The organism is Crenobacter sp. CS_VA4 (assembly GCF_055597485.1).
The window spans coordinates 1-112,341 of the sequence record NZ_JBVMAE010000013.1 but is presented as its reverse complement, the minus strand read 5'-3'; the positions used below and the strand labels follow the sequence as shown (position 1 = coordinate 112,341).

At 65.2% G+C, this 112,341-nt stretch carries 104 protein-coding genes, 1 tRNA gene and 1 pseudogene (1 of these 106 only partly in view); 71 read left to right on the top strand and 35 right to left on the bottom strand.

The window, feature by feature from the left end:
* Positions 1-202, bottom strand: the 5' end (the start) of a protein-coding gene (gene cysD / locus ACZ2IA_RS13940; RefSeq protein ID WP_470293188.1) for a sulfate adenylyltransferase subunit CysD. 710 nt of this gene lie to the left of the window's left edge; 202 of the gene's 912 nt are visible here — the first part of the coding sequence; the start codon lies at positions 200-202; the stop codon falls past the left edge of the window.
* 326 nt (positions 203-528) lie between these two features.
* Positions 529-1,005 (bottom strand): SRPBCC domain-containing protein, encoded by a 477-nt coding sequence (locus ACZ2IA_RS13935; RefSeq protein ID WP_470293187.1) that lies wholly within the window; start codon positions 1,003-1,005, stop codon positions 529-531.
* Positions 1,006-1,205: 200 nt separating this feature from the next.
* On the opposite strand from ACZ2IA_RS13935, the gene ACZ2IA_RS13930 reads away from it, so the two are divergent.
* The 5 genes from ACZ2IA_RS13930 to ACZ2IA_RS13910 all read left to right on the top strand — a co-directional run bounded on the left by ACZ2IA_RS13930 (position 1,206) and on the right by ACZ2IA_RS13910 (position 5,882).
* Positions 1,206-2,315 (top strand): DUF1214 domain-containing protein, encoded by a 1,110-nt coding sequence (locus ACZ2IA_RS13930; RefSeq protein ID WP_470293186.1) that lies wholly within the window; start codon positions 1,206-1,208, stop codon positions 2,313-2,315.
* Complete coding sequence (locus tag ACZ2IA_RS13925; protein ID WP_470293185.1) at positions 2,312-3,484, top strand: sulfotransferase family protein; 1,173 nt, start codon at positions 2,312-2,314, stop codon at positions 3,482-3,484. The genes ACZ2IA_RS13930 and ACZ2IA_RS13925 overlap by 4 nt, the downstream gene beginning before the upstream one ends.
* 143 nt (positions 3,485-3,627) lie before the next feature.
* Entirely contained in the window at positions 3,628-4,416 is a 789-nt protein-coding gene (locus tag ACZ2IA_RS13920) for an SDR family oxidoreductase (RefSeq protein WP_470293184.1), read from the top strand.
* 10 nt (positions 4,417-4,426) lie between these two features.
* Positions 4,427-5,386 carry a hypothetical protein gene (locus ACZ2IA_RS13915; protein WP_470293183.1) on the top strand — a complete coding sequence of 320 codons (960 nt, stop codon included), beginning with the start codon at positions 4,427-4,429 and terminating at the stop codon, positions 5,384-5,386.
* A gap of 43 nt (positions 5,387-5,429) precedes the next feature.
* The gene (locus ACZ2IA_RS13910) at positions 5,430-5,882 is read left to right on the top strand and encodes a nuclear transport factor 2 family protein (RefSeq protein ID WP_470293182.1); all 453 of its coding nucleotides are present in this window, start codon (positions 5,430-5,432) and stop codon (positions 5,880-5,882) included.
* Between the two features lie 94 nt (positions 5,883-5,976).
* On the opposite strand, the gene ACZ2IA_RS13905 is transcribed toward ACZ2IA_RS13910, so the two are convergent.
* The 6 genes from ACZ2IA_RS13905 to ACZ2IA_RS13880 form a co-directional block, all read right to left on the bottom strand.
* Positions 5,977-7,161 (bottom strand): helix-turn-helix transcriptional regulator, encoded by a 1,185-nt coding sequence (locus tag ACZ2IA_RS13905; RefSeq protein ID WP_470293181.1) that lies wholly within the window; start codon positions 7,159-7,161, stop codon positions 5,977-5,979.
* A 542-nt stretch (positions 7,162-7,703) separates the two neighbouring features.
* The gene (locus tag ACZ2IA_RS13900) at positions 7,704-8,273 is read right to left on the bottom strand and encodes an HMA2 domain-containing protein (RefSeq protein ID WP_470293180.1); all 570 of its coding nucleotides are present in this window, start codon (positions 8,271-8,273) and stop codon (positions 7,704-7,706) included.
* Between the two features lie 247 nt (positions 8,274-8,520).
* On the bottom strand, positions 8,521-9,537 hold the full coding sequence (dmpG, locus tag ACZ2IA_RS13895) for a 4-hydroxy-2-oxovalerate aldolase (protein ID WP_470293179.1): 1,017 nt from the start codon (positions 9,535-9,537) through the stop codon (positions 8,521-8,523).
* Entirely contained in the window at positions 9,534-10,451 is a 918-nt protein-coding gene (locus ACZ2IA_RS13890) for an acetaldehyde dehydrogenase (acetylating) (RefSeq protein WP_470293178.1), read from the bottom strand. Before ACZ2IA_RS13890 ends, dmpG begins: the two co-directional genes overlap by 4 nt.
* A 20-nt stretch (positions 10,452-10,471) precedes the next feature.
* Positions 10,472-11,260: a fumarylacetoacetate hydrolase family protein gene (locus ACZ2IA_RS13885; protein WP_470293177.1), complete on the bottom strand. Its 789-nt coding sequence runs from the start codon at positions 11,258-11,260 to the stop codon at positions 10,472-10,474.
* A 1-nt stretch (position 11,261) separates the two neighbouring features.
* On the bottom strand, positions 11,262-12,086 hold the full coding sequence (locus tag ACZ2IA_RS13880; RefSeq protein ID WP_470293176.1) for an alpha/beta fold hydrolase: 825 nt from the start codon (positions 12,084-12,086) through the stop codon (positions 11,262-11,264).
* 160 nt (positions 12,087-12,246) lie between these two features.
* Between ACZ2IA_RS13880 and ACZ2IA_RS13875 the strand changes: the two genes are divergently transcribed.
* The 16 genes from ACZ2IA_RS13875 to ACZ2IA_RS13800 all read left to right on the top strand — a co-directional run bounded on the left by ACZ2IA_RS13875 (position 12,247) and on the right by ACZ2IA_RS13800 (position 26,883).
* The gene (locus ACZ2IA_RS13875) at positions 12,247-13,026 is read left to right on the top strand and encodes an SDR family oxidoreductase (protein WP_470293175.1); all 780 of its coding nucleotides are present in this window, start codon (positions 12,247-12,249) and stop codon (positions 13,024-13,026) included.
* A gap of 238 nt (positions 13,027-13,264) precedes the next feature.
* Positions 13,265-15,001 (top strand): DUF1302 domain-containing protein, encoded by a 1,737-nt coding sequence (locus ACZ2IA_RS13870; protein WP_470293174.1) that lies wholly within the window; start codon positions 13,265-13,267, stop codon positions 14,999-15,001.
* A 25-nt stretch (positions 15,002-15,026) separates the two neighbouring features.
* The gene (locus tag ACZ2IA_RS13865) at positions 15,027-16,406 is read left to right on the top strand and encodes a DUF1329 domain-containing protein (RefSeq protein WP_470293173.1); all 1,380 of its coding nucleotides are present in this window, start codon (positions 15,027-15,029) and stop codon (positions 16,404-16,406) included.
* 83 nt (positions 16,407-16,489) lie between these two features.
* Positions 16,490-17,674 carry an NADH:flavin oxidoreductase gene (locus ACZ2IA_RS13860; protein ID WP_470293172.1) on the top strand — a complete coding sequence of 395 codons (1,185 nt, stop codon included), beginning with the start codon at positions 16,490-16,492 and terminating at the stop codon, positions 17,672-17,674.
* Between the two features lie 59 nt (positions 17,675-17,733).
* Positions 17,734-17,913 (top strand): DUF3460 family protein, encoded by a 180-nt coding sequence (locus tag ACZ2IA_RS13855; protein WP_470293171.1) that lies wholly within the window; start codon positions 17,734-17,736, stop codon positions 17,911-17,913.
* A gap of 78 nt (positions 17,914-17,991) precedes the next feature.
* On the top strand, positions 17,992-18,657 hold the full coding sequence (locus tag ACZ2IA_RS13850) for a class I SAM-dependent methyltransferase (protein ID WP_470293170.1): 666 nt from the start codon (positions 17,992-17,994) through the stop codon (positions 18,655-18,657).
* Positions 18,658-18,822: 165 nt separating this feature from the next.
* Positions 18,823-19,227: a biopolymer transporter ExbD gene (locus ACZ2IA_RS13845; RefSeq protein ID WP_470293169.1), complete on the top strand. Its 405-nt coding sequence runs from the start codon at positions 18,823-18,825 to the stop codon at positions 19,225-19,227.
* Positions 19,224-20,138 (top strand): cell envelope integrity protein TolA, encoded by a 915-nt coding sequence (gene tolA, locus ACZ2IA_RS13840; RefSeq protein WP_470293168.1) that lies wholly within the window; start codon positions 19,224-19,226, stop codon positions 20,136-20,138. Before ACZ2IA_RS13845 ends, tolA begins: the two co-directional genes overlap by 4 nt.
* A gap of 32 nt (positions 20,139-20,170) precedes the next feature.
* Positions 20,171-21,466, top strand: coding sequence for a Tol-Pal system beta propeller repeat protein TolB (gene tolB, locus ACZ2IA_RS13835; RefSeq protein ID WP_470293167.1), 1,296 nt, complete (start codon positions 20,171-20,173; stop codon positions 21,464-21,466).
* A gap of 24 nt (positions 21,467-21,490) precedes the next feature.
* Positions 21,491-22,009 carry a peptidoglycan-associated lipoprotein Pal gene (pal, locus tag ACZ2IA_RS13830; protein ID WP_470293166.1) on the top strand — a complete coding sequence of 173 codons (519 nt, stop codon included), beginning with the start codon at positions 21,491-21,493 and terminating at the stop codon, positions 22,007-22,009.
* 130 nt (positions 22,010-22,139) lie between these two features.
* Positions 22,140-22,895, top strand: a complete 756-nt coding sequence (gene ybgF, locus ACZ2IA_RS13825) for a tol-pal system protein YbgF (RefSeq protein ID WP_470293165.1) — start codon at positions 22,140-22,142, stop codon at positions 22,893-22,895.
* A 206-nt stretch (positions 22,896-23,101) separates the two neighbouring features.
* Positions 23,102-23,590, top strand: coding sequence for a 5-(carboxyamino)imidazole ribonucleotide mutase (gene purE / locus ACZ2IA_RS13820; protein ID WP_470293164.1), 489 nt, complete (start codon positions 23,102-23,104; stop codon positions 23,588-23,590).
* Entirely contained in the window at positions 23,590-24,720 is a 1,131-nt protein-coding gene (locus ACZ2IA_RS13815) for a 5-(carboxyamino)imidazole ribonucleotide synthase (RefSeq protein ID WP_470293163.1), read from the top strand. The genes purE and ACZ2IA_RS13815 overlap by 1 nt, the downstream gene beginning before the upstream one ends.
* 38 nt (positions 24,721-24,758) lie before the next feature.
* A complete protein-coding gene (fos, locus tag ACZ2IA_RS13810) occupies positions 24,759-25,184 on the top strand; it encodes a fosfomycin resistance glutathione transferase (protein ID WP_470293162.1) in 426 nt (141 codons plus the stop codon).
* 206 nt (positions 25,185-25,390) lie between these two features.
* Complete coding sequence (locus ACZ2IA_RS13805) at positions 25,391-26,275, top strand: phosphoribosylaminoimidazolesuccinocarboxamide synthase (RefSeq protein WP_470293161.1); 885 nt, start codon at positions 25,391-25,393, stop codon at positions 26,273-26,275.
* Positions 26,276-26,310: 35 nt separating this feature from the next.
* Positions 26,311-26,883 (top strand): GNAT family N-acetyltransferase, encoded by a 573-nt coding sequence (locus ACZ2IA_RS13800; RefSeq protein ID WP_470293160.1) that lies wholly within the window; start codon positions 26,311-26,313, stop codon positions 26,881-26,883.
* Between the two features lie 61 nt (positions 26,884-26,944).
* Here the strand turns inward: ACZ2IA_RS13800 and ACZ2IA_RS13795 are convergent, their stop codons facing one another.
* Complete coding sequence (locus tag ACZ2IA_RS13795) at positions 26,945-27,598, bottom strand: YiaD family glycine zipper/OmpA-like lipoprotein (protein WP_470293219.1); 654 nt, start codon at positions 27,596-27,598, stop codon at positions 26,945-26,947.
* 308 nt (positions 27,599-27,906) lie between these two features.
* Positions 27,907-29,682 carry an ABC transporter ATP-binding protein gene (locus ACZ2IA_RS13790; RefSeq protein WP_470293159.1) on the bottom strand — a complete coding sequence of 592 codons (1,776 nt, stop codon included), beginning with the start codon at positions 29,680-29,682 and terminating at the stop codon, positions 27,907-27,909.
* Positions 29,683-29,768: 86 nt separating this feature from the next.
* Here ACZ2IA_RS13790 and ACZ2IA_RS13785 point away from each other — a divergent pair, with 86 nt between their 5' ends.
* A complete protein-coding gene (locus ACZ2IA_RS13785; protein ID WP_470293218.1) occupies positions 29,769-30,251 on the top strand; it encodes an acyl-CoA thioesterase in 483 nt (160 codons plus the stop codon).
* On the top strand, positions 30,248-30,934 hold the full coding sequence (locus ACZ2IA_RS13780; protein WP_470293158.1) for a TIGR01621 family pseudouridine synthase: 687 nt from the start codon (positions 30,248-30,250) through the stop codon (positions 30,932-30,934). Before ACZ2IA_RS13785 ends, ACZ2IA_RS13780 begins: the two co-directional genes overlap by 4 nt.
* Before the next feature lie 137 nt (positions 30,935-31,071).
* Here ACZ2IA_RS13780 and ACZ2IA_RS13775 read toward each other — a convergent pair whose 3' ends face one another.
* The gene (locus ACZ2IA_RS13775) at positions 31,072-31,545 is read right to left on the bottom strand and encodes an Lrp/AsnC family transcriptional regulator (protein ID WP_470293157.1); all 474 of its coding nucleotides are present in this window, start codon (positions 31,543-31,545) and stop codon (positions 31,072-31,074) included.
* 242 nt (positions 31,546-31,787) lie between these two features.
* Between ACZ2IA_RS13775 and ACZ2IA_RS13770 the strand changes: the two genes are divergently transcribed.
* From ACZ2IA_RS13770 to ACZ2IA_RS13725, 10 genes are all read left to right on the top strand, one after another.
* Entirely contained in the window at positions 31,788-33,023 is a 1,236-nt protein-coding gene (locus ACZ2IA_RS13770) for a Glu/Leu/Phe/Val dehydrogenase dimerization domain-containing protein (RefSeq protein WP_470293156.1), read from the top strand.
* Between the two features lie 11 nt (positions 33,024-33,034).
* A complete protein-coding gene (gene hppD, locus ACZ2IA_RS13765; RefSeq protein WP_470293155.1) occupies positions 33,035-34,114 on the top strand; it encodes a 4-hydroxyphenylpyruvate dioxygenase in 1,080 nt (359 codons plus the stop codon).
* 1 nt (position 34,115) lies between these two features.
* Positions 34,116-34,655 carry a VOC family protein gene (locus ACZ2IA_RS13760; RefSeq protein ID WP_470293154.1) on the top strand — a complete coding sequence of 180 codons (540 nt, stop codon included), beginning with the start codon at positions 34,116-34,118 and terminating at the stop codon, positions 34,653-34,655.
* On the top strand, positions 34,652-35,968 hold the full coding sequence (gene fahA, locus ACZ2IA_RS13755) for a fumarylacetoacetase (protein ID WP_470293153.1): 1,317 nt from the start codon (positions 34,652-34,654) through the stop codon (positions 35,966-35,968). The genes ACZ2IA_RS13760 and fahA overlap by 4 nt, the downstream gene beginning before the upstream one ends.
* A 14-nt stretch (positions 35,969-35,982) precedes the next feature.
* A complete protein-coding gene (locus tag ACZ2IA_RS13750) occupies positions 35,983-36,684 on the top strand; it encodes a CoA transferase subunit A (protein WP_470293152.1) in 702 nt (233 codons plus the stop codon).
* Between the two features lie 11 nt (positions 36,685-36,695).
* Complete coding sequence (locus ACZ2IA_RS13745; RefSeq protein ID WP_470293151.1) at positions 36,696-37,328, top strand: CoA transferase subunit B; 633 nt, start codon at positions 36,696-36,698, stop codon at positions 37,326-37,328.
* Positions 37,329-37,552: 224 nt separating this feature from the next.
* A complete protein-coding gene (locus ACZ2IA_RS13740) occupies positions 37,553-38,941 on the top strand; it encodes an amino acid permease (RefSeq protein WP_470293150.1) in 1,389 nt (462 codons plus the stop codon).
* Positions 38,942-39,020: 79 nt separating this feature from the next.
* A complete protein-coding gene (locus ACZ2IA_RS13735) occupies positions 39,021-39,326 on the top strand; it encodes a 4a-hydroxytetrahydrobiopterin dehydratase (protein ID WP_470293149.1) in 306 nt (101 codons plus the stop codon).
* A 33-nt stretch (positions 39,327-39,359) separates the two neighbouring features.
* Positions 39,360-40,250 carry a phenylalanine 4-monooxygenase gene (phhA, locus tag ACZ2IA_RS13730; RefSeq protein ID WP_470293148.1) on the top strand — a complete coding sequence of 297 codons (891 nt, stop codon included), beginning with the start codon at positions 39,360-39,362 and terminating at the stop codon, positions 40,248-40,250.
* A gap of 12 nt (positions 40,251-40,262) precedes the next feature.
* Positions 40,263-40,967, top strand: a complete 705-nt coding sequence (locus tag ACZ2IA_RS13725; RefSeq protein WP_470293147.1) for an SDR family oxidoreductase — start codon at positions 40,263-40,265, stop codon at positions 40,965-40,967.
* Positions 40,968-41,341: 374 nt separating this feature from the next.
* On the opposite strand, the gene ACZ2IA_RS13720 is transcribed toward ACZ2IA_RS13725, so the two are convergent.
* Positions 41,342-42,718: a peptide MFS transporter gene (locus tag ACZ2IA_RS13720; protein WP_470293146.1), complete on the bottom strand. Its 1,377-nt coding sequence runs from the start codon at positions 42,716-42,718 to the stop codon at positions 41,342-41,344.
* Between the two features lie 116 nt (positions 42,719-42,834).
* On the opposite strand from ACZ2IA_RS13720, the gene ACZ2IA_RS13715 reads away from it, so the two are divergent.
* Entirely contained in the window at positions 42,835-43,044 is a 210-nt protein-coding gene (locus ACZ2IA_RS13715; RefSeq protein WP_470293145.1) for a hypothetical protein, read from the top strand.
* A gap of 258 nt (positions 43,045-43,302) precedes the next feature.
* Here ACZ2IA_RS13715 and ACZ2IA_RS13710 read toward each other — a convergent pair whose 3' ends face one another.
* The 7 genes from ACZ2IA_RS13710 to ccoN form a co-directional block, all read right to left on the bottom strand.
* Positions 43,303-43,725: a YbaY family lipoprotein gene (locus ACZ2IA_RS13710; RefSeq protein ID WP_470293144.1), complete on the bottom strand. Its 423-nt coding sequence runs from the start codon at positions 43,723-43,725 to the stop codon at positions 43,303-43,305.
* Positions 43,722-44,249 carry a FixH family protein gene (locus ACZ2IA_RS13705; protein WP_470293143.1) on the bottom strand — a complete coding sequence of 176 codons (528 nt, stop codon included), beginning with the start codon at positions 44,247-44,249 and terminating at the stop codon, positions 43,722-43,724. Before ACZ2IA_RS13705 ends, ACZ2IA_RS13710 begins: the two co-directional genes overlap by 4 nt.
* A gap of 1 nt (position 44,250) precedes the next feature.
* Entirely contained in the window at positions 44,251-45,705 is a 1,455-nt protein-coding gene (gene ccoG / locus ACZ2IA_RS13700) for a cytochrome c oxidase accessory protein CcoG (RefSeq protein ID WP_470293142.1), read from the bottom strand.
* A 136-nt stretch (positions 45,706-45,841) separates the two neighbouring features.
* A complete protein-coding gene (ccoP, locus tag ACZ2IA_RS13695; RefSeq protein WP_470293141.1) occupies positions 45,842-46,765 on the bottom strand; it encodes a cytochrome-c oxidase, cbb3-type subunit III in 924 nt (307 codons plus the stop codon).
* On the bottom strand, positions 46,766-46,954 hold the full coding sequence (locus tag ACZ2IA_RS13690; RefSeq protein ID WP_470293140.1) for a cbb3-type cytochrome oxidase subunit 3: 189 nt from the start codon (positions 46,952-46,954) through the stop codon (positions 46,766-46,768).
* A gap of 3 nt (positions 46,955-46,957) precedes the next feature.
* Positions 46,958-47,572 (bottom strand): cytochrome-c oxidase, cbb3-type subunit II, encoded by a 615-nt coding sequence (ccoO, locus tag ACZ2IA_RS13685; RefSeq protein WP_470293139.1) that lies wholly within the window; start codon positions 47,570-47,572, stop codon positions 46,958-46,960.
* 22 nt (positions 47,573-47,594) lie between these two features.
* A complete protein-coding gene (gene ccoN / locus ACZ2IA_RS13680) occupies positions 47,595-49,022 on the bottom strand; it encodes a cytochrome-c oxidase, cbb3-type subunit I (protein WP_470293138.1) in 1,428 nt (475 codons plus the stop codon).
* A 465-nt stretch (positions 49,023-49,487) separates the two neighbouring features.
* Between ccoN and ACZ2IA_RS13675 the strand changes: the two genes are divergently transcribed.
* The 4 genes from ACZ2IA_RS13675 (at position 49,488) to ACZ2IA_RS13660 (ending at position 56,356) form a co-directional block, all read left to right on the top strand.
* A complete protein-coding gene (locus tag ACZ2IA_RS13675) occupies positions 49,488-51,272 on the top strand; it encodes a M61 family metallopeptidase (protein ID WP_470293137.1) in 1,785 nt (594 codons plus the stop codon).
* Positions 51,273-51,374: 102 nt separating this feature from the next.
* Positions 51,375-54,011, top strand: coding sequence for an aminopeptidase N (gene pepN / locus ACZ2IA_RS13670; protein ID WP_470293136.1), 2,637 nt, complete (start codon positions 51,375-51,377; stop codon positions 54,009-54,011).
* Between the two features lie 146 nt (positions 54,012-54,157).
* Positions 54,158-55,018: a DMT family transporter gene (locus tag ACZ2IA_RS13665; protein WP_470293135.1), complete on the top strand. Its 861-nt coding sequence runs from the start codon at positions 54,158-54,160 to the stop codon at positions 55,016-55,018.
* A 417-nt stretch (positions 55,019-55,435) separates the two neighbouring features.
* On the top strand, positions 55,436-56,356 hold the full coding sequence (locus ACZ2IA_RS13660) for an alpha/beta fold hydrolase (RefSeq protein WP_470293134.1): 921 nt from the start codon (positions 55,436-55,438) through the stop codon (positions 56,354-56,356).
* Between the two features lie 117 nt (positions 56,357-56,473).
* On the opposite strand, the gene iclR is transcribed toward ACZ2IA_RS13660, so the two are convergent.
* Positions 56,474-57,328, bottom strand: a complete 855-nt coding sequence (gene iclR / locus ACZ2IA_RS13655; protein ID WP_470293133.1) for a glyoxylate bypass operon transcriptional repressor IclR — start codon at positions 57,326-57,328, stop codon at positions 56,474-56,476.
* Between the two features lie 354 nt (positions 57,329-57,682).
* On the opposite strand from iclR, the gene gcl reads away from it, so the two are divergent.
* From gcl to ggt, 5 genes are all read left to right on the top strand, one after another.
* On the top strand, positions 57,683-59,419 hold the full coding sequence (gene gcl, locus ACZ2IA_RS13650; protein WP_470293132.1) for a glyoxylate carboligase: 1,737 nt from the start codon (positions 57,683-57,685) through the stop codon (positions 59,417-59,419).
* 76 nt (positions 59,420-59,495) lie between these two features.
* Complete coding sequence (gene hyi, locus ACZ2IA_RS13645) at positions 59,496-60,275, top strand: hydroxypyruvate isomerase (RefSeq protein ID WP_470293131.1); 780 nt, start codon at positions 59,496-59,498, stop codon at positions 60,273-60,275.
* Positions 60,276-60,314: 39 nt separating this feature from the next.
* Entirely contained in the window at positions 60,315-61,202 is an 888-nt protein-coding gene (locus ACZ2IA_RS13640; RefSeq protein WP_470293130.1) for a 2-hydroxy-3-oxopropionate reductase, read from the top strand.
* 126 nt (positions 61,203-61,328) lie between these two features.
* On the top strand, positions 61,329-62,639 hold the full coding sequence (locus tag ACZ2IA_RS13635) for a glycerate kinase type-2 family protein (RefSeq protein WP_470293129.1): 1,311 nt from the start codon (positions 61,329-61,331) through the stop codon (positions 62,637-62,639).
* A gap of 454 nt (positions 62,640-63,093) precedes the next feature.
* Positions 63,094-64,854, top strand: a complete 1,761-nt coding sequence (ggt, locus tag ACZ2IA_RS13630; protein WP_470293128.1) for a gamma-glutamyltransferase — start codon at positions 63,094-63,096, stop codon at positions 64,852-64,854.
* Positions 64,855-65,104: 250 nt separating this feature from the next.
* Here ggt and pyk read toward each other — a convergent pair whose 3' ends face one another.
* The 4 genes and pseudogenes from pyk to uraH form a co-directional block, all read right to left on the bottom strand.
* Positions 65,105-66,535 carry a pyruvate kinase gene (pyk, locus tag ACZ2IA_RS13625; protein ID WP_470293127.1) on the bottom strand — a complete coding sequence of 477 codons (1,431 nt, stop codon included), beginning with the start codon at positions 66,533-66,535 and terminating at the stop codon, positions 65,105-65,107.
* A gap of 79 nt (positions 66,536-66,614) precedes the next feature.
* Positions 66,615-67,904, bottom strand: coding sequence for a urate hydroxylase PuuD (locus tag ACZ2IA_RS13620; RefSeq protein ID WP_470293126.1), 1,290 nt, complete (start codon positions 67,902-67,904; stop codon positions 66,615-66,617).
* 28 nt (positions 67,905-67,932) lie between these two features.
* Positions 67,933-68,091: pseudogene (locus ACZ2IA_RS13615) on the bottom strand (hydroxyisourate hydrolase); the annotation flags it as partial.
* Between the two features lie 149 nt (positions 68,092-68,240).
* Positions 68,241-68,594: a hydroxyisourate hydrolase gene (gene uraH / locus ACZ2IA_RS13610; protein WP_470293125.1), complete on the bottom strand. Its 354-nt coding sequence runs from the start codon at positions 68,592-68,594 to the stop codon at positions 68,241-68,243.
* Positions 68,595-68,760: 166 nt separating this feature from the next.
* Here uraH and ACZ2IA_RS13605 point away from each other — a divergent pair, with 166 nt between their 5' ends.
* The 12 genes from ACZ2IA_RS13605 to ACZ2IA_RS13550 all read left to right on the top strand — a co-directional run bounded on the left by ACZ2IA_RS13605 (position 68,761) and on the right by ACZ2IA_RS13550 (position 83,723).
* Positions 68,761-69,516 (top strand): GntR family transcriptional regulator, encoded by a 756-nt coding sequence (locus ACZ2IA_RS13605; RefSeq protein WP_470293124.1) that lies wholly within the window; start codon positions 68,761-68,763, stop codon positions 69,514-69,516.
* A 29-nt stretch (positions 69,517-69,545) separates the two neighbouring features.
* Positions 69,546-70,469 (top strand): allantoinase PuuE, encoded by a 924-nt coding sequence (gene puuE, locus ACZ2IA_RS13600; protein WP_470293123.1) that lies wholly within the window; start codon positions 69,546-69,548, stop codon positions 70,467-70,469.
* A gap of 15 nt (positions 70,470-70,484) precedes the next feature.
* Positions 70,485-71,003, top strand: a complete 519-nt coding sequence (gene uraD / locus ACZ2IA_RS13595; protein ID WP_470293122.1) for a 2-oxo-4-hydroxy-4-carboxy-5-ureidoimidazoline decarboxylase — start codon at positions 70,485-70,487, stop codon at positions 71,001-71,003.
* 86 nt (positions 71,004-71,089) lie between these two features.
* Complete coding sequence (alc, locus tag ACZ2IA_RS13590) at positions 71,090-72,130, top strand: allantoicase (RefSeq protein ID WP_470293121.1); 1,041 nt, start codon at positions 71,090-71,092, stop codon at positions 72,128-72,130.
* A gap of 74 nt (positions 72,131-72,204) precedes the next feature.
* Complete coding sequence (locus ACZ2IA_RS13585) at positions 72,205-72,711, top strand: ureidoglycolate lyase (RefSeq protein WP_470293120.1); 507 nt, start codon at positions 72,205-72,207, stop codon at positions 72,709-72,711.
* Between the two features lie 173 nt (positions 72,712-72,884).
* Entirely contained in the window at positions 72,885-74,252 is a 1,368-nt protein-coding gene (locus ACZ2IA_RS13580) for a nucleobase:cation symporter-2 family protein (protein WP_470293119.1), read from the top strand.
* 438 nt (positions 74,253-74,690) lie between these two features.
* Positions 74,691-76,130 carry a xanthine dehydrogenase small subunit gene (gene xdhA / locus ACZ2IA_RS13575; protein WP_470293118.1) on the top strand — a complete coding sequence of 480 codons (1,440 nt, stop codon included), beginning with the start codon at positions 74,691-74,693 and terminating at the stop codon, positions 76,128-76,130.
* A gap of 35 nt (positions 76,131-76,165) precedes the next feature.
* On the top strand, positions 76,166-78,502 hold the full coding sequence (xdhB, locus tag ACZ2IA_RS13570) for a xanthine dehydrogenase molybdopterin binding subunit (RefSeq protein WP_470293117.1): 2,337 nt from the start codon (positions 76,166-76,168) through the stop codon (positions 78,500-78,502).
* A complete protein-coding gene (gene xdhC / locus ACZ2IA_RS13565) occupies positions 78,499-79,503 on the top strand; it encodes a xanthine dehydrogenase accessory protein XdhC (RefSeq protein ID WP_470293116.1) in 1,005 nt (334 codons plus the stop codon). The genes xdhB and xdhC overlap by 4 nt, the downstream gene beginning before the upstream one ends.
* Positions 79,504-79,661: 158 nt before the next feature.
* Positions 79,662-81,026, top strand: coding sequence for an 8-oxoguanine deaminase (locus tag ACZ2IA_RS13560; RefSeq protein WP_470293115.1), 1,365 nt, complete (start codon positions 79,662-79,664; stop codon positions 81,024-81,026).
* A gap of 171 nt (positions 81,027-81,197) precedes the next feature.
* Positions 81,198-82,298: a chorismate synthase gene (aroC, locus tag ACZ2IA_RS13555; protein WP_470293114.1), complete on the top strand. Its 1,101-nt coding sequence runs from the start codon at positions 81,198-81,200 to the stop codon at positions 82,296-82,298.
* A gap of 45 nt (positions 82,299-82,343) precedes the next feature.
* Positions 82,344-83,723, top strand: a complete 1,380-nt coding sequence (locus ACZ2IA_RS13550; protein WP_470293113.1) for an EAL and HDOD domain-containing protein — start codon at positions 82,344-82,346, stop codon at positions 83,721-83,723.
* Positions 83,724-83,787: 64 nt separating this feature from the next.
* On the opposite strand, the gene ACZ2IA_RS13545 is transcribed toward ACZ2IA_RS13550, so the two are convergent.
* The 3 genes from ACZ2IA_RS13545 to ACZ2IA_RS13535 form a co-directional block, all read right to left on the bottom strand.
* Positions 83,788-84,510 (bottom strand): GntR family transcriptional regulator, encoded by a 723-nt coding sequence (locus ACZ2IA_RS13545; protein ID WP_470293112.1) that lies wholly within the window; start codon positions 84,508-84,510, stop codon positions 83,788-83,790.
* A gap of 100 nt (positions 84,511-84,610) precedes the next feature.
* Entirely contained in the window at positions 84,611-86,038 is a 1,428-nt protein-coding gene (locus ACZ2IA_RS13540; protein WP_470293111.1) for an aldehyde dehydrogenase family protein, read from the bottom strand.
* An 11-nt stretch (positions 86,039-86,049) separates the two neighbouring features.
* On the bottom strand, positions 86,050-86,955 hold the full coding sequence (locus tag ACZ2IA_RS13535; RefSeq protein WP_470293110.1) for a dihydrodipicolinate synthase family protein: 906 nt from the start codon (positions 86,953-86,955) through the stop codon (positions 86,050-86,052).
* 275 nt (positions 86,956-87,230) lie between these two features.
* On the opposite strand from ACZ2IA_RS13535, the gene ACZ2IA_RS13530 reads away from it, so the two are divergent.
* The 3 genes from ACZ2IA_RS13530 to ACZ2IA_RS13520 all read left to right on the top strand — a co-directional run bounded on the left by ACZ2IA_RS13530 (position 87,231) and on the right by ACZ2IA_RS13520 (position 90,723).
* The gene (locus ACZ2IA_RS13530) at positions 87,231-88,232 is read left to right on the top strand and encodes a 4-hydroxyproline epimerase (protein ID WP_470293109.1); all 1,002 of its coding nucleotides are present in this window, start codon (positions 87,231-87,233) and stop codon (positions 88,230-88,232) included.
* Between the two features lies 1 nt (position 88,233).
* Positions 88,234-89,487 carry an NAD(P)/FAD-dependent oxidoreductase gene (locus ACZ2IA_RS13525; RefSeq protein ID WP_470293108.1) on the top strand — a complete coding sequence of 418 codons (1,254 nt, stop codon included), beginning with the start codon at positions 88,234-88,236 and terminating at the stop codon, positions 89,485-89,487.
* 90 nt (positions 89,488-89,577) lie between these two features.
* The gene (locus ACZ2IA_RS13520) at positions 89,578-90,723 is read left to right on the top strand and encodes a branched-chain amino acid ABC transporter substrate-binding protein (RefSeq protein WP_470293107.1); all 1,146 of its coding nucleotides are present in this window, start codon (positions 89,578-89,580) and stop codon (positions 90,721-90,723) included.
* A 91-nt stretch (positions 90,724-90,814) separates the two neighbouring features.
* Here ACZ2IA_RS13520 and ACZ2IA_RS13515 read toward each other — a convergent pair whose 3' ends face one another.
* The 5 genes from ACZ2IA_RS13515 to lgt form a co-directional block, all read right to left on the bottom strand.
* A complete protein-coding gene (locus ACZ2IA_RS13515; protein ID WP_470293106.1) occupies positions 90,815-91,138 on the bottom strand; it encodes an STAS domain-containing protein in 324 nt (107 codons plus the stop codon).
* A gap of 84 nt (positions 91,139-91,222) precedes the next feature.
* Positions 91,223-92,797: a phosphonate ABC transporter, permease protein PhnE gene (phnE, locus tag ACZ2IA_RS13510; RefSeq protein WP_470293105.1), complete on the bottom strand. Its 1,575-nt coding sequence runs from the start codon at positions 92,795-92,797 to the stop codon at positions 91,223-91,225.
* A complete protein-coding gene (locus ACZ2IA_RS13505) occupies positions 92,791-93,582 on the bottom strand; it encodes a phosphonate ABC transporter ATP-binding protein (protein ID WP_470293104.1) in 792 nt (263 codons plus the stop codon). The genes phnE and ACZ2IA_RS13505 overlap by 7 nt, the downstream gene beginning before the upstream one ends.
* Positions 93,579-94,427 carry a putative selenate ABC transporter substrate-binding protein gene (locus ACZ2IA_RS13500; protein ID WP_470293103.1) on the bottom strand — a complete coding sequence of 283 codons (849 nt, stop codon included), beginning with the start codon at positions 94,425-94,427 and terminating at the stop codon, positions 93,579-93,581. The genes ACZ2IA_RS13505 and ACZ2IA_RS13500 overlap by 4 nt, the downstream gene beginning before the upstream one ends.
* Before the next feature lie 198 nt (positions 94,428-94,625).
* Positions 94,626-95,483 (bottom strand): prolipoprotein diacylglyceryl transferase, encoded by an 858-nt coding sequence (lgt, locus tag ACZ2IA_RS13495; RefSeq protein WP_470293102.1) that lies wholly within the window; start codon positions 95,481-95,483, stop codon positions 94,626-94,628.
* A 204-nt stretch (positions 95,484-95,687) separates the two neighbouring features.
* Here lgt and ilvD point away from each other — a divergent pair, with 204 nt between their 5' ends.
* The 8 genes from ilvD (at position 95,688) to ACZ2IA_RS13455 (ending at position 105,353) form a co-directional block, all read left to right on the top strand.
* Positions 95,688-97,541 carry a dihydroxy-acid dehydratase gene (ilvD, locus tag ACZ2IA_RS13490; RefSeq protein ID WP_470293101.1) on the top strand — a complete coding sequence of 618 codons (1,854 nt, stop codon included), beginning with the start codon at positions 95,688-95,690 and terminating at the stop codon, positions 97,539-97,541.
* An 836-nt stretch (positions 97,542-98,377) separates the two neighbouring features.
* A complete protein-coding gene (locus ACZ2IA_RS13485) occupies positions 98,378-99,484 on the top strand; it encodes a hypothetical protein (protein WP_470293100.1) in 1,107 nt (368 codons plus the stop codon).
* A 147-nt stretch (positions 99,485-99,631) separates the two neighbouring features.
* Positions 99,632-100,882, top strand: coding sequence for a serine hydroxymethyltransferase (glyA, locus tag ACZ2IA_RS13480; RefSeq protein WP_470293099.1), 1,251 nt, complete (start codon positions 99,632-99,634; stop codon positions 100,880-100,882).
* Positions 100,883-100,964: 82 nt separating this feature from the next.
* A complete protein-coding gene (locus tag ACZ2IA_RS13475) occupies positions 100,965-101,402 on the top strand; it encodes a hypothetical protein (protein WP_470293098.1) in 438 nt (145 codons plus the stop codon).
* Complete coding sequence (locus ACZ2IA_RS13470) at positions 101,389-101,916, top strand: GNAT family N-acetyltransferase (protein WP_470293097.1); 528 nt, start codon at positions 101,389-101,391, stop codon at positions 101,914-101,916. Before ACZ2IA_RS13475 ends, ACZ2IA_RS13470 begins: the two co-directional genes overlap by 14 nt.
* Positions 101,917-101,953: 37 nt before the next feature.
* Positions 101,954-102,409 (top strand): transcriptional regulator NrdR, encoded by a 456-nt coding sequence (gene nrdR / locus ACZ2IA_RS13465; protein WP_470293096.1) that lies wholly within the window; start codon positions 101,954-101,956, stop codon positions 102,407-102,409.
* 241 nt (positions 102,410-102,650) lie between these two features.
* Positions 102,651-103,745 carry a bifunctional diaminohydroxyphosphoribosylaminopyrimidine deaminase/5-amino-6-(5-phosphoribosylamino)uracil reductase RibD gene (gene ribD / locus ACZ2IA_RS13460; protein ID WP_470293095.1) on the top strand — a complete coding sequence of 365 codons (1,095 nt, stop codon included), beginning with the start codon at positions 102,651-102,653 and terminating at the stop codon, positions 103,743-103,745.
* A gap of 117 nt (positions 103,746-103,862) precedes the next feature.
* The gene (locus ACZ2IA_RS13455; RefSeq protein WP_470293094.1) at positions 103,863-105,353 is read left to right on the top strand and encodes a carboxypeptidase M32; all 1,491 of its coding nucleotides are present in this window, start codon (positions 103,863-103,865) and stop codon (positions 105,351-105,353) included.
* 101 nt (positions 105,354-105,454) lie between these two features.
* Here the strand turns inward: ACZ2IA_RS13455 and yfcF are convergent, their stop codons facing one another.
* Positions 105,455-106,093 carry a glutathione transferase gene (gene yfcF / locus ACZ2IA_RS13450; protein WP_470293093.1) on the bottom strand — a complete coding sequence of 213 codons (639 nt, stop codon included), beginning with the start codon at positions 106,091-106,093 and terminating at the stop codon, positions 105,455-105,457.
* Between the two features lie 98 nt (positions 106,094-106,191).
* Positions 106,192-107,073, bottom strand: a complete 882-nt coding sequence (locus ACZ2IA_RS13445; protein ID WP_470293092.1) for an alpha/beta fold hydrolase — start codon at positions 107,071-107,073, stop codon at positions 106,192-106,194.
* 121 nt (positions 107,074-107,194) lie between these two features.
* Between ACZ2IA_RS13445 and ACZ2IA_RS13440 the strand changes: the two genes are divergently transcribed.
* Entirely contained in the window at positions 107,195-107,662 is a 468-nt protein-coding gene (locus ACZ2IA_RS13440; RefSeq protein ID WP_470293091.1) for an AraC family transcriptional regulator, read from the top strand.
* Positions 107,663-107,762: 100 nt separating this feature from the next.
* Here ACZ2IA_RS13440 and guaB read toward each other — a convergent pair whose 3' ends face one another.
* Positions 107,763-109,226 (bottom strand): IMP dehydrogenase, encoded by a 1,464-nt coding sequence (gene guaB / locus ACZ2IA_RS13435; protein WP_470293090.1) that lies wholly within the window; start codon positions 109,224-109,226, stop codon positions 107,763-107,765.
* A gap of 133 nt (positions 109,227-109,359) precedes the next feature.
* Here guaB and ACZ2IA_RS13430 point away from each other — a divergent pair, with 133 nt between their 5' ends.
* From ACZ2IA_RS13430 to ACZ2IA_RS13415, 4 genes are all read left to right on the top strand, one after another.
* Complete coding sequence (locus ACZ2IA_RS13430; protein ID WP_470293089.1) at positions 109,360-109,791, top strand: DUF4124 domain-containing protein; 432 nt, start codon at positions 109,360-109,362, stop codon at positions 109,789-109,791.
* The gene (uvrC, locus tag ACZ2IA_RS13425; protein ID WP_470293217.1) at positions 109,791-111,596 is read left to right on the top strand and encodes an excinuclease ABC subunit UvrC; all 1,806 of its coding nucleotides are present in this window, start codon (positions 109,791-109,793) and stop codon (positions 111,594-111,596) included. Before ACZ2IA_RS13430 ends, uvrC begins: the two co-directional genes overlap by 1 nt.
* 7 nt (positions 111,597-111,603) lie before the next feature.
* Positions 111,604-112,185, top strand: coding sequence for a CDP-diacylglycerol--glycerol-3-phosphate 3-phosphatidyltransferase (gene pgsA, locus ACZ2IA_RS13420; protein WP_470293088.1), 582 nt, complete (start codon positions 111,604-111,606; stop codon positions 112,183-112,185).
* An 80-nt stretch (positions 112,186-112,265) separates the two neighbouring features.
* Positions 112,266-112,341, top strand: a tRNA-Gly gene (locus tag ACZ2IA_RS13415).

Below are 112,341 nucleotides of genomic sequence, written 5' to 3'. Positions count from 1 at the left end.
AGGTGGTATCGACGTGCAGCAGCGCAAACGGTGGCTTGGCCGGATAAAACGCCTTCATCGCGAGGTGCAGCATCACCGAGCTGTCCTTGCCGATCGAGTACAGCATCACCGGGTTTTCGCTCTCCGCCGCCACCTCGCGCATGATGTGGATGCTCTCCGCTTCCAGCCACTCCAAGTGGGTCAACATCGTCAGTCTCCTCATGTTCGCCGGGCCCCGTGCCGGGCCCGCGTGTCGAAACCGTACCCAATCGGGTGAGCCCGATTCTTCGTCCGACCAGATGAACCCCGGTGCGACGAGGTGGAGCAGGGAGGTCGTGGGCGAGCGGTGAAACCGGCGGCGAGCATAAAAAACGGCGCGTCGGGGAGACGCGCCGGGAGTGGGTGTTGCCGGATTGTCGGCTTAAGAGTTGCTAACAAAGCCCAGCGGAGCGATCCCGGCTAGGCGCGCTGCCGCAGACAGTACGAGTCGTATGGCAAGGCAGCGCAACAACGCCGGGAGGGTTTTAGCTTCGCAGAAACTTCGTTTTGTTAGCCGCTCAGGCTGGCGCGGTACAGCGACTCGGCCCGCGCCTTCAGGCTGTGCGCGACCGCGTCGAAGCCCTGCTTGACCCACGGGCCGTGATTCTTCATCACGGCCTCGGCGGTCGGCCCGAGAAACTGGTCGGTCGTGTAATAGCGGCAGGTCGCCGCGCCGGTCGCCTCGATGACCTGGTCGCGCCGTGCGGCGTCCGGGTTGTCGGCGCTGGAGAACATCTGCCATGAAAGCAGGCACGGGCGATCGAACGCGACCAGATGCTCGATCACATGCAGCAATTTGCCAGGCTCGGCCGGATTGGGCAGGAAAAGGTTCACCGGCTCGCCCATCGCTAGCGTCGACTCGACCTTGACCGTGTACGGGTTCCATTGCGGATAACTGGCGAGATCGATCAACACATCCCAGACCAGCGGCGCCGGCGCGTTGATTTCCACTGTGACCGAGGTAACGAGGCAGTTCGGATCGGACATACGAGTCTCCTGAGCAAGATGCCGCCCGCGCGGGCGGCCGTGGGGGAAGCGCCATCTTGCCTACTACCCGGCAGGGCCATCCTCATCCGGTCGGACGAAGAATTCGATAGCCGGCCGCTTATATCTTGCTCGCAGGAACGGGAAGGCACGCCGACCGGCGGCCTTGCCTCAACAAGCGGCGAGGAGACAGGAGGATGAGGATGGAGACACAGGCTATCGAACAGCAGCTGTTGTCCGGCCAGACATGGGCCGACTTTTGCGATGCACTCAAACGCAGCGGGCAGCAAATCCTGCGGGTGGAAACGCCACCCGATGCGTTCACCCGGGCCGAAGGCTACCGCTACCTGAGCCGGCTGCTGCGGATCGCGCTGGAAATGCATGTGGAATTTTCCGACCCGGACTTCCCCGGCTTCTTCTCGCCGTCGCACGAAACCGCCAAGATCGGGGCGGACAATCCGGACAATCGCTACCTGTACGCGCGCCTGAACGGCCGCAACGAATACCGCGTCACCGGCCGGCGCGGCACGGTGGCCTATCTGAGCTTCGGCACGCAGAAGGGCGGCTACGAGAGCGACGGCACGATGGTGCAGACCGGCTTCATCGATGCCGACCATCTGGAGGTCGACGAGGACGGCCGCTTCGAAATCATCCTGAGCCAACAGCCGCGTGACGGGAACTGGCTCCCGATGGAGCCGAGCAGCAACGCGCTGATCGTTCGGCAGACCTTCCTCGATCGCAGGACGGAGACGCCCGCGCAACTGAAGATCGAGCGCATCGGTTCAAGCGACAAGCCGGCACCGCTCGACCCGGCCGTGCTGCACCGGAACCTCATGCGCGCCGCGAGCTTCGTCGAGAATACCGCGCGCCTGTTTGCCGACTGGGCCGCCGGCTATCAGGCGCACCCTAACCAGCTGCCGCCGGCCGACCAGGCGCTGTGCCAGGCGGCGGGCGGCGACCCCAATATCTTCTATTACCACTCGTACTGGACGCTGGCCGGCGACGAGGCGCTGCTGATCCATGTCGCGTCGGTGCCCGACTGCGACTTCTGGAACTGCCAGGTCAACAACTACTGGATGGAGTCGCTGGACTACCGCTATCACACCATCTGCATCAACAAGCACTCGGCCCGCTACGACGACGACGGTGGCGTCACGCTGATCGTCAGCGCACGCGACCCGGGCCGGCCCAACTGGCTCGAAACCGCCGGGCACCGCAACGGCACCCTGTGCCTGCGCTGGGTCGGCGCGGCGCAGCCGGTCCACCCGACCACGCGCGTGGTCAAGCTCGCAACGCTTGGGGAGCTCGCATGACTACCGTAGCGGAACTGAATGTGGAGAGCCTGCTGGCGCTGGCGAGCGAACGCGCGGGCGGGCTGAGCGATTTTGGCGCCGGCAACTACTGCGAGGCGCTGGACGTGCTCATCAAAGCGCTGCGCGACGAGGCCGGGCTGTCGGCGCAGGGCAGGGCGCTGTTACACGATAAGCTGCTGGCGCAACTGGTCAACCGGCTGGTCATCGAGGACTACTGCCGGCGCTATCCCGAGATTCTGGCGCAGCCGATAGCCGACCCGGTCGTGATCGTCGGCCTGCCGCGCACCGGCACCACCTTGCTGCAGCGCACGCTGGCGGTCGACCCGCGCTTCTACTCGGCGGCCTGGTGGGAGACCCGCTACCCGGCGCCGCTGCCGGGCGAAACGTTGGCCGAACCGGCCCGGCGCATCGGGCAGGCGCGTGCCGAGGTGGAAGCGATGAAGACCTTCATCCCGCAGATCCTGGCGATCCACCCGCTCGATGCGATGCTGGCCGACGAAGAGTTCATGCTGATGGAGCATTCCTTCATGTGCGCGATGGACGCGTACGTGAACGTGCCCAGCTACACCGCGTGGCTCGATAAGCAGGACCAGACGCCGGTGTACGACTATCTGAAGAAGTTGCTGCAGTTCCTGCAGTGGCAGAAGCAGCAGCGCGGCCTGGCCCCGGCCGAGCGCTGGCTGCTCAAGACACCGCAGCACCTGCACACGCTGGAGCTGTTGTTCAAGGTGTTCCCGAAGGCGCAGGTGGTGCTGACACACCGCGACCCCGCCAAGACCATTCCGTCGTTGGCGAGCTTCACCCATACGCTGTGGCAGCGGTATTCCGACGCGCCCGATGCCAAGACGGTCGGCGCGCAGTGGAACACACGGATGGCGCGCGCCATCCACCACACCATGGCGGTGCGCGCCGCAATGCCGGCCGAGCGCTTTCTCGACGTGCAGTTCGAGGACACGCTGGCCGATCCGCTTTCTGTGGTCGAGGCGATCTACCGCTTCGCCGGCATGCCGCTTTCGGCCGACGTTCACGCCGCGATGCAGGCCTGGCTGCGACAGAACGGCCGCGACAAGCGGGCGGCACACGACTACACGCCGGAACAGTTCGGCCTGAGCGAAAGCCAGCTGCAACGAGATTACGCCAGTTACCGCGCCCGCCACGTGCGCGCCTAGAGAGTCACTAACAAACCCCTCCCGGCGTTGTTGCGCTGCCTTGTCGTACTACTTGTACTGTCTGCGGCAGCGCGCTAGCCGGGATCGCTTCGCTGGAGTTTGTTAACGACTCTAAGTCAGTCCCCTATATCAGGAGCCGTACCATGCTGCTAAACGATAAAGTGATCATGATCTCCGGCATCGGGCCGGGCCTGGGCGTGAAGCTGGCCGTCGAGGCGGCGCGCGAGGGCGCGCGAGCGGTGGCGATCGCGGCGCGCACCCTGCAGAAGCTGATCGATGCCGAGGAGCGTATCCGTGCTACTGGAACGGCCTGCGAGGTGCTACGGATGCCGACCGACATCAGCGACCGCGAAGCGTGCAAGCGCCTGGTCGCGGCGACGGTCGAGCGCTTCGGCCGCATCGACGCGTTGGTCAACAGCGCCTACATCCACGGCGACTTCGAGCCGGTCGATTCCTGCGACCTCGACCGCTGGCGGGAGCTGTTCGACGTCAATGTGTTCGGCACGATGACGCTGACGCAGCAGGTGATCCCGCAGATGAAAGCGCAGCAGAGCGGCGCCATCGCCATCGTCAATACGCTGGGCGTGCAAAAGCCGTACGCCGGCGGCGCCGGCTACGCCGCGTCGAAGGGCGCGCTGTCGGTGGCGGCGCGCTATCTGGCCAACGAGCTGGCGCCGCACGGCATTCGCGTCAATAGCGTGGCGTGCGGCTGGATGTGGGGCGAGCCGGTGCAGGGGCACGTGCGCCGCACCGCCGCCGAGCACGGCATCACCGAACAGGACGTGATCGCCCGCTTCGCCGCCGACATCCCGGGCGGCAAGATGCCGACCGACGACGATTGCGCGCGCGCGGCGCTGTTCCTGGTGTCGGACTACGCGCGCGCGGTCAACGGCGCGGTGCTCGACGCCAACGGCGGCGAGTTCATGCGCTGATGGAGACAATATGGCCGAATACTTTGTGTTCAACGGCGACGCGGACGGGCTGTGCGCGTTGCAGCAATTGCGGCTGGCCGAGGCGCCGGAAGGCGCCGTTCTGATTACCGGGGTGAAGCGCGACATCGCGCTGCTGCGACGAATCGACGCCGGTCCCGGCGACCGGATCACCGTGCTCGACGTATCGCACGACCAGAACCGTGCCGATGTCGAGCGCCTGCTGCAGGCCGGCGCCGCGATCCGCTACTTCGATCATCATTTTGCCGGCGACCTGCCCGATCATCCGCGCTTCGAGCCGCATATCGATACCGCGCCCGAGGTATGCACCAGCGCGCTGGTCGACGATTACTTAAGCGGGCGGCATCGGCGCTGGGCCGTCGTCGCCGCGTTCGGCGACGCGCTGCCGCGGCTCGGGCAGGCGCTGGCGCAGGGACTCGCGCCCGACATCGTAGCCCTGCTGGCGCGGCTGGGGACCTATCTGAACTACAACGCCTACGGCGAGAGCATCGACGACCTCTATTTCGACCCGGCAACGTTGGCCGAAGCGCTGCGGCCGTTCGCCGACCCGCTCGACTTCATAGCCGGCAGCGATGCCTACCCGGTGCTGCGCGACGGCTACGCCGCCGACATGGCGATAGCCGATGCGCTGTCGCCTGAACTGGACGTGCCGGGCGCCACGCTGCTCAGGCTGCCGGATGCGGCGTGGGCGCGGCGGGTGACCGGCGTGCTCGCCAACGAATGGATGCGCAAGCGGCCGGACAGCGCGCTGGCGGTGCTGTCGCCCAGCTCCGGCGGCGGCTTCATCGTGAGCATGCGGGTGCCGTCGGGCAAGGCGGTCGGCGCCGACGATTTTTGCCGCGGTTTCGAGACCGGTGGCGGCCGGAAGAGGGCCGGCGGCATCAATCACCTGCCCGAGTCCCAGCTCGACCGGTTCATCGCCGCGTTCGAGAGCGCTTTCGGCAAGGCATGAGCCAGTCAACGAGCCTGTCCGGCTCTAACAAAAGGGTCCAAGCATGCTGAGTTTGCAAGCCATCTCCGACCGTTTAGAAATCGTGCAGCTGATGACCGACTACGCGACGGCGATCGACCAGAAGCAGTTTGACGCGCTCGACCGGGTATTCACGCCAGATGCCTACATCGACTACCGAGCGATGGGCGGCATAGCCGGCCACTTTGGCGAGGTAAAGGCGTGGCTGGCCGATGTTTTTGGGGCGTTCCCGCATTACCAGCACATGATCGGCAACCCGGCCATCAAGATCGATGGGGATGCGGCGACGGGCCGCACCATCTGTTTCAACCCGATGGAGATGGCCTTGCCCGACGGCGGCACGCAGCTGATGTTCCTGGGCTTGTGGTACCTCGATCGATTCGTACGCACGCCGGCGGGCTGGCGCATCAGCGAACGGATCGAGGAAAAGAGCTACGCCCACAACGTGCCGACCGGATTGAAGGTCGACGTAAACTGAGGTTCGGCCAAGCTCGCGATGCCCGCGAGCTTGGCCGAACCAACGCCCCAAACCGGCCCACTCATGCCTTGCTGCAAGACCGGGCGGGCCGGCGTCAGACCATCGAAACCACACTGTTCAACAGCGTCTTCACCAGCAGGGCCTGGCGCGTCGCGCCGGTCTTGGCGAAGACGCCGCGCAGGTGTGTCCTTACCGTGTTTTTCGTCACGCCGAGCGCGGCCGCCGCCTCGTCGAGGGTGAGTCCGTCGATCATCAGCAGCGCGATTTCGGCTTCGGTCGCGGTCAGCCCGAACAGCTTGCGCAGCATGTCGCGCGACGCCTGCGGCGAGCCGATCGGGTCGCGGATGAAGACGGCGACAGCTGGCCGCCGCGGACTGTCCTTGGCGCAGTAATTGAGCGGGATCGGCCGGATCAGCACGCTCAGCGGCGCCTCGCCCGCCGGCCGCGACAGGGCGGCGACTTCGACGCGCGAGGTCGCGGCGCTGAGGTGATTGCTTAGCGCCTGCTGGAGGGTTTTCTGCAGCCGGCGATTCTCGAACGAGCAGTGCGCGCGCAAGCCATCCTGGCTGATATAGATGCCGTCCTTCTTCGCAAACAGGCGGTTCGCCGCCTCGTTGCTCTTCATCACCTTGCCGTTCTCATCGAGGATCACCGTGCCGACCAGCATTCGGTCGATGGTGCCGGCGTACAGCATGCGCTCCGACTCCAGCTCGTCGATTGTCGAATGCAGATCGACCGCGCGTTTCAGGTGGGGCAAGAGAACGGCGACCAGCGCCCTGTCGGCTTCGCCGTAGTCGTCGCAGTGATGGTTACGGCTGACGAAGAACGCGCACTCCACGCCATGATCGGTGCGGAGATTGGCCACCAGGATGTAGCGCAGATCGAGCGGCTCCAGGTACTGCCGATAGAACGGGTGCTCGCGCCAACCTTGCGCGCCAAACATCTCGTCGGCGCTCAGCACGCTATCGGCAGGGCAGCCGATGAACGGGCAGAGCTCGTAATACTGTTCGCTATACGACGGCTCGCCCGGCAGCAGGGTGCCGTAGACCGACGCATTGACGATCAGGCCCGGCCGGTCGCTGGCCGGGCTGCGCAGTACCAGTGTGACGAAGCTGGCGTCTAGCTGCCGGCGCAAGTCTTCGAGGAAGCTCGACCACGGCGTCGTCTCCATCGGCCCTTGATAAATCAGGCCGAGCAGCGTGCTCAGCCGTTCGGGGGCAAGCGCTGCTGCGGCAAAGAGCTTGGACTCAGCCGCGCTGGCATCGATCGGCGTTTCCATCGGCATTCACCTCTCTAGGACATGAGCTCACGAGCTGATGCGTGATCCGACGATAGGGGCACAGCCCGCCGCAGAAATCGTCCGTTCGGCTTAGAGCCGCTAGCAAAACGAGGTCTCGCCGAGGTTCTGCGAAGCTAAGACACCTTCCGGTGTCGTTGCGCTGCCTTGTCATACTCCTTGGACTGTCTGCGGCGGGGGGACAAAGTTGGCCGAAGGGATGGCTCTTCGGCCAACCTTGCCCCAAAAAATTCCCCGCTGCGTCCCAATGGCGCAGCGGGGAATGGCCGTGGCGTGATGCTTGCCGTCAAGCGGGCTTATGGGCCAGGCCGCCTCGGCACCCGCCTTCAGGCGGTACGCGACCGCGTCAAACCCCTGCTTGACCCACTGACCATGGGTTTGCATCAAGGTTTGCGCGGCCGGCCTGGGTAGTGGTGGCAAGTCGTGGGGCCGGTCTCTCCTATGATCGGGGCGAGGCAGGCGCAGTCCGGGTCGGTGGAGAACATCTGTTTACCGTTCGTCCTGCGCTGCGCTTCGAGTGCGACCTACGGTGGGGTGGGGGGCCGCGGACTTAACGGTGGGTGACTTGGATGCAACTTCACAAACATATCGAACGCGAACCACAGAAATAGCCATCCGGGCACGCTTTCTATCATCAAGCCCTTCTTGCCGATGGACCAGATGCCGGCGCCGACAAACGCTAGTGGCAAAGCAAGCTTGAGGTCTATCGGTACGCCCGTCGCGGCATAGACGCGTGCATTGAGATCGTCGATTGCCGCGATAAATCCTACCGACGCGGCGGGACTTTCGCCGGCTTCTCCAGGCTCATCGAGCCCTGCCATGTGCCCGGCCGATTCGATCACGACGTCCAAGTCCTCCAGCAGACCAAGGATTCCGGCAGTGCTGTGGCGCTGCTGATCATAGTTAACGGTAACGCTGCCGTTCACATTGTTTACGCGGACTTCGTGTATCCCTTCCTGGGACAGCAAGCCACCCTGGATCCTCTGCATCACTTCTGGCTTCCGGTCGGGTGGATGTACCTTGATGCGCAGCCGTCCCGGGACGAGACTAGCGACCCGGACGCGATGCTGTTGTCTGCCTTTTCCCTGTTCCACTTCTTCGTGCCCCCTGGCATAACGCCGTACGGTGTACTCAGCTTGACTCTCCCATTCTAGTCGGGGGCAACAGTCATAACGAAAGAGGGGTCAAGGCCGTGACTCGCCCTCATCTGAACGAGTGGTGTCTTTAGGGTCGGGCGAACGACCGCTTCCGGCTGTTCGACGGGTTGCACAGACAAAAAAGCCCGTCGCGCGACGGGCAATCGGTAGAGGCCCGGCGCCGTACACGCCGGGCGAGGGAAGCTCAGGCGGCGCGCTCGCGCGCCATATTGATCGCGGTGTCTTCGATCATGTCCTCCTGGCCGCCGATCATGCCGCGCCGGCCCAGCTCGACCAGGATGTCGCGCGCCGGCACGCCGTACTTCGCCTCGGCGCGCTTGGCGAACAGCAGGAACGACGAGTACACCCCGGCGTAGCCGAGCGTCAGCGCGTCGCGGTCGATGCGGATGATCTGGTCCATCACCGGCAGCACCCGGTCCTCGGCGACGTCCTGGATCTTCCATACGTCGACGCCGGTTTCTATGCCCATCCGGTCGCACACCGCGACGAACACCTCGAGCGGGGTGTTGCCAGCGCCCGCGCCCAGGCCGGCCGCCGCCGCGTCGATGCGGTTGGCGCCGCATTCGACCGCCGCCAGCGAGTTGGCGATGCCCATCGCCAGGTTGTGGTGGCCGTGAAAGCCGAGCTCGGTGTCGGGTTTGAGCCTGTCGCGCAGCAGGCCGATCCGCGCCTTCACGTCCTCGGGCAGCATATAGCCGGCCGAATCGGTGCAGTAGATGCAGTTGGCGCCGAAGCTCTCCATCAGCAGCGCCTGCTCGAGGATTTTCTCGGGGCTCGCCATATGCGCCATCATCAGGAAGCCGACGGTGTCGAGGCCGAGTTTTCTCGCCAACCCGATGTGCTGCTCGGACACGTCCGCCTCGGTGCAGTGGGTGGCGACGCGGATGGTGGACACGCCCAGATCTTTCGCCATGCGCAGGTGGTCGACGGTGCCGATGCCGGGCAGCAGCAGCGCCGACACCTTGGCCTGCTTCATCAGCGGGATCACCGCGGAGAGGTACTCCTCGTCGCTGTGCGCCGGAAAGCCGTAGTTGACCGAGCTGCCGCCCAGGCCGTCGCCGTGGGTGACTTCGATCAGCGGCACGCCCGCCTCGTCGAGGCCGCTGGCGATGTGCTTCATCTGGTCGAGCGAAATCTGGTGGCGCTTCGGGTGCATGCCGTCGCGCAGGGTCATGTCGTGCAGGGTGATCTTCTGAGTCATACCAATTCTCCGGTGGCGGCGAGAGTCAGTCGGCCGGCCAGCACTTCCTCGGCGATGCGTTCGGCGGTGCGCGCGGCGGCGGCGGTCATGATGTCGAGGTTGCCGGCGTAGCGCGGCAGGTAGTCGCCCAGGCCTTCCACTTCCAGGTAGATCGACACCCGATTGCCGTCGATCACCGGGCCGTTCACCAGCCGGTAGCCCGGCACGTACTGCTGCACCTCCTCGATCATCGCCTCGACCGAGGCGGCGATCTTGTCGGCGTCCGGCGCCTCGCGCGTCAGGCAGTGGATGGTGTCGCGCATGATTAGCGGCGGTTCGGCCGGATTCAGAATGATGATCGCCTTGCCTTGATCGGCACCGCCGACCTTGGCGATCGCGCCCGAGGTGGTGCGGGTGAATTCGTCGATGTTCTTGCGCGTGCCGGGGCCGGCGCTACGCGAGGAGACGGTCGCGACGATCTCGGCGTAGTTCACGTGCTGCACGCGCGACACCGCGTACACCATCGGGATCGTCGCCTGGCCGCCGCAGGTGACCATGTTCACGTTCATGTGGCCGGCGTTCAGGTGCTCGGCCAGGTTCACCGGCGGTACGCAATAGGGGCCGATCGCCGCTGGCGTCAGGTCGATCATCATCACGCCGAGCTCGTTGAGCTTCTTGCTGTTCTCGGCGTGCACATAGGCACTGGTGGCGTCGAAAGCGATCTGGATGTCGTCTTCCAGCACGTGCGGCAACAGGCCGTCGACGCCGTCGGCGGTGGTCTTCAGGCCCAGTTCACGGGCGCGCGCCAGGCCTTCCGATTCCGGGTCGATGCCGACCATCCAGACCGGCTCCAGCACCGGGCTGCGCTTCAGTTTGTAGAGCAGGTCGGTGCCGATATTGCCCGGCCCGATCAGCGCACAGCGGATCTTTCGCATGGGGAAATCCTTTGGTTGGGTCAGACGAAACGGACGGCGCAGCCGCCGATGCCGGTGATGTCGAGATCGAAGCGGTCGCCGGCGACCACCGGCACCAGCGGCACCAGCGAGCCAGACAGGATCACCTCACCGGCGAGAAAGGGGATGCCGAAGCGGCCGAGCGTGTTGGCGAGCCACGCTACCGCCTCGGTCGGGTGGCCCTGCACCGCGCTGCCGAGGCCGGTCGCGATCACTTCGCCGTTGCGGCGCATCGTCAGTGTGGCGGCGGCGAGATCGAGCGCGCGCGGCGCGACCGAGCCTTCGCCGAGTACGAACACGCCGCACGAGGCGTTGTCGGCGACGGTGTCCTGGATGCGGATGCGCCAGTCGCGGATGCGCGAGTCGACCACCTCGAAGCAGGGCAGCACGCACTCGGTCGCATCGAGGATGTCTTCGCGGGTGAGCCGGGTGCCCGATACGTCCTGCTTCAGCACGAAGGCGATCTCGCCCTCGATGCGCGGAGCGATTAGGCCGCTGGCGGTCAGATCCACGGTCGCGTCGTTCCACAGTGCCATCGCGTCGGTCAGAAATCCGAAGTCTGGCTGGTGGACGTCGAGCATGTCCTGCACCGGCTTCGAGGTGACGCCGATCTTCTTGCCGATCACCTTCTCGCCTTCGGCCAACCTTCTATCCAGAAATCGCCGCGACACCCGGTACGCGTCGTCGACGCTCATCGCCGGGTGGCGGTCGGTCAGCGGCGGCAAGGCGTAGCGGCCGCGCAGAGCGGCGAACAGCTCGTCGCCCAGGTCATTGAGGGTCTGCGCGTCCATCTCAGCCCTCCGCCAGGAAGTCGAGGCACATGCGGTTGAAGTAGTCGCGGTGCTCGACCATCACCCAGTGGCCGCAGCGGTTGAGCAAGGTGACGCGGGCGCGGGCGATGCCGGCGGCGATCTTCTCTGCGCCCGACACCGGGTTGAAGCGGTCGTTCATCCCCCAGAAGCACAGCACCGGGCAGGCGATCTCGCCGAGGCACTCGGTCAGATTCGGCACCCGCATCGTCGACAGCACGCTGCGCGGCTGCAGCGCGCAGATCGCCGCGCGCTCGTCGAGCAGGCCGTCGTCGATCAGGCTCGGGTCGAACAGCTGCAGCGACATCAGCGCGCGCATCCCCTCGCGGTCGATAGCCCCGGTGGCGAAGCGCTCGACCATCTTCTGGATGCCTTCCATCTTGAAATACGTCTCGCGCTCCTCGACGCCGCCCGGCGCCATCAGGATCAGGTTCTTCACCCGCTCTGGGTGGTCGAGCGCGTACTTCAGCGCGATCGCGCCGCCGAGCGAGTTGCCGACCAGCACGCAGCGTTCAATGTCGAGCGCGTCGAGCAGGCCGGCGAGCGCCTCGACGAAGTAGTCGAGCACGTATTCGGCGTCTTCCGGTTTGTCGGACAGGCCGTAGCCGGGCAGGTCGGGGACGATGATGCGGTAGCCGCCGGCCAGGAAGGCCGGCGCGGTGCGCTTGAAGTTGCTGTAGCCGCTGGCGCCGGGGCCGCTGCCGTGCAGGAACACCACCGGCAGGCCGCTGCCGGCGTCGTCGTAGTGCAGGCGCAGGCCGCTCTCCAGCGTGACGTAGCGGCGCTCCGGGATGGGATGTTTGCTCATCTCGCTCTCTTTCTCGCGTGTTCGGAAACCGCCCGCGCGGTTTTCCCTTGGCGACGATGCTCGGCCGGTGGCCCTGGCGGGTCATCGTCCACACGGACTAAAGCGCCGCGCGGCGCTTGGCCTACGATGGCCGCGTCAATCAAGCGACGGGAGAGAAGCGATGCAGAACGGGAACGAGACGTTGGCCGAACGGGTGGTGCTGGTCACCGGCGGCACCAAGGGGGTGGGGGCGGGCATCGCCCGGGCGTTTCTGGCCGCCGGAGCGACGGTGCTGGTGTGCGCGCGCAATGCTCCTGACGCGCTGCCCGAAGCGGGCGGACGGGTGGCCGAGTATGTTTCGGCCAACCTCAAGCAGCCGGAGGCGCCGGCCGAACTGATCGCGGCGGTGCTGGCGCGGTACGGCCGGCTCGACGTGCTGGTCAACAACGCCGGCGGCGCGCCGCACGCGCTGGCCGCCGACGCCTCGCCGCGCTTTCACGAGTCGGTGATCCAGCTGAATCTGCTCGCGCCCTTGCACCTGGCGCAGCAGGCGAATAGGCAGATGCAACAGCAGGAGACCGGCGGAGTGGTGCTGTTCGTCGGCAGCGTCAGCGCGCTGCGGCCGTCGCCCGGCACCGCGGCGTACGGAGCGGCCAAGGCCGGCGTGTTGAGCCTGGTCGAATCGCTGGCTGTCGAGTGGGCGCCGAAGGTGCGGCTCGCCGCGGTCAGCCCGGGGCCGGTGCTGACCGAGCAGGCCGAACTGCACTTCGGCGACGAAGCCGGCGTTGCGGCGGTCGGCGCGACGATTCCGCTCGGGCGGATGGCGAGCCCGGACGACGTCGGCAACGCCTGTGTCTTTTTGGCGTCACCGGCCGGCAGCTATGTCAGCGGCAGCAATCTGGTGCTGCACGGCGGCGGCGAAAGGCCGGCGTTTCTCGCCGCGGCGAACGCGGCGCACTGAGGGCGTGTAGCCCGGTTCCCTGGAATCGAGCCGCTAAGCAAACCCAGCGTAGCGGTCCTGCTCGTCGCTCTGCCGCAGACAGTACAAGTAAGTACGGCAAGGCAGAGCAACAACGCTGGGAGGGTTTGCTTAGCGGCTCGTAGTCCGATTAGACGATGTTGGCCGAAGGGGCCTGCTCCGACACTCGATGCACCTGGCGACCGAAGACCAGCGAGATCCCTCTGGAGGAGAGTGCAGGATGAGAGAGCAATCGTATCGAGCCGTTTCCCGCGCCACGGCGCGCCGCTGTACCCCGGCCCTGTTCGCCGGCGCCTTGGCGCTGGCGTCGCACGCCGAGGCCGGTCAGTTGACGCTGGGGCAGGATCAGGACACCACCATCACTTACGCGGGGACGCTGAGCTACGGCCTGGGTGTGCGCGCCAAGAACGCTTCCGACACGCTGATCAATCCGAACATCGTCACCTCGACCGGCCAGTTCGCGAACATCAACTCGGACGACGGCGACCGCAACTTCAAGAAGGGCAGCCTGATCAACAACCGCGTGAGCCTGTTGGCCGAAGCGGACGTGCGCCACGACAACTACGGCGTATTCGTGCGCGGCAGCGCGTTCTACGACCAGGTCTACCGCCGCGGCCACAACGACAACGACTCGCCGGCGACGATCAACAAGTTCGGTCCGTCCAACGAGTTTTCCGACGCGGCCAGCTACTACGAGGGCAGGCGTGCGCGGCTACTCGACGCCTACCTGTACGGCAACTTCAAGTTCGGCGAGGGCAAGAGCCTGGATCTGCGCGCCGGCAACCAGGTGGTCGCCTGGGGCGAGAGCCTGTTCTTCCCGGGCATTTCCGGCGCACAGGGCCCGGTGGACGCGACCAAGGCCAATGTGCCGGGGGTGGAGGTGAAGGACATCCTGCTGCCGGTCGGCCAGCTGTCGGCGCAGCTGGCACTGAACGATCGCTGGAGCCTGCTCGGCTACTACCAGTACCAGTACAAGGCCAATGAACTCGACGCGGTCGGCAGCTACTTTTCCTTTTCCGACCTGGTCGGACCCGGTGCGGCGTTCTCGCTGCTGCGCCCGGGCACCTTCTCGCCATTCGGCTTCGCGCTGCCACCCAATTCGCCCAACATCACCGGCAACGGCTTCCCGTTCAACGGCGAGAACAAGGCGCGCAACAGCGGCCAGTGGGGTGTGGGCACGCGTTTCAGGGTCGGTCAGGCCACCGAGCTCGGCCTGTTCTACCTGCGCTACCACGACAAGAACCCGAGCGTGGCGGTGAACTTTACGCCGACCCCGGCGATGTTCCAGAGCCTGGGCTTCCCGGCGCTGATGCCCACGAGCTACGACGTCAACCACCTAGAGGACATCAAGCTCGCCGGCGCGAGCTTCACCACCCGGCTCGGCGACACCAATGTGGCCGGCGAAGTCAGCTACAAGCAGGACGTGCCGATGCTGGTCGGCACCCCGCTCGGCGCGATGACCAGCCGCGGCGACGCGACGCAGGCGCAAGTGTCGTTCATCCAGTCGATCGGCCCGACGCCGCTCGCCGACTCGATCTCGCTCTTGGGCGAGGTGGTCGACGTCTACGTCAACAAGGTCAAGAGCCTGTCGGTGGCGGCGCTCGGCGGGGCCAGCTTCAACCACTTGGTCAACGACGAGACCACCTTGCGTACCCGCAACGCCTGGGGTTACCAGCTCGGTGCCACGCTCAGCTACAACAATGTGTTCGACGGCTGGGACCTCGACGTGCCGCTGACCTTCGGCCAACTGGTCAAGGGCGTGCCGGCGGTGGCCGGCTCGATCGGCGCCTACACCGGCGAGGGCGATATGCGGCTCGGCGTCGGTGCCAACTTCAAGTACCTGAACAACCTGCAGCTGGGCCTCAGCTACAACGCCTTTCTCGGTTCGCCCGACCGTCGCCTGAGGCCTCTCGCCGACCGCGACTACTGGGCTCTCAGCGCGAAGTACAGTTTCTGACGATTTCTGACGAGGAGTAACGCACATGGCTACCCATCGCATTCCGACCCTCGCCCTTGTGGGGGCGTGTCTCGCCGCCGCCTCGGCGAGCGGCTGGGCCCAGGTCTCGCAGGCCGAGGCCGACAAGCTCGGCAAGGAGCTGACCTGCATCGGTGCCGAGAAGGCCGGCAACAAGGACGGCACCATCCCGGCGTATTCGGGCAAGTGGTTCGGCACGCCGCCGGGGCTCGGCTACAAGGGCACCGGCACACCGCTGCCGGACCCGTACGCCAGCGAGAAGCCGCTGTATGTGATCAGCGCACAGAACATGGGCCAGTACGCCGACAAGCTGTCGCCGGGCCTGAAGGCGCTGTTGAAGAAGTACCCGGACACGTTCCGCGTGCCTGTCTATCCTAGCCATCGCGACTTCCGCTACGCCGACTGGGTGTGCAAGACCACCCGCGAGAACGCGCTTAGCTCCGAACTGCAGGACGAAGGCCTCGGCGTGAACGCGACTTCCGGCGCGGTGCCGTTCCCGATCCCGAAGAACGGGCTGGAGCTGCTGTGGAACAGCCTGCTGCCGTCGCGTGCGTGGAAGGAGCAGGCGGTGTACGACCAGGCGGTGGTGTATCCGAAGGGCAATGTCGCCTGGGGCAGGGTGAAGTACGACATTCTGGCGCCGGTGAACGACCCGACCGAGAAACAGCGGCCGCGCACCACCGACGTGCTGTCGTCGTACTACCTGGTCACCACCATCCTGCCGGAGCGCCAGGCCGGCGAGATCTACGTCGGCAAGGAGTCGAACAACTACAAGTCCACGCCGCGCGACACCTGGATGTACAACCCCGGCACCCGCCGCGTGCGTCAGGCGCCGCAGTTCGGCTTCGACACGCCGTTCGGTCCAGGCGGTTTCCGCACCGTCGACGACGACCGCCTGTTCAACGGCTCTCCGGAGCGCTACAACTGGCGCATCGCCGGCAAGCGTGAGCTCTACATCCCGTACAACGCCTACCGCTTCGACGACCCGGCGCGCAAGTACACCGACATCCTGAAGCCGGGCCACGCCGACCCGGACGCGATGCGCTACGAGCTGCACCGGGTCTGGGTGCTGGAGGGGACGTTGAAACCGGGCTTCCGCCACCAGTACGCCAAGCGCGAGATGTACCTCGACGAGGACAGCTTCCACGCGGTGATGTCCGACAGCTACGACGCGCGCGGCCAGCTGTGGCGCGTGGCGCTGCAGAACTACGTGTACGCCTATGACATGAAGGCGTTCCAGGCGCGTGCCGCGATGTTCCACGACCTGGTGTCGGGGGCGTATCTGGCCGACCGGCTGACCAACCAGCAGAAGCCGCCGTCGCTGAACGCGGCCAGCTTCACCGCCGACCACTTCACGCCGGACGCGGCACGGCGCGCCGGGCGCTGAGCAAGTCTGTTCTGAGAGAGGGGGCTTCGGCCCCCTGTTTTTGTTTCTTTCGGCCAACCTTGTTTGTATCGGGGGATCACGTCATGCTGCACTACGCCTTCCAGCCGGCCCGACTCGGCCGGCTCCAGCTCCCCAACCGCTTCATCAAGACCGCCACCTTCGAGGGCCGCACCCCGGGCGGGCGGATCGACGACGACGCCTGTGCGTTTCACGCGCGCTTTGCCGCGGGCGGCGTCGGGCTCACCACCGTCGCCTACTGCGCGGTGTCGGCCGACGCGCGCACCTTTCCCGACCAGCTGCAGGTGAACGAGCCCAATCTGCCGGCACTGACGCGGCTGGCAAGCGCGGTTCATCGCGCCGGCGGCGCGGTGTCGGGCCAGCTCGCGCACTGCGGCGGTTTCACCAAGGTGAAGCCGGTCGACACCCGCCGGCCGAAGGGGCCGTCGTTCGGGCTCAACGACTACGGCGTGCTGCACGGGGTGCCGTTTGCCGGCGCGATGAACGCGGCCGACATCGCCCGCACCGTGCGCCATTACGCCCGCGCCGCGGCGCTGCTCAAGCAGGCCGGCTTCGACGCACTGGAAATCCACATGGGTCACGGTTATCTGTTGAGCCAGTTCATCAGCCCGGTGAGCAACCGCCGCACCGGCGCGTACGGCGGCAGCCTGGCCAAGCGGATGCGGCTGCCGCTCGAGGTGCTCGCCGCGGTGCGCGCGGCGGTCGGCGACGGTTTTCCGCTGCTCGCTAAGATCAATCTTGATGATGGTCTACCCAACGGAGGACATGTCGGCGAGGCGGTCGAGGTGGCGCGCCAGCTGGAGCGGGGCGGCATCGACGCGCTGGTGTTGTCGGGCGGGCTGGTCAGCCGCAGCCCGATGTATCTGTTTCGCGGCGCGAGCCCGCTCGACGCGATGATCGAGCGCGAGCCGGCGGCGAGGGTGCGCGCGGCGATGCGGCTGTCCGGCGGCAAGCTGTTTCCGAGCCTGCCGTTCGCGCCGCTGTACTTTCGGGAGCAGGCCTTGCAGGTGCGCGAGGCGGTCGGCTGCGCGGTGGCGTATCTGGGCGGGGTCACCTCGGGCGCCGACGTCGCGCAGCTGATGCGCGACGGTTTCGACTACGTCTGCGTCGGCCGCGCCTTGCTGCACGACGCGGCCTTCGTGCAGAAGCTGGCGGCGAACCCCGGCCACGTCAGCGCCTGCAGCCACTGCAACCAGTGCGTCGCGACGATGAGCGATGCGGGCGGCACGCGCTGCGCGCTGGTCGCCTGACTGCGCGGAGGGCTGATTTTGCAGTACAATCCGGCAACCACCCGCACAAGGATAGCCAGATGTACCAGTCGGACTTCACCAAGTTTATGAGCGAATACCTCGACAAGAACCCGGCCGTAGAGAGCGAGCGTCGCGAGCTGCGCCTGACCTTGTGGGATTGCAAGCTCGACGCCAAGGAACAGCTGGGCTTCAAGGAAGCGCGCGTAGCGCAGAAGCCGTACGTCTATCAGCCGGAGTGATGTCGAGCGCGGCGCCTACCGCGCCGCTCGGCCAAGTTTGACGCCCGCTTGCGGGCGTTTGTCTTTGTAGGAAACGGTATGACCCGACACACGATTTCGCTCGACGCTTCGCTGGCCGACTACCTGCTCGCGATCGGCGTGACCGAGTCGCCGCTCTTGCGCGAGCTGCGCGAGGAAACCGCCGGCCATCGCCTGGCCAAGATGCAAATCGCCCCGGAGCAGGGCCAGCTGCTTAGCTGGCTGGTCAGGCTGATCGGCGCGCGCCGTTATCTGGAGATCGGCGTGTTCACCGGCTACAGCAGCCTGGCGGTCGCCCAGGCGCTGCCGGCGGACGGCGAGATCGTCGCCTGCGACGTCAGCGGCGAATTCACCCAGGTGGCGCGCCGCTACTGGGAGCGCGCCGGTGTCGCCGAGCGGGTGCGGCTGGTGCTGCAGCCGGCCACCACTACCTTGGCAGAACTGCTCGCCGCCGGCGAGGCAGGGCGCTTCGATCTGGCGTTCATCGACGCCGACAAGCCGTCCTACCCGGCCTATTTTGAAGCCTGCCTGCAGCTGGTGCGCCCGGGCGGCGTCATCGCCATCGATAATGTATTCCTCAACGGCCGGGTGGTGGCGCCGCGGCCGGAAGACCCGCCCGGCGTGCATATCCTTCATGAATTCAACGCCAGCGTCGTCAATGACGTGCGGGTCCATCCTGTCACCCTGCCGGTCGGCGACGGCCTGACGCTGCTGATCCGGCGCTGATCTCGCTCATCTTATCGACATATTTTTTTCGGCCAACCCGACCAGGTTGGCCGAAAATCCATCTAGCGCTGAACTTTCTGCCGCTTCGCAGGGTCTTTGCCTTCTGTCATCGAATCCCTTTGTGACGGGTGCTATTATGCCCCGGTCACCTTTGCGTTATTGATCATGCTGAATCGCCGTCCCCGCCGCCTGATGAATCAGATGAACGTGGTGCCCTACATCGACGTGATGCTGGTGCTCCTCGTGATCTTCATGGTTACCGCCCCGATGTTCACGCCGGGCGTGATCGACGTGCCGAGCGTGTCACACGCCAAGGCGTCCGACGCGCGACCGCTCGAGGTGGTCGTCAACGCCGACGGCACGCTCAAGCTCAGCGACGAGGGCGAGCAGCGCACGCTCGCCAGCCTCGACGAACTCAAGCAAGTGGCGCCGAGTGCGACCGCCGGTGACCGCCCGGTGGCCGTGTCCGCCGGCAAGGACCTGAAGTACGACATGGTGGTGCAGGTGGTGAACACGCTGCACGAAGCCGGCGTGAAGAAAGTCGCCCTGGTGGTGAAGACCGCCAAATGAGGCCCCGCCAGCACGCTAAACCTCCGCGCTGGCCGCTGGCGGCATCGATAGCCCTGCATCTGTTGCTGGTCGGCGGGCTGATCTGGGCCAATTTCCGCCAGCCGCCGCCGGCCGAGGAACTGCCGGCCTCGGTCGAGCTGTGGACCAGCGCGCCGCCACCGCCGCCGAGCGAGGCGGTCAGAGTGCCGGTAGCGCCGGCCAAGCCCGCGCCGGCCCCGGAGCCGACCCCACCGCTCGATACCCGCGACGCCGAGGTCAAACTCGGCAAGCAGGAGCCGAAACCGCACAAGCTGGTGGAACCGAAGCCGCAACCGGAAGCAAAGCCGAAGCCACAGCCGAAACCGGTCGAGCCGCCACCGCCGCCGGAGAAGAAACTGGCCGAGAAGAAACCGACCCCGGCACCGGAAAAACCCAAGGAAAAGCCGAAGCCGGCCCCGGTCGAGCCGCCGAAGCAGGCAGCTAAAACACACCCGTCCGGCAAGGGCACCAAGACCGCGCCGCGCTACAACAACGAAGCGGACGACCTGTTGTCGGCGCTCGACAGCACCAACACCACCCGCAAGGGCAACGCCAAGGCCGACCAGGCCGGCGGGCAGAGCGGCGCGGCCGGCGGCGTCGCCAGCGGCAAGGGCATCAACCTGAGCGGCTACAAGGCGCAGGTGGTCGCGCGGATCCGGCCGCTGGTGCGGATCCCGGAAGGCCTGCAAGGCAACCCGGCGGTCGAGGTGCGGGTTCGGGTGTTGCCGACCATGGAAGTGAATAGCGTCGAGCTGGTCAAGAGCAGCGGCAGCCCCGCTTACGACGAGGCGGTGCAGCGTGCCATCCGCGAAGCCGGCACCTTCCCGCCGCGCCCGAGCGGCGCCGACCCGGGCCAGTTCCGCTCCTTCAACCTGATTTTCCGTCCCAACTGAACGGCGGAACGAGACCCTACTAGAGGACTGCGATGCAACGACTGTTTTCCGACCGCCGCTGGATCTGGCTGGCCTTCCTGGCGGTGCTGCTGCCGCTGAGTGCGCGTGCCGAGGACATGACCATCGAGATCGTCGGCGGCGGGAGCAACCAACACGCGATCGCGGTGGTGCCGTTCAAGAACGAGACCAGCGGCGTCGCCGAGGCGCTGACCCCGGTGATCAAGAACGACCTGGCGCTGTCCGGCGCGTTCCGCATGGTGCCGACCGGCGGCGTCGCCAACGTGCCGTTTGCCGCCGCCGACGTGAAGTACCCGCTCTGGCAGGCGGTCGGCGCGCAGTCGGTCGCGGTCGGCAGCGTCGAGCCGGTCGGCGGCCAGTTCCGAATCAGCTTCGCGCTGCAGGACGTGGCGCAGAAGAAGACCCTCACCTCCGGCCAGTTCACCGTCGGCGCCGACCGCGCCCGCGACGTGGCCCACACCATCGCCAACATGATCTACGAGGCGATCACCGGCAAGAAGGGCATCTTCAACACCCGCATCGTCTACGTGCAGAAGATGGGCCATGAGTACCGCCTGCAGGTCGCCGACGTCGACGGTGGCCGGTCCCGTACCGTGCTGCGCTCCAAGGAGCCGATCATCTCGCCGTCGTGGTCGCCGGACGGCGGCAAACTCGCCTACGTGTCGTTCGAGACCAAGAAGCCGGTGGTCTGGGTGCAGGACCTGGCCACCGGCCAGCGCCGCATGGTCGCCAACTTCAAGGGCAGCAACTCGGCGCCGGCGTGGAGCCCGGACGGTTCGCGCCTGGCGGTGACGCTGACCACCAGCGGCAACTCGCAGGTCTACATCGTGCCAGCTACCGGTGGCTCGCCGCGCCGCCTGACGCATAGCGGTGCGATCGACACCGAGCCGGCATGGACCCCGGACGGCGGCAGCATCCTGTTCGTGTCCGACCGCGCCGGCGGCCCGCAGATCTACCGCATTCCGGCCAACGGCGGCGAGCCGCAGCGCCTCACCTATTCGGGCAGCTACAACGTCTCGCCGAAGGTGGCGCCGGACGGCAAGAGCTTCACCTACATCCGTCGCGAAGGCGGCCGCTTCCGGGTAATGATCCAGGACTTCGGCAGCAGCGACAGCCGCGTGCTGTCCGACAGCAGCTACAACGAACGACCGAGTTACGCCCCCAACGGCCAGCTGGTGCTGTACGCCAGCGACCAGGGCGGCAAGAGTGTGCTCTACGCCGCCACCACCGACGGCGGCAGCCGTGTGAAGCTCGCCGTGATCAACGGCAGCGTGCAAGATCCGGCCTGGGGGCCGTCGAGTAATCCGTAACGTCAGCCATAAGGAGAACAATGTATGAATTGGAAGCAAATCGCACTGGGTGCCGCCACCGTCCTCGCACTGGCCGCCTGCTCGAGCACCAAGCCGGCAGCCCCGGCGACGCCGGCTCCTGTCACGACGGGTAGCCAGAACAGCGGCGCCACCGCCGGCATGCAGCAGGGCGGCGGCGCCGATCCGCTGAACGATCCGAACGGCCAGCTGGCCAAGCGCAGCGTGTACTTCGACTTCGACTCCTCGTCGGTGAAACCGTCCGAGAAGCCGACCGTGGAAGCCCACGCCGCCTACCTCGCCGCTCACCCGGACCGCAAGGTGCAGATCCAGGGCAACACCGACGCGCGCGGCAGCCGCGAGTACAACCTGGGCCTGGGCCAACGCCGCGCCGAAAGCGTGAAGAACGCGATGCAGGTGCTCGGCGCCAAGGAAAGCCAGCTCGAAGCGACCAGCTACGGCAAGGAAAAACCGAAGGCTTCCGGCACCACCGACGCGGACTACGCCGAAAACCGTCGCGACGACATCGTCTACCAAGGTCAGTAAGCCCTCGGCATGACCGGATACTGGCCGGGGCCGCGCAAGCGCACCGGCCAGTAGTTTGTGCAGAGCCTGTTAGGAATCGGATCAGGCCATGTCAGAGTCGATTCCTAACAGGCCCAACGGAGATGACTAAATGAAAGCAGCGGTTTCGGCCGTACTGCTGGCCAGCCTGCTGGCCGGCTGCGCCACCACCGGCGATCTCGAAAATACCCGACGCCAGCTCGACACCGCCAACCAGCAGGCGCAGACGCGGCTGAGCAGCATCGAGTCCAAGCTGTCCAACGAGAAGCTGCTCGAAATGGTCAGCCAGGTGGAAAACCTGAAGGCCGAAGTGGCGCGCCTGCGCGGCGAGTCCGAGGTGCTCAACTACAATCTGCAGACCACGCAGAAGCGCCAGAACGACCTGTTCAACGACCTGGACTCGCGCCTGGCCAAGATCGAGGGTCACGCCAGCGCTGCCGCCAGCGGCAGCGCCGCAGCCCCGACCCCGGCCGACGGCGGTGCCAGCGCGGGCACCGCCCAGACCAGCCCGGATTACGACAAGGCGCTCGGCCTCTTGCGCAACCGCGACTTCGAGAAGGCGGTCGGCGCGTTGAAAAGCTTCATCGACGCCAACCCGGCCTCGCCGCAGGTGCCGGACGCGACCTACTGGCTCGGCGTCGCGCACACCGCGCTGCGCCAGTACGACGCCGCGATCGATATCCATCGCCGCTTCGTCGAACAATACCCGAGCAATCCGAAGGCGCCGGATGCGCTGCGCAACGTCGCCAACTGCCAGCGCGACCTCGACCAGGTCGACGTGGCCAAGAACACGCTGCGCCGCCTGATCAAGCTCTACCCGAAGAGTTCGGCGGCGGCCAAGGCGAAGGAACAGCTCAAGCATATGTAAGTGCGCTTTCGCGGCCCCGCCGTGCCGGCTGTCCTGTACAGCGCGGTATGCCGGGGCCGCTTTGTCATGCTTTACTCGTAAAATCTTGATTTGAAGAGAAGAATTTTATCGGGCCAAGCGCCGCCGCGTGGCGGCAAAGCCCCCGTCTTTCGGCAAAAATCGGGTAAAATGCCGGGCTTCCTCAATCAGCGAACGGGCTTTGCACCATGATCGACGTCGGCATCGTGATGGGTAGCAACAGCGACTGGGAAGTCATGCAGCACGCGGCGCGCGTGCTCAAAGACTTCGGCGTCGCCTTTGAAACGCGCGTGGTTTCCGCCCACCGCACTCCTGACCTCTTGTTCGAATACGCCGAAACCGCCGAAGCACGCGGTCTGAAGGCGATCATCGCCGGCGCCGGTGGCGCCGCCCACCTGCCGGGCATGCTGGCCGCCAAGACCCACCTGCCCATCCTCGGCGTACCGGTTCCGTCCAAATACTTGCGCGGCGAAGACTCGCTGCTGTCGATCGTGCAGATGCCCAAGGGCATTCCGGTCGCCACTTTCGCGATCGGCGAAGCCGGTGCGGCCAACGCCGCGCTGTTCGCGGTGGCACAGCTCGCCAATATCGATGCGAAGCTGGCCGAAGCGCTCAAAGCGTTCCGCGACAAGCAGAAAGAGACCGTGCTGGCGATGACGCTGCCGGAGGTGCAGTAATGGCGGCCATTCTCCCGCCGGCGATGCTCGGCATTCTCGGCGGCGGCCAGCTCGGCCGGATGTTCGTCGTCGCGGCCAAGACCATGGGCTACCGCGTCACCGTGCTCGACCCGGACGCCGAAGCGCCGGCCGCCGCGTTCGCCGACGTGCACCTGTGCGCGCCGTACAACGACCCGGAAGCACTGCGCACGCTGGCCAGTACCTGTGCCGCTATCACCACCGAGTTCGAAAACGTCAACGCCGAGGCGATGCGCTGGCTCGCCGGTCATACCCGGGTCAGTCCGTCAGGCGACGCGGTGGCGGTGGCGCAGAACCGTATCCTGGAAAAGAGCTGGATCAACAAGGCCGGCCTGCCGACCGCGCCGTTCCTGGCGCTGGAAACGGTCGACGACCTGCACGTCGACCTCACTGCCTACCTGCCGGGCATCCTGAAGACCGCGCGGCTCGGCTACGACGGCAAGGGGCAGATCCGCGTCGGCACACCGGGCGAGGCGCGCAGCGCCTACGCCAACCTCGGCGGCCAGGCCTGCGTGCTGGAGAAGCTGCTCGACCTGAAGCTGGAAGTGTCGGCGATCGTCACCCGCACCAGCCACGCGCAGGCGGCCTGTTTCCCGGTGGCGGAGAACCTCCACGAGAACGGCATCCTCGACATCAGCATCGTGCCGGCGCGGATCGAGCCGGCTCTGGCCGAACGGGTGCAGCAGATGGCGCTGCAGCTGGCCGACGCGCTCGACTACGTCGGCGTGCTGGCGGTGGAGTTCTTCGTGCTCGAGGACGACAGCGTGGTGGTCAACGAGATCGCGCCGCGTCCGCACAACTCCGGCCACTACACACTCGACGCGACGCTGACCAGCCAGTTCGAGCAGCAGGTGCGCGCGATGTGCGGCCTGTTGCCGGGCAAGACCGATCTGCTGTCGCCGGTGGTGATGGTGAACCTGCTCGGCGACGTCTGGCGGGATGACGGCGGCGAGCCGAACTGGGCGGTGCTGTGCGAGGCGCCCAACGCCAAGCTGCACCTCTACGGCAAGAAGGCCGCGCGCCCGGGCCGCAAAATGGGCCACTTCACCGTGCTGTCGGCCAAGGTCGACGACGCGCTGGAGCAGGCCGAGGCGCTGAAGGACACGTTGTAAGGAGACGAGGCGAAACGATACTGTTTCGCCTCTTTTGCATGCGACTGACCGGACTCAACCACCTGACGCTGGCGGTAAGCGATCTGGAGCGATCGTTTTCCTTCTATACCGAATTGCTCGGCGCCGCACCGCAGGCGCGCTGGGCGCGCGGCGCGTATCTGGCGGTCGGCGAACTGTGGCTGTGCCTGTCGCTCGACGCGGCGGCAAGCTCACGGCCGCATCCGGATTACAGCCACATCGCGTTCACGGCGACGCCGGACGGGTTTCCGCTCTGGGCGGCGCGCCTGGAAGCGGCCGGCGTCACGGTGTGGAAGGACAACCGCAGCGAGGGCGATTCGTTCTATTTCCTCGACCCGGACGGCCACAAGCTGGAACTGCATGTCGGCTCGCTGGCGAGCCGGCTGGCCGCCTGCCGCGACGCGCCGTATCAGGGCATGCGGTTTTTCGGTCGGGACGAGGAGTGATCGGCCGGGTCCGGCGTGAATAGGAGCCGCTAACAAAACCAGCGAAGCGATCCCGGCAAGGCAGTGCAACAACGCCGGGAGGGTTTTGTTAGCGGCTCTTAAGCCCATATCAATGCGGCTGCGGTGCGGGAGCTCGTCCGAGGGACGCCGCTTGTGCCGCGGTCGCGCAAAGAAGCATTGAAACATCTTGTGTTAAGGATCTGATGATGAGCACCGGCAATAACACCTCCAACCTGACCAGCCTGAAGAAGATCTACTCCGGCAAGGTGCGCGATCTGTACGAGATCGACGCCAAGCGCATGCTGATGGTCGCCACCGACCGCTTGTCGGCGTTCGACGTGATCCTCGACGAGCCGATCCCGGAGAAGGGCAAGATCCTCACCGCGATCTCCAACTTCTGGTTCGAACGGCTCAAGGACATCGTCCCCAACCACCTGACCGGCGACCAGCCGGCCGACGTGGTCAGCGCGGCAGAGCTGCCGCTGGTCGAAGGCCGCTCGGTGGTCGCCAAGCGCCTGAAGCCGGTGCCGGTGGAAGCGATCGTGCGCGGCTATCTGGCAGGCTCCGGCTGGAAGGAATACCAGCAAAGCGGCACGGTGTGCGGCATCCAGCTGCCGGCCGGCCTGAAGGAGGCCAGCAAGTTGGCCGAACCGATCTTCACCCCGTCGACCAAGGCGGCGGTGGGCGACCACGACGAGAACATCTCGTTCGAGCGCTGCGCCGACGAGGTGGGCCGCGAGCTGGCCGAACAGGTGCGCGACACCGCGATCGCGCTCTACAAGGCGGCCAGCGAGTACGCCGCCAGCCGTGGCATCATCATCTGCGACACCAAGTTCGAGTTCGGCCTCGACGAGGACGGCACGCTGGTGCTGATGGACGAGGCGCTGACGCCGGATTCCAGCCGCTTCTGGCCGGCCGACAGCTACGCCGAGGGCACCAACCCGCCGTCGTTCGACAAGCAGTTCGTGCGCGACTGGCTCGAAGCCACCGGCTGGAACAAGACCCCGCCGGCGCCGGCGGTACCGCTGGAGGTGCGTCAGAAGACCGCCGACAAGTACCGTGAAGCGCTGACCCGTTTGACCGAAAAATAATTGTGATGCGGCCCACTTGGGCCGCTTTTGCAATCATGACCACTGCGCTCGCTCCCTTGTCCACCGTCCGGCTCGAACTCGTACCGGCCAGTACCGCGCTCGCCAAGTCGCTGCTCGCCTTCGAGCTGGCCAACCGCGAACACTTCACCCGCTGGGACCCGACCCACGGCGACTTCTTCTTCACTGAGATGAACGCCAGGATGCGTCTGCGCCAGCGCGAGCGCGACTGGGAAGAGGGGCGCGGCGCCTGTTTCCTGCTGACGCCGAAGGGCGAGCCGCAGCGGGTGATCGGCCTGATCCATCTGTCGCAGATCGTGCGCGGGGTGTTTCAGGCCGGCTACCTCGGCTACAAGATCGACGAGGCGCACGAGGGGCAGGGGCTGATGCGCGAGGCGATGGTGGCGATGCTCGAGTTCGCCTTCGGCACGCTGCACCTGCACCGGGTCATGGCCAACTACCAGCCGGAGAACGAGCGCAGCGCGCGGCTGTTGAAACACTGTGGCTTCGCGATTGAGGGGCTGGCACGCGACTACCTGTTCATCAACGGTGCCTGGCGCGACCATGTGCTGACCGCGCGGACGAACCCGGACCCGACTTTCCGGCCCTAGGCTCGGTGTGCATGAAAAAACCGCCCGATCTCGGGCGGTTTTGCATTGTGCGGAGCGTTGATCAGGCCGCTTTCGGGTTGATCAGGATCTCGACACGACGGTTCTTGGCGCGGCCCTCGACGGTGTTGTTGTCGGCGATCGGTTGGGCCGGGCCGTAGCCGACCGAGTTGATCCGGGCGGCGGCAACGCCGCGGCTCTGCAGCACGTTCGCCACCGACTGGGCGCGGCGCTGCGACAGCGTCTGGTTGTACTGAGCGGTGCCGGTGCTGTCGGTGTGGCCGGCGACGGTGATGGTGGTGTCCGGGTACTGGGTCAGCACGCCGGCGACGTCGCCGAGGGTCTTCTGCGCGCTCGGGTTCACGTTGTATTTGTTGACCGGGAAGGTGATGTTTTCCGGCATCACCAGCTTGATCTGGTCGCCGACGCGCTGTACCGATACCTGGGTGTTGGCCAGTTTGTCGCGCAGCAGTTTTTCCTGATAGTCCATGTAGCCGCCGACACCGGCGCCGACTACGCCGCAACCGAGCGCGGCGTTGCGCGCGCCCTTGGCACCGTGGGTCAGGCCGCCGACGACGCCGCAGGCAGCGGCCGCGCCGAGGCCGTACATCGCGGTCTTGCTCATCTCGCTCTGACCGGTTTGCGGGTTGGTGGTGCAGGCGCTGGCGGCCAGTGCGCCGGCGATGGCAAGAACGAGCGCAGGGCGGGTGATTTGCATCATGGGTTAAAGCTCCATAGGCGGGGAAGGGCATGGCCCTGTCTGTCGGGGAGGCAGGCTGCTGCGTAGGGCTGCCGAATGACCATAAGCATACGGTAATTTTTCTGCGGTGCCAGCCGAGTGTGCTGATAGTAAACCCGCTTCCTACGGCAGATTGTTTCACATCAACGACTTAACGCGGCATTGCTTAAAGTTTACTAACAAAAAAGTCGAACTTTTAGGCGGGCATCCCGGACGCCTACCTTGTCATACCGTTCAGGCGGCCGCGCGGTGTCGGCCGTCGGCGTGGTGATTACAGGCCATCCTGCTCAGAGCCGTGCCAGCTCCGCCGTATCCAGCTCGCCGGTCTGCAGCCGCCACAGCCCGGCGTAGACGCCGCCGGCCGTCAAGAGCGACTCGTGCGTGCCGGTTTCGACCAGCCGGCCGTGCTCCATCACGTGGATGGTGTGGGCGTGCCGCACCGTCGACAGCCGGTGCGCGATCACCAGCGTGGTGCGGTCGGCCGAGATGCGCGCCAGCGAGCGCTGGATCGCCGCCTCGGTCTCGTTGTCGACCGCGCTGGTCGCCTCGTCGAGCACCAGGATCGCCGGGTTCTTCAGGATCGCGCGCGCCAGCGCGAGGCGCTGGCGCTGCCCGCCGGACAGCTTCTGACCGCGTTCGCCGATCGGCGTGTCGTAACCCTGCGGCAGCCGGGCGATGAACTCGTGCGCCTCGGCGGCGCGCGCGGCGGCTTCGATCGCGGCGCGCGGCGTATCCGGCTGGCCGTAGGCGATGTTGTCGGCGACGCTGCCGTCGGTCAGGAACACGTCCTGGCTGACGTAGCCGATCGCGCGGCGCAGGTCCGACAGGTGCAGCGCCGAAATGTCGCGGCCGTCGAGGCGGATGGCGCCGCGATCCGGCTGGTAGAAGCGCAACAGCAGCTTGATCAGCGTGCTCTTGCCCGAGCCGGTCGAGCCGACGAAGGCGACCGTCTGGCCAGCCGGCACCGAAAGGTCGATGTCGTGCAGGGTCGGCGTATCGCCGTAGGCGAAGTTGACGCGGTCGAACTGGAGCGCGCCGCGCGGCGCTTCGGCCAACCTTTCGCCCTCGTAGGCGATCGCGATCGGCACGTTCAGCACGTTGAGCACCCGCTCGATCGACGCCATCGAGCGCTGGTACAGGTCGGCGATTTCGGCGAGCCCGGTGAACGGCCACAACAGTCGCTGCGTCAGGTAGACCAGCACGCTATAGCTGCCGACGCCGAGCTCGCCGTGGAGGGTCAGCCAGCCGCCGTAGACCAAGGTGGTGACGAAGCCGGCCAGAATCGCCATTCGGATCACCGGGGTGATCGCGGCGGCGAGGCGGATCGCCCGGGCGTTGGTGGTGCGGTAGCGTTCGCTCGCCTCGCGGATGTGCTCGGCCTCGAACTCTTCCGCCGTGAACGCCTTGATGGTGGCGAGGCCGAGCAGGTTGTTGCTGAGTCGGCCGTTGATCACCCCGGCCGATTCGCGCACCGCCGCGTAACGCGGCGCGAGCTTGCGCTGGAACCAGAAGGTGCCGAACAGGATCAGCGGCACCGGCGCCAGCGCCAGCCACGCCAGCTGCGGCGCCAGCACGAAGAACACAATGCTGACCAGGATCGACGAGCTGGTCACCTGCAGGATGCTGTTGGCGCCGCCGTTGAGGAAGCGCTCCATCTGGTTGATGTCGTCGTTGAGGATGGACATCAGGTTGCCGGTGCTCTTGCTCTCGAAGTAGCCGAGCGGCAGCTGCTGCACATGGCGGTAGGCGTCCAGACGCAGCCGGTGTTGCAGGCTCTGCGCCAGGTTGCGCCACTTCACCTCGTAGAGAAACTGGAACAGCGACTCGCCGCCCCAGATCAGTACGGTCAGCACGCCGAGCCAGAGCAGTTGCTCGAAGGTGTCCTTGAGGCCGAAGCGCGCCAGGAACGACGCCTGCTTGTTGACGACCACGTCGACGGCGACGCCGATCAGCACCTCGGGCAGGATGTCGAAGAACTTATTGGCGACCGAATAGACGCTGGCGAGCAGCGCGTCGCGCCGATAGTCGCGCGCGTAGGCGAACAGGCGGGAGAGGGCGTTCATGCGGATTGGATGGCAGGGGCAAAACGACATTCTACGCCGGCTGATGTAGCATCCTGCAAATGGACGCAACCCAGACCACAAGGACGATGATGGATACCGAAACCCAGCGCGAGCTGACGATGACGCTGCTGATGACCCCGGACATGGCGAACTTCTCCGGCAATGTGCACGGCGGCGTGCTGCTGAAGCTGCTCGACCAGGTCGCCTACGCCTGTGCCAGCCGCTACGCCGGCGCCTACGTGGTGACGCTGTCGGTCGACCAGGTGCTGTTCAAGCAGCCGATCCACGTCGGCGAACTGGTCACCTTCCTCGCCTCGGTCAACTACGTCGGCACCACCTCGATGGAGATCGGCATCAAGGTGGTCGCCGAGAACATCCGCGCGCGCACCGTGCGCCACACCAACAGCTGCTACTTCACCATGGTGGCGCTCGACGAGGGGGGCAAGACCGTGGCGGTGCCTCCACTGACGCTCGACAACGACACGCACAAGAAGCGCTTCCGCGAGGCCGAGATCCGCAAGAAGATGCGTATCGAGGCGGCCGAGCGGATGCGCGAGAGCGCGCAGTGAGCGAGCCGTTCCGGCTGGTCCACACCGACCCGCGCTTCTACCTGATCGACAAGGCGCCCGGCGTCAATTTCCACTCCGAGGACGACGAAGCGGGGCTGCTGCCCTTGCTGCGCGACGGGCTCGGCGACGCGGCGCTGTGGCCGGTGCACCGACTCGACAAGGTGACGTCCGGACTGATCCTGATCGCCCGTTCGGCCGACGTGGCCAAGCAGCTGGGAGAGCACTTCGCTGGGCACCGCATCGACAAGTTCTACCTGGCGCTGTCGGCCGGCAAGCCGAAGAAGAAGCAGGGCTTGGTGCGCGGCGACATGGCCAAGGGCCGTGGCGGCGCGTGGAAGCTGTTGCACAGCGCCGAGAGTCCGGCGGTCACGCAGTTCTTCTCGGCGGCGGCCGAACCGGGCGTGCGCGCCTTCCTGCTGCGGCCGCGCACCGGCCGCACCCACCAGCTGCGCGTCGCGCTCAAAAGCATAGGCGCGCCGATACTCGGCGACGCGCTATACGGCGGCGATCCGTCCGACCGGACCTATCTGCACGCGTACGCGCTGGCGTTCGAGCTCGGCGGCGAAGCGTTCCGCTTCGTCTGCCCGCCGTCGATCGGCCGCCATTACGGCGCCTCAGCGTTGGCCGAACGGCTCGCCGGTGAGTGGGCCGAGCCTTGGGCCTTGCCCTGGCCGAGCGTCTGAGCAAGACATGAAAAAACGCCACCCGAGGGTGGCGTTTTTTCATGGTTTCCCACGAACTCGTGGCAACACGGTGCCGGTTCAGGAAAGGGGCGCCCGTCCATCGACATGGGAAAGGCCGCCGTTAGGAATGGGCGACCTCAGGGTCTTATCGGCATGGCGCTGGTGCACTTGATTTCATCGAGGCAAACGCTGGACTTCACCCCGCTCACCCCCGGAATACGCATCAGCGTATCGAGCAGAAAGTCCGACAGCGACTTCAGGTCGCGCGCGACAACCTTCAACACATAGTCGACTTCCCCCGTCACCGAGAAACACTCCTGAATCTGGGCCAGCTCCGCCACCAGCTCCTTGAACTTCGACAAGTCCCGGATGTGGCCACGCTCCATGGTGACCTGGATGAAGGCCACCACGTCGAAGCCCAGGCCTTCCGCGCTCAGCCGGGTTTCATAGCGCTTGATGATGCCAATCTCCTCCAGTCGCCGGTGACGGCGCAGCGTCTGAGCCGGCGACAGCCGTACCGCGTCTGCGAGTTCGAGGTTGGTGGCCCGTCCATGCTCCTGCAGAAAGCTCAGGATGCGGCGGTCAATTTGGTCCAGTTCGATGGCGTGCAATCTGATTTCCTAGTGCAATTATTCTATGAAATTTTATTGTGAAACATGCGGTTTGATGCCGTCATTATGCAATCCTATTTTGTGGCGTCAAGCATAGACTGATCGTCGCAGTCAGCAAAATACCAAGGATAAACAGAGGAGTATCGGCCGTCGCTTGCAGCGATCGTGCCGATCGAACGCGATAAAGTTTGTGCAACTTTATTTCGTTTTTGTCGCCACCCCGTTTCGGAATTGAACACACGATGAAAGAACTGCTGAACCGATTCGAGACCAAGGCCCCGGAGATCGTCTTCGAGTGGCACGACAGTGAAACCCCGGCTAAGGGCTGGGTGGTCATCAACTCGCTGCGCGGCGGCGCCGCTGGCGGCGGCACCCGCATGCGCAAGGGCCTGGATCGTCGCGAGGTCGAGTCGCTGGCCAAGACGATGGAGGTGAAGTTCACCGTATCCGGCCCGCAGATCGGCGGGGCCAAGTCCGGCATCGACTTCGACCCGGCCGACCCACGCAAGGAAGGGGTGCTGCGCCGCTGGTATCAGGCGGTCATCCCACTGCTCAAGGCCTATTACGGCACCGGCGGCGACCTGAACGTGGACGAGATCCACGAGGTGATCCCGATGACCGAAAGCCTGGGCCTGTGGCACCCGCAGGAAGGCGTGGTCAACGGCCATTTCAAGCCGAGCGAGAGCCAGCGCATTCAGCAGGTGGGTCAGCTGCGCGTGGGCGTGTCCAAGGTAGTGGAAGACGCCGCCTACACCCCGGCCCCGGAGCGCAAGTACGTGGTCGCGGACCTGATCACCGGCTGGGGCGTGGCCGAGTCGGTGGCGCACTACTACCGCATTTACGGCGGCGAGCTCGCCGGCAAGCGCGTGATCGTGCAGGGCTGGGGCAACGTCGGTGCGGCGGCCGCCTACTATCTGGCCAAGGCCGGCGCGAAGATCGTTGGCATCATCGACCGCGACGGCGGCTTGCTCAAGCCAGAAGGCTTCAGCTTCGACGAGGTGCGCGAGCTCTACCTCAACAAGCGCGGCAACCAACTCGCGGCTGAATCCATGGGGGGTATGCTGCCGTTCGCCGAAATCAACCAGCAGATCTGGAGCGTCGGCGCCGAGGTGTTCCTGCCGTGTGCGGCCTCCCGCCTGATTACCCGTGAGCAGCTCGACCAGCTGGTCGGCGCCGGGTTGGAGGTAATTTCCAGCGGTGCCAACGTGCCATTCGCCGATGCCGAGATCTTCTACGGCCCGATCTACCAACACGCCGACTCCAAGGTGGCGGTGATCCCGGACTTTATCGCCAACTGCGGCATGGCGCGCGCCTTTGCGTTCCTGATGCAGGGCGGCATCGAGATCTCCGACGCCGCCATCTTCAGCGATGCCTCCACCACCATCGCGCAGGCGCTCGAGCGCTGTCACGCCAGCTCGAGCCAACGCACCGAAATCGCCAGCACCGCCTTCGAAATCGCGCTGCAGCAACTCGTCTAAGGGAGCAAGCCATGACCGATCTGTTTGAAAACCCGATGGGCTTGATGGGCTTCGAGTTCGTCGAATTCGCCTCGCCGACTCCGAATCTGCTGGAACCGCTGTTCGAGCAAATGGGTTTCAGTCTGGTGGCACGTCACCGCTCCAAGGACGTGCTGCTGTACCGCCAGGGCGAGGTCAACTTCATCGTCAACCGCGAGCCGAACAGCCCGGCCGCCTATTTCGCCGCCGAACACGGCCCGAGCGCCTGCGGCATGGCGTTCCGCGTGCGCGACTCGCACAAGGCCTATGCCCGTGCGCTGGAGCTGGGCGCGCAGCCGGTGGAGATCGCCACCGGTCCGATGGAGCTGCGCCTGCCGGCGATCAAGGGCATCGGCGGCGCGCCGCTGTACCTGATCGACCGTTTCGAGGAAGGTAAGTCGATCTACGACATCGACTTCGAATTCATCGACGGCGTTGACCGCCATCCGGTCGGGCACGGCCTGAAGCTGGTCGACCACCTGACCCACAACGTCTATCGCGGCCGCATGGCGTACTGGGCCGGCTTCTACGAGAAGCTGTTCAACTTCCGCGAGATCCGCTACTTCGACATCCAGGGCGAATACACCGGTCTGACCTCGAAGGCGATGACAGCGCCGGACGGCAAGATCCGCATCCCGCTCAACGAGGAGTCGTCCAAGGGCAGCGGCCAGATCGAAGAATTCCTGATGGCGTTCAACGGCGAAGGCATCCAGCACATCGCCTTCTTGACCGACGACCTGATCGAAGTGATCGACAAGCTGCAGATGGCCGGCGTGCCGCTGATGACCGCGCCGAACGACTACTACTACCAGGGGCTCGACGCGCGCCTACCGGGCCACGGCCAGCCGGTCGACCAACTGCAGGCACGAGGCATCCTGCTGGACGGCACCACCGAAGCCGGCAAGCCGCGCCTGCTGCTGCAGATCTTCTCCAAGACCCTGCTCGGCCCGGTGTTCTTCGAATTCATCCAGCGCAAGGGCGACGAGGGCTTCGGCGAGGGCAACTTCAAGGCCTTGTTCGAATCGCTGGAGCGCGACCAGATCGCGCGCGGCGCGCTCAAAGTGGAGGCGTGAGATGAAGATCGACCGCATCCACCACGTCGCGTACCGCTGCCGCGACGCCAGAGAGACGGTGCTGTGGTACCAGAAGATGCTGAAGATGGACTTCGTGCTGGCCATCGCCGAAGACCTGGTGCCGTCGACCAAGCAGCCCGACCCGTACATGCACGTGTTCCTCGACGCCGGCAACGGCAACGTGCTGGCCTTCTTCGAACTGCCGACCCAGCCCGAGATGGGCCGCGACCCGAACACGCCGGCCTGGGTGCAGCACATCGCGTTCAAGGTCAAGGACCGCGCCGAACTGCTCGAATTCAAGGCACATCTGGAGGCCAACGGCGTCGAGGTGCTCGGGGTGACCGACCACGGTGCCTTCCATTCGATCTACTTCTTCGATCCGAACGGCCATCGCCTCGAGCTGGCCTGCCCGGACCCGGAAGAGGTCGCCATGCTGCAGCGCCTCGACGCGGTCAAGTGGGACATGTTGAACGAGTGGGCCGAGACCAAGCGCGCGCCCAAGCACGCCGATTTCCTGCACCAGCGCGAGTTCGAGCAATGAGCCATCTCAACGAAACCCACGACCCGGCGCTGACGAGCTGGGTCGATTCGGCCAACCGCGCCGGCCAGGACTTCACCATCCAGAACCTGCCGTTCGGCGTGTTCCGCCGCGCCGGCAGCGACGAGGCGTTCCGCGGCGGCGTGGCGATCGGCGACGAGATCGTCGATCTTGCCGCGCTGGCCGCCACCGGCGTGGTCGACGGCGCCGCGGCCCAAGCGCTGGCGGCCTGCACCGGCCCGGCGCTCAACGCCTTCATGGCGCTCGGGCCGCAAGCCTGGAGCAGCCTGCGCCTGGCGCTGTCGCGCGCGCTGCGCAGCGGTTCGGCGCTCGCCGACGCGGTGCACGCCTGCCTGGTGCCGCAGGCACGGGCCGAGTACACCGTGCCGGCGCGCATCGGCGACTACACCGATTTCTATACCTCGATCCATCACGCCACCAACGTCGGCCGGCTGTTCCGCCCGGACAATCCCTTGCTGCCCAACTACAAGTGGGTGCCGATCGGCTACCACGGCCGCGCCTCGTCGATCGGCGTGTCCGGCCAGAGCTTCGTGCGCCCGCTCGGCCAGACCCTGCCGCCTGGCGCCGACAAGCCGAACTTCGGCCCGAGCCAGCGCCTCGACTACGAACTGGAGCTCGGCATCTTCATCGGCAGCGGCAATACGCTGGGTACTCGGATTGATCTGGACGACGCCGAAGAGCATGTGTTCGGCCTGTGCTTGCTGAACGACTGGTCGGCGCGCGATCTGCAGGCCTGGGAATACCAGCCGCTCGGCCCGTTCCTCGCGAAGAACTTCGCCACCACCCTCTCGCCGTGGATCGTGACGCTCGAGGCGCTGGCGCCGTACCGCACCGAATGGACCCGCCCGGCGGAAGACCCGCAGCCGCTGCCTTACCTGGAATCGGCCACGCTGCGTCGTGAGGGCGCCATCGATATCCAGCTGGAAGCCTGGCTGCAGACGGCGCAGATGCGCGAGGCGGGCGAGCCGGCCACGCGGCTGTCGAGCACCAGTTTCCGCCACTCGTACTGGAGCGTGTCGCAGATGGTCGCGCACCACACCGTCAACGGCTGCGGCCTGCAACCGGGCGACCTGCTCGGCAGCGGCACCGAATCCGGTCCGACCCCGGAGGAGGCCGGCTCACTGCTGGAGCTGACCGTCGGCGGCAAGCAGTCGCTGGCGCTGCCCAACGGCGAGACGCGCCGCTTCCTCGAAGACGGCGACACGGTGATTCTGCGCGGTGCGTGCGAGAAGCCCGGGGCGGCGCGGGTCGGTTTCGGCGAAGCGCTCGGGCGTGTGCTGCCTGCGGTTAACTAATTCGGAGCGACCTGATGAACAAACTGTTTGCTAGTGCCGAAACGGCTCTCTCCGGTGTGGTAGGCGATAACCAGACCATCGCGGTCGGCGGCTTCGGCCTGTGCGGCATCCCCGAAGCGCTGATCGGCGCGCTGCGCGACAGCGGCGCGACCAACCTCACCTGCATCAGCAACAACGCCGGCGTCGACGGCTTCGGGCTCGGCCAACTGCTTACCACCCGCCAGATCCGCAAGATGATTTCGTCCTACGTCGGCGAGAACAAGGAATTCGAGCGCCAGTACCTCGCCGGTGAGCTGGAACTCGAGTTCACCCCGCAGGGCACGTTGGCCGAAAAGCTGCGTGCCGGCGGCGCCGGCATCCCGGCCTTCTTCACCCGCACCGGCGTCGGCACCGTGGTGGCCGAGGGCAAGGAGGTGCGCGAGTTCGACGGCGTGCCGCACATCCTCGAGCACTCGCTCACCGCCGACGTGGCGCTGATCAAGGCGTGGAAGGCCGATAAGGCCGGCAACCTGGTGTTCAACAAGACCGCGCGCAACTTCAACCCGCTGTGCGCGATGGCCGGCCGGGTGACGGTGGTCGAGGTCGAAGAGCTGGTCGAGACCGGCGCGCTCGATCCGGACCAGATCCACCTGCCCGGCATCTACGTTGACCGCATCGTGGTCAACGCCTCCCCGGAAAAGCGCATCGAACAGCGCACCGTCCGCAACCCGGCTTAAGGAAACAGCGCATGGCTTGGACCCGCGATGAAATGGCGGCGCGCGCCGCCCAGGAGCTGCAAGACGGCTACTACGTGAACCTCGGCATCGGCCTGCCGACGCTGGTGGCCAATCACATCCCGGAGGGGATGGAGGTGTGGCTGCAATCGGAAAACGGTCTCTTGGGCATCGGCCCGTTCCCGACCGAAGACGAAGTCGACCCGGATCTGATCAACGCCGGCAAGCAGACGGTGACCGCGCTGCCGGGCGCGTCGTTCTTCTCCAGCGCCGACTCGTTCGCGATGATCCGCGGCGGGCATATCGACCTGGCGATCCTCGGCGCGATGCAGGTGAGCGAAACCGGCGACCTCGCGAACTGGATGATCCCCGGCAAGATGATCAAGGGCATGGGCGGCGCGATGGACCTGGTGGCCGGCGCGCGCCGCGTGGTGGTGCTGATGGAGCATGTCGCCAAGGGCGACGCGCACAAGATCGTCGAGCGCTGCACGCTGCCGTTGACCGGCTGCGGCGTGGTCAACCGCATCATCACCGACCTGGGCGTGATCGACGTGACCGCCGAAGGCCTGCGGCTGATCGAGCTGGCACCGGGTGTGACGATCGGCGATATGCAGGCGCTGACCGGTGCATCTCTGAAGACGGCCTGAGGGCCGGGACGACCGGGCTTCTTGTCGACATATTCACTATGAGGACTTTTTATTCGATTTAAAAACCGTCGCAAAACAAGAAGAAATGCAGTTCTGCCACAGAAAAACCTTGGAAATGATCGCGTCCGTCGGTCTCGCCTACGCGATCATTGCCAGAAAACACCCCGGACAGTGAAGAGGGTGTAGGTCGTAGAGCGTAAATAAATACATGCTGCAGAGGAGAAATGATGATTTCACATCAGTCGAATGATGAGCTGAAGCGCGAGCTGAAGAATCGCCACATTCAGCTAATTGCGCTAGGTGGCGCGATCGGTACCGGCTTGTTTCTCGGTATCGCACAAACCATCAAGATGGCCGGCCCTTCGGTGCTGCTGGGCTATGCGTTGGCCGGGTTCATCGCCTTTCTGATCATGCGCCAGCTGGGCGAGATGGTGGTGGACGAGCCGGTGGCCGGGTCGTTCAGCCATTTCGCCAATCGCTACTGGGGGCCGTTCGCCGGCTTCATGTCCGGCTGGAATTACTGGGTGCTGTACGTGTTGGTCGGCATGGCCGAGCTGTCTGCGGTCGGCATCTACATCCAGTATTGGTGGCCGGGCGTGCCGACCTGGGTGTCGGCCGCAGCGTTCTTCTTGGTGATCAATGCCGTCAACTTGAGCAGCGTGAAAAACTACGGCGAAATGGAGTTCTGGTTCTCCATCGTCAAGGTCGCCGCGATCATCGGCATGATTATCTTCGGCGCCTATCTGCTGATTAGCGGCGCAGCCGGCCCTGCTGCCACGGTCACCAATCTATGGCAGCACGGCGGTTTCTTCCCGCACGGGATCTCCGGTTTGGTAATGGCGATGGCCGGCATCATCTTTTCGTTCGGCGGCCTGGAGCTGGTCGGCATCACCGCCGCCGAGGCGGATAACCCGGAAAAGACCATCCCGAGCGCGACCAACCAGGTGATCTACCGCATCCTGCTGTTCTACGTGGGGGCCCTGGGTGTGCTGTTGTCGCTCTACCCGTGGGAAAAAGTGGTCGATGGCGGTAGCCCGTTCGTGCTGATCTTCCATGCGCTGGACAGCAATATCGTCGCCACCGTTCTCAACGTCGTGGTGCTGACCGCCGCCCTGTCGGTGTACAACAGCGGCGTTTATTGCAATAGCCGCATGCTGTACGGCCTGGCGAAGCAGGGCAATGCGCCGCAATCGCTGCTGAAGGTCAACCGCCGTGGGGTACCGTTGGCCGCACTGGGTGTTTCCGCACTGGCCACCGCTTCCTGTGTCGTGATCAATTACCTGATGCCGGGCAAGGCGTTCGAGTTGTTGATGGGCCTGGTGGTATCCGCGCTGATGATCAACTGGGCCATGATCAGCATCATCCATCTGAAATTCCGTCGTGAGAAGCAGCGGGCGGCGCAACAAACCCGCTTCAAAAGCCTGGGCTATCCGCTCACCAACTACCTGTGCCTGGCGTTCCTGGCAGGCATCTTGGTGGTGATGTATCTCACCCCGGGGTTGCGTATCTCCGTCGTGCTGATTCCGGTGTGGCTGGTCGTCCTCGGCATTAGCTATCAGCTCAAAGCCAAAGGTGCGGCCGCCCCGCTGCCTAGCGGCGTCGCCAACAAGTAATCCACATTGACCGAAGCTTCCCCTTCTCCCGCCCACTGGGCGCGGAGCGGGGGAGGTCACGTCCGAAGAAAGTAAGCGGATGGAAAAACTGCTCCCCCAACAGTTGGCGCAGGCTTTGGTCGGCCTGCCGCAATGGTGTTACGACGATGCGCGTGGCGCGATCACGCGAGAATTCCTGTTCCAGACCTTTCCCCAAGCGTTCGCTTTCATGACGCAATTGGCCATCGTGGCCGAGCAGCGCAATCACCATCCGGAATGGTTCAACGTCTATAACCGGGTGTTGATCACCTTGACCACCCACGACGCCGATGGCCTGACGCAACGCGACCTCGACTGGGCTGGCTACGCGGATGCGGCCTACGCGCGTTTCGCCGAGATCGCATGACGGACTAAGCAGGGAAACCTCATGGAACAAGATGTGAAAGTAGTAAAACACGGCGCGGCGGCTGGCGATGCCGGGCGCCCCGAACGCGCGGATTGGACCATCGATCAGGGCTGGGAGAACTATACGGCCGAAGAGCACGCGGTGTGGAAGACGCTGTTCGAACGACAGGCCAAGCTGTTACCTGGCCGTGCCTGCGACGAGTTCGTGGCCGGCATGCGCGCACTGCCGATCGGTGCTGACCAGATCCCCGATTTTCGCCGCTTGAGCGACGTGCTGATGAAGCACACCGGTTGGCAGGTCGTCGCGGTGCCGGGCCTGGTGCCCGACGAGGTGTTCTTCGAACATCTGGCGAACCGGCGCTTTCCGGCCGGCCATTTCGTGCGCCGGGCGGACCAGCTCGATTATCTGGAAGAGCCGGACGTGTTTCACGACGTGTTCGGCCATGTGCCGATGCTGATGAACCCGGTCATCGCCGACTACATCCAGGCGTACGGAGTGGGGGGGCTTCGGGCGCAGAAGCTCGGCATGCTGGATCAGCTGGCCCGCGTGTATTGGTATACGGTGGAGTTCGGCCTGGTGCAGCAGAAGGATGGGCTGCGCATCTACGGCGCCGGCATCGTGTCGTCGTACACCGAGTCGATCTTCTCGCTGGACGACGCCTCGCCCAACCGCATCGGTTTCGATCTCGCCCGCGTCATGCGCACCCGCTACCGGATCGACGACTTCCAGGAAAGTTATTTCGTGTTGAATCACCTGGACGAGCTGCTCGAGCTGGCCAAAATCGACTTCGATCCGATCTATGCGCAGGTGAAAGGGCAGCCGGACTACCTGCCGGGACAGGTGCTGGCAACCGATCGGGTGCTCACGCGCGGTACCGGCCACTACAGCGCCGCGAAGCGGCAGCCTGCCCCGGCCGCGCTTTAATAAGGACAATAAATGGATTTCAACAAGCGTACCGTCTTGATCACCGGTGCCGCCGGCAATCTCGGCCAGGCGGTGGCCAAAGTGTTCGCCGAACGCGGCGCCAATCTGGTGCTGCTGGAGCGTCAGGAGGAAAGCCTGGTGCAGGCATTCGGTGCAGAAAGCGCGCAGCAGATGTTCGCTGCTGCCGATCTGCTCGATCCGCAACAGGTGAGTCGTGCAGTGCAGGCCGCATGCGATCGCTTCGGCCGGATCGACGTGCTGTGCAATGTTGCAGGCGGCTTCCGCATGGGCTCGCCGGTACACGAAACCTCCGACGAAGACTGGAACTTCCTGTTCGACATCAATATGCGCAGCATGCTGCATACTGTTCGTGCGGTAGCGCCACGGATGATCGAAGGCGGGCAGGGAAAAATCGTCAACGTCGGGGCCAACGCCGCGCAGAAGGGCATGGCCCAGATGGGGGCGTACTGTGCGGCCAAGGCGGCAGTGATCCGCCTGACCGAGGCGATGGCCGCGGAGCTGCGTGAGCATCACATCAATGTGAACTGTGTGCTGCCCAGCATCATCGACACGCCTGAGAACCGCGCCGCCATGCCCGATGCCGACCCGAGCCGCTGGGTTGCCCCCGATGCGCTCGCCGACACCATTGCCTTCCTTGCGTCGGATGGTGCGCGGGCTATCCACGGAGCGGCCATCCCAGTGACAGGGCTGAGTTGAAGAGCCGTTAACAAATCTATGGTGAGTCAGAAACCAACAGCCCAGCAGGCTTCGCTTGCTGGGCTGTTTTCTCTTCTGCGCGGGGAACGATCATGATCCCATCACACTCATCGGTTCGGACATCGCTAAGCACCGCTTCCATCTGGTAGCACATGATCGGATGGGCGATGGCGCGGCGCACTCGAACATCGCCATGGCATGTGCATGGTCCAACAAATTGACTCGGGTCGTGTGGGTGATCCTGGCCAAAGGCGGCAGTATCGCTCCCCACCCCCGGGTCTCGATTTAGCAAAGCAAAACCGCCGGGCGAACCCGGCGGTTGAGGAAAGCCTGTCTTTGCGACGACAGACGCTTTCGTGGTGGAAGAAGCGGGCTCAGCTCAAGCCGTTCATCATCTTCTTCAACTTCATCGACAGCAGGAACAGGATCAGCGATGCTGCGCCGGCCATCATCACGAACAGCATGAAGAAGTCGTGCAGGTTGGTGATCGCGTAACCGAGGAAGTGCGGGATCGGCTTGGCCGGGTCCGGGTACAGCTCGGACAGCGTACCGGCGAACTTGTTGGCGGCCGAGTTCGACAGGAACCAGATGCCCATCATCAGGCCGGTGAAGCGCGCCGGCGACAGTTTCACCACCAACGACAGGCCGATCGGCGACAGGCACAGCTCACCGAAGGTGTGCAGCACGTACAGGCTGGTCAGCCACATCATGCTCACCTTCACGCCCGGCGCCAGGCCCTGTACGCCGAAGGCGATCACCAGGTAGCCGATGGCGAGGAAGAACAGGCCCAGTGCCATCTTCACCGGCGAGCTCGGCTCGTTGTTGCGCTGGCCGAGCTTGGTCCAGATCCACGCGAATACCGGCGCGAAGATCACCACCGAGATCGGGTTGATCGACTGGAAGAACGACGCCGGGATCACGTGGCCCAGCAGGTCGCGGTTGGTCTGCTCTTCGGCGAAGAAGGTCAGCGACGCGCCGGCCTGCTCGAATGCGGACCAGAAGAAGATCACGAACGCCGACACGATCAGGATCACCGCCAGGCGCTCCTTCTCGACGCGGGTCAGCGGCGCGTGCACCACCTTTTCACCGCTCTCGTGGTGACTCTTCGGCGCCATGCCGATCGGCTTGCCCTGCGGGTCGACCAGGTACTTGTTCTTGAACAGCGAGAACACCAAGAGGCTCAGCAGCATGCCGAAGCCGGCGGCCATGAAGCCCCACTTGAAGTCGGCCGGGTTGCCGGTGTCGCCCAGGCTACCGCAGACGATCGGCGCGATCAGCGAGCCGGCGTTGATGCCCATGTAGAAGATGGTGAACGCCGAGTCGACGCGCTTGTCGCCCTTCGGATAGAGCTGGCCGACCATCGACGAGATGTTCGGCTTGAACAGGCCGTTACCGGCGATCAGAAAGCCCAGACCGCCGTACAGCAGCCACGACGCCATCTGTGCGTTGGCGCCGTGCAGCGAGCCGGAGAAGAACAGCATGAACTGGCCGATCGCCATCAGCACGCCGCCGGCGAGGATCGAGCGGCGGTTGCCCCAGTAGCGGTCGGCGATGTAACCGCCGATCAACGGGGTCAGGTAGACCAGACCGGTATAGGTCCCGTAGATGTCCGACGCGTGCGCCTTGTCGAACAGCAGCGCCTTGATCATGAACAGGACGAAGATGGCGCGCATGCCGTAATAGCTGAAGCGTTCCCACATCTCCGTGACGAAGAGCAGGTACAAACCGCGCGGATGGGCTTGTGTGGTCATTGATAGTTCCTTGTGCAACTTGAGAGAACACCTGTTGTTCGGTGTTTTTATGTACTTGTTGTTGTCTGCGCCCCGTCGTGGGAGGCGCGACGATGATAGCCACAGCGAGTTCCGCAATGAAAGCGGAAAATTTTCTAATTGGAATGTCATTTTTCAAATTAGAACATCGCGATAAGACGTCGTCTGGCTTCCGTATTGCGCCGATTTTGTTAACCGACTGGTTTGCAAAGAAGAATCGCCGCTTTTGGCGGCGCGCTATATTGCAGTTTGTATACGGTATTGTCAAAGGGTCAGACAATGCGATTGCGCACAGTGTGATCGAATGACGACCAAGTTCGTCGCTTTTGTGGCTGTATTTTCAATGACGACGCAATAAACTCACGATTTCTTGATGCCGTGTTTGGGCTGGATGAGTTTTTTTGCGGTCGCACCGTGCTTCATGAAGGATCTTGGCTGTCCACCGGTGCTGCACCACAGGACCCCACGAACTGCGGGAAAGGAGGAGACGGGCATGGCTGATAGATGGCGCGAACATGAAAAAAGCGGAGCCCAGGGGGCTCCGCTTCTGTCTACCGTAGTTCGGTTTAGCTGCCGATGCGGTCGAGCGGGATGGTCGGCTCGGCCGGGCTCGCCGGGTCGAGTGCCGGCACCTGACTGGTGTTGAGCATCCTCAGCTCGCCGTCGACGAACAGCTGCGCGTCGACCGTGTAGCGATGGCCGGGCAGCACGGCGCGGCGGTCGTAGCACAGCGAGAACGGCATCGGAAACGCCTTGGGTCGGTTCAGATACTGTTCGGCCAACACCGCGGCCGGTGCGTCGGCACGGCTGACGTCGAGCAGCCGCACCTTGACGTGCACCTTGGCGAGCGGCAGCTTGCTGTCGGCCGGGACAGCGACGCTGCCGTTCAGGTAGGTCGGGGTGTAGCCGCCGCCGGTGGCGCAGCCGGCCAGCAGGGTCGCGGCCAGACCGGCCAGCAGCAGGCGGCGCTTCGTCGCGATCGCCGTCATTCGGCTGACCCGCCGTCCGGCAGCATCGGGTCGAGCGTCACCTGCGGACCGTCGGCCGGCAGCCATTCGCCCTGGATGCGCCACTTGCCCTTCGGGTCCTCGAGGCGGACGTACCAGTGCTCTGCCTTGGACGGGGTCAGGCTGCCCTGGTACATCCCCGGGGTGACTTGGCTCAGTGCGATGGTCTGGTCGTGGTCGGCGAGCGTCGGGTGCAACAGGCGCAGCGTCAGCTGCGGTGCCAGCGGCTGCTTACTCTGGATCATCAGCCGCACGGTGCGCATGTCGTCGCTGAACACCGCCTGGCCGAGCAACTGCATCTCGGCCGACGCCTTGTCGCGGTCGAGCTGCAGGTTGATCGCCTTGCCCTGGTTGTAATAGTCGTCGCTGACCAGCGTGTCCTTGCTGGTGACGGCCAGGTAGGCGTACCAGCTGCCGACGATCACCGACATCAGCGGGATCGCTATCAGGATCCACGGCCAGGGTTCCTTGTACCACGGGCGTGGCGCTTGCATTTTGACCTGCATCTTACTCTCCGATAAAACTCGATTTCTCTTCGTCCACCTGACCGGCCTTGTCGACCGACTCGATGACGAAATGGATCTCATGGCTCCCCCGCGTGGCGTACTGCGGGTCGGCCTCGACGCGCACCGCCACCGTTTCGCTGCCGTTGCCCTGGACGGTGACCAACGGGGTGTCGGTGGATAGCTTGATGTCCGGCAGGCCCTTCACTGAGAGGCGGAAGCGCTGGGTTTGTTCCGAGGTGTTGTACAGCTTGATGCTGTAGCTGTTTTCCAGCCAGCCTTCGTTGGTCTCGCGCACCAGCGTGGCGCGGTCGCGGATGATGTCGACCTTGAATGGCTTGCGCAGCACCAGCGAACCGATCGTCACCGCCAGCACCGTCAACAATACCAGGCTGTACAGTATCACGCGTGGCCGGCGCAGCCGGGAGAGGATCTGGCTCTCCGGGTAGACCTTGTTCAGCGCGTTCTCGGTGGTGTAACGGATCAGCCCGCGTGGATAGCCCATCTTGTCCATCACGTCGTCGCAGGCGTCGATACAGGCGGCACAGCCGATGCACTCGTACTGCAGGCCTTGGCGGATGTCGATGCCGACCGGGCAGACCTGCACGCAGATGTGGCAGTTGATGCAGTCGCCCTTGCCCTCGTCGCGCGGGTTGATGCCCTTGCGCCGCGCGCCGCGCGGCTCGCCACGTTCCTCGTCGTAGGAGACGATCAGCGTGTCCGAGTCGAACATCACCGCCTGAAAGCGCGCGTACGGGCACATGTACTTGCACACCTGCTCGCGCATGAAGCCGGCGAACAGATAGGTGAAGCCGCCGTAGAAGAGCATCCAGAACATCTCCCACGGCCCGTAGTCGAAGCGGGGCAGGGCAGTGGCGAGATCGCGGATCGGCGTGAAGTAGCCGACCAGAGAAAAGCCGGTGAACAGCGAGAACGCGATCATCAGGCTGTGCTTGGTGGTCTTCAGCCGCAGCTTGCGCGCGCTCATCGGCGCCTTGTCGAGCTTCATCTGCTTCATGTGGTCGCCCTCCACCCACTGTTCGATCCACAGCATGATCTCGGTGTACACCGTCTGCGGACAGGAGTAGCCGCACCACAGCCGGCCGGCGATGGTGGTCCAGGTGAACAGGCCGAAGGCGGCGCACATCAATAGCGCGGCGAGATAGACGAAGTCCTGCGGCCAGATGGTCAGGCCGAACAGGTAGAACTTGCGGTTCACCAGGTCGAAGAACACCGCTTGGCGGCCGTTCCAGTTCAGCCACGGGGTGCCGAGGTAGACCAACTGGGTGATCAGCACGAACAGCACCCGCCAGTTGTTGAACAGACCCTTGACCGCGCGCGGGTAGACCTTCTTGTGCGCCTCGTACAGCGACACCTGTTCCAGCTCGTTCGGGCCGGAGTCGTCGGGGCTGGTGGCCGGTACGACCTTGATCGGAATATTCTTCAGCGAATCGGACATGATGCACCTCGGGAGAAGTTTTCGCGAAAGCCAGCGCCGGCTGGCTTTGACGAAACCCACTCTATCAATTTACAAAAATGTAGACTGTTCATCGTAAAACATACTGCCCGCTTAAGCGGGCAGTATGGGGAGCGGTTTACTGCGGGGCTCGCGGATTGTTGGAGAGGCCCCAGACGTAGGCGGTCAACAGATGAATCTTGCCTTCGCCGAGGAAGTCTTTCCAGGTCGGCATCTGGTTGCTGCGACCGTTGGTGATGGTCTCGATGATGGTCTTCTCGGTACCACCGTACAACCAGTTGCCGCTCGGGTGCGTCAGATTCGGCGCGCCGATGGTCTGGTTGCCCGTGCCGTCCGGACCGTGGCAGGTCGCGCAGATCGCCTTGAAGGTCTCCTGGCCACGCGCGGCGCGCTCGGCGTCATGGCGCTTGCCGGACAGCGACATCACATAGTTGGCGACGTCCTTGACCTTTTCTTCGCCGAACGCGGCGCCGAACGCCGGCATCTGGCCGTGACGGCCCTCGGAGATGGTCTCCTGGATCTTCTCCGGCGTGCCACCATACTGCCAGTCGTGATGAACCAGGTTCGGGAAGCCCTTGGCGCCGCGCGCGTCGGAGCCGTGGCACTGCACGCAGTAGGTCTGGAACAGGCGCTTGCCCATTTCCTGTGCCTGCGGGTCGGCGGCCAGTGCTTTGACGTCTTGCTTCAGGTACTTGTCGTACAGCGGCTGGTATTTCGCTTCCGCTTCGGCGCGTTCCTTCTTGTACTGGCCGACCGAGGTCCAGCCGAACAGGCCCGGGTTCTTGCCGAGGCCCGGGTACACGATTAGGTAGCCGACGGCGAAGATCAGCGTCAGGTAGAACAGCCACATCCACCAGCGCGGCAGTGGGTTGTTGTACTCGGCCAGGTCACCGTCCCAGATATGGCCGGTGATCTCGACCTTCTCTCCCTTTACCACGACCGCTTTCGACTGGGAGTACAGCAGGTACGCCAGACCGATAAAACCACCGATGACGATTACGGAGATCCAGATTCCCCAAAAGTCACTGACAAAGTCACTCATTTATTTTGCTCCGCTGGAAGGCCGCTTGGCCGAGGCGTCGACCGGTTCGTCTTCGTCGAACAGCATGTTCGCCGCCTCGTCATAGCGCTTCTTGGATTTTTTGCTGTAAGCGATCAGGACCACCACGATGAAGGTGCCGAAACACATCAGTGTAAACAGCGCACGCCCGAATTCGGTCAGGTCCATCATGGTTCACCGTGCATTCTTCAGGGCAAGGCCAAGACCCTGCAGGTAGGCGACTACCGCGTCGAGTTCCGACTTGCCCTCGACCTCGGCGGCCGCTTCGGCGATGTCCTTGTCGGTGTACGGCACGCCGACCTTGCGCAGCGCTTCCATCTTCTTCGGCACCGAGGCCGCGTCGGCCAGGTTGCGCGCCAGCCACGGGAATGCCGGCATGATCGATTCCGGTACCACGTCGCGCGGGTTGGTCAGGTGCACGCGCTGCCATTCGTCCGAATAACGGCCGCCGACGCGGGCCAGGTCCGGACCGGTACGCTTGGAGCCCCACTGGAACGGGTGGTCGTAGACCGATTCGCCCGCCACCGAGTAGTGGCCGTAGCGCTCGGTTTCGGAGCGGAACGGGCGGATCATCTGCGAGTGGCAGTTGTAGCAGCCTTCGCGGAGGTAGATGTCGCGGCCGGCCAGCTGCAGCGCGGTGTACGGCTTCACGCCGGCCACCGGTTCGGTGGTCGACTTCTGGAACGCCAGCGGCACGATTTCCACCAGGCCGGCAAAGCTGATCACGATCAGCGTGAACACGATCAGGAAGCCGACGTGCTCTTCAATGAGTCTTTGGATTTTTTCCATCTTGCAAAAACCTCTTTCCCGCTTAGGCGTGATGAGCAGCCGCGATGGCCGGAATCTTGGCGTCCACGGCGCGGCCGGCGGTCACGGTACGGAAGGTGTTGTACGCCATCACCAGCATGCCGGACAGGTACAGGGCACCGCCCAGTACGCGCACGGCCAGGTACGGGTGGGTAGCTTTCACGGCCTCGACGAAGGAATAGGTCAGCGTGCCGTCCGGGTTCAGCGCGCGCCACATCAGACCCTGGGTCACGCCGGAGATCCACATCGCGGAGATGTACAGCACCACGCCGACGGTAGCGAGCCAGAAGTGCGCTTCGACCAGCTTCATGCTGTACATCTGCTCACGGCCCCACAGACGCGGGATCAGGTAGTAGATCGAGCCGATGGTGATGAAGCCCACCCAGCCCAAGGCGCCGGAGTGCACGTGGCCGATGGTCCAGTCGGTGTAGTGCGACAGCGCGTTGACGGTCTTGATCGCCATCATCGGGCCTTCGAAGGTCGACATGCCGTAAAACGACAGCGACACCACCAGGAACTTCAGGATCGGGTCGGTACGCAGTTTGTGCCAGGCGCCCGACAGGGTCATGATGCCGTTGATCATGCCGCCCCAGCTCGGTGCCAGCAGAATCAGCGAGAACACCATGCCGACCGACTGGGTCCAGTCCGGCAGCGCGGTGTAGTGCAGGTGGTGCGGACCGGCCCACATGTAGGTGAAGATCAGTGCCCAGAAGTGCACCACCGACAGACGGTACGAGTAGATCGGACGGCCGGCCTGTTTCGGTACGAAGTAGTACATCATGCCGAGGAAGGCGGCGGTCAGGAAGAAACCGACGGCGTTGTGGCCGTACCACCATTGGATCATCGCGTCCACGGCACCCGAGTACACTGAGTACGACTTGAACAGCGACACCGGCACGAACGCGCTGTTGACGATGTGCAGCAGCGCGACCGCCAGAATGAACGCACCGTAGAACCAGTTGGCCACGTAGATGTGCTTGACCTTGCGCTTGCCGATCGTGCCGAAGAACACTTGGCCGTAAGCGAGCCAGACGAACAGGATCAGCAGCTTGATCGGCCATTCCGCTTCGGCGTATTCCTTGGCGAAGGTATAGCCGAGTGGGTAGGTGACCAGCATCAGGACCAGCACCGCCTGCCAGCCCCAGAAGGTGAAGGCGGCGAGCTTGTCGGAGATTAGTCGAACGTTACAGGTGCGTTGCACCACGTAGTACGAGGTAGCGAACAGGCCGCAACCACCGAAGCCGAAAATCACCAGATTGGTGTGCACCGGTCGCAGACGGCCGAAGTGAAGCCACGGGCCGAAATTCAGCTCCGGCCACACCAGCTGGGAGGCGATCAGCACCCCCATGGACATGCCAATAATGCCCCAGACGACGGTCATGATGGCAAACTGCCGCACCACCTTATAGTTATAAGTGGATTGCGTTTCCATTTTTGGTTTTCTCCAAGGTTGCAAACTAGAACGACAAAGCGTGGCAGCTTGACTAAGCGGCGGACCGCCCCCATGTGTGTCGAAGGCGTCGGCATCAAGCCGCTGGGATTCGTTTTACTTGCACTGAATCAAAAGCTTAACCATGCCGAGAGGCTGGTGTCCCGCTTGGGCAATCCGTATGTCACATGCGTAACGGCGGACGAAGCCCTTGCAGCTAACTAATCATTCTAAATCAATCCCCCATGACGGACTAGCTGGAAAGCGGCGTCTGCAAGCCCTTTCCATCCTGCTGTCGCGTGACCGTACCCCGCGTCAGCCTGCGAGAGTACAGCGTCATTTGGGCTGTCGCCCTTGATCTGGGTCAATCCCGAAACACCCGGGACCCCCGAGCCGACTCCTAGCAGGCTCGCATGCCGCGGAAATGCTAAAATGCCGGCTTTCGCCCATCGCGATTGAGGACCCCCCGTGTCGCTTGCCTATACGATCCGCGCCGCGTCTTGCGAAGCGCACCGTTTCGAAGTCACCCTTACCCTCTCCCGTCCGGCCAAACAGGGGCAGATTTTCCGCCTGCCGAGCTGGATTCCCGGCAGTTACATGATCCGCGAATTCGCCCGTCACATCGTCAGTCTCCGCGCCGAGGCCGGCGGCAAGCCGGTCGAGCTGATCCAGCTCGACAAGGCGACCTGGCAGGCGGCGCCGGTGAAGGGGGCGCTGACGCTGAGCTACGAAGTGTACGCGTTCGACCTGTCGGTGCGCGGTGCCTACCTCGATACCTCGCGCGGCTTCTTCAACGGTACCAGCGTGTTCCTGTCTGCCGACGGCTACGAGAACGAGCCGTGCGAGGTGGAGATCCTGGCGCCGAAGGGCAAGGCCTTTGATGACTGGAAGGTGGCGACCAGCCTGCCGGCCGTCGATGTGAAGAAGAAGTCCGGCTTCGGGCTGTACCGCGCCGCCAACTACGACGAGCTGATCGACCACCCGGTCGAGCTCGGCGAATTCGAGCGGGTCAGCTTCAAGGCCTGCGGTGTGCCGCACGAATTCGTCGTGTCCGGCCGGTTCAAGGCGGACCTGAAGCGCCTCGCCGCCGACACCAAGAAGATCTGCGAGTGGCAGATCAAGCTGTTCGGCCAACCGGCGCCGTTCGACCGCTACGTGTTCATGCTGTTCGTCGGCGATAACATCTACGGCGGCCTCGAGCACCGCGCGTCGACCGCGCTGGTCGCCAACCGCGACGACCTGCCGGTGGCGGACACCAAGGAGATCGGCGACGGCTACCTGCAGTTGTTGGGCCTGATCAGCCACGAATACTTCCACAGCTGGAACGTGAAGCGGATGAAGCCGGCCGCGTTCACCCCCTACGACCTGACCCGCGAAAACCACACCTCCTTGCTGTGGGCGTTCGAGGGCATTACCTCCTATTACGACGACCTGGCGCTGCTGCGCGCCGGCCTGATCGATGAAGACCGTTACCTCGGCCTGGTCGCCAAGGTGATCACCGGCGTCGAACGCGGTGCCGGTCGGCTGAAGCAGACGCTCACCGACTCCAGCTTCACCGCCTGGACCAAGTACTACCGCCAGGACGAGAACAGCCCGAACGCGATCGTCAGCTACTACACCAAGGGCTCGCTGGTGGCGCTGGCGCTCGACCTCTTGATCCGCCGCGATACCGACGGCAAGCAGTCGCTCGACGACGTGATGCGCGCTTTGTGGGCGAAGTGGCTGGCCGACGGCAAGGGTCTGGCCGAAGATGAATGGGAACGGATCGCCGCCGAGGTGACCGGCCTCGATCTGCAACCGTTCTTCGACCTGGCGCTGCGTTCGACCGACGAGCTGCCGCTCGTAGAGCTGCTGGCGACGCAGGGCGTCGAGCTGGCGCTGACCCCGGCGGCGTCTGCCAGCGATCGCGGCGGCGTGGTCGAGAGCATTGTCGACAGCTCGGCGCGCGTCACGCTCGGCGTCAAGACCGCCGCCGACCCGCTTGGACTGAAACTGGTCAACGTGTTCGACGGCGGCGCGGCGCAGGCGGCCGGCCTGTCCGGCGGCGACGTGCTGATCGCCGTCGACGGCCTGAAGGCGGCCGACCTCGACCGCCAGCTGGCGCGCTTCGCACCGGGCGACACGGTGCGGCTGCACGCGTTCCGCCGCGACGAGCTGCAGGTGGTCGACGCGACGCTCGCCGCGACGCCGGCCGACACCTGCCGACTGCGCCGCGACCCCGCCGCGCCAGGCCGCTGGCCGAGCCGCGGCTGAGCGCAACAATCCTGCCGCCGGCTCGAGTGCTGGCGGTGCTCTGTCCCCGGTTGGGCGTGTTCCGCCGCCGGGTTGCACAACCGTAACGAAGAAGAGTACGCGATGGCCAAGCACGATACCTCCACGCCGCAAGTCCACTACCTGAAGGACTACACTCCTCCGTCTTACCTGATCGACAAGGTCGACCTGACCTTTGACATCCTGGACGAAGCCACCCGCGTCAAATCGCGGCTGGTGCTCAGCCGCCATCCCAAGGCGGCGGCAAGTGGCGAACTGGTGCTGCACGGATCGGCCCGGCTGCTCAGCCTGACGCTCGACGGCGATAGGTTGGCCGAAGACCGCTTCAGTCTGGAAGACGACACGCTGACGCTGACCGGCCTGCCGGACGGCTTCATCCTCGAGGTGGAGACCGAGCTCGACCCGGTGACCAATACCTCGCTGATGGGCCTCTACGCCAGCAACGGCAACCTGTTCACCCAGTGCGAGCCGGAGGGCTTCCGCAAGATCACCTACTACCTCGACCGCCCGGACGTGATGTCCAAGTTCACCACCACCATCGTTGCCGACAAGAACAAGTACCCGGTACTGCTCTCCAATGGCAACAAGGTGGGCGAGGGCATGCTCGACAAGAAGCGCCACTGGGTGAAGTGGGTCGACCCGTACCGCAAGCCGTCCTACCTGTTCGCGCTGGTGGCCGGCAAGCTGGCAGTGCTGAGGGACAGCTTCGTCACGCAGAGCGGCCGCAGCGTGGCGCTGGAAATCTGGACCGAACCGGCCGACCATGACAAGGTCGCGCACGCGATGGCGTCGGTGAAGCGCGCGATGAAGTGGGACGAGGATCGCTTCGGCCTCGAGTACGACCTCGATATCTACATGATCGTGGCGGTCGGCGACTTCAATATGGGCGCGATGGAGAACAAGGGCCTCAACATCTTCAACACCAAGTACGTGCTGGCGCGCAAGGACACCGCCACCGACACCGACTTCGAGGGCGTCGAGGCGGTGATCGGCCACGAGTACTTCCACAACTGGACCGGCAACCGCGTCACCTGCCGCGACTGGTTCCAGCTGTCGCTGAAGGAAGGCCTGACCGTGTTCCGCGACCAGGAGTTTTCGGCCGACATGACCAGCCGCGCGGTCAAGCGCATCGAAGACGTGAAAGGCCTGCGCGCGATGCAGTTCCCGGAGGACGCGGGACCTACCGCGCACCCGATCCGCCCGGACAGCTACATCGAGATGAACAACTTCTACACCATGACGGTGTATGAGAAGGGCGCCGAAGTGGTGCGGATGTACCAGACGCTGCTCGGCCGCGACGGCTTCCAGAAGGGCATGGAGCTGTACTTCCGTCGCCACGACGGCCAGGCGGTCACCTGCGACGACTTCCGTGCCGCGATGGCCGACGCCAACGGCGTCGACCTCGAGCAGTTCGCGCTGTGGTACAGCCAGGCCGGCACCCCGGTGCTCGACGTCGCCGGCGACTACGACCCGGTCGGCAAGTGCTACACATTGACCGTCAAGCAAAGCTGCCCGGCGACGCCGGGGCAGGACAGCAAGCAGCCGTTCCACATACCACTGGCGCTCGGCCTGGTCGGCCGTGACGGTGTCGACCTGCCGCTGCAGCTGGCTGGCGAAGACGCACCGCAGGGCGTGAGCCGGGTGCTCGACGTCACCTTGGCCGAACAGGTGTTCACCTTCGTCAACGTCGAATCCGAACCGGTGCCGTCGCTGCTGCGCGACTTCTCCGCGCCGGTGAAGCTCAGCTTCGACTGGCGCGACGACGAGCTGGCGTTCCTGATCGCCAACGACAGCGACCCGTTCGCGCGCTGGGAAGCCGGCCAGACGCTGGCGCAGCGGCTGCTGCTCGGCCTGTACCGGGACGCGCAGGCCGCCCGCCCGCTGGCGCTGTCGGCGACCATCGCCGACGCCTACCGCGCGGTGCTGACCGACCTGACCATCGATGCGGCGTTCAAGGCACTGATGCTGACGCTGCCGGGCGAGGGTGAGATGCTCGAGTGGCTCGACGCGGCCGACCCGGCGCTGATCCACCAGGTGCGCGACTTCGTGCTGGTCGAGCTGGCGCAGGCGCTGCGCGGCGAATGGCACGAGGCGTTCGATCTCAACCAGACCCGCGACTACAAGCCGCAGGACGCCGACAAACGGGCGCTGAAGAACCTGGCGTTGGCGATGCTCAACCGCCTGCCGGACGACTGGCCGCAGGAGGCGGCGAAGAAGCAATGCTTCGGCGCCGACAATATGACCGACCAGATGGGCGCGCTGGTAGCGCTGAAGGACAGCGATACCGACGCGCGCACCGAGTGCTTCGAGGTGTTCGACGAGCGCTGGGCCGACGACGCGCTGGTGATGGACAAGTACTTCGCGCTGGTCGCCGCGAGCCAGCTGTCGTGCACGCTGGACCACGTAGAGAACGCGCTGGAGCACCCGGCGTTTTCGCTGAAGAACCCGAACAAGGCGCGCGCGCTGATCGGCACCTTCGGCCGCAACCTGCCGCTGTTCCACGCCGCCGACGGCTCCGGCTACCGCTTCGTCGCCGACCAGGTGCTGGCGATCGACGCGTTCAACCCGCAGGTGGCGAGCCGGCTGGTGCAGGCGTTCAACCGCTGGAAGAAGGTCGAGCCGGCGCGTCAGGCGCTGATGAAGGCCGAGCTGGAGCGGATGCTCGCCCAGCCGGAGCTGTCCAAGGACGTCTACGAGATCGTCTCGAAGAATCTGGGGTGAGCCCGGCGCCGGGCTTGCCCGGTTGCTGGAGAGACAACGGCCCGACATCTGTCGGGCCGTTGTTTTGGCTGGTTAAAAAGACATTGTCATAACAGTCGACGGGAATGGCCGGTTTCGGTCAAGCCTGGCCGAACAAGGGGGAAGAAATGGCTGTCAACAACGGGCGCGCCGGCACGCTGCTGTTGCTGGTCGCCTTGTGGGGCATCTGGGGCTACACCTGGGTGCTGTCGAAAGTGGCGCTGGCCTACGTCGGGCCGATCGACTTCGCGCTGCTGCGCGGCGCGCTGGGGCTGACGACGCTGCTGGCATTTCTGCTGCTGACCGGCCGACGGCTGGCTCCGCCGCCGCTGATGCCGACCTTCTGGCTCGGCGTGGCGCAGACCTTCGGCTTCAACGCGCTGTCCAGCCTGGCGCTGGTCAGCGGCGGGGCCGGCAAGGTCTCGGTGCTGACCTACACGATGCCTTTCTGGACGGTGTTGCTGGCGCTCGTCTGCCTGGGCGAGAAGATCCGTCGGCCGCAGTGGCTGGCGCTGCTGATCGCGCTGGCGGGTCTGGTCGGCGTGCTCGAGCCGTGGCGGGGCCTGGAGCTGCGCCCGGCCGAAGCGCTGGCGGTCGGCACCGGCCTTAGCTGGGCGGTGGCCAATATCCTTGCCAAGCGGCTGCGCCATCGCCATCCGCGGCTCGACGTGCTCAACCTGACCTTCTGGCAGATGCTGCTCGGCTACCTGCCGATGCTGGTCTTGGCCTGGTTGGTACCGCAGCGCGCCGTCGACTGGACGCCGACGCTGCTGGCTGTGCTGGTGTTTACCGGCGTCGGCGCATCGGGGCTGGGTTGGCTGCTATGGATGATCCTGCTCGGCCGGCTCAGCGCCGGCACCGCCAGTCTCAACATCCTAGCGGTACCGACGGTGGCGGTCGCGCTGGCGCTGCTGGCCGGCAGCGCGCTGTGGCAGGAGCGGCGGGTTCGCCGGCAGATGTCGCTGCGCGAAGCGGTGCCGGCGAAGTAGGGGGCAGCGACTCGCCGCCGGGCCGGTCGATCTCGGCGGCGGTGGCGTGAATGGTGCCGGGTAGCGCGACGTCACCCTCGCGCCGGCTGCGCCCGGTCACGTAGACGGTGGCGCCGGCGCAATGACACGGCCGGCGCCGCTCCGGTCGCCGGCGATAGTGGCAGGGTTGTCATGGAGTATCGCGAGTCCTTTTTGAAGACAATCGGACAGGGCGCCGCTAGCCTGGTGTCGCTTCGGCCAGCGAGGGCGGCCGGTTTCGCTCCTGCATCGTCAGAATGGGCGTTGTCCTGATTTTTGTCAGGGTGTGGCGCGATGTGATCCTGTTGCGGCTTGACGCGGTCATCGCGGCCGGTAATGATTCAAGCGTTTGCTTGATTGGCTGCGTCAGACGGCCGGCACACGGGAGACGGGGGCAGGATGGCGATTCAGGAAAGCGATCTGTGGGTGCCGGTCGGTAATGGCGGCGACCGGCTCTACGTCAAACGGCTGCAGGGTTCGGCCAACGGTGACGCGGTGCTGATGGTGCACGGCGTGATGGCGAACGGCCGCATCTTCTACACCGACGGCGGCAAGGGGCTGGCGCCGTTCCTGGCGCGCGCCGGTTACGACGTGTTCGTCGCCGACCTGCGCGGCCGCGGCCGCAGCACGCCGAAGATCGACCGCCTGGCGCGACACGGCCAGACCGAGATCATCCGCGAGGACATCCCGGCGCTGTTCGAGGCGATTCGCCGCGAACGCGGCGACGCGCCGGTGCACTGCCTGGCGCACTCCTGGGGCGGGGTGCACATGAGCAGCAGCCTGCTCTGGCAGCCTGAATTAATCGAACGCGTGAAGAGCTGCGTGTGGTTCGGCAGCAAGCGCAGCATCCGGGTGTTCAACCTCAACAAGCTGCTCGAGGTCGACCTGATGTGGAACCGCATCGCCCGCTGGGTGATCCGCCGCTACGGCTATCTGCCGGCGACGCGGATGCGGCTCGGCGCCGACGACGAGACCGACCGCAGCCACTATCAGAGCATGCAGTGGGCCAGGCCCTTGCCCTGGGTCGACGACGACGGTTTCAACTACGCCGAGGCGGCGCGCCGGCTGGAGCTGCCGCCGACGCTGTACCTGGCCGCGCAGAACGACCCCTGCCGCGGTCATCCGCACGACGTGGCGCGCTTCCGCGACGAGTGTGGCCGGCACCGCTCGGTGGTGCGCCGGCTAGGCCGGGCCACCGGCCACCGTCACGATTACGACCACGTGTCGCTGCTGACTCATCCGGACGCGCCGGACGATCACTTCCCGTTGGTGCTCGACTGGCTGGCCGGCCACTACGAGGCGGTGCGCGAAATCCGCTGAGTCGTCCATGTGCTTGACCGAGGCGCTATCCGGCCGATTCGGCCAACCTCGCTCTTGCCAAACGAAACAGCCCGCTCGGTTTCCCGGGCGGGCTGTCTTGTCTTGCCGCGCTGGCGATCAGGCGGCTTGGGCGATCGGACGGGAATGTCCGCTGTAGGCGAGGGTGATGTCCTCGGCAGCCTGCACCACCAGCGAGCCGAGGTGCACGATCCGTTCGTCCGGAATGCGCGATTTCGGGCCGGATACCGACACCGCCGCGAACGGTTCCTTGTTCTCGTTGTAGATGCACGCCGCCACGCAACGCAGGCCGACCGCGTGTTCCTCGTCGTCGAACGAGAAGCCCTGGCGGCGAATGCGCGCCAGCTCTTCCTTCAGTCGTGACGGAGTGTTGATCGTGCTGTCGGTGTACTGCGGCAGGCCGGTCTTGTGCAGCACGCGCGTCACTTCCACGTCGTCCAGCGTCGCCAGGAAAGCCTTGCCGCCACCCGAGGCATGCATCGGCAGGCGGCCGCCGATCGGCGCCAGCATCCGCATCAGCTCACGGCACTGCACCTGGCCGATCATCACCGCCTGGCATTCCTCGTCGTCGAATACCAGCAGGTTGGAGGTCTCGCCGGCCTGTTCCATCAGGCGGCGCAGGATCGGGTGCGCGATCGACATCAGATCGCGGCTGCCGAGAAAGCCGCTGCCGACGGTGAACGCCCGCACGCCAATGGTCCACAGGCCCAGGTCGCCGACCTGCTGCACGAAGCCCATCTGCTGCATCGTGGTCAGTAGGCGGTGGGTGGTCGAGTTGGGCAGGCCGACCTGCAGCGCGAGGTCGGTCAGGGTGACCCCGGCCGGGGATTCGGTAATGCGTTCCATCAGCATCAGACCGCGGGTCAGCGACTGAACCTGGCCGACGCTCGAGGTGGTGCCGTCGGCGGGCCGCCCGCGCGGGTTTCGCTTGGTAGCCGTAGTGCCGTTTGCCATCTACTCAGCTCTCGTCAAAGTTGGACAGAATCCCCACATCATCGGCTGGAAAAGGCTTTCGATCAATGAAGTGGACTGGTTGCGCTCATTTTAGCATGCCTAGCCACGACATTTTGTGTTACGTGTCTTTCTTGACACAAAGAAGGCAGTGGTTTGGGAGGTAAATCCGTATCTGAATGCGGCTGTAACGCGCTGAATGTATGGCTTGCGCCGATGAATTTTTTAAAAATGGAATGTGTTTCCGAAATAATTTGACACGTGTTGGCGGTTGCGAGATAGTGACACCCGAAATTCGGATAACTTTCGCCAAATCATGCGCGGATAACGTGTGAGGGAGATCACAGCATGGCCAAGATGAGAGCAATTGAAGCAGCCGTTCACGTGCTGCGTAAGGAAGGCGTTGATATCGCGTTCGGCGTGCCGGGCGCTGCCATCAACCCTTTGTATGCCGCGATGAAGAAAATCGGCGGCATTGACCACGTGCTGGCTCGCCACGTTGAAGGCGCCTCGCACATGGCCGAAGGCTACACCCGTGCCAACCCGGGCAATATCGGTATCTGTATCGGTACCTCCGGCCCGGCCGGCACCGACATGATCACCGGCCTGTACTCCGCGTCGGCCGACTCGATCCCTATCCTGTGCATCACCGGCCAGGCGCCGCGTGCTCGTATGCACAAGGAAGACTTCCAGGCGGTCGACATCAAGGAAATCGCCAAGCCGGTTTCCAAGTGGGCCACCACCGTGATGGAGCCGGCCCAGGTGCCGCGCGCCTTCCAGCAAGCGTTCCACGTCATGCGTTCGGGCCGTCCGGGTCCGGTGCTGATCGACCTGCCGTTCGACGTGCAGATGGCCGAGATCGAATTCGATCCGGACACCTACGAGCCGCTGGCCGCCTACAAGCCGACCGCTTCGCGTGCCCAGATTGAAAAAGCGCTGTCGTACCTGTTGGAATCGGAGCGTCCGCTGATCGTTTCCGGCGGTGGCGTGATCAACGCCGACGCCGCTGCGCTGCTGACCGAATTCGCCGAGATCGTCAACGTGCCGGTTATCCCGACCCTGATGGGCTGGGGCACCATTCCGGACGACCACCCGCTGATGGCCGGTATGGTCGGTCTGCAGACCTCGCACCGCTACGGCAACGCGACCCTGCTCGAGTCCGACTTCGTGCTCGGCATCGGTAACCGTTGGGCCAACCGCCACACCGGTTCGGTCGAGGTTTACACCAAGGGCCGCAAATTCGTCCACGTCGACATCGAGCCGACCCAGATCGGTCGCGTGTTCTCGCCGGACTACGGCATCGTATCCGACGCCAAAGCCGCGCTGGAGCTGTTCGTCGAAGTGGCTAAAGAGTGGAAGGCCGAAGGTCGTCTGCAGAGCCGCAAGGCCTGGGTTGAGTCCTGCCAGACCCGCAAGCGCACCATGCTGCGCAAGTCCGACTACGACAACGTGCCGGTCAAGCCGATGCGCGTCTACGAAGAAATGAACAAGTTCTTCGGCAAGAATGCCCGCTACGTGTCGACCATCGGTCTGTCGCAAATCGCTGCAGCGCAGTTCCTGCACGTCTACAAAGAACGCAACTGGATCAACTGCGGCCAGGCCGGCCCGCTGGGCTGGACCGTTCCGGCTGCGATCGGCACCAAGGTGGCTGACCGTTCGGCCGACGTGGTGGCGATCTCAGGCGACTACGACTTCCAGTTCATGATCGAAGAGCTGGCCGTCGGCGCCCAGTTCAAGGTGCCGTACATCCACGTGGTGGTGAACAACTCCTACCTGGGCCTGATCCGCCAGGCGCAGCGCATGTTCGACATCGACTACCAGGTACAGCTGTCGTTCGAGAACATCAACTCGCCGGAACTGGGCGCCTACGGTGTTGACCACGTCAAGGTTGTGGAAGGTCTGGGTTGCAAGGCGATCCGCGTGACCGACCCGAACAAGATCGGCGATGCTTTCGCCGAAGCCCGTCGCCTGATGGCCGAGTTCTCGGTGCCGGTGGTGGTGGAAGTGATCCTGGAGCGTGTGACCAACATCGCGATGGGTACCGAAATCAACGCGATCACCGAGTTCGAAGACGTGCTCGACCTGCCGGTCTAAGCGTCACGTAATAGACTTAAAGAGGCAGACTCCGCGATCCGGAGTCTGCCGTTGTAGCGAGTAGAAGGAGACTGTCATGCCGAAGTTTGCTGCCAACCTGACCATGCTGTTCAACGAGGTCGACTTCGTGTCGCGCTTCGAGGCGGCGTCTAATGCTGGTTTCACCGGGGTGGAATACCTGTTCCCGTACGATTTCGACAAGAACCTGTTGGCCGAACAGCTCGACAAGTTCCACCTGAAACAGGTATTGCACAACCTGCCGGCCGGTAACTGGGCCGGTGGCGAGCGCGGCATCGCCTGCCTGCCGGATCGCGTCGGCGAGTTCCAGGACGGTGTGGGTCGTGCCATCGAGTACGCCAAGACGCTGGGCTGTGAGCAGGTCAACGTGCTGGCCGGTATCACCCCGCAAGGCGTCGACGCCGACAAGGTCCGCGAGACCTTCGTGGCCAACATCAAGTTCGCCGCCGACAAGCTCGAGGTCGAAGGCATCAAGCTGCTGATCGAAGCGATCAATACCTTCGACATTCCGGGCTTCTATGTGTCGGGCACCCAGCAGACGCTGGACCTGATCAAGGCATCGGGCAGCGACAACATCTACTACCAGTACGACATCTACCACATGCAGCGCATGGAAGGTGAGCTGGCCAATACCATCAAGGCCAACCTGCCGAAAATCGCGCACCTGCAACTGGCCGACAACCCGGGTCGTTTCGAGCCGGGTACTGGTGAGATCAACTACCCGTTCCTGTTCAAGTTCCTCGATGAGATCGGCTACGACGGCTGGATCGGCTGCGAGTACAAGCCGAAGGCCGGCACCGTGGAAGGCCTCGGCTGGGTCAAGCCTTACCTGGCGTAACGTTCGCCTCGCTGCAATTAACCTACAAGGAGCAAGACAATGAAAATCGGTTTTATCGGTCTTGGTATCATGGGCGCCCCGATGGCGGGCCACCTGGGCAAAGCAGGTCACGAACTGTTCGTGAACACCATCGGCGACGTGCCGGCGTTCCTGAAAGAGTACAACATCACCGTATGTGCGACCGGCAAGGAAGTTGCCCAGGCTGCTGAGGTGATCGTTACCATGGTGCCGGACACCCCGGACGTGGAAAAAGTGCTGTTCTCCGAAAACGGCGTGGCCGCTGGCCTGTCGGCCGGCAAGATCGTCGTCGACATGTCGTCGATCGCCCCGATCGAGACCAAGGAATTCGCCAAGAAGGTCGAAGCGCTGGGCGCCCAGTACCTCGACGCTCCGGTATCCGGTGGCGAAGTCGGTGCCAAGGCCGCGACCCTGTCGATCATGGTCGGTGGTCCAGAAGACGCGTTCAACAAGGTGCTGCCGCTGTTCCAGCTGATGGGCAAGAACATCACCCGCGTCGGTGGAAACGGTGACGGCCAGACCGCCAAGGTTGCCAACCAGATGATCGTCGCGCTGACCATCGAAGCCGTCGGCGAAGCGCTGCTGTTCGCCGCGCGCGCCGGTGCCGATCCGGCCAAGGTCCGTCAGGCCCTGCTGGGTGGCTTCGCCTCGTCGAAGATCCTGGAAGTGCACGGCGAGCGCATGTACAAGCGCACCTTCGATCCGGGCTTCCGCATCTCTCTGCACCAGAAGGACCTGAACCTGGCGCTGTCCAGCGCTCAGAAGATGGGCGTGGCGCTGCCGGCGACCGCTCTGGCTCAGCAGCTGTTCAACACCTGCGTAGCCAACGGCGGCGCATCGTGGGACCACTCGGCGCTGGTACGTGCGCTCGAGAAGATGTCGAACTTCGAGATCCCGGCTCAGCAGTAAGCTCGGATCGTTCAGCCCAGGTTGGCCGAAAGGCCAGCCGGCTGATTCAAACGGGTTGTCCGCAGCCCGTTTCGATCAGCAAGAATATTCCCGCGACAGACGGGCCAGAGACAGTAAGGAGACAACATGAGCCAGCCGATCACCCTCGATGCCCTGCAACGTGATGCCGCCGCGCCGCGCACCTTGCTGCGCCAGCTGTTCGATGTCGCGGTCGATACCGCCCTGCCGTACGACAGCCTGAAACAATACCTGCCGCAAGCGCCGAAAGGCCGCACCGTGGTGATCGGTGCCGGCAAGGGTGCGGCCTCGATGGCCGCCGCGCTTGAAGCTGCATGGCCGGGCGAGCTGTCCGGCATGGTGATCACCCGCTACGCGCACACCGAGCCGACCCGTCAGATCCGTGTGGTCGAGGCGTCGCACCCGGTGCCGGATGCCGCCGGTCGCGAGGCGGCCGAGCAGGTACTCGCCTCGGTGCAGGGGCTGACCGAAGACGACCTGGTGATCTGCCTGATTTCCGGTGGCGGCTCGGCATTGCTGTCGCTGCCGGTGCCGGAGATCCCGCTCGACGACAAGCGTGCGGTGAACAAAGCGTTGCTCAAGTCCGGCGCGGCGATCGACGAAATGAACTGTGTGCGCAAGCACCTGTCTGCTATCAAGGGCGGCCGCCTGGCCGCTGCCTGTTACCCCGCCAAGGTTGTGACCCTGGCGATTTCCGACGTGCCGGGGGACGACCCGTCGGTAATTGCTTCCGGTCCTACCGTGGCGGACCCCACTACCTTCGACGACGCGCGTGCGGTGATCGTCAAGTACGGCATCGAGCTGCCGGCGTCGGTGAAGGCTTACCTCGACAACGCGACCGCCGCGCAGGAAACACCGAAGCCGGGCGACGCCCGTCTGGCACGTTGCGAGACGCACATCATCACTACCCCGCAGGCCTCGCTGCAGGCGGCGGCCAAGTTCGCCCGCGAGATCGGCCTGAACACCATCGTGCTCGGTGACACCATCGAGGGCGAGGCGCGCGACGTGGCGCTGGTGCACGCCGGCATCGTCCGCCAGGTGGTCGGCTTCGACGAGCCGGTGCAGAAGCCGGCGCTGATCCTGTCCGGCGGCGAAACCACCGTGACGGTGCGCGGCAACGGTCGCGGCGGGCGCAACGCCGAGTTCCTGTTGGCACTGGCCGTGGCACTGAACGGTGAGAAGGGCGTCTACGCGGTCGCCTGCGACACTGATGGCATCGACGGTTCGGAAGACAACGCCGGCTGCCTGCTGTCGCCGTGCTCGATCGCTCGCGCCGCCGAGGCCGGCGTCAGCGCCAAGCAGAAGCTCGCCAACAACGACGCCTACAGCTTCTTCGAGAGCATCGACGACCTGATCGTCACCGGCCCGACCCGCACCAACGTCAACGACTTCCGCGCGATCCTGGTGCTGCCGAACTAAGTTTTGCCCTCGGCATGTTCCGATCTCCCTCGGACATGCCTGTTTTACCCCCCTGTTGACCCCGGCCGTGAGCCGGGGCTTTTTTTTGCCCGTTTCCAACTGGCGGCTGTCGGCCACGCTTTAGCTTACTTGCGTATCGGCAAGCTGACGCCGTGGTCTAGCGGTCGTTCTTTATCCTGATGTCGTCGAGGTTCTCGTCCTGCGCCAGCCCGTGGCCGTGCCGCTTCAGCGCGGTCTCTATTCAGATCGAGCCTGCGGTACGCCTCATGGTGATCTAAATCTTTCGGCAGCGCTTGATGGCACCTCTATACGCCAAAGAATTATAAAAAAATAACATTGTTGACATAGGAATAAAGCCTCGGTGAGTATTCAGATTCGCTGTCAGGCCGCGTTAGATGGCCAAACGGCACCGGACGGACTCGCCCGGGTTCGTCATTGAACAAGGAGAATCCCCATGCCACCGATTATTTCCCGCCGTCCCCTCATGCTGAGTGCGTTGACCCTGAGTCTCTCCCTGGCGCTGACTCCGACTCTCACTCAGGCCGATGTCCCGGTCGCCGCCCCGGTCGTCAAATACGATTACGATCAGGATATTTTCCACCCGGTCTATGCCAAGAATGGCATGGTGGCGGCCGAGCAGGAACTGGCCACCCGTATCGGTGTGGATGTGCTCAAGCGCGGCGGGAATGCGGTGGATGCCGCGGTGGCGGTCGGTTTCGCACTGGCGGTGGTGCTGCCCAACGCCGGCAACCTGGGTGGTGGCGGCTTCATGATGCTGCACGATGCCAAGACCGGCCAGGATGTGGCGCTGGACTTCCGCGAAATCGCCCCGGTCAAGGCCTCGCGCGATATGTATCTGGACGACAAGGGCAATGTGGCCGAAGGCCGCTCGCTCTATACCCATCTCGCCGTGGGCGTACCGGGCACCGTGGCCGGTCTGGAGCATGCGCTCAAGCGCTGGGGCACCATGAAGCTGGCCGACGTGATTGCCCCGTCGATCAAGTTGGCCGAACAGGGCGTCACCGTCAGCCCGACACTGGCGCAGATGATGGAAGTGGAAAAGGACAATCTGGGCAAGTGGGATAGTACCCGCGCGGTATTCTTCAAGGATGGCCGGCCGCTGCGTGCCGGTGAGCGTCTGGTGCAGAAAGACCTCGCCAAATCGATGCGCCTGATCGCCAGGCACGGCTCCAAGGTGTTCTATCAGGGCGAGATCGGCGACAAGATCGTCGCCGAAATGGCGCAGCATGGCGGCCTGATCGGCAAGGAGGATCTGAAAAACTACCAGGTGGTCGAGCGGGCGCCGGTGAGTGGCGAGTATCGCGGCTACAAGGTCGTGTCGATGCCGCCGCCCAGCTCGGGCGGTGTCCATATCATCCAGATTCTCAACCTGCTGGAGCGCTACCCGCTGTCCCAGTACGGTGTGAACAGCGCACAGAACATCCACTACCTGGCCGAGTCGATGAAGCTGGCCTATGCCGACCGTGCCGAGTACCTGGGCGATCCGGGCTTTGTGAAGGTGCCGGTCAAGGGGCTGACCTCCAAGCGCTACGCCGACGAACTGGCGCAGAAGATCGACAAGGTCAGGGTGCTGCCGGCCGCGGCGATCAAGCCAGGCAAGCCGCAGCCGTACGAGAGCGACCAGACCACCCACTTCTCCATCGTCGATGGCAAGGGTAATGCGGTAGCGGTCACCTATACCCTCAACCTCAACTTCGGCAGCGGCATCGTCGCCCGTGGCACCGGCATCCTGCTCAATGACGAGATGGACGACTTTTCCGCTAAGCCGGGCGTCCCCAATGCCTACGGCCTGATCGGCGGCGAAGCCAATGCGATCCAACCGGGCAAGCGTCCGCTGTCGTCGATGTCGCCGACGCTGGTACTCAAGAACGGCAAGCCGTGGCTGGTGACGGGCAGCCCGGGCGGTGCGCGCATCATTACCACCACCCTGCAGACCATCGTCGACACCATCGACTTTGGCATGAACCCGGCAGAAGCCGCGTCTACGCCACGGGTGCATCACCAGTGGCTACCGGACGAACTGCGCGTGGAAAAGGGACTGAGCCCTGATACCCTGCAGATCCTGCGCAACCAGGGCTACAAGGTGGCGGAGAAGCCGACCATGGGCCGCACCCAGACCATTCAGGTGCGTGATGATGGCTTGTATGGTTATTCCGATCCGCGCAACCCGGACGGTGCCACCGCCGGATTCTGATCGGCCCGGCCTCCTGAACTGGCAGCCGCGCGCGGCTGGCTCGGTAGCTGACGAGAACCCCCGACCTTTCGGGGGTTCTGCCTTTTGCAGCCCATCAAGTCCGGGGCAGGTCAGTAGCCTTGGCCAGTCGATCCCGCTCAGGCCAAGCTTCCCTGTATGCCGTCCGGCAATGCAGTCCACATTGAACGCTGGCCGAAAAAAAAACCGGCGCACGCGCCGGTTATCAAGAGAGGACCCATCATCGTTGTGATCAGCGGGAGTATTCACCCACCCGCACGATCAGCATGGTGTTGGTGCCGCCGGGCTTGCCCAGCGGTTCACCGATAGTCATCAACAGCAGGTCGCCGCGCTGTACCGCGCCGTGCTCGAGCAGGGCACGCTCGGCCTGGGCCAGCGCTGCCTCGCGGCTGGTCGCGATCGCGTCGGTCTTCAGCGGGAACACGTCGCGGAAGATGCTCACCTTGCGGCGGGTCGATTCTTCCGGAGTGACCGCGTAGATCGGCACGCCGCTGTCGACCCGGCTCATCCACTGGGTGGTCGAGCCGGAGTGGGTGAGGGCGGCAATCGCCTTCACGCCGATGTGCTGCGCGGTGAACAGCGCGGCCATCGCGACCGACTGGTCGATCTGGCTCTGCTCGCGGTTGAGCAGTTCCTGATCCAGGCTGTTGACGTAGGATTTTTCCGCTTCGGCGCAGACACGCGCCATCGCTTCGACGGTTTCCACCGGGAATTGGCCGGCGGCGCTTTCGGCCGACAGCATCACCGCATCGGTGCCGTCCAAGACCGCGTTGGCCACGTCGGACACTTCGGCACGGGTCGGGATCGGCGCGGTGATCATCGACTCCATCATCTGGGTCGCGGTGATCGCAAACTTGTTGTTCAAGCGCGCTTCGCGAATCATCCGCTTCTGCAGCGCCGGCACCGCCGCGTCGCCCACTTCCACCGCCAAGTCGCCGCGCGCCACCATGATGCCGTCCGAGGCCAGCAGGATCTCGGTCAGATTGGTGATCGCTTCGGTACGCTCGATCTTGGCGACCAGCAGCGCGTGACCATTGGCTTCCGCGACCAGGCTCCGCGCTTCACGCATATCGTCGCCCGATTTCGGGAACGACACGGCGATGTAGTCGGCGGCCAGTGCTACGGCGGTTTTCAGATCCTGCTTGTCCTTGGCCGTCAGCGCCGGGGCCGATAGGCCGCCGCCTTGCTGGTTGATGCCTTTGTTGTTCGACAGCTTGCCGCCGACCCGGACCACGGTGTGGATCTCGTCACCGTCGACGCGCTCGACATCGAGCACGATCCGGCCGTCGTCGAGTAGCAGCACCGCGCCGGTGGCGACGTCACGAGGCAGGTTCTTGTAGTCGAGACCGACGCGCTCCTGGTTGCCGAGGTCACACTTGGCATCGAGGATGAAGCGGTCGCCCTTGGCGATCTGGATGGAACCGTCGGCGAACTTGCCGACGCGGATCTTCGGACCCTGCAGGTCGGCGAGGATGCCGACGGTGCGGCCGACGTTCTCGGCGGCTTGGCGGGCGAGGGCGGCGCGGGCGATGTGGTCGTCGGCGGTACCGTGCGAGAAGTTCAGCCGGACGACGTTGACGCCGGCTGAGATCATCCGTTCAAGCGTGGAAAGGTCGTTGCTGGCAGGGCCGAGCGTGGCGACGATCTTGGTGCCTCGGAACATGGTGTATCTCCTCGTTGTTTTATCGTGCGGCCAACCGCTTGCGAGGTTGGCCGTACCAAGGGCACTACGTTAGACCGACTTAGTTACCGCTCCATTGCGCGATGACTGCGCGCTCGTCGTCGGTCATCTGGGTCATGTTGGCCAGCGGCATGTATTTCGATGCCACGGCCTGTTTGATGCGGGCGGCGTTGGCCTTTACTTCGGCCGGATTGTCCAGGTGGATACCGGCCGGGGCTGCGGCAAAGCCGGGTTGGGTCGGCTTGGCCGCGTGGCACGCGGTACAACGGGTAGTCAGGATGTTGTCGACCTTGTTGAAGGTGACGTCCTTTGCATCCCCTCCGGCTGCGGCGGTAGCGGCTGCCGGAGCAGAGGCAGTCGGCGCTGCCGAGGTAGCCGAGACGCTGCTATCGGCCTTGGCCACCGGGGTCGGTTCAGCCGGCTTCGGTGCGGCGATGAACGCCACGACGGCCAGGACCGCGGTACCCAGTGTCGGCAGGGCGACCAAGTTCTTGCCCGAGTGACGCAGCACGAAGTACTGGCGGATCAACGCGCCGGATACGATCAACAGCGACATGATGATCCAAGCATTCTCGTTGCTGTAGGTGAACGAGTAGTGATTGGAGATCATCAGGAACACGACCGGCAGCGTGAAGTAGGTGTTATGCACCGAGCGCTGCTTGCCGCGCTTGCCGTCCAGCGGGTTGGCAGCTTGGCCGGCCTTGATAGCCTCCACCATGCGGCGCTGGCCCGGGATGATCCAGAAGAACACGTTGGCCGACATGCTGGTCGCCATCACGGCACCGGTCAGCAGGAAGGCGGCACGGCCCTGGAAGATATGGCTGGTCAGGAAGGCAACGACCACGACCATCACCGCCACGGCGATACTCAGCACGCCGTCACGGTTCATGTTCGGGCTGATGCGACGGCACAGCTGGTCGTATACGAACCAGCCGCCGACCAGGAAGGCCACGGCGATTGCACCGGCTTCCGCGCCGGACAGCTTGGCCGCCCATGCCCAGGTGCTCGACGGGTTCACCAGGTAGATGCTGGCGTTGGCGAGGTAGAGCAGCGAGAACAGTGCGAAACCGGACAGCCAGGTGGTGTACGACTTCCAGTACGACCAGTGCAGGTCTTCGTTCAGCTCAAACGGCGGGTTGGTCAGGTATTTTTGGTTGTGATAGAAGCCGCCGCCATGCACGGCGAACATTTCGCCGAACACGCCGCGTTTCTTGCTGGCCTCGTCTTTCGGCGCGTGCAGGCTGTTGTCGAGCATCACGAAATAGACGGACTCGCCGATCCAGGAGATGGCGGCGATCACGTGCAACCAGCGCAACAGCAGGTTGGCAAACTCAAGCAGGTAGTTTTCCATGGTATTGAATCTCGATAGTTCCTAAGAGTCAGCTGCCGCGGTATGTGGAATAAGTCCACGGTGTCACTACCAGCGGCACATGGTAGTTCTCGCTGGCGTCGGCTATGCCTAAGCTCAGCACCACCTGGTCGACGAAGCGCGGTTCGGGAACCGACACTCCCTTGCGGGCGAAGTAGTCACCCACATGGAAACCAGCTCGTACATGCCGGCCTTCGGGCTATTGCCCTTCAGCAGCGGCTTGTCGCACTGGCCGTCTAGGTTAGTATGGATTTCGGCCCGCTTAACTGTGCTGGCCGTTTTCCATCTTGGTATTGGATCTCGATAGTTCCTCGAGAATCAGCTACCACGGTATGTGGAGTAAGTCCACGGCGTTACTACCAGCGGCACATGGTAGTTCTCGCTGGCGTTGGCAATACCAAAGCGCAGCACAACCTGATCGACGAAGCGCGGTTCGGGAACCGACACCCCCTTGCGGGCGAAGTATTCGCCCACATGGAACACCAGCTCGTACACGCCGACCTTCAGGCTATCGCCTTCCAGCAGCGGCTTGTCGCATCGGCCGTCTTGGTTGGTATGGGTTTCGGTCAGCTTGCTGCGCTGGCCGTCTTCCACCTTATAGAGTTCACAGAGCACTTCTGCGGCGGGTTTGCCGTGCATGGTGTCCAACACGTGCGTCGACAGTTTGCCCATCTCGATTTCTCCTGTTCTTGTACGACCGAGGCCACCGGCCGGCCCTGTTGTAGCCGTACAAAAATTGTTAACAATTTGTGTTGACGATATTGTCCGACGACACCAATAATTGTCAACAAAATTTTGGAAACGTTTCCCGGATCATGGAAACACGACGAGGCCGACGATGAGCGAAGCTTTCGGAACAGAGGTACAGATGGCGGCGGGCGAAGCGCCTGTCTCCTCTCGTCTGCTGGAGGTGGCCGAACCGGTCAATGAAGTCGAGCGCATCTATTCGGAGATCTTCGATGCGGTGATCGACCATCGTTTGCTGCCCGGCGTGAAACTGACCGAGGCGGTGCTGTGCGACGTGTTCCGCTGTTCGCGTGGCACGGTGCGCGCAGCCCTGGCGCGATTGTCGCACGACAAGATTGTCGAGCTGCTGCCGAACCGTGGTGCCTTCGTCGCCACCCCCGACCTGAAGGAAACCCGCGACGTGTTCGAGGCGCGCCGGATGGTCGAGGGCGCGATTCTCGACAAGCTCTTGACCCTGCCCGATCTGTCGCTGCGCCTGTTGCCGCTGCGCCAGATGGTCGAAGAGGAGCGTGCCGCATTCCGCAGTAAGGATCGGGTGACCTGGATCCGCCTTTCCAACGCCTTTCATGTCCAACTGGCCAAGCTCTCCGACAACGAGGTATTGACCGACCTGATGCACAGCCTGGCCTCGCGCACCTCGTTGATCATAGCGCTCTACGACGTGCCGGGGCGCAGCGCCTGCTCGTTTGACGAACATGACCGCATTCTCGCCAGCCTTGAAGCGCGTGATCGCGCCGGCGTGCTGGACGCCATGAATCATCACCTGCAGGACTGCGAGCGCCGCTTGCGTTTCGACGACGACGGCATCCAGGCAGACCTCAGGGCCGTTTTCAACCTGAAGCGTTGAGTCTAAAGACTAAAGTAAGGAAGCCAAAGATGAGCAAGCAATATCCACGCGATCTGATCGGTTACGGCCGCAACGTCCCGCACGCCAACTGGCCGGATGGCTCGCGCGTGGCGCTGCAGTTCGTCCTCAACTACGAAGAGGGTGGTGAGAACTGTGTGCTGCACGGCGACAAGGCTTCGGAGCAGTTCCTGTCCGAGATCGTCGGTGCCGCCGCGTACGAAGCGCGTCACATGTCGATGGAGTCGATCTACGAATACGGCTCGCGCGCCGGTGTCTGGCGCATCCTGAAAGAATTCGAGAGCCGTGGCTGGCCGCTGACCATCTTCGGTGTGGCGACCGCCCTGCAGCGTCATCCGGAGGTGACCCGCGCCTTTGTCGAGGGTGGCCACGAGATCGCCTGCCACGGCCTGAAGTGGATTCACTACCAGAGCATCGACAAGGAAACCGAGCGCGAGCATATGCGTGAGGCGATGCAGATCATCAAGGAGCTGACCGGCGTGACGCCGAAAGGCTGGTACACCGGTCGTGACAGCCCGAACACCCGCCAACTGGTGGCCGAGCAGGGAGAGCTGACCTACGACGCCGACTACTACGGCGACGACCTGCCGTTCTGGACCGAGGTGGAGCTGTCCGACGGTTCGATCAAGCCGCACCTAGTGGTGCCGTATACCCTCGACACAAACGACATGCGCTTCGCCACCCCGCAGGGCTTCAACACCGGCGAGCACTTCTACCAGTACCTGAAGGATGCGTTCGACGTGCTGTACGAAGAGGGCGAAACGGCGCCGAAGATGTTGTCGATCGGCATGCACTGCCGTCTGCTGGGTCGCCCGGGCCGCTTTGCCGCCTTCCGCCGCTTCCTCGACTACGTCGCCAGCCACGACAAGGTGTGGATCGCCCGCCGTGTCGACATCGCAGAACACTGGGCTGAAACCCACCCGTACAGCAAATAAGACCAGGACAAGATCATGAGCAACACCATTTCCCTGCAAGCCCTCAACGACGCCCCGGTGGCCGAGTTCGTCGCCGTGCTCGGCGGCATCTTCGAACACTCGCCGTGGGTAGCCGAGCGCGCGGCCGAAAAGCGCCCGTTCGCCAATATGGCTGAGCTGCACGCCACGATGATCAACGAGATCGAAGAGGCGGGCCTCGAGGCGCAGCTGAAGCTGATCCGTGCCCACCCGGAATTGGCCGGCAAAGCGGCGGTACGCGGTGAGCTGACCGAAGAGTCGACCTCTGAACAGGCCGGCGCCGGCCTCGACAAGTGCTCGCAGGAAGAGTTCGAGAAGCTGACCCGCCTGAACGCCGAGTACAACGCCAAATTCGGCTTCCCGTTCATCCTGGCGGTCCGCGGTTACGACCGCGCCGGCATCATCGGCGAGTTCGAACGCCGCACCGCGCTGCCGGTGGAGCAGGAGCGCGCCGAGAGCCTCAAGCAGATCTACAAGATCGGCGGCTTCCGCCTCAACGACCTGATCGTCGGCTAATCGCGGACTGATCGGCTATACCTCTTTCGGCCAACCTGCACGCAGGGTTGGCAGAAGGAACACAAACCCATAAAAGGAGAACAACCATGGCAGCACCGAATGCTCCGGTAGGAACCGTCATCAATGCACCGGCCGTAGACGCGCCGGAATTTGCGACCCGCTACACCAACCTGGCCCACCCGGACTTCGGCGCCAAGGTCCTGTTCTGCACCGACGAATGGTTCGCTCCTGCCGAGCGCATGCTGCAGGCGTCCGAGCCGGTGTTCATCGTCGGCAAGTTCGACGATCACGGCAAGTGGATGGACGGTTGGGAAACCCGCCGCCGCCGTAACGGCGGTCACGACTACGCCATCGTCAAGCTCGGTCTGGCCGGCGTGATCAAGGGTTTCGACATCGAGACCAGCCACTTCACCGGCAACTTCCCGCCGGCCGCCTCGGTGGAAGCCTGCTACAGCGAAACCGACCCGACCGACGCGACCGTCTGGACCGAAATCGTCGCCACCAAGAGCCTGAACGGTCACTCGCACCACTTCATCGAAATCTCGGACGAGCGTCCGTGGACCCACCTGCGCCTGCACATCTACCCGGACGGCGGCGTGGCTCGTTTCCGCGTGTATGGTCAGCCGCAGTGTGACTGGGACAAGAAAGACCAGAGCCAGGTATATGAAGTGTCGGCGCTGGAAAATGGCGGCCGCATCGTGGCGTACAACAACGCCCACTTCGGCGTGCCGTTCCGCCTGGTGATGCCGGGTCGCGGTGTGAACATGGGCGATGGCTGGGAAACCCGCCGCCGCCGTGAGCCGGGCAACGACTGGTGCATCGTCGAGCTGGGCCATCCGGCGATCGTCGAGAAGATCGAAGTCGACACCGCACACTTCAAGGGCAACTACCCGGACCGCGTGTCGATCCAGGCTGCTTACGTGACCAACAGCACCGACGAGTCGATCGTCACCCAGGCGATGTTCTGGGACACCCTGCTGCCGGAACAGAAGACCGACATGGACAAGCAGCACTACTACGGCAAGGAGCAGATCCGCGAGATCGGCCCGGTGACGCACGTGCGCCTGAACATCTTCCCGGACGGTGGTGTCAGCCGCCTGCGCATCTGGGGCAAGCTCGCCGACTAAGCGCCTGGTGACATGACGTTTTGGCCCCGCCCTCGGAGGGCGGGGTCGTCATCAAAATAGAGGAGACCACCACCATGGTTACGTTGAAACTTGAAGCGCTGACCAAAGAAGCCTTCGCCCCGTTCGGCGAAGTGATCGAAATCGCGGGCAGCGACTGGTTTCCGATCAACAACGGCACCACCCAGCGTTATCACAAGCTCGGCCTTGCCGACGTAGTTGGCGAAGGCGGCCAGGTTGCCATCAGCATGGCGCGTGGCGACGCATTCAATTTCCCGCTGGAAGTGAAGATGCTGGAGCGCCACCCGCTCGGCAGTCAGGCCTTCATCCCGTGTAGCAATGCCCCATTCGTCGTCGTGGTCGCCCCAACTGGCGCGGACGGCAATCCCGACGAGTCCGGCCTGAAGGCGTTCTACGTCGAGGGTAACCAGGGCGTGAACTACTTCCGCGGCACCTGGCACCACCCGCTGGTCACCATCGGCCAAGTTGGCGACTTCATCGTGGTCGACCGCGTCGGCCCGGGTCACAACTGCGACGAAGTCGATCTCAAACAGGTTTACCAACTGAAGGGCAAGAACGCCTGATCCGGCGTTCGCTTAATCCAAGCCCCAGCTTACCAGGAGTTGCTTTACGTCTGATTTTCGGTGGGGCGGCTGTTCATGCACAGTTGTTCCGCCTTTCCGGCCGCTTAGGCCAGCCAACAAGACAGCACACTCAAGATCAATAGCTGTCTGGTCAAAATACCAAGGAGAAATGCATGAGTGAGAATCAGGCCGTTCACCCGGTGGATGAAAAGCTGCCGCTTGGCCAGCTGTTTACCCTAGGTCTGCAGCACGTGCTGGTGATGTACGCCGGTGCGGTGGCTGTACCGCTAATCATTGGCGGTGCGCTGCACCTGCCCAAGGAGCAGATCGCCTTTCTGATCAGTGCCGACCTGTTTTGTTGCGGGGTCGTCACGCTGTTGCAGTGCATCGGTATCGGCAAGTTCGGCATTCGTCTGCCGGTGATCATGGCGGTGACCTTCGCCGCCGTCGGTCCGATGATCGCGATCGGCACCAACCCGTCACTTGGTTTGCAAGGTATCTATGGCGCGACCATCGCCGCCGGCCTGATCTCGCTCTGCCTGGTTCCACTGGTCGGGAAGGTCATCCGTTTCTTCCCGCCGGTCGTTACCGGCATCGTGATCACCTCGATCGGTCTGTCGATCATCGGCGTGGGCATCAACTGGGCGGCCGGTGGTCGTGGCAACCCTGACTTCGGTAACCCCGTCTACCTGGGTACCTCGCTGGCGGTGCTGGTGTTCATCCTGCTGATCACCCGCTATGTGAAGGGCTTCTTCAGTAACATCGCGGTGCTGCTCGGCATGGGCTTCGGCTTCGTGATCGCGCTGGCGTTGGGCAAGGTTAGCTTCGACGGCCTGGCGCAAGCGGCCTGGTTCGCCCCGATCATGCCGTTCCAGTTCGGCCTGCCGAAGTTCGAGCTGTGGTCGGTGCTGACGCTGACGGTGGTGATGCTGATCACCTTTATCGAATCGATGGGGATGTTCCTGGCGCTCGGTGAACTGGTGGAGCGTCCGGTCGATCAGAAATCGCTGGTGCGCGGCCTGAACGTCGACGCGCTCGGCACGGTGATCGGTGGCCTGTTCAACTCCTTCCCGCACACCTCGTTCTCGCAGAACATCGGCCTGGTTGGCGTGACCGGCGTGCGTAGCCGCTGGGTGGGGGTGATGGCCGGCGCGATTCTGCTGACCTTTGGTCTGGTGCCGAAGATGTCGGTATTGGTGGCGTCGATCCCGACCTTCGTGCTCGGTGGCGCCGGCATCGTGATGTTCGGCATGGTGCTGGCGACCGGTATCAAGATCCTGGGCAAGGTGGACTACGTGAGCAATCGCCACAATATGTACATCGTGGCGATCAGCATCGGCATGGCGATGATCCCGACCGTGTCGCCGGAATTCTTCCACCAGATGCCGAAAGCACTCGCCCCGCTGCTGCACAGCGGCATCCTGCTTGCGACGCTGACGGCGGTGGGCTTGAATCTATACTTTAATGGTGCTAAGGAAGCGGCGGCCGAGGCCGGCCACGGTGAAGTATTGGTGCCCAACGCCGGCGGGGTGTCGCATTAAGTCCGTTCGTCGAGTGAACAGATGATGACATTGCTACTGCATTAAGATATTTTGCATGGAGTGATTGCCGGCGGTTTCTGCTGAAGCCGCCGGCACTTAGCGGTGAATTCATCCGGCTGTCGGACGGCATTGTCCGGCAACCGAATGGAGTTACCCCAGCCCTGGCGGGCTGGATTGCATCCAAGAACAGGTATAGTCGTTACCCGGTTCGTCAGGGCCGGGATTGCTGCAGTATCCGAGTTTTCGACTAGTGTCCTGCATCGTGGTATCACCATCGGAGTCCGGGAGGCCGTTCGGCCAACCTTCTTCCAGAACGGCGGCCAACAGCAGGAGGGGCCAGCCATCGCGGGAACGCAAGTTCCTGCCGGTTGCAGCCGTAACAGCGCCGGCGTTGTGCCATCAGAAAACGACCCGGCGGAACAGGAAGAGGAGAATGACATGACTCACCGTACAACAGTCCGGTTTTTGCTGAACGGCCAGCTGCATGAAGTGGTGCCGACGTCGCCCACCCAGACGCTGCTGACCTACCTTCGCGAGGACGTCGGCGCGACCGGCACCAAGGAAGGCTGTGCCGAGGGTGACTGCGGTGCCTGCACCGTTACCGAGGCCACCCTCGAGGCCGATGGCCAGGTGCACTTCCGCGCCATCAACGCGTGCATCCGTTTCGTGCCGACGCTCGACGGCAAGGCGATCTGGACCGTCGAAGGCGTCGCCCAGCCGGACGGCAGCCTGCACCCGGTCCAGCAGGCGATGGTCGATTGCCACGGTTCGCAGTGCGGTTTCTGCACTCCGGGCTTCGTGATGTCGATGTACACCATGTACCAGAACGGCGACGTCAAGCCGTGCCGAGACGAGGTGCTCGACAACCTGTCGGGCAACCTGTGCCGCTGCACCGGCTACCGTCCGATCATCGACGCGGTCCAGGCCATGGGCGACTACCCGGCGGTCAACCTCGACATTGCCTCCCTCACCGAACAGCTCAAGGCGATCCGTCCGGACCGCACCGTGGCGCTCGAAGGCAACGGCCAGCGCTTCTTCGCGCCGGCGACCACCGCCGAACTGGCCTCTCTCTACGAACAGTACCCTGACGCGATCATCCTCGCCGGTGGTACCGACGTCGGCCTGTGGGTGACCAAACACCTGATGACGCTGCAGACCGTCATCTACCTCGGCAACGTCGAGGAACTGAAGACCATCGAGCAGAGCGACGGCGAGATCCGCATCAACGCCGCCTCGCTGCTCAACGACGCGTTCCCGGTGCTGGTCAAGGAATACCCGGAAGTGGAAGAGATGTGGAAACGCTTCTCGTCGATGCCGATCCGCAACTCCGGCACGCTGGTCGGCAACGTTGCCAACGGCTCGCCGATCGGTGACTCGGCGCCGATCCTAATCGCCATCGGCACCCGCGTGGTGCTGCGCAAGGGCGAACGCCGTCGCGAGCTGGCACTGGAAGACCTCTACCTCGACTACCGCAAGCAGGACCGCGAGCCAGGCGAGTTCGTCGAAGCGATCATCGTGCCGAAACGCCGCGCCGACCAGGCGGTGGCGACCTACAAGCTGTCCAAGCGTTTCGACCAGGACATCTCGGCGGTATGCGGTGCCTACTCGCTGCGCCTCGACAGCGGCAAGGTGGTCGAAGCCCGCATCGCCTACGGCGGCATGGCCGCCACCTCGAAGCGTGCGCTTGCCACCGAGAAGGCGCTGAACGGCCAGGCCTGGGCCGAAGAAACGGTGCGCGCCGCGATGGAGGCGATGGGCGACGATTACCGCCCGATGACCGACATGCGCGCTTCCAGCGACTATCGTATCAAGACGGCTAAGAACCTGCTGTTGCGGTTCTATCTTGAATCTACCGGCGCGGCTGACACCCGTGTGTGATCGCCAAGATACGAATCAGAGATAGAGGAACTACCATGCAAAACATTCAACACCGCACCGTTGGCCAGTCGCTGTTTCACGAAAGCGCCCATCTGCACGTGACCGGTCGTGCCAACTACACCGACGACATCCCCGAGCGCAGCGGCACGCTGCACGCCGCGATGGGTCTGTCCGCCAAGGCGCATGCCAAGATCAAGTCGATGGACCTGTCGGCCGTGAAGAGCGCGCCGGGCGTCATCGCCGTGATCACCCTCGACGACGTGCCGGGCGACAAATACCTCGGCCCGTTCCTGCACGACGAGCCGGTGTTCGCCGACGGTGAAACCCTGTACGTCGGCCAGCCGATGTTCGCCGTTGCGGCGACCAGCCACGACCTGGCGCGCCGCGCCGCCAAGCTGGCCCGCGTCGAATACGAAGACCTGCCGGCGATCCTGACCGCCGAGCAGGGCGCCGAAGCAAAGTCCTACGTGCTGCCGCCGGTCCATATCGCCCGCGGCGACGTCGACGCCAAGCTGGCCGGTGCACCGCACCGCCATGACGGCGACTTCTACGTCGGCGGCCAGGAGCAGTTCTACCTGGAAGGTCAGATCGCCTACGCGCTGCCGGGCGAAGACCAGGACATGCACGTCTACTGCTCGACCCAGCACCCGTCGGAAATGCAGTTCATGGTCGCGCACGCGCTCGGCCAGCCGGTGCACGGCATCAAGGTCGAGTGTCGCCGCATGGGCGGCGGTTTCGGCGGCAAGGAGACCCAGTCGTGGTACTTCGCCACCGTGGCGGCCATTCTCGCGCGCCAAACCGGCAAGCCGGTTAAGCTGCGCGCCGACCGCGACGACGACATGATGATCACCGGCAAGCGCCACGACTTCCGTGCGCTGTTCGACGTCGGTTACGACGACGACGGCCGCATCCTCGGCGTGAAGTTCCAGTATCAGCTGCGTTGCGGCTTTTCGGCCGACCTGTCCGGCCCGGTGGGCGACCGTCAGATCTTCCACTCTGACAACACTTACTACCTCGACACCTTCGATATCCTGTCGATCCGTGCCAAGACCAACACCCAGTCGAACACCGCGTTCCGCGGCTTCGGCGGCCCACAGGGCATCATCGCGATCGAGTACGTGATCGACGACATCGCCCGCAAGCTCGGCAAGGATCCGCTGGAGGTGCGCAAGGTCAACTTCTACGGTAAGACCGAACGCAACGTCACCCCGTATCAGATGACGGTGGAAGACAACGTGATCCATGAACTGGTCGGCCAGCTCGAGGCGAATTCGGAATACCAGAAGCGCCGTGCCGAGATCGACGCGTTCAACGCCACCAGCCCGGTGCTGAAGAAGGGCCTGTCGCTGGTGCCGGTGAAGTTCGGTATCTCGTTCACCGCCACCCAGTTCAACCAGGCCGGTGCGTTGCTGCACATCTACACCGACGGTTCGGTGCTGATCAACCACGGCGGCACCGAAATGGGCCAGGGCCTGAACACCAAGGTCGCTCAAGTGGTGGCCGAGGAACTGGGCATTGACTTCGCCCGCGTGCGCGTGTCGGCGACCGATACCTCCAAGGTACCGAACACCTCGGCGACCGCCGCGTCGACCGGTACCGACCTGAACGGCAAGGCCGCTCAGGACGCCGCGGTGAAGATCAAGGCTGCGCTGGCCGAGTTCGCTGCGACCAAGTACGGCTGCACCACCGACGAGGTGAAGTTCCGCGACAACCAGGTGATCTGCGGCGACAAGGCATCGGTACCGTTCGACGAGTTCGTTCGCGTCGCCTACACCGGCCGCGTGCCGCTGTGGTCGTCGGGTTTCTACCGCACGCCGAAGATCCACTACGACTTCGCCACGCTGACCGGCCGCCCGTTCTTCTACTTCGTGTACGGCGCCGCCTGCTCGGAAGTGATCGTCGATACGCTGACCGGCGAAAACCGCCTGACCCGCGCCGACATCCTGTACGACGCCGGCAGCTCGATCAACCCGGCGATCGACATCGGCCAGATCGAGGGCGGCTTCATCCAGGGGATGGGTTGGCTGACCACCGAGGAGCTGTGGTGGAACAAGGACGGCAAGCTGATGACGCACGCTCCGTCCACCTACAAGATTCCGGCCGTGTCCGACTGCCCGCCGGTGATGAACGTGAAGCTGTTCGAGAACAGCAACGCCGAAGAGAGCATCTACCGCTCCAAGGCGCTGGGTGAACCGCCGCTGCCGCTGGGCATGTCGGTGTTCCTCGCGATCCGCGACGCGATCGCCTCGCTCGGCGAAGGCCGTGTGGCGCCGCCGCTGAACGCCCCGGCCACCGCCGAAGCGATCCTGAACACGATCGAGGTGGTGCAGGCAGAGGCGCGCGCGAAGCAACTGGAGAAGGTGACGGCATGAGCTTTCGCCCGGCAACCGGCGCCAACTGGCTCGCCGTGCTCGGCGCCGCGCAAGCGGCCGGCGAGCCGGCGGTGCTGGTGACGGTCGCGCGGGCCGAAGGCTCCACCCCGCGTCGTCCCGGTGCCCGGATGGTGGTCGGGAGCGACTGGCAGGCCGACACCATCGGTGGCGGCATGCTGGAGTTTCGGGCGATCGACGAGGCGCGTGCGATCCTGGCGCAGGCGGCAGCCGATGCGGCCGCGCCACGCCGGCTGCGGGTGCGCATGTCGCTGGGCGCGAGCCTGGGGCAGTGCTGCGGCGGCGTCGCGCATCTGGCGTTCGAACTGATCGACGCTGCCGATGCCGACTGGCTGCAGCAGCTGGCGCTCGCCGATCGGGCACGCCAGACGCTGGTGCGCCAAGTGCCGTTGCAGTCGAGCGCGCCTCTGACGTTGGCCGAACGCGACGAAGTCGGGGAGACCCGGCTGCTGCGGCTCGATGATGCCGAATGGCTGATCGACGTGGTGCATCCGGCGACGCTGCAGGTGGTGCTGTACGGTGCCGGCCACGTCGGCCAGGCGCTGGTGCACGTGCTGTCGGCGCTGCCGTGTCACGTCACCTGGCTCGACCCGCGCGATGACGTGTTCCCGGCGTCGCTGCCGGGCAACGTCGTCGCCGAATTCGGCGACGAGGGCGACGTGGCGCGTCAGCCGGCCGGTGCCTACTGGCTGATCCTGACGCACAGCCACACGCTCGACTTCGACATCCTCGAAGCGGTGCTGCGCCGCGACGACGCGGCCTACGTCGGCCTGATCGGTTCCAAGTCCAAGCGGGCGAGCTTCGTGCGCCGCCTGCGCGACAAGGGGCTGAGCACCGACAGCATCGATCGGCAGCTGACCTGTCCGATCGGTGTCGGCGGCATTGCCGGCAAGGAGCCGGCGGTGATCGCGGTGGCGGTGGCCGCGCAGCTGTTGCAGCGTTTCGAGGCCAGCCGGCTCACCGAGGCGATGCCGCGGCGTTAAGCTTTGCAGACCGTCGTGTTTCGGGAGGGACGCGACGGTTTTTCTCTTCCCTCCTGCGCCGGTACGCGCTTCAGTCCGCTGGTTTATCTGACCAACGAGCCGAAGCCCGCCAACCGACGTCCAAGGGTTTCGGCAAATTCTTGATCGAGAAGGCTGTCATGACCCGTACTCTGTTTACCCATATTCATACCCTCGCCACCATGGACGACGCGCGCCGCGAAATCGCCGACGCTGCCCTGCTGGTCGAGGACAACCGCATCGTGCGCGTCGGCACCACCGCCGAGCTCGCCAACGAGACGGCCGACCGCGTGGTCGACCTGACCGACCACCTGGTGCTGCCGGGTCTGGTCAACACCCACCACCACATGTACCAGTCGCTGACCCGGGTGATCAAACCGGCGCAGGACTGCGAGCTGTTCGACTGGCTGAAGGCGCTGTACCCGATCTGGGCCGGCTTGACCCCGGAGATGATCCGCGTGTCGACCCAGACCGCGATGGCCGAGCTGCTGCTGTCCGGTTGCACCACCGCCTCGGACCACCTCTACATCTATCCGAACGGCTGCCGCCTCGACGACGCGATCGAAGCCGCTACCGAGATCGGCATGCGTTTCCACGCCAGCCGCGGCGCGATGAGCCTGGGCGAAAGCAAGGGCGGGCTGCCGCCGGACCGCGTGGTCGAGGAAGAGGACGCGATCCTCACCGACATGCGCCGTCTGGTCGAGGCCTATCATGACGCCGAGCGTTTCGCGATGACCCGTATCGTGCTGGCGCCGTGTTCGCCGTTCTCGGTGACCACCGACCTGATGCGCGAGGCGGCCAGCTTGGCGCGCTCGTACGGCGTGTCCCTGCACACCCACCTGGCGGAAAACTACAAGGACATCGACTTCTCGCGCGAAGTGTTCGGCAAGACGCCGACCGAGTACGTCGAGGACCTCGGCTGGGTCGGTCACGATGTCTGGCACGCGCACTGCGTGCAGCTGGACGCCGAAGGGATCGAGCTGTTCGCGCGCACCGGCACCGGCGTGGCGCACTGCCCGTGCTCGAACATGCGCCTGGCCTCCGGCATCGCCCCGATCCGCGGCATGCTCGACGCCGGCGTGAAGGTCGGCCTGGGCGTGGACGGCAGCGCGTCGAACGACGGCGGCCACCTGCTCAACGAGGCGCGCCAGGCGATGCTGCTGCAGCGCGTCGGCCGTACCGACCCGGGCGCGCTGACCGCGCGCGAGGCGCTGTGGATGGCGACCCGCGGTGGTGCCGGTGTGTTGAACCGCGACGACATCGGCCAGCTGTCGCCGGGCTACGCCGCCGACTTCATCACCTTCGACCTGAACCAGCTCGGCTTCTCCGGCGGCCTGTCCGACCCGCTCGCCGCGCTGGTGTTCTGCGCTTCGGCCAACGTGACCAACAGCTTCATAAACGGCCGCCAGGTGATCGACAACGGTCGCCTGACCACCGTAGAAATGGTGCCGCTGATCGGCCGCCACAACGCGCTGGCGCGCGAGCTGATCAACGCCGCGCCGTAAGCGCTTTTCCTCTTCCCGTATGCTTAGGCCAACCTCGTCCGGGGTTGGCCTTTTTTATTGGCTAAGCAGCGGATTTGCCGCTTTTTGTCCATGATCGGCGTCGAACAGCCGGGCAATCTGTCGTGCTAGAATCGTTGGCAATAAATCAATGCATAAGACTTAGGGATTGCCATGTCAGGGAACACTTTTGGCCTGCTGTTTACCGTAACCTCGTTCGGCGAAAGCCATGGGCCGGCGATCGGCTGCGTGGTGGATGGCTGCCCGCCGGGGCTGGAAATCGACGAGGCCTACATCCAGGCCGAACTCGACCGCCGCAAGCCGGGTACCAGCCGTCACGTTACCCAGCGTCGCGAGCCGGATACGGTCGAGATCCTGTCCGGCGTGTTCGAAGGCAAGACCACCGGCACGCCGATCGCGCTGCTGATCCGCAACACCGACCAGCGCAGCAAGGACTACGGCAATATCGCCGATACCTTCCGCCCGGGGCACGCCGATTACACCTACTGGCATAAGTACGGCATCCGCGACTACCGCGGCGGCGGGCGCAGCTCGGCGCGTGAGACCGCGGTACGGGTGGCCGCCGGCGCGATCGCCAAGAAATGGTTGGCCGAGAAATATGGCATTGTAATTCGCGGCCACATGAGCCAAATTGGTGAAAAGGTGATCCCGTTCAAGAGCTGGGACGATGTGCCGACCAACCCCTTCTTTGCCGCCGACAGCAGCGTGGTCGACGAGCTGGAGGCGTATATGGACAGCATCCGCAAGAGCCTCGATTCGGTCGGCGCCAAGCTGCGCGTCGTCGCCGAGAATGTACCGGTGGGCTGGGGTGAGCCGGTATTCGATCGTCTGGACGCCGATATCGCCTACGCGATGATGAGCATCAACGCGGTGAAGGGCGTCGAGATCGGTGCCGGCTTCGGCAGCGTTACGCAGCGCGGCTCCGAGCACGGCGACGAACTGACGCCGACCGGCTTTGCCAGCAACCATGCCGGCGGTATTCTGGGCGGCATTTCCACCGGCCAGGACATCGAGGTGTCGATTGCGATCAAACCGACCTCCAGTATTGCCACGCCGCGCCGATCTATCGATAAACAGGGTAATCCGGTGCAGATGGAAACGCACGGCCGCCACGACCCTTGCGTGGGTATCCGCGCTACGCCGATCGCCGAGGCGATGTTGGCGCTGACGCTGATCGATCATGCATTGCGGCACCGTGCGCAGTGCGGCGATGTGGTGGTGACGACGCCACGTATCGCGGCCCGTCAGCCATAACCGATCGGCAGCCTTGGGCTGCCGTTTTTATTTTTTTACAGGTCTATGCTCAAACACCTGCTCGAAGGTCTGACTAGCGGCTTTGGCCGCCAACGTGAAACCGAACCCTCGGCCGGCACGCCCGCCGGCGCGCCGGTAGAGGCAGAAGCGGCCGAGCTGCCGCCGTCGCTCGGCTTCGTGTCGCATCAGCCGCTCTACGACAAGCAGCTGAAGGTGGTGGCGTACGCGTTGTCGGTGCGGCGCGGCAAACGGCCGCTTAACTCGGCGCTCCAGCAGGCCGAGTTCGACCGGTTGATGCTCGGCACGCTGAAGAACCTCGACGTCGGCAAGTTGCTCGCGTACCGCAAGGCCTTCGTGCCGGTGTCGCTGCACGCGTTGGACGATGCGCTGTTGACCGAGCTGCCGGCGACGAGCGTGATCTACCGGCTCGAACCGCCGCTGGCCGGCGAGGCGCTCGATCGGCCGCTGCTGGAGCGGCTCGACCGCTTGCAGAGTTATGGCTATCGCTTCGCGCTGGAGCCGGCACGCTTTGATGCCGAGCAGTTCGAGCTGTTTCGCCGGATGAACTTCTTCATCGTCGACTTCGCCGCGCCGGCACCGCAGGTGCTGGAGCCGTTCCTCGAGCAGCTGCCGCAGCGCTATCCCAAGGCGCGCTGGATCGGGTTCAACATCGGCTCGGCCGAAGAGCTCGACCTGTGCCTGCACGGCGTCGGCGCGCGCCAGTTCGCACTGTTCCACGGCGCGATCCTGCCGCTGTTGAAGAGCCTCGACGAGAACGAGCGGATCGACACCGAGCAGCTGCGCATCCTCGAGATCATGCGGCTATTGCGCGCCAACACCGACAGCAGCCAGATCGAGGCGCAGTTCAAGCGCGACTCGGTGCTGCTGTTCAAGCTGCTGCGCTTCATCAACACGCCGAGCAACGGCTTTGCCAAGGAAGTGCAGACCATCGAGGAGTCGCTGTTGCTGCTCGGTCGCGAGACCTTGTTCAAGTGGCTGTCGATGCTGCTGTTCACCGCCAAGAAGGAGTGCGCGCGCTCGTTCGGCCTGCTGGAAAAGTCGCTGATCCGCGCCCGCTTCATGGAAAAGCTCGGCAATGTGCGCAGTCGAGTCGAGCGCGAGCAGCTGTTCCTGACCGGGATGTTTTCGGTGCTCGACGCCTTGCTCGGCAAGCCGCTCGAGGTTGCGCTCGAGCCGCTCGACCTGCCGGCGCCGGTACAGGCGGCGTTGCTGCAGCACAGCGGCGCGTTTGCCGACCGTTACGCGCTGGCGCTGGCGTGCGAGGCCGGCGACGTCGAGCAGATCGACCCCTTGGTGCAGCGGCTCGACTGCGACGCGGCGCAGATCAGCCAGTACTACGCCGAAGCGGTGCTGTGGGCGCAAGAGATTCTGCAGCAGGGCACCTTGGGCGACGGTGACGGCTGAGCCTTGCTGAACCCCGACTGGAATGCCAGCGCCCCGCTCAAAGCGGGGCGTTGTCGTTGGTGGGCTACTCGCCGGTGGTAGCCGGCTTGCGGCGCGGGCTGCGCCGCGGCTTCTTCTCGGCCTGGCGGCTGCGGTAGTAGGCTTCGAGCGCCTCTTCGGCGTTGATGATGTGCTGGCGCAGGAAGGCGGCGGCGCTGATCGCGTCCTTGCACCGGCACAGCGCCAGCAGTTCGGTGTGCTCGCGGTGCGCGCGGTCGCTGAAGTCGGTGAGCAGGATCTGCATCCGGGTGTAGCGGTCGGTACGGTTGTGCAGCTGCTCGATCAGCGCCAGCGTCTGCGGCCGGTTGGCGGCCCGGTACAGCGCCAAGTGGAACTGGGCGTTGAGGATGCCCCAGGTGTTGACGTCCTTTTCCTTTAGCGCGGTTTCGAAGCGCGCGAGCAGCGCCTCGGCCTTGTCGAGGTCGGCCTGGGTCTGGCGTGGGATCGCCTCGAGCAGCACATCGCACTCGAGCAGCACCCGAACCCGCAGCAGTTCGACGATCTCGACCAGCGACAGCTGCGACACCACCGCGCCGCGGTGGTCGTTGATGCTGACCAGACCCTCGGCCTCGAGCTGGCGCAGCGCCTCGCGCAGCGGTACGCGGCTGATGCCCAGCTCGCGCGACAGTGCGACCTGGCGCAACTGGGTGCCATCCGGCCATTCGCCGGTGAGGATGCGCTGGCGCAGCGCGTCGGCGGTGCTGGAGGTGAGGGTTTGGCGCGGTGCGTCGCTGGGCTTGTCGGACATGGTGTTCTCTTTCAGTAGGCGCTAACAGTACCACAGCGGGCCGCGGCAGAAAAAAGCCCCCGTGCGGGGGGCGTAAGGTGGAAACACCAGGGTAAAAGGGTCATGCGGCGACGTAGGTGGTCTTTACCGCGGTGTAGAACTCCATGGCGTAGCGCCCCTGTTCGCGCGGGCCGTAGCTCGACGCCTTGCGGCCGCCGAACGGCACGTGATAGTCGACCCCGGCGGTCGGCAGGTTGACCATCACCATGCCGGCCTCCGCGTGGCGGCGGAAATGGCTGGCGTGCTTCAGCGAGCCGGTGCAGATGCCGGCGACGAGGCCATATGGAGTGTCGTTGGCGAGCGCCAGCGCGTGCTCGTAGTCGTCGGCCTTCATCACCGCCGCGATCGGGCCGAAGATCTCCTCGCGGTACAGCGGCTGCGCCGGATCGCCACCGGCAAACAGCGCCGGCGCTAGGTAATGGCCGCGGGTCGGCCGCTCGAGCAGCTCTCCGCCGCATAACAGTTCGGCACCGTGCCGGCGTGCGTCGGCGATCGCCGCCAGGTTCTTGGCGAGCTGGTCGGCGCTCGCGACCGGGCCGATCTGGCTGTCCGGCGCCAGTGCGTGGCCGACGCGCAGCGCGGCGCAGCGTTCGGCCAAGCGGGCGACGAAGGCGTCGTGGATGCCGGCAGTGACGATCAGCCGGCTGCTGGCGGTGCAGCGTTGGCCGGTGGAATAGAACGCGCCGTTCAGCGCCGCCTCGACCGCGAGCTCGAGATCGGCGTCGTCGAGCACCACCAGTGGATTCTTGCCGCCCATCTCCAGCTGCACCTTGATGCTGCGCGCCGCGCAGTCGACGGCCAGCTGACGGCCGGTCGCCTGCGAGCCGGTGAAGCTCAAGGCATCGATGCCGGCGTCGAGCAGCGCCGGGCCCAGCTCGCGACCCGGGCCGATCACCAGGTTGAATACCCCGGCCGGCACGCCGGCGCGCTGCAGGATGTCGGCGAGCGCCCAGGCGCTGCCCGGCACCAGTTCGGCCGGCTTCAGCACCACGGTGTTGCCGAACGCCAGGGCCGGCGCCACCTTCCACGCCGGGATCGCGATCGGGAAGTTCCACGGCGTGATCAGCCCGACCACGCCGACCGGCTCGCGCGACACCATCACCTCGACCCCCGCCCGCACCGACGGCAGCGCCTCGCCCGCCAGCCGCAGGGCCTCGCCGGCGAAGAAGCGGAAGATCTGCCCGGCACGCACGACCTCGCCGACCGCTTCGGTCAGGGTCTTGCCTTCCTCGCGCGCCAGCAGGGTGCCGAGCTCGCGCTGGCGCGCGAGGATCTCGGCGGCGACCCGCTCGAGCAGGTCGGCGCGCTGCTGCGGCGTGGTGGCGCGCCAGCCGGGCAGGGCGGCGCGCGCGGCGGCCACCGCCTCGCGCACCGTCGCCGCGTCGGCCTGCGCGTACTCGCCGACAGGGTCGGCTAGGTCCGACGGGTTGTCGTTGAGCAGCACGGCGCGGCTCTCTCGCCATTCGCCGCCGATCAGGTTGGCATGCATCGTGGGGCTCCTCACAACGCCGGCAGGGCGGGGCGGCGGTCCAGGCCGGCCTGGATGATGCCGGCGACCCGCTCGCGCTCGGCCCCGGCCAGCGGCAGCCGCGGCGCGCGCACATGCTCGGTACCGACGCCGATCAGCGCTTCGGCCAGCTTCAGGTTCTGCACCAGCTTGGTCGACACGTCCAGGTGCAAGAGCGGCGCGAACCAGCGGTAGATCGCGCGCGCCTCGTCGATCCGGCCAGCCTGGACTAGCCGGTAGATCGCCACCGTCTCCTTCGGGAACGCCACCACCAGCCCGGCCACCCAGCCGTCGGCCCCCATCAGCAGGCTCTCCAGCGCCAGGTCATCGACGCCGGAGAACAGCGCGTAGCGCTCGCCGACCACGTTGATCAGGTCGGTGAGGCGGCGCACGTCGCCGGACGATTCCTTGATCGCGACGAAGCGCGGCTCGTCGGCGAGCTCGGCGAACATCGCCGGGGTCACGTCCACGCCGTAGGCGAGCGGGTTGTTGTAGACCATGATCGGCAGGTTGCTGGCGGCGGCGACGCGACGGAAGTGGTTGACCGTCTCGCGGGCGTCGGACACGTAGCGCAGCGCCGGCAGCACCATCAGCCCGGCCGCGCCGGCCTGTTCGGCACGGCGGGCCAGCGCGCAGGCGTCGCGGGTGCTGTCCTCGGCGATGGTCAGCAGCACCGGCACCCGGCCGGCCGCTTCGGCCAACGCGGCCTCGAGCAGCGCGATCTTCTCGTCGGCGTTCAGCGTCGACGCCTCGCCGAGCGAGCCGGCGAGGATGATGCCGTCGACCCCGCAGTCGATCTGCCAGTCGATGTGGCGGCGGGTCGCTTCGAGGTCCAGCGATTCGTCGGCGTGAAACTTGGTGGTGACGGCGGGGAACACCCCTTTCCAGCGTGCGTGCATTGCTCTCTCCTTGGCAGTGGGCCCGGTCGGGCTTTGCAAAAAATGTATACAAAATTTGCCGTAATTGCATGCATAAAATGCGCTGTTGCAGACAAGACTCAACGTGTATTCATCGCATTGCTGCGCTTGAAATCCAATGAATATAGGCATTTTGTCTCAGTTTTTGCGAGATTTTGCTGCGCTGCAACGGTGTTGTATTTCGATTTTTCGTCGATTTTTATTGTATTCAAAAATGCCATTGCCTACAGTGGTTGCAAACCCGAGGAGGCAGCGAGATGGCAGTGAGCGAATTCGAGTGCATCGACGGCCACACCTGTGGCAACCCGGTGCGGCTGGTGGTAAAGGGCGCGCCGACATTGCACGGCGATACCCAGGCCGAGCGCCGGCAGGACTTCCTGGCGCGCTACGACTGGATGCGCACCGGACTGATGTTCGAGCCGCGCGGCCACGCGCAGATGTCCGGCGCGTTCCTGTATCCGCCGACCCGCGACGACTGCGACGTGGCGGTGCTGTTCATCGAGACCAGCGGCTGCCTGCCGATGTGCGGCCACGGCACCATCGGCGTGGTGACGCTGGCGATCGAACACGGCGTGGTGGAGCCTAAGACCCCAGGAGTGCTGAATCTCGACACCCCGGCCGGCAAGGTGGTGGCGCACTACACGCAGGTCGGCCGCAAGGTGAGGTCGGTGCGGATCACCAACGTGCCGTCCTTCCTGTACCTGCGCGACGTGTCGGTGGCGCTGTCGGCGCTCGGCGAGATCCGCGTCGACATCGCCTACGGCGGCAACTTCTATCCGATCGTCGAGCGCCAGGCCAACTACCGCGACATGGCCGATTACAGCCCGGCGCAGCTGGTGTCTATGGGCCGCGAACTGCGCGACGAGCTCAATCGCCGCTACGACATCGTCCACCCGCTCGATCCGAACATCCGCGGCGTGCGCCACGTGCAGTGGACCGGCGAGGCGACCACAGAGGGCGCGCATGGCCGCAACGCGGTGCTGTACGGCGAGTCGGCACTGGATCGCTCGCCCTGCGGCACCGGCACCTCGGCGCGGCTGGCGCAGCGCTACGGCCGCGGCCTGCTGAAACCGGGCGAGCCGTTCGTGCACGAGAGCCTGATCGGCAGCCAGTTCATCGGCCGCATCGAGGCGGAAACCACGGTCGGCGACTACCCGGCGATCGTGCCGAGCATCGAGGGCTGGGCGGTGGTCACCGGCTACAACCGCCTCCTGCTCGACGATGCCGACCCGTACGTGCACGGCTTCGAGGTGGCCTGAGATGGCGGCAGAGCATGTGGCCGAATCGGTGATCGTCGTCGGGGCGGGGGTGGTCGGCATCGCCTGCGCGCTGCAGCTGCGCCTGGCCGGTTTCGACGTGACGCTGCTCGACCGCGGCGAGCCGGCGCGCGAGACCTCTTACGGCAACGCCGGCGCGTTCGCGATCAGCGACATCATTCCGCTCGCCGAACCGGGGGTGCTCGCCAAGGTGCCGGGCTGGATGCTCGACCCGCTCGGCCCGCTGGCACTGCGCTGGCGTTATCTGCCCAGCTTGGCGCCGTGGCTGGCGCGCTTCGTCGCCGCCAGTCGGCCCAGGCGGGTCGCCGAGCTGACCCGGGCGCTGGCGGCGCTGCTCGGGCGGGTCAACGCCGACTATGAACCTTTGATCGAACGCGCCGGGGTCGGGGCACTGTGGCGCCGTCATGGCTCGCTGACGCTGTACCGCGACGCGGCGGAGCTGGCCGCAGCGCAAGGTGGCTGGGACGAGAAGCGCCGCCACGGGGTCGGCTGGGAGCGGCTGGCGAACGGCGCGCTGCGCGAGCACGAACCGGTGCTCAACGGCGGCTGGCAATGCGCGATCCGCGTGCTGGACTGGTCGCATGTCGACGACCCGTACCTGTTCAGCCGCGGCCTGTTCGACGCATTCCTGCGGGAGGGCGGACGCTTCGTGCAGCAGGAGGTCGGCAGTCTCGCGATCGAGCACGGTCGGGTGGTCGGGGTCGACACGGCGGGGCAGGGGCGGCTGAGCGCCGACCGGGTGGTGGTCGCCTGCGGCGTCTGGAGCGACCGCTTCACCCGCCGCTACCGGATGCCGCTTCAGAGCGAGCGCGGCTACCACGTCACCCTGCCGCACGCCGGGGTGACGCTGCACCACTTCATCCAATGCGCGAGCGAGAGCTTCGTGATCCTGCCGATGGCCGATGGCGGGCTGCGTCTGGCCGGCACGGTCGAGCTCGCCAGCCGCGATGCGCCGCCCGACTGGCGCCGTGCGCACATCTTGATCGACAAGGCCAAGCGCATCGTCGGCGAGTTCTGCACCGACGGGATGAGCGTCTGGATGGGCAATAGGCCGTCGCTGCCGGACACCGTGCCGGTGATCGGCCCGGCGCCCGACGTCGCCGGGCTGTACTTCGCGTTCGGCCACGGCCACCTCGGCCTGACGCTGGCCGCGACCACCGGCGCGCTGATCCGCGACCTGGTCGCCGGTGCCGTACCCGACATCGATATCCGGCCGTACCGGCTCGACCGCTTCTGAGGTCGGCCCCTTTAAAACACGGCCACCCGCGATGCACGGGCGGCCATCCCGGCCTTCGGCCAACCTTGTCTACAGAGAAGGAGTTGCACCATGAAGCATCGCTTTCCCGTCGGTCTGCAGTGTGTGTTGGCGCTTGGCGGAATGATGGCGCCGTTCGCGATCGCGTCGGCCCAGGCCGACACGGTGGTGAAGATCGGCTTCGCGTCGCCGTTGTCCGGCCCGCAGGCGCACTACGGCAAGGACAACGAGAACGCCACCAAGATGGCGATCGACGACCTGAACGCCAAGAACCTGACCATCGCCGGGCAAAAGGTCAGGTTCGAGCTGGTGTCCGAGGACGACCAGGCCGACCCGCGCATCGGAACGCAGGTGGCGCAGCGGCTGGTCGACTCGGGGGTGAAGGCGGTGCTCGGCCACTTCAATTCCGGCGTGTCGATCCCGGCCTCGCGCATCTATTCGGACGCCGGCATCCCACAGCTGTCGGTGTCGACCAACCCGACATACACGCAGCAGGGCTACAAGACCACCTTCCGGCTGGTCGGCAGCGACAGCCAGGTCGGCGGCGCGCTCGGCCAATTCGTGGTGAAGACGCTGAAGGCCAGGACCATCGTCGCGATCGACGACCGCACCGCCTACGGCCAAGGCATCGCCGACGAGTTCGTCAGAGCGGTGAGCGCGCAGGGCGGCAAGGTGGCGCGGCGCGAGTACACCAACGACAAGGCCACCGACTTCACCGCGATCCTGACCTCGATCAAGCCGCTGAAACCGGACGTGGTGTTCTACGGCGGCGCCGACGCGCAGGCCGCGCCGATCGCCAAGCAGATGAAGCGGCTCGGCATCAACGCACGGCTGCTCGGCGGCGACATGCTCGATACGCCGACCTTCATCAGCCTGGCCGGCTCGGACGCGGCCGGTAACTACGCCGGCGTGCCGGGCGGCGTGCTGGCGGCGCGGCCGGCGGGCAAGGCGTTTGAGGCGCGTTACAGGGCGCGCTTCAAGCAGGACGTGGTGCGGCTCGGCCCGCAGTTCTACGACGGTACGATGATGGTCGCCGAGGCGATGAAGCGGGCCGACTCGGTCGAGCCGGCCAAGTACCTGCCGGTGCTCGCCAAGCTGAGCTACTCGGGCGTGACCAGCGATTTCAGCTTCGATGGCAAGGGTGACCTGAAGAAGGCGCCGGTGACGATCCTGAAGGTGAACGGCAGCAATTGGGATGTGCAGTCGGTGGTGCAGTAAAGGGGAGGGTGCTTCGGCCAAGCCCAACAATAACGCCACCGCAGGGGGACCCGCGGCGGCGTTGTGGTGTCGGGCAAGTGCTTGGAAAGGCTCAGGCGGTGGCCGCCACCAGCGACGGATAGATGCCGATTGTGGCCGGCAAGCGCGACAGATCCTGCAGTCGCTGCAGTACCGGGCTGGAGCCCGCGAGACGAAAACGGCAGTCCGACGCCAGCCGCTCGCGCAGCGCCAGCAAGGTGGCGATGCCGGTCGGGTCGATGAAGTCGAGCCGGGACAGCTCGAACACGATATCCGGGTGCTGTTCCAGCACCGGCAGGAACGCCTCCAGGATCGCACCGGAGTTCACTTCGTCGAGTCGATGGACCAGCAACTCGGCCACCGTCCACGGCGGCTGTTGGGCAAAGCGGATCAGCATCACACTTCCTTCCGTGTGATCGGCGAGCGTCCCGACGGGGCGCGCCTCATGCCACACTATAGCTTCCTGACACGGTGACTCGCGCTAGCTCTCCATCCGTCGCCGCAACGCCCGGCTGAGCAGTTCGACCGCCCACGACAACAGCAGCATCGCGATGATCAGCGTCGCCGCGGTGCGCTGCTGGAACAGCGACAGCGCCAGATACAGCTGGGTGCCGATGCCGCCGGCGCCGACGATGCCGAGCACGGTGGCGATGCGGATATTGTTCTCCCAACGGTACAGTGTGTACGCGATCCACTGCGCCAGCACCTGCGGCAGCTGGCCGTAGGCGAACGCGGCGAAGCGGCCGGCGCCGGCGGCGAGCAGCGCCCGTTCCGGCTCCGGCGCGGCGTTTTCCAGCGTTTCGGCGAACAGCCGGCCCAGTACCCCGGAGGTATGCAGCGCCAGCGCCAGCACCCCGGCCGCCGGGCCGAGGCCGACCGCCAGCACCGCCAGCGCTGCCCACAACAGGTCCGGCACGCCGCGCAGCAGGTTCAAGAGCAGCCGCGACAGCGCCTTCAAGGTCACGCCGAAGCGGCCGGCCGCCGGCAGCGCCAGCAGCGCGCCGCCGACGAAGGCGAGCGCGCTGCCGAGCAGCGACATCGCCAGCGTCTCCAGCACGCCGCGTCCGGCGCTGGCGAGCAGCGCCGCATTGTGCTCGGGCGGGAAGAACTCGCGGGCGAAATGGCCGACCGCGGCGAAGTCGAACGCGTCGTTCGGCCAGGCTTGGCGCAGCCACCACCAGCTGCCGAGTACAGAGGCGAAGGCCACCAGAGCGATCGTCACCGTGCCGGCGCGGCTGTCGAGCGCGTGGCGGCACAGCCGGCTGATCGCCTCGGTCAGTGCGACCAGCAGCAGGAACACCAGCAGCAGCGTGCTGACCTCGCCGCCGTTGAGCATCTTCAGGCTGGTGTCGATCAGCTGGCCGACGCCGCCGGCGCCGACGAAGCCCATCACCGCCGAGGCGCGGATTGCGCATTCCCAGCGGTAGACGCTGTAGCTGACCAGCTCCGGCAGCGCTTGCGGCAGCGCGGCCCAGAAGAAGCGCGCCAGCCGGCCGGCGCCGCTGGCGGCGAGCGCCTGCGCCGGGGCGGCCGGTTGGGATTCGAGGATCTCGGCGTAGACCTTGCCGAGCATGCCGCCGTACGCGACGCCGATCGCCAGCACCGCCGGCAGCGAGCCGAGGCCGACCGCGCGCACGAACAACAGCGCCCAGACGATTTCCGGCACGCCGCGCAGCGCCACCAGCAGGCCTCGCAGCAGGCTCTTGGCGGCTTCGGCCAACCTGGACGGCGGCTCGTCAGTCAGCCGCGCCGCGTCGAGCGCCCGGCTGGTCGCCAGCGCCGCCGGCAGGCCGATCGCGATCGCCAGCGCCAGGCCGAGCGTGGCGCTGGCCAGCGTGGTCACCGTCTCGTGCAGCACTTCGCCGAGGAAGAAGCCGTCGTGCGCCGGCGGCAGGAAGCCGGCGACGAAGCCGAGCCAGACGTGGAAGGTGTCGGCGCTGAGCAGCGCCAGCGGGTCGAAGCCGGTCAGCACGAAGGTCGGCGCGAGCAGCGCCAAGAGCAGCAGCGTGGCGATGCAACGTTGGCCGAACGCCGGGTCGCGGGCCGGGTTCAGCATGGCCGCTCCCGCGGCAGCGGGGCGGCGGCCGGCCATGGCTCGACCGGCTGCTCGTCGGCGTACAGCGCGGCCAGTTGCGCCTCGCTGACCTGCGCGCGCGGCAGGTCGAACACCACCCGGCCCTGGCGCACGCCGATCAGGCGCGGAAAGAACGCCAGCGCCAGTTCGACCGAGTGCAGGCTCATCAGCAGCGTCGCGCCGCGCGATCGCGCGTCGTCGGTCAACAGCCGCACCGTCTGTTCGGCCAACCGCGGGTCGAGCGCCGATACCGGTTCGTCGGCCAGCATTAGCCGTGGCGCCTGGTAGAGCGCGCGGGCGATGCCGACGCGTTGGCGCTGGCCGCCGGACAGCTGGTCGCAACGCTCCCACAGCCGCTCGGCCAGGTCGACCCGGCCGAGCGCAGCTTCGATTTCGGCGGTGTCGTGCGGCAGCAGGAGCTGGCCGAGCGCGGCGGCCAGCGACTGGCGGCCGAGCCGGCCGGCGGCGATCGCGTTGACCACCCGCTGCCGCGGCGGCAGCGGCGGGCTCTGGTAGACGGTGCCGATGTCGCGGCGCAGCGCGCGCAGGCGGCGCGCCGGCAGCGCCCACGGCGTCTGGCCGAGCAGCGTCAGCGTGCCGGCGTTGGGCTTCAGTACGGTGTTGGCGAGCAGCAGCAGGCTGGTCTTGCCGGCACCGGACGGGCCGATCAGCGCCGCCTGCTCGCCGTCGGCCAGCGCCAGCGAAATCTGGTGCAAAACGGGTGAGCCGCCCAGCGACAGGCTCACCCGGTCGAACGTCAGGCTCACTTCAGCAGGCCCGCCTCACGCGCGGCGGACTCGATGCCGCGGTAGTTGTCCGGCTTGGTCGGCACGAAACGGGTCGCGCGCTGCAGCTCGAGGATGTTCTTCTGCTCGGGGTCTTTCGGGTCGAGCTTGAGGAAGGCGGCGGTGATCTTCTTCACCAGCGCCGGGTCGAGGTTGCCGCGCACCGTCCAGTTGTAGTCGTAGTACGGCGGGGTGGTGGCGATCACCTTCACCTTGCTCTGGTCGACCTTGTGGCTTTCCACCAGCTTGTCCCACACCGAGGCGTTCAGCACGCCGCCCTCGACCTTGCCCGAGGCGACCCACGCGACGGTGGCGTCGTGCGCGCCGGAGTAGGCGACGTTCTTGAAGAAGGTTTCCGGCTTGATGCCGTCCTTCTGCAGGAAGTAGCGCGGCATCAGGTGGCCGGAGGTGCTCGACGCCGAACCGAAGGCGAAGTTCTTGCCCTTCAGGTCCTTCAGGCTGTTGACGCCCGACGCGGTGTTGGCGATGAATTTGCTGGTGAACTTGGTGTCTTCCTCGCGCTGCACCAGCGGGATCACCTTGCCGCGTTCCTTGGCCTGCACGTAGGTGAAACCGCCGAGCCAGGCCATGTCGAGCTTGTCGGAGGTCAGCGCGGTGACCACGCCGGCGTAGTCGGTCACCGGTATGAACTGCACCTTGAGGCCGGTTTCTTTTTCGAGATAGGCGCCGAGCGGGGCGAACTTGCGCGCCAGTTCGGTCGGGGCCTCGTCGGGGATGGCGGAGACACGCAGCACGTCTTGGGCAAAGGTGGTGCCGGCGCACAGCAACAGCGCGGCGCTGGCCAGGGTGGTGGACAGTCGGGTCATGAAGGGCTCCGGGGCGGACGATAGGCCGCCGTATGGGTCGGAAATGGACGACAGGCGTCCGGATCGGTGGCGGGCGAAAAGCCGCCGTGGCGTGACAAAACCGCGCCGTTCGGCCGACATTATCGCTGCTGCGGCGCGGAACGGCCAGTAACGACAAGCCCCGCACTGGGCGGGGCTGTGGGTCGGGGCCGGCGACGCTTAGGCCGCGCCGGGTTGGCGCTTGCCGAACCAGACGAACAGGATCGCGCCGAGCACGATCATCGGCAGGCTCAACCACTGGCCCATGCTGACGGTGAACGAGTGGCCGAAGATGCCGGCGTCCGGCATCCGGAAGTACTCGCAAATGAAGCGGAAGCTGCCGTAGCCGATCAGAAACAGCGCCGAGACCTGGCCTAGCGGGCGCGGTTTGCGGCTGAACAGCCACAGGATCGCGAACAGCGCGAGGCCCTCGAGCAGGAATTCGTAGAGCTGCGACGGGTGGCGCGGCAGCGCGCCGTAATGCAGGAGCTGCGACATCAATTCGGGCGACTGCTGCGCCATCGCCATGTCGTCGCTTTGCGCCTGCGGGAACAGCATCGCCCACGGCAGCGTCGGCTCGGCCGGCCGGCCCCACAGCTCGCCGTTGATGAAGTTGCCGATCCGGCCGGCGGCCAGGCCCAGCGGCACCAGCGGCGCGATGAAGTCGGTCACCTCCCAGAAGCTGCGCTGGTGGCGGCGTGCGAACAGCGCCACCGCGACCAGTACGCCGATAAAGCCGCCGTGAAAGCTCATCCCGCCGTTCCACACCGCGAGGATTTCGCCCGGGTGCGAGAAGTAATAGTCCGGCTGGTAGAACAGCACCTCGCCGAGCCGGCCTCCCAGGATCACGCCGAACACGCCGTACATCAACAGGTCGTCGAGCAGCTTGCTGGTCATGAAGGTCGAACTGGTCTTGATGCGGCGGTTGCCGAGAACCAGGAACAGCATGAAGCCGGCGAGGTACATCAGGCCGTACCAGTGCACGGCGAGTGGCCCGAGCTTGATCGCGACGGGGTCGAACTGGGGATGAATGAGCATTTGTCAGTAGGGTGCGAATGCGGTAAAAGAAGGTTGACGAAATTATACGGAAAGCGTTCCCGCGCGTCGCGCACTCTACCGAGTGCAGCGGCGCCTTTGCCGTTTTATCTGGTACCCCGGGGGACTCGGTATGTCGTGCGATGTTACGCCATCGCCCATTACCGGAACGTTGGCCGCGAAGATTAAGCTGACAAAGGAATCACCATGCCCCACTACCGTTCCCGCACCTCGACCTCTGGCCGCAACATGGCCGGCGCGCGCGCCCTGTGGCGTGCCACCGGCATGAAGGACGACGACTTCGGCAAGCCGATCATCGCCATAGCCAACTCGTTCACCCAGTTCGTGCCGGGCCACGTGCATCTGCAGAACCTCGGCCAGCTGGTCGCCCGTGAAATCGAGCGCGCCGGTGGCGTCGCCAAGGAATTCAACACCATCGCGGTCGACGATGGTATCGCGATGGGTCACGGCGGCATGCTGTACTCGCTGCCGAGCCGCGAGCTGATCGCCGACTCGGTCGAGTATATGGTCAACGCCCACTGCGCCGACGCGCTGGTGTGCATCTCCAACTGCGACAAGATCACCCCGGGCATGCTGATGGCCGCGCTGCGCCTGAACATCCCGGTGGTGTTCGTATCCGGCGGCCCGATGGAGGCCGGCAAGGTCAACTGGCGTGGCGTGACGCGCGGCCTGGATCTGGTCGACGCGATGGTCGAAGCGGCCAATCCGAACGTGTCCGACGAAGAAGTGGCGGCAGTCGAGCGCTCGGCGTGTCCGACCTGCGGCTCCTGTTCCGGCATGTTCACCGCCAACTCGATGAACTGCCTGACCGAGGCGCTGGGACTGTCGCTGCCGGGCAACGGTTCGCTGCTGGCCACCCACGCCGACCGTAAGGCGCTGTTCCTCGAGGCCGGCCGCACCATCGTCGACCTGGCCAAGCGCCACTACGAGCAGGAAGACTACTCGGTGCTGCCGCGCAGCATCGCCACCAAGGCCGCGTTCGAAAACGCGATGGCGCTCGACGTGGCGATGGGCGGCTCGACCAATACCGTGCTGCACCTGTTGGCCGCCGCGCACGAAGCCGGCGTCGACTTCAAGATGACCGACATCGACCGCATCAGCCGCGGCGTGCCGTGCCTGTGCAAGGTGGCGCCGGCCACCCAGAAGTACCATATGGAAGACGTGCACCGCGCCGGCGGCGTGCTCGGCATCCTGTCCGAGCTCGACCGCGCCGGCCTGATCCACGCCGACCTGCCGACCGTGCACAGCAAGACCTTGGCCGATGCGTTCGCGCGCTGGGACATCATGCGTAACGGCGCCGACAGCGACGCGCACAAGCTGTATCGCGCCGCCCCGGGCGGGGTGGCGACCACCATCGCGTTCAGCCAGTCGATGCGCTATCCGGATCTCGACAACGACCGTGCCGAGGGCTGCATCCGCGACAAGGAGCACGCCTACAGCCAGGACGGCGGCCTCGCCGTGTTGTACGGCAACATCGCCGAGCGCGGCTGCATCGTGAAGACCGCCGGCGTTGACGACTCGATCCTGAAGTTCATCGGCCGCGCGCGCATCTTCGAGAGCCAGGACGACTCGGTGGCAGGTATCCTCGCCGACCAGATCGTCCCCGGTGACGTGGTGGTGATCCGCTACGAAGGCCCGAAGGGCGGCCCGGGCATGCAGGAGATGCTCTACCCGACCTCGTACCTGAAGTCGAAGGGTATGGGCAAGGAATGCGCGCTGTTGACCGACGGCCGCTTCTCCGGTGGTACTTCGGGCCTGTCGATCGGCCACGTCTCGCCGGAAGCGGCCGAAGGCGGCGCGATCGGCCTGGTGGAAGAGGGCGACACCATCGAGATCGACATCCCGAACCGGACGATCAAGCTGTTGGTCAGCGATGCCGAGCTGGACGCCCGTCGCAAAGTGATGGACGCCAAGGGAGGCGCGGCCTGGAAACCGGTCGACCGCCAACGCGTGGTATCGCCGGCGCTGCGCGCCTACGCGGCGATGACCACCAGCGCCGACACCGGTGCGGTGCGCGACGTCAGCCAGGTCGAGCGCTAGGCTCGAGCGCACTGTGTGACTCGATCGTGAATGGCGGGGCTAACCCGCTTCCATGATCGCCAACGCCGCCAATAACTGGCGGCGTTGGCGTTTCTGCCGCGGCGGGGCGAGTCGAAACACGAACGCGACCGGGCGTTGTGCGGTGGGAGTAGACCGACCAGCTGCCGACGATGCGGCGTGAAGGGTTGGCCGAACCGGCGGCGGGTGAACCGTCGGGAACTTCTGCCTCTGAGTCGGCGTCTTAACAGTCCATGCGTTGGCATGGACTCCCTCTTTGGCATAGGCAAGCTTTATGCAACCGAACATTTTTATGTTCGGTTTTTTCATTTTTGTAACAAATCGAAACATTTCGCGCGCTATGCGCAGTGCATAGTGATTTCGCCTGTTTTGTGATGCTGCAGCGCGATAATTTGCTTTTGGCCAAGCCGTCGGGGTGGTGTGGGTGCCGGGGAATAGGGAAGGAGGTGCGAGCCACGGCATGAGCTAGGCACGGTAACTTCTATGGATTCAGTGTGTTACGGAGTTGTTGCCGGCAAGCGGGCAAAAAAAATGCGCGGAGCCGAAAGGTCCGCGCCAAGTCTACAAAGGAGAAATAGAGGAGAAACTATCAAGAAGCAATTGCTGCGTCTCAACAAGGACGGATTATCCAGATCCGCCTTTCCCTTGTCAACACCGGATGTTCGAAAGTTGTAAAAAATGTAACTCGATGTCGCTCATCGCTAGTTTCTGATGTTTTGAAGCGAACATCGGGCCGCCCGGCAGGCCGGTTCGGGCCGAAGCGCGGCGACTGTGCGACAATGACGGCGATCCCCCAACCCCGCTAGGAAGCTGTTTTCATGGCCGAGTTTCATTCCTCCCTGCCTGATCCGCGTCAATACACCCCGGTGCCACCGAAAAACGAACTGATCCGCCTGACGCTGGCCGTCCAGGATGCCGCCAATGCCGACGATCGGGCGCTGTGGCAAAGCGAGTTGGCCGTGGCGCTGACCGGTTATCTGGAGCGCAACGAGCTGCTGCCGCTGTCGGTGGCGCTGGCGATGCTGCCGTCGCAGGAGGCGTACCGCACGCTGTGGCAGGCGCTACGCGAGGTGGTGGAACGCAACCCGGCCGGACCGACCGCGCTGCCGTTCGCACTGCCGCTGGTGCTGGTCGCGGGTAGCCGCCAGAAGACGCAGCTCGCGGGCGAGCTGGCCAATATCGATGAGATCAACGCGCTGCTGCGCGAGCACGGTGTGTTCGCGCCGGGCAGCGACGCGGCGCTCGGTGCCAAGCTGATCCACCCGGATACGCTGGCCGGCATCAATTCGTCGCGACTCTATTATTTAGCGCAGGACGGCGCGGGCCTTGCCCGCACCTTGGAACAATTGCCGGCCGCGCCGCTGGAGCTGAATGGCGAGGGCGTGTTCCTGCGCTACCTGGTCGGCCAGGTGACGGTGGCCCAGGACGCCGAGCCGCCGGTGCGCTTCGGCGCGGCGGTGAACAGCTGGGGTCTGGCGCTGATGAAGCTCTTGAACGCCGCGCTCGACCAGGACGGCGTGACGCTGTTCCCGATCGCGCGTGCGCCGCAGCCGGTGATGCAGGCGATGGTGGCCGGCGGCATGGCGCGTCAGGACGTGGCGCTCGAGGTGTTCGCCAGCAGCCAGATCCGCGCATTGCGCGAACTGGGCAAGGAGCCGGTGGCGATCGCGTCGGCGCACGACAACGGCGAGTTGCGCTTCACCGTGTCGACGCCGGGCGACGAGCGCAACTGGAAGGGCTTCGTCTGGCCGCTGTCGCCGCTCGACTCGGTGGAACGCATCGTCGCCACCTTTGCCGAGCTGATGGCCGACTGCCAGGTGAACGACCTGCGCGTGTTGCCCGAGGTCGCCGCCGACAAGCAGGACGACATTCCGCTGTTCTTCACCGCGGACGATCTGCCTGGAGCCGGCCAGACCCGCCAGTGAGCATCGTCTAGAATGTGATGGGGTTGGCCGAAAGCCTTGCCAGGCATGAATTTCGCTCATCATGAAGGCATTGATTCTTCATGGCGAACCCCGTCCTGCTTCGTGTATAGTTCGCCCCATCGTTAACCTTTGATGAAAGAGTCAAAGATGTTCGCTGCCGATTTGTCGATTGCCAAATTTGATCCGGAAGTAGCCGCTGCCATGGACGCGGAGTACCGTCGTCAGGAAGATCACGTCGAGTTGATCGCTTCCGAAAACTATGTCAGCCCGGCGGTGATGGAAGCCCAGGGTTCGGTTCTGACCAACAAGTACGCCGAAGGTTACCCGGGCAAGCGTTACTACGGCGGCTGCGAATACGTTGACCAGGTCGAGCAGCTGGCGATCGACCGCCTGAAGGCGTTGTTCGGCGCCGACTACGCCAACGTGCAGCCGCACTCCGGTTCGCAGGCCAACCAGGCGGTGTACGTGTCGGTGCTGAAGCCGGGCGACACCATCATGGGCATGAGCCTGGCGCACGGCGGTCACCTGACCCACGGCGCGTCGGTGAACATCTCCGGCAAGCTCTACAACGTGGTCGCCTACGGCCTCGACGAAAACGAAGTGCTCGACTACGCCCAGGTGGAACGCCTGGCGCGCGAGCACAAGCCGAAGATGATCGTGGCCGGTGCGTCGGCCTACGCGCTGGAAATCGACTGGGCGCGTTTCCGCAAGATCGCCGACGAAGTGGGTGCCTACCTGTTCGTCGACATGGCGCACTACGCCGGCCTGGTCGCCGCCGGTGAATATCCGAACCCGGTGCCATTCGCCGACTTCGTCACCACCACCACGCACAAGACGCTGCGCGGCCCGCGCGGTGGCGTGATCCTGGCAAAAGCCGAGTACGAAAAGATCCTGAACTCGGCGATCTTCCCGTGCCTGCAGGGCGGCCCGCTGATGCACGTGATCGCCTCGAAGGCGGTGTCGTTCAAGGAAGCCGCGTCGCCGGAGTTCAAGGACTACGCCCACCAGGTGAAGAAGAACGCCAAGGTGATGGCCGAAACGCTGATCGAGCGCGGCCTGCGCATCGTGTCGGGCAAGACCGAATCGCACGTGTTCCTGGTCGATCTGCGCGCCAAAAGCATCACCGGCAAGGACGCCGAAGCGGCGCTGGGCAAGGCCCACATCACCGTCAACAAGAACGCGATCCCGAACGACCCGGAAAAGCCGTTTGTGACCTCGGGCATCCGTATCGGCACCCCGGCGATGACCACCCGCGGCTTCAAGGAAGCCGAAGCCAAGCTGCTGGCCAACCTGATCGCCGACGTGCTGGAAGCGCCGAGCGACGAAGCGGTGCTGTCCCGTGTCGCCAACGAAGTGAAGGCGCTGTGCGCGCGCCTGCCGGTGTACGCCGCCAAGTAAGCGGCGAATATCCAGTATCATCAAAGCGGCCCCAGGGGCCGCTTTTTGCATCTGCCATTATCGGTTCTGACGAGGAGAGCGCATGCCGGCTTGGGAGCAATGGGGATTTCTGCTGGTGCTCAGCGCCTTGTGCAGCGTCGGCGCCAGGTCGCTCGCGGCCAGGATCGCCGCGCGCCGGCGGCCCGCCGACCTGTTCGAGCTGGCACCACGTTGGGCACGGCGCTGGCACGACAGCCGCAGCCGGCTTACCCCGTGGTACTTCGTGCTGCGCGGCGGCGGGCTGTTCGCGCTCTTGATGACGCTGTGGCTCGACCTGGCGCCGAAATACCTGGGCTTCCCGGAGCCGCTAGCCCCGAGCTGGGCCCAGATCGGCAGCGGCCTGATCACCCGGCTGCTGGCCGGTGTGGCGCTGCTGTGGGTGATCTGGCTGATCAACGATTTTCGTTTCAACAGCTGGCTGGGGCGGATCGAGAGCGCCGCCGCCGAGCAGAACAAGGGGCAGGGCGATGGAGCTGCGTGAGGCATCCGCGGAGGACCTGGCGCCGTTGGCCGGCTGGATCGCCGACGCCAAGGACTGCCTGCGTTGGGGCGGGCCGCAGCTGCGCTTTCCGCTCGACCCGGCGACCTTGGCCGAACACCTGACGGTCACGCCGGGCAACAGCTTTTACCTCACCGACGCCGGCCGTAGCGTCGGTTTCGGCCAACTGCTCGAGCGCGGGCCGGGGCGGCTGCACCTGGCGCGTATCCTGGTCGACCCGGCGGTGCGCGGCAAGGGCTGCGGCCGGGCGCTGGTCGCGGGTCTGGTGGCGATTGCCCGGCAGCGCGGGGCGCGGCTGGCCACGCTGAACGTCTACCGCTGGAATCCGACGGCGCAGGCCTTGTACCAGGCGCTCGGCTTCGTGCCGGCGCCGCCGCCCGGACGGCGAACCGGTGCGCGGCGACGATGTGGTGTTCATGTCTATGGAATTGAATGCGTCGCGCTGAACGGTGCATCGCATCGACCGCGCCGCCGACTTTGCCCGGGTTTGCGCTAAACTTGGGCTATTGCACGCTTTTTCGGGATAGCACTGTATGAAATGTCCGTTCTGCGGCCACGCCGACACCCAGGTGATCGACTCGCGCGTCAACGAGGATGGCACCAGCATCCGCCGCCGCCGCCGCTGCCTGTCATGCGAAAAGCGTTTCACCACCTTCGAGACCGCCGACGTGCGGATGCCGCAGGTGGTGAAGACCAACGGGCACCGTACCGAGTTCGACGAGCAAAAGCTGCGCACCAGCTTCTTCCGCGCGCTGCACAAGCGCCCGGTGCCGACCGCGCTGGTCGACGAGGCGATCGCCCGGATCTGTCACCGGTTGCTGCAGCTGGGCGAGCGCGAGGTACCGTCGCGGCAGATCGGCGAGATGGTGATGGCCGAACTGGCCAAGCTCGACAAGGTCGGCTACGTGCGCTTCGCCTCGGTGTACAAGAGCTTCCAGGACATTTCCGAGTTTTCCGACGCGATCAAGGAGATCGAGCAGGACGCGTGAGCGTGCCGACTCGATCGACACCCGGCAGCCTTGCGGCTCGGCCGGGTGAATTTTTTTAGAGTCTGTTCAGAATCTGTCGCGAGCAGCCTTCAGCGGGGTGAAGAGCAGCGCAGAAACCGGAATGTACATGGGTACATGAGGATTTCCGATCGCTGAGCGAATCAATAGATTCGCACGCCGAGCGCATGAGCCCCGATCAGGGCTGCGCAGCAAGATTATGAGCAGGCTCTTAGGAGCTGCGATGAGTTTTTCCGCCATCGACCACGCCATGATGGCGCGGGCGCTGAGGTTGGCCGAACAGGGCCGCTACACCACCACCCCCAACCCGCGCGTCGGCTGCGTCATCGTGCGCGATGGCGAGATCGTCGGCGAGGGCTGGCACGTCGAGGCCGGCACCCCGCACGCCGAGCGTCATGCCTTGGCGCAGGCCGGCGAGCTGGCGCGCGGCGCCACCGCCTACGTCACGCTCGAGCCGTGCAGCCACTACGGCCGTACCCCGCCGTGCGCCGAGGGGCTAATCGAGGCCGGCGTCGCCCGGGTGGTCGCGGCGATGGTCGACCCGTTCCCTGCGGTGGCCGGTAAGGGGCTGGCGATGCTGAGCGACGCCGGTATCGCGATCGAACACGGTCTGCTCGAAGCCGAGGCACGGCGCCTCAACAAGGGCTTCCTGTCGCGGGTCGAGCGCGGCCGGCCGTGGCTGACGCTGAAGATGGCCGCCACGCTCGACGGCAAGACCGCCTTGCTCAACGGCGTCAGCCAGTGGATCACCGGAGCTGCCGCCCGTCGCGACGTGCACGAGCTGCGCGCGCAAAGCTGCGCGGTGCTGACCGGCAGCGGCACGGTGCTGGCCGACGACCCGGCGCTGACGGTGCGCGAGGTCGAGACCCGCCGCCAGCCGCGCCGGGTGCTGGTCGACAGCCTGCTGGCGGTGCCGGACACTGCCCGGCTGTTCAACGGCGACGGCGGCGCGGTGATCGTCGCGACCGCGGTGGCCGACCCGGCCCGTCACGCCGCCTACCTGGCGCGCGGTGCCGAGGTCTGGGTGCTGGCGGCGGCCGACGGCCGGGTCGATCTGGCCGCGCTGATGACGAGGTTGGCCGAAGCCGGCATCGGCGAACTGATGATCGAAGCGGGCGCCGGCCTGAACGCCGCGCTGGTGCAGGCCGGACTGGTCGACGAGGCGGTGCTGTATCTCGCGCCGTCGTTCGCCGGCGACGCGGCGCGCGGCCTGTTCGGCTGGCCGGCGCTGAGCTCGCTGGCCGACAAGCGCGAGGTACGCATCGACGAGGTGCGCCGGGTCGGCGCCGACCTGCGCCTGACTCTACAATTTGTCTGAGCGATTCATCTGACCGGGCGCGGCGTCACGAGCGCCGCCGCCCAACCGTCCGCGCCGGCGAGGTGGCCGCCGGGTGCGGCGTCCCGATAGCGCCACCGCTCTGCAAGGGAACCCCGAATGTCGAACACCCCCGCCTATCAGGACTTGACGGCCCGTTTCACCCGGCTGTACCGCTTCCAGCATCTGCAGGCGATCGCCGGCTGGGATCAGGCGACGATGATGCCGAAGAACGGCAACGACGCCCGCGCCGCCGCGATGGCCGAGCTATCCATGCTGATCCACGGCCAGCTGACCGACCCGGCGCTCGGCGACGCGATCCGCCGTGCCGAAGACGAGGCGCTCGACGACGAGCAGCGCGCCAATCTGCGCGAGATGCACCGCGACTGGGCCGCCGCCAACCTGCTGCCCGAGTCGCTGGTCGAGGCCAAGGCGCTGGCCGGCGCGCGCTGCGAGCACGCCTGGCGCAGCCAGCGTCCGGCCAACGACTGGGTGGGTTTCCTGGAAAACTTCCGCGAGGTGGTGCGGCTGTCGCGCGAGGAGGCGACGCGGCGCGCCGACGCGCTCGGCGTCGGCCGCTACGACGCGCTGATGGACCTGTACGAGCCGGGGATGAACAGCGCCGAGATCGAGCGGATCTTCGGCGACGTGAAGACCTGGCTGCCCGGCCTGATCGCTACCGTGCGCGACAAGCAGGCCGGTGAGACGGTGATCGCGCCGGTCGGGCCGTTTGCCGTGGAAAAGCAGCGTGAGCTCGGGCTGGCGGTGATGGCGACGCTCGGCTTCGACTTCGACGGCGGCCGGCTCGACGTGTCGGCGCATCCGTTCTCGGGCGGCACGCCGGAAGACAGCCGCATCACCACCCGCTACAACGAGGCCGACTTCACCCAGAGCCTGATGGGCATCGTTCACGAGACCGGTCACGCCCGTTACGAGCAGAACCTGCCGCGCCACTGGCTCGGCCAGCCGCTCGGCGTGGCGCGTTCGATGGGGGTGCACGAGAGCCAGAGCCTGTCGTTCGAGATGCAGCTGGGTCGCCACCCCGGCTTCCTCGCGCAGATCGCGCCGCTGATCCGCCGGCATCTGGGCGAGCAGCCGGCGTTCAGCCCGGACAACCTCGCCAAGCTCTACACCCGGGTCGAGCCGGGCTACATCCGCGTCGACGCCGACGAGCTGACCTACCCGGCGCACGTGATCCTGCGCTTCGAGATCGAGCGTGCGCTGATCGACGGCGAGATCGAGGCCGAGGACATCCCGGCGCTGTGGGACGAGAAGATGCTGGCCTACCTCGGCGTCGACACCCGCGGCAACTATAGCGACGGCTGCCTGCAGGACATCCATTGGACCGACGGTAGCTTCGGCTACTTCCCGAGCTACACGCTCGGCGCGATGTACGCCGCGCAGTACTTCGCCACGCTGCGCCGCCAGCAGCCGGACATCGACGCGCGCATCGCCGCCGGCGACTACGCGCCGGTGTTCGACTGGTTGAACACGAACATCTGGAGCCAGGCGAGCCGCTGGGAGACGTCGGAGCTGATCCGCCGCGCCACCGGCGAGGCGCTGAACCCGGCGCATTTCCGTGCGCATCTGGAGGCGCGTTACCTGGGTTGAAGCGGCGCAGAGTCAGAATGCACAGCGCGGCCTCGGCCGCGCTTTCTTATTGGCGTCAGCCGAGCCGATTCGGCCAACCTCCAAGCCATTCTTGCAGCCCGTCACCGCGAGCGCGGTTGATTGACCCAGCGCTGAACGGACGGTCTCTGCCATTGCTGCCGAGCGTAAGCGGCGAGTCGTTCCGGTACGTCATCGCCGTTCAGCACCAAGCGATTGAGCATCAGCGCGAGATCGGTATCGGCAATGCACCACTCGCCGAACAGGTTCGTCGAGCCGCTGTCGAGCAGGCCGTCCACGGCGGCAAACAGCTTGGCGGCCGAGGCGCGTGTCGCCGCCGAAAGTGGTTTCGTCGTAGGCCCGAAAAATACCACCTCGGTCGAGCGCTCTTCGCGAATCGGCATGAAGTCGCTGCGTAGCCACGCCTGGATCTGTCTGGCTCGTGCCCGGTCGCGGAGTGCGCGCGGGTAGACCGGTAGATGGTCCGGGCCAGAGAATTGCTCCTCGAGGTATTCCGAGATGGCCGATGACTCGGACAGCCGGAAATCACCATCCACCAGCGTTGGCACCCGGCGCGTCAGCGAAACGGCGGCATAGTCGGGCTGAAGATTTTCGGCGGCAGCCAGGTCGATCCGCCGAATTTCAAATGGGAGCTGTTTCTCCGTCAGCGTCACGAAGGCTGACATCGCATACGGGCTGGCAAGTTGGGCGTCCGCGTACAGCAGGAACTTCGGTTCATCCATCGAACTTCTCCTTACAGGCGGGGGTGGTGTCTGATTTTTTGGCCGGCAAAGCGCCTTGCATCGGCCTAGGCACAGGTTGCCGTCGTGCTCGAATTGTCTCAGCGAAAAAACGCCGCCAGCGCTTCGGCCAAGCTTTCGGGCTGTTCCCACTGGATCATGTGGCCGGCGCCGGCTATGGTGATTTCGCGCAGGTCGGCAAAGCAGGCGCGGCGTTCTGCCAGCGTGTCGAACACACCCTTGGCCATCGGGTGGTCCCACATCTTGCCGCCGATCACCCATTGCACCGGGCAGGCGATGCGCTGCCAGCAAGCCTTGGCCTCCTCGAGCCGGTAGAGGATCGGGTTGACCATCTTGTGGCGGGGGTCGGCACGGTAGGTGAGGGCACCATCGCGGGTTTCGGTCAGCTGTTCGGCCATCCAGCGCGCCCGCTCCACGCTCATCCCCGGGTTGCGCTCGACCAGTTTGGCCGCCACCGCGTCGAGGCTGGCCAGCGGGTCGAACGAAGGGTTCTGGCGACATTCGCGTAGCCAGCGCGCGTAGCGGCCCGGAGCCTCGGTCGGTCGGCTGTCCGGCAAGCCGAAGCCCTCGACCAGCGCCAGCTTCGCGACCCGTTCCGGGCGGATGCCGGCGTACAGCCCCGACACCATCGCCCCCATGCTGTGGCCGATCAGTCGTACCGGCGCGTCGGGCGACAGCTGCTCGAGCAGGTGGTCGAGGTCGGCCTGGTAGTCGGCCGGGTAGTAGCTGCCGTCGTTCCACTGCGACAGGCCGAAGCCGCGCCAGTCCGGCGCGGCCACGTGCCAGCCGTCGCCCAGCGCATCGACCAGAAACTGGAACGTCGCCGAGCAGTCCATCCAGCCGTGCAGCATTACCAGCAGCGGTGCCGCCTCGTCGCCCCAGTGACGCAGGTGGTAGCGCCGGCCGTTGGCGGTACGAAATTTGGAGCGCGACGGAATGCGGGCGACGGAATCGTTTGGCATGATTGAGCGACCTGGATCAATGGCAGACTGCTAGTGTAGCGTCAAGAACGTTGCCATGACGAAACCACTGTTCATGCCCGCTGCCTACAATGGATGGTCGTGCAACTACTAGGAGCCCGCCATGCCAGATGTGATCATCCGTCAACTCGATGCCGCCATCCCGGTGGTCAGCCGGCCGCACCGCGGTCCGTATAGGCAGATCGGCCAGGCCTTCGACGCCTTGCATATCTGGGCCGTCGGCCGGGGTCTCGGGCCGGGCCGCCTCTTTGCGCTCTACTATGACGACCCGAGCACCACCGCGCCCGAGGCGCTGCGCTCGGCGGCGGCCTGCGCCTTGCCGCCGGACACGCCGCTGGACGCCGGTTTCGAGCGCGCCACTATCCCGGCCGGGCGCTACGCGGTGCTGCTGCACAAGGGCCCGTACGCCGAGCTCGAAACCAGCTATCAGTGGCTGTTCGGCCAGTGGCTGCCGCACAGCGGCAAGACCGCGGCCGACGCGCCGTGCGTCGAGGAGTACCTGAATACGCCGCAGGACACGGCGCCGCAGGACCTGCTGACCGAGATCTGGTTGCCGTTGCAGGTACGTTGAAGGTTGGCCGAAGCGCTTCGGCCAACCTTCACCCGGTATTCGGACAAGAAAAAAGCCCGCGTTCTGCAACGCGGGCTTTTTGCGGAACAACCGGGCCAGTTTAGCGGCTGACGTTGTAGTTCGGCGCTTCCTTGGTGATCTGCACGTCGTGCACGTGCGATTCCTGGATGCCGGCCGAGGTGATCTCGACGAACTCGGCCTTATCGTGCATCTCGGCGATGGTCTGGCAGCCGAGGTAGCCCATGCTGGAGCGCAGGCCGCCGACCAGCTGGTGGATCACCTGGGCGATCGGGCCCTTGTAGGCGACGCGGCCTTCGATGCCTTCCGGCACGAACTTGTCGACGTTGGCCTCGTTGTCCTGGAAGTAGCGGTCGCTGGAGCCCTGCTGCATCGCGCCGAGCGAGCCCATGCCGCGGTACGACTTGTAGGTGCGGCCCTGGTACAGTTCGACCTCGCCCGGGGCTTCCTCGGTGCCGGCGAACATGCCACCGAGCATCACGCAGTGCGCGCCGGCGGCCAGCGCCTTGGCGATGTCGCCCGAGAAGCGGATGCCGCCGTCGGCGATCAGCGGTACGCCGGTACCGGCCAGCGCTTCGGCGACGTTGTGGATCGCGGTCAGCTGTGGCACACCGACGCCGGCGACGATACGGGTGGTGCAGATCGAGCCCGGGCCGATGCCGACCTTGACGCCGTCGGCGCCGGCTTCGACCAGCGCACGCGCGGCGGCGGCGGTGGCGATGTTGCCGCCGATCACGTCCACCTGCGGGAAGTTCTGCTTCACCCAGCGGACGCGGTCGAGCACGCCCTGGCTGTGGCCATGCGCGGTGTCGACCACGATCACGTCCACGCCGGCGGCGACCAGCGCGGCGACGCGTTCGTCGGTGCCGGCACCGACGCCGACCGCGGCGCCGACGCGCAGACGGCCCTGGGCGTCCTTGTTGGCGTTCGGGTGTTCGCTGGTCTTGACGATGTCTTTAACGGTGATCAGGCCCTTCAGTTCCCAGGCGTCGTTCACCACCAGCACGCGTTCCAGCTTGTGCTGGTGCATCAGCTCGCGCGCGTCCTCGATGCTGGCGCCTTCCTTGACGGTGACCAGGCGCTCGCGCGGGGTCATGATCGAGCGCACCGGCACATCGAGACGGGTCTCGAAGCGCAGGTCGCGGTTGGTGACGATGCCGACCACCTTGCCGGCGTCGATCACCGGCAGGCCGGAAATCTTATGCTGCCGGGTCAGGGCGACCAGGTCGCGTACCAGCATGTCCGGTGCGATGGTGATCGGGTCTTTCACCACGCCGCTCTCGTGGCGTTTCACATTGGACACTTCCAGCGCCTGCCGTTCGGGCGACATGTTCTTGTGAACGATGCCGAGGCCACCCTCCTGAGCCAGGCCAATCGCGAGGCGAGCCTCGGTCACGGTGTCCATGGCGGCGGACAACAGCGGCAGCTTCAGGGTGATGTTGCGGGTCAGGGCGGTGGAGAGGGAAACGTCGCGCGGCAGCACTTGGGAATGGGCCGGGACGAGCAGGACGTCGTCGAAAGTGTAGGCTTTCTCGATGATACGCATCTGGCGATCCTTTGCAGCAAAAAAACATTATACCGACTCTGGTCCGGCCGCGCAAAAGGGCGGCGGATACACGGGGTGCGGGGCGTGCCGTACAATAGGCTGATCCAAAATCAAGCGAGCGGGATCAGGGACAATGAAGCGAGGGGGAGGGCTGTTGCTGGCCATCATGCTGACGCTGCCGGCGCTGGCTACGGCCGAGGTCTACCGTTGGCGGGACGCCAACGGCAACGCCGTGTTCGCCGACCAGCCGCCGCCGGGTGTGGCCGCCGAGCGTATCAATCTGAGGACCGGCAGCGCGGCGCGTGCCGCCTCGGCGCCGCTCGCCAGTGCCAAGCCGGCCGAGCCGGGCAAACCGATCGACCCGGCTGCCGGCAAGCTCGTCGCCGACAGCGCCAAGTTGCGCGAGGAAAACTGCCGACTCGCCCGTGCCAACCAGGCGCTGCTAAAGCAGGGCGGCCGCGTGCAGACGATCGACAAGCAGGGCAAGCTGCAGTACCTGTCCGACCTGGGCCGTCCCGAACTACTCAAACAGGCGACGCAGGACGTCGCCAACTGGTGCAACTGATGACGGCGCGCAAGTTCGATCCTAAACCTGTGCTGGCCAACCTGCCGAATCTGCCCGGCGTCTACCGCATGCTCGATGCGGCCGGCAAGGTGCTGTACGTCGGCAAGGCGATCGACCTGAAGCGCCGCGTCAGCAGCTATTTCCAGAAGAGCGACCTGTCGCCGCGCATCCGGCTGATGGTGCGCCAGGTGGCGGCGATCGAGACCACCGTCACCCGCTCCGAAGCTGAGGCGCTGATCCTGGAAAACAACCTGATCAAGGCGCTGGCTCCGAAGTACAACATCCTGTTCCGCGACGACAAGTCCTACCCGTACCTGATGCTGTCCGGCCATGCGTTCCCACAGATGGTGTATTTCCGCGGCACGCCCGACCGCCAGCACCAGTTCTTCGGGCCGTTCCCGAATAGCTACGCGGTGCGCGAGAGCATCCAGATCCTGCAGAAGGTGTTCCGGCTGCGCACCTGCGAGGACAGCGTGTTCGCCAACCGCTCGCGTCCGTGTCTGCTGTATCAGATCAAGCGCTGCACCGGCCCGTGCGTCGGCTTTATCTCCAAGGAGGACTACCGCCGCGACGTGCAGAGCGCCGCCGCCTTCCTGCAGGGCAAGCAGAGCGAGCTGATCGGCCAGCTGACCGAGCGGATGGAAGCCGCGTCTGCGGTGCTCGAATTCGAACAGGCGGCCGAACTGCGCGACCAGATCCAGGCGCTGTCCAAGGTGCAGGAGAAGCAGTTCGTGTCGAGCAACGCCAGCCAGCTCGACTGCGACGTGGTCGCCGCGGTAGTGCAGGATGGTCTCGCCTGCGTCAACCTGGTGATGATCCGCGGCGGCCGGCACCTGGGCGACAAGAGCTTCTTCCCGAGCAACGCCGAGGATAGCGACGCTTCGGCCAACCTCGAGGCCTTCCTTGCGCAGCATTACCTCGGCGCGACGCTGCCGCCGGTGATCCTGCACAACGTCGAGGTCAGCGAGACGCTGCGCGACTACCTGACCGAACAGGCCGAGCGGCGCGTCGCCTTCGTCGGCAACCCGATCGGCGAGCGACGCGTCTGGCTGGAAATGGCCGAGAAGAACGCACAGCTGGCGATCGGTCAACGGCTCTCCAGCGCCGCCACCCAGGAGATGCGCCTGGCCGCCTTGGCCGAGGTGCTGGAGCTGGAAGGCGTCGAGCGGCTCGAATGCTTCGACATCAGCCATACGCTCGGCGAGGCGACGGTGGCGTCCTGCGTGGTCTACGACCGTGGCGGCATGCAGCCGTCCGAATACCGGCGCTACAACATCGAGACCGCCGCCGCCGGCGACGACTACGGCGCGATGCGCGAAGTGCTGACCCGTCGTTACAGCAAGATCGCCGCCGGCGAGGGCAAGCGTCCCGACGTGGTGCTGATCGACGGCGGCAAGGGCCAGGTCGGCGTGGCGCTCGAGGTGCTGGCCGAGGTCGGCCTCAACCTGCCGGTGGTCGGCGTCGCCAAGGGCGAGGAGCGCAAACCGGGGCTGGAGACGCTAATCCTTCCGTATCTGGAAAAGACGTTACAATTGCGCCACGACCACCCCGGGCTGCACCTGATCCAGACCGTCCGCGACGAGGCGCACCGCTTCGCGATCACCGGCCACCGCGCCCGCCGTGCCAAGGCGCGTACCGCCTCGACGCTGGAGGACATCCCGGGGATCGGCGCCAAGCGGCGCCAGCGTCTGTTGACCCGGTTCGGCGGCCTGCGCGGCGTCCTGGCCGCCAATGTCGACGACCTGACGCAGGTGGAGGGAATCAGCCGGATGTTGGCCGAAAAAATTTATAACGCTTTGCACTGACCACCTCATGCCCCTCAATGTACCCATATTGCTGACCTGGTTGCGGGTTGTCCTGATCCCAGTGTTCATCGGGGTGTTCTACCTGCCCGACGGCCTGCTGTCGCCGGTGGCGCAGAACATCACCGGCGCGCTGATCTTCGCGGTGGCCGGCATCACCGACTGGCTGGACGGCTTCCTCGCCCGCCGGCTCGGCCAGACCTCGGCGTTCGGCGCCTTTCTCGACCCGGTGGCCGACAAGCTGATCGTGGCGTGCGCGCTGATCCTGCTGGTCGACCAGGGGCGGACCTACGCCTGGCTGTCGATGATCATCATCGGCCGCGAGATCGCGATCTCGGCGCTGCGCGAGTGGATGGCCGAGATGGGCCGGCGCAGCAGCGTCGCCGTCGCCACCCTCGGCAAGCTCAAAACCACTGCACAGATGGGCGCGATCATGCTGCTCCTGTGGGCGCAGCCGATCATTCCGGGGGTGCGCACGCTTCTGCTGGGCAATGTGCTGATGGTGATCGCCGCCATTTTGACTTTGTGGTCAATGGTTTATTACCTGCGTATGGCAGCGCGGGAGTTTTCCGGCAAAAAAATTGCCAGCTGACGTGTTGACAGGGGGCGATTAATCCTTATAATTCGCTTCTCTCGACGCCGGCAACGACGCCGAGAAGCAAGACAGGTAGTGCGGGAATAGCTCAGTTGGTAGAGCGCAACCTTGCCAAGGTTGAGGTCGCGAGTTCGAGCCTCGTTTCCCGCTCCA

Bases quoted from the DNA above. Each gene is read 5' to 3' on its own strand.
- ACZ2IA_RS13935 (WP_470293187.1), bottom strand. From the start codon at position 1,005: ATGTCCGATCCGAACTGCCTCGTTACCTCGGTCACAGTGGAAATCAAC.
- ACZ2IA_RS13930 (WP_470293186.1), top strand. From the start codon at position 1,206: ATGGAGACACAGGCTATCGAACAGCAGCTGTTGTCCGGCCAGACATGG.
- ACZ2IA_RS13925 (WP_470293185.1), top strand. From the start codon at position 2,312: ATGACTACCGTAGCGGAACTGAATGTGGAGAGCCTGCTGGCGCTGGCG.
- ACZ2IA_RS13920 (WP_470293184.1), top strand. From the start codon at position 3,628: ATGCTGCTAAACGATAAAGTGATCATGATCTCCGGCATCGGGCCGGGC.
- ACZ2IA_RS13915 (WP_470293183.1), top strand. From the start codon at position 4,427: ATGGCCGAATACTTTGTGTTCAACGGCGACGCGGACGGGCTGTGCGCG.
- ACZ2IA_RS13910 (WP_470293182.1), top strand. From the start codon at position 5,430: ATGCTGAGTTTGCAAGCCATCTCCGACCGTTTAGAAATCGTGCAGCTG.
- ACZ2IA_RS13905 (WP_470293181.1), bottom strand. From the start codon at position 7,161: ATGGAAACGCCGATCGATGCCAGCGCGGCTGAGTCCAAGCTCTTTGCC.
- dmpG (WP_470293179.1), bottom strand. From the start codon at position 9,537: ATGACTCAGAAGATCACCCTGCACGACATGACCCTGCGCGACGGCATG.
- ACZ2IA_RS13890 (WP_470293178.1), bottom strand. From the start codon at position 10,451: ATGCGAAAGATCCGCTGTGCGCTGATCGGGCCGGGCAATATCGGCACC.
- ACZ2IA_RS13885 (WP_470293177.1), bottom strand. From the start codon at position 11,260: ATGGACGCGCAGACCCTCAATGACCTGGGCGACGAGCTGTTCGCCGCT.
- ACZ2IA_RS13880 (WP_470293176.1), bottom strand. From the start codon at position 12,086: ATGAGCAAACATCCCATCCCGGAGCGCCGCTACGTCACGCTGGAGAGC.
- ACZ2IA_RS13875 (WP_470293175.1), top strand. From the start codon at position 12,247: ATGCAGAACGGGAACGAGACGTTGGCCGAACGGGTGGTGCTGGTCACC.
- ACZ2IA_RS13870 (WP_470293174.1), top strand. From the start codon at position 13,265: ATGAGAGAGCAATCGTATCGAGCCGTTTCCCGCGCCACGGCGCGCCGC.
- ACZ2IA_RS13865 (WP_470293173.1), top strand. From the start codon at position 15,027: ATGGCTACCCATCGCATTCCGACCCTCGCCCTTGTGGGGGCGTGTCTC.
- ACZ2IA_RS13860 (WP_470293172.1), top strand. From the start codon at position 16,490: ATGCTGCACTACGCCTTCCAGCCGGCCCGACTCGGCCGGCTCCAGCTC.
- ACZ2IA_RS13855 (WP_470293171.1), top strand. From the start codon at position 17,734: ATGTACCAGTCGGACTTCACCAAGTTTATGAGCGAATACCTCGACAAG.
- ACZ2IA_RS13850 (WP_470293170.1), top strand. From the start codon at position 17,992: ATGACCCGACACACGATTTCGCTCGACGCTTCGCTGGCCGACTACCTG.
- ACZ2IA_RS13845 (WP_470293169.1), top strand. From the start codon at position 18,823: ATGCTGAATCGCCGTCCCCGCCGCCTGATGAATCAGATGAACGTGGTG.
- tolA (WP_470293168.1), top strand. From the start codon at position 19,224: ATGAGGCCCCGCCAGCACGCTAAACCTCCGCGCTGGCCGCTGGCGGCA.
- tolB (WP_470293167.1), top strand. From the start codon at position 20,171: ATGCAACGACTGTTTTCCGACCGCCGCTGGATCTGGCTGGCCTTCCTG.
- pal (WP_470293166.1), top strand. From the start codon at position 21,491: ATGAATTGGAAGCAAATCGCACTGGGTGCCGCCACCGTCCTCGCACTG.
- ybgF (WP_470293165.1), top strand. From the start codon at position 22,140: ATGAAAGCAGCGGTTTCGGCCGTACTGCTGGCCAGCCTGCTGGCCGGC.
- purE (WP_470293164.1), top strand. From the start codon at position 23,102: ATGATCGACGTCGGCATCGTGATGGGTAGCAACAGCGACTGGGAAGTC.
- ACZ2IA_RS13815 (WP_470293163.1), top strand. From the start codon at position 23,590: ATGGCGGCCATTCTCCCGCCGGCGATGCTCGGCATTCTCGGCGGCGGC.
- fos (WP_470293162.1), top strand. From the start codon at position 24,759: ATGCGACTGACCGGACTCAACCACCTGACGCTGGCGGTAAGCGATCTG.
- ACZ2IA_RS13805 (WP_470293161.1), top strand. From the start codon at position 25,391: ATGAGCACCGGCAATAACACCTCCAACCTGACCAGCCTGAAGAAGATC.
- ACZ2IA_RS13800 (WP_470293160.1), top strand. From the start codon at position 26,311: ATGACCACTGCGCTCGCTCCCTTGTCCACCGTCCGGCTCGAACTCGTA.
- ACZ2IA_RS13795 (WP_470293219.1), bottom strand. From the start codon at position 27,598: ATGCAAATCACCCGCCCTGCGCTCGTTCTTGCCATCGCCGGCGCACTG.
- ACZ2IA_RS13790 (WP_470293159.1), bottom strand. From the start codon at position 29,682: ATGAACGCCCTCTCCCGCCTGTTCGCCTACGCGCGCGACTATCGGCGC.
- ACZ2IA_RS13785 (WP_470293218.1), top strand. From the start codon at position 29,769: ATGATGGATACCGAAACCCAGCGCGAGCTGACGATGACGCTGCTGATG.
- ACZ2IA_RS13770 (WP_470293156.1), top strand. From the start codon at position 31,788: ATGAAAGAACTGCTGAACCGATTCGAGACCAAGGCCCCGGAGATCGTC.
- hppD (WP_470293155.1), top strand. From the start codon at position 33,035: ATGACCGATCTGTTTGAAAACCCGATGGGCTTGATGGGCTTCGAGTTC.
- ACZ2IA_RS13760 (WP_470293154.1), top strand. From the start codon at position 34,116: ATGAAGATCGACCGCATCCACCACGTCGCGTACCGCTGCCGCGACGCC.
- fahA (WP_470293153.1), top strand. From the start codon at position 34,652: ATGAGCCATCTCAACGAAACCCACGACCCGGCGCTGACGAGCTGGGTC.
- ACZ2IA_RS13750 (WP_470293152.1), top strand. From the start codon at position 35,983: ATGAACAAACTGTTTGCTAGTGCCGAAACGGCTCTCTCCGGTGTGGTA.
- ACZ2IA_RS13745 (WP_470293151.1), top strand. From the start codon at position 36,696: ATGGCTTGGACCCGCGATGAAATGGCGGCGCGCGCCGCCCAGGAGCTG.
- ACZ2IA_RS13740 (WP_470293150.1), top strand. From the start codon at position 37,553: ATGATGATTTCACATCAGTCGAATGATGAGCTGAAGCGCGAGCTGAAG.
- ACZ2IA_RS13735 (WP_470293149.1), top strand. From the start codon at position 39,021: ATGGAAAAACTGCTCCCCCAACAGTTGGCGCAGGCTTTGGTCGGCCTG.
- ACZ2IA_RS13725 (WP_470293147.1), top strand. From the start codon at position 40,263: ATGGATTTCAACAAGCGTACCGTCTTGATCACCGGTGCCGCCGGCAAT.
- ACZ2IA_RS13720 (WP_470293146.1), bottom strand. From the start codon at position 42,718: ATGACCACACAAGCCCATCCGCGCGGTTTGTACCTGCTCTTCGTCACG.
- ACZ2IA_RS13715 (WP_470293145.1), top strand. From the start codon at position 42,835: ATGAAAGCGGAAAATTTTCTAATTGGAATGTCATTTTTCAAATTAGAA.
- ACZ2IA_RS13710 (WP_470293144.1), bottom strand. From the start codon at position 43,725: ATGACGGCGATCGCGACGAAGCGCCGCCTGCTGCTGGCCGGTCTGGCC.
- ACZ2IA_RS13705 (WP_470293143.1), bottom strand. From the start codon at position 44,249: ATGCAGGTCAAAATGCAAGCGCCACGCCCGTGGTACAAGGAACCCTGG.
- ccoG (WP_470293142.1), bottom strand. From the start codon at position 45,705: ATGTCCGATTCGCTGAAGAATATTCCGATCAAGGTCGTACCGGCCACC.
- ccoP (WP_470293141.1), bottom strand. From the start codon at position 46,765: ATGAGTGACTTTGTCAGTGACTTTTGGGGAATCTGGATCTCCGTAATC.
- ACZ2IA_RS13690 (WP_470293140.1), bottom strand. From the start codon at position 46,954: ATGATGGACCTGACCGAATTCGGGCGTGCGCTGTTTACACTGATGTGT.
- ccoO (WP_470293139.1), bottom strand. From the start codon at position 47,572: ATGGAAAAAATCCAAAGACTCATTGAAGAGCACGTCGGCTTCCTGATC.
- ccoN (WP_470293138.1), bottom strand. From the start codon at position 49,022: ATGGAAACGCAATCCACTTATAACTATAAGGTGGTGCGGCAGTTTGCC.
- pepN (WP_470293136.1), top strand. From the start codon at position 51,375: ATGGCCAAGCACGATACCTCCACGCCGCAAGTCCACTACCTGAAGGAC.
- ACZ2IA_RS13665 (WP_470293135.1), top strand. From the start codon at position 54,158: ATGGCTGTCAACAACGGGCGCGCCGGCACGCTGCTGTTGCTGGTCGCC.
- ACZ2IA_RS13660 (WP_470293134.1), top strand. From the start codon at position 55,436: ATGGCGATTCAGGAAAGCGATCTGTGGGTGCCGGTCGGTAATGGCGGC.
- iclR (WP_470293133.1), bottom strand. From the start codon at position 57,328: ATGGCAAACGGCACTACGGCTACCAAGCGAAACCCGCGCGGGCGGCCC.
- gcl (WP_470293132.1), top strand. From the start codon at position 57,683: ATGAGAGCAATTGAAGCAGCCGTTCACGTGCTGCGTAAGGAAGGCGTT.
- hyi (WP_470293131.1), top strand. From the start codon at position 59,496: ATGCCGAAGTTTGCTGCCAACCTGACCATGCTGTTCAACGAGGTCGAC.
- ACZ2IA_RS13640 (WP_470293130.1), top strand. From the start codon at position 60,315: ATGAAAATCGGTTTTATCGGTCTTGGTATCATGGGCGCCCCGATGGCG.
- ACZ2IA_RS13635 (WP_470293129.1), top strand. From the start codon at position 61,329: ATGAGCCAGCCGATCACCCTCGATGCCCTGCAACGTGATGCCGCCGCG.
- ggt (WP_470293128.1), top strand. From the start codon at position 63,094: ATGCCACCGATTATTTCCCGCCGTCCCCTCATGCTGAGTGCGTTGACC.
- pyk (WP_470293127.1), bottom strand. From the start codon at position 66,535: ATGTTCCGAGGCACCAAGATCGTCGCCACGCTCGGCCCTGCCAGCAAC.
- ACZ2IA_RS13620 (WP_470293126.1), bottom strand. From the start codon at position 67,904: ATGGAAAACTACCTGCTTGAGTTTGCCAACCTGCTGTTGCGCTGGTTG.
- uraH (WP_470293125.1), bottom strand. From the start codon at position 68,594: ATGGGCAAACTGTCGACGCACGTGTTGGACACCATGCACGGCAAACCC.
- ACZ2IA_RS13605 (WP_470293124.1), top strand. From the start codon at position 68,761: ATGAGCGAAGCTTTCGGAACAGAGGTACAGATGGCGGCGGGCGAAGCG.
- puuE (WP_470293123.1), top strand. From the start codon at position 69,546: ATGAGCAAGCAATATCCACGCGATCTGATCGGTTACGGCCGCAACGTC.
- uraD (WP_470293122.1), top strand. From the start codon at position 70,485: ATGAGCAACACCATTTCCCTGCAAGCCCTCAACGACGCCCCGGTGGCC.
- alc (WP_470293121.1), top strand. From the start codon at position 71,090: ATGGCAGCACCGAATGCTCCGGTAGGAACCGTCATCAATGCACCGGCC.
- ACZ2IA_RS13585 (WP_470293120.1), top strand. From the start codon at position 72,205: ATGGTTACGTTGAAACTTGAAGCGCTGACCAAAGAAGCCTTCGCCCCG.
- ACZ2IA_RS13580 (WP_470293119.1), top strand. From the start codon at position 72,885: ATGAGTGAGAATCAGGCCGTTCACCCGGTGGATGAAAAGCTGCCGCTT.
- xdhA (WP_470293118.1), top strand. From the start codon at position 74,691: ATGACTCACCGTACAACAGTCCGGTTTTTGCTGAACGGCCAGCTGCAT.
- xdhB (WP_470293117.1), top strand. From the start codon at position 76,166: ATGCAAAACATTCAACACCGCACCGTTGGCCAGTCGCTGTTTCACGAA.
- xdhC (WP_470293116.1), top strand. From the start codon at position 78,499: ATGAGCTTTCGCCCGGCAACCGGCGCCAACTGGCTCGCCGTGCTCGGC.
- ACZ2IA_RS13560 (WP_470293115.1), top strand. From the start codon at position 79,662: ATGACCCGTACTCTGTTTACCCATATTCATACCCTCGCCACCATGGAC.
- aroC (WP_470293114.1), top strand. From the start codon at position 81,198: ATGTCAGGGAACACTTTTGGCCTGCTGTTTACCGTAACCTCGTTCGGC.
- ACZ2IA_RS13550 (WP_470293113.1), top strand. From the start codon at position 82,344: ATGCTCAAACACCTGCTCGAAGGTCTGACTAGCGGCTTTGGCCGCCAA.
- ACZ2IA_RS13545 (WP_470293112.1), bottom strand. From the start codon at position 84,510: ATGTCCGACAAGCCCAGCGACGCACCGCGCCAAACCCTCACCTCCAGC.
- ACZ2IA_RS13540 (WP_470293111.1), bottom strand. From the start codon at position 86,038: ATGCATGCCAACCTGATCGGCGGCGAATGGCGAGAGAGCCGCGCCGTG.
- ACZ2IA_RS13535 (WP_470293110.1), bottom strand. From the start codon at position 86,955: ATGCACGCACGCTGGAAAGGGGTGTTCCCCGCCGTCACCACCAAGTTT.
- ACZ2IA_RS13530 (WP_470293109.1), top strand. From the start codon at position 87,231: ATGGCAGTGAGCGAATTCGAGTGCATCGACGGCCACACCTGTGGCAAC.
- ACZ2IA_RS13525 (WP_470293108.1), top strand. From the start codon at position 88,234: ATGGCGGCAGAGCATGTGGCCGAATCGGTGATCGTCGTCGGGGCGGGG.
- ACZ2IA_RS13520 (WP_470293107.1), top strand. From the start codon at position 89,578: ATGAAGCATCGCTTTCCCGTCGGTCTGCAGTGTGTGTTGGCGCTTGGC.
- ACZ2IA_RS13515 (WP_470293106.1), bottom strand. From the start codon at position 91,138: ATGCTGATCCGCTTTGCCCAACAGCCGCCGTGGACGGTGGCCGAGTTG.
- phnE (WP_470293105.1), bottom strand. From the start codon at position 92,797: ATGCTGAACCCGGCCCGCGACCCGGCGTTCGGCCAACGTTGCATCGCC.
- ACZ2IA_RS13500 (WP_470293103.1), bottom strand. From the start codon at position 94,427: ATGACCCGACTGTCCACCACCCTGGCCAGCGCCGCGCTGTTGCTGTGC.
- lgt (WP_470293102.1), bottom strand. From the start codon at position 95,483: ATGCTCATTCATCCCCAGTTCGACCCCGTCGCGATCAAGCTCGGGCCA.
- ilvD (WP_470293101.1), top strand. From the start codon at position 95,688: ATGCCCCACTACCGTTCCCGCACCTCGACCTCTGGCCGCAACATGGCC.
- ACZ2IA_RS13485 (WP_470293100.1), top strand. From the start codon at position 98,378: ATGGCCGAGTTTCATTCCTCCCTGCCTGATCCGCGTCAATACACCCCG.
- glyA (WP_470293099.1), top strand. From the start codon at position 99,632: ATGTTCGCTGCCGATTTGTCGATTGCCAAATTTGATCCGGAAGTAGCC.
- ACZ2IA_RS13475 (WP_470293098.1), top strand. From the start codon at position 100,965: ATGCCGGCTTGGGAGCAATGGGGATTTCTGCTGGTGCTCAGCGCCTTG.
- ACZ2IA_RS13470 (WP_470293097.1), top strand. From the start codon at position 101,389: ATGGAGCTGCGTGAGGCATCCGCGGAGGACCTGGCGCCGTTGGCCGGC.
- nrdR (WP_470293096.1), top strand. From the start codon at position 101,954: ATGAAATGTCCGTTCTGCGGCCACGCCGACACCCAGGTGATCGACTCG.
- ribD (WP_470293095.1), top strand. From the start codon at position 102,651: ATGAGTTTTTCCGCCATCGACCACGCCATGATGGCGCGGGCGCTGAGG.
- ACZ2IA_RS13455 (WP_470293094.1), top strand. From the start codon at position 103,863: ATGTCGAACACCCCCGCCTATCAGGACTTGACGGCCCGTTTCACCCGG.
- yfcF (WP_470293093.1), bottom strand. From the start codon at position 106,093: ATGGATGAACCGAAGTTCCTGCTGTACGCGGACGCCCAACTTGCCAGC.
- ACZ2IA_RS13445 (WP_470293092.1), bottom strand. From the start codon at position 107,073: ATGCCAAACGATTCCGTCGCCCGCATTCCGTCGCGCTCCAAATTTCGT.
- ACZ2IA_RS13440 (WP_470293091.1), top strand. From the start codon at position 107,195: ATGCCAGATGTGATCATCCGTCAACTCGATGCCGCCATCCCGGTGGTC.
- guaB (WP_470293090.1), bottom strand. From the start codon at position 109,226: ATGCGTATCATCGAGAAAGCCTACACTTTCGACGACGTCCTGCTCGTC.
- ACZ2IA_RS13430 (WP_470293089.1), top strand. From the start codon at position 109,360: ATGAAGCGAGGGGGAGGGCTGTTGCTGGCCATCATGCTGACGCTGCCG.
- uvrC (WP_470293217.1), top strand. From the start codon at position 109,791: ATGACGGCGCGCAAGTTCGATCCTAAACCTGTGCTGGCCAACCTGCCG.
- pgsA (WP_470293088.1), top strand. From the start codon at position 111,604: ATGCCCCTCAATGTACCCATATTGCTGACCTGGTTGCGGGTTGTCCTG.